Consider the following 110,312-nt stretch of genomic DNA (forward strand, 5'->3'; position numbering starts at 1 on the left):
GAGGCGCTATCTAGGGAACCGCAAAAAAACCCGCAAGAGGAAAAGTGAGAGAAGCTACGATTTTTCGTGGAACCCATTGAAAAATATTGAGATTGGCCTCGAATATGCGGCTGTCTCCGCCCCCTGCCCCACCGTTCCTCAGGCAGCGAGATCGTCGAAGATCCCCGGTTCCAGCTCCTCCCAGAAGGCAAAGATCGCACGCGCGTTGAGGGCGGATCCCCAACCGTGCCTGGCAAAATCCTCGCGCTCGAGCTCGCCTTCGAGGCGCCGCAGGAAGAGCCGGCGGTCCGCATCACGCTGAGTCGGATTGCGCGACTCGGCCACCGCCCGCACCCTCGCCATCCGCTCGGCCCGTTCCCTCCGCTCGGCGGCGATGGCTGCTTCGCGCAGGGCATCGGCCCGCGCCTGCTCATCCTCGGCCACCTTCCGGCGCGCGAGCGCCTCGACCGCCTGCGGAGAAGGTTCGGGCGCCGAGGGAACCGCGTAATCATCCCTCAGGGCCGCCGACAGATAACGGACGGGGCTGGCCACCCTGCCCTGCCCCGCCACATAATCGAGCTTCTCTGCCACATGGGCTTCCCCATGTTCCGCAATCCACTGCCTGGCGAGCCGGTCTCCGACGCCCACCTCGATCAGCCGCTGGTAGGTGCGCGAGCTGCGCACGGCCTCGCCATCGTCGATCGAGAACATGGCAAGCTGCGGATTCTCCTTGATCAGGAACCGTATGTCGGTGACCGCGCGCGCCATCTTCCGAAACTCGGGCGTGACGATGATGTTCGAGCTCTTGTTCACCTCGGCGACTGCGGGCTTGATGATCTTGGCGTTCAGTTGCTTGAAGTTCTCGTAATAGGCGCTGTCGTCCACGCCCATCAGCCGCCGGAAGATGTCGACCGGCCACCAGCCCGTCGATCCGGTGCGCACGAAACGGAAGCAGTTCTCGTAAAGCGCGAGCGCGTGGCCCGAGGTGAACCTGCGCTGGATGTTCAGGTTGATGAGAGCGAACACCTTCGGATCGTGCAGCTTCTCGGCCAGGGCGGGCGAATAGGCATATTCGCAGACGCCGCCGGAAAGTTTCGCATAGGAGAGCAGGGACGAGACACCCCACTCCTGCCGGCCCTTCTGGTCGAGCATGTCCCACTCGGCGACCGTCTCGGCGAGGCTGCGCAACGAGGCCTTCAGCGTCTCCATATCGTTCGAGTTGTAGCCGATCATCAGGCAGAGCGTGCGCGCATCGATCGAATGCTTGGGCCGCGTGATCAGATGATCGTAGGCGTTCAGCAGAAGGACGTTCGACAGCTTGCGCTGCAGAAGCGTGAGCTTTCCCGACACATGGATCGCCGCCACGTTCTTCTTCACCGACTCGCGGCGCAACGCGCCGGTCAGCGCCTCTCGCGGGATCTCCATGAGGGCGCGATCGGTCGCCCTGCCCCGGCCAGCGGTCTTCTGCGCCATGCCCTGCCTCATTCTGCTCGGACCCTATCATGCCGGAAAAGGAACCCCGCCTCAAGCCGGCGCAAGGTACCATTGGGAGCGAGCCTCGGCTCCTGCAAACGGGTCCCTTTCGGAGCCCGGAACGGCGGTCAAGGCACCAATCTACGGGATGGGTGGGTCGCGATGTGCCCTCATCTGGCTCCCTTCATGGCCTTCGCCCCCCTGAAGCACCGAATCATCGCGAATCTGAACCGCATACGGGTCCGTCCGAGCCCGGAATCGGATACCCCGGCACCCGAGAACGGGTTCCTTCCGTCCTGCATCCGGGTACCGCAGGACCTGAAAACAGGTACCTCTTTGGCTGTAACCGCCTGATAATGAACAATTCCGCTGAGGCAAAGACTCTCAAGTTCTGAAAGAACAGACAAGCTTTGACGTCCATTTTCTGTCTAAGGAAAGGAGCCTGAGGCCCGGTTTCGCCCGCGAAACCTCCTCGTCGTGGCCCGCGTCCGAAGCAGGTTCCCGCCCCGCGCGTGATGTGCCATAGTTTCGGCAACAGGCAACCAAACACGAGACATCGAGCAGAGAGCCGCACATGAACCGCAAGACGGACCTCCCGTTGCCGCCTTACTTCAACCTCGATCCGGCGAACGCCGCGTCGAAGCTGGGCAAGCCGGTGGACACCACACGATTCGCCAAAGCCGCCGCCTTCTGCGCGCGCGGCAGAGATGACCTCGCGCGCAAGGGATATGCGCCTGACGGCAAGAAACGGCTGCGCAAGTTTTCGACCTGGGAGATCTGCCGCTATCTGATTCCCGTGGCATCGTCGCACCTGCGCAGGGTGCTGCGCAACAATCCTGACCTTCCGCAAGGCGAAGGCGAGGGCGGAGCCAAGTGGTTCACGCTGGAAGAGGTGATCGCGCTGCGAAACTTCTTCGCCGAGGAAGGCGCGGCGAAGAAGGAGTATCGCCCCTACCGACCGAAGGGCCTGCCGGCCAAGGTGGTGGCCGTCGCGAACTTCAAGGGAGGCGTCGGCAAGACCTCGACGGCGGCGCATCTCGCCATGTCGGCAGCCCTCGACGGCTACCGGGTGCTCGTGATCGACCTGGATTCCCAAGGCTCGATGACCTCGATCATGGGAGGAAAGGTCGCCGATGAGTGGCAGACGGTCTTCCCGCTTCTGGCCAAGGACTATGCGCTTCATGTGCAGGAGGAGAACGAGGTCCGCGAGGCCAAGGGCGAAGCCCCCCTGCCCCTCGACGAGACGTTGACCGAGGCGCTGAAGATCACCGCCTCCGACGTGGTGCAGAAGACCCACTGGCCCAACATCGACCTGATCGGCGCGCAGCTGAACCTCTACTGGGCCGAGTTCCAGGTGCCCGTCTGGAGGATGATGCTTCGCCGCTGGCCCTTGTGGGACGCTCTGACGGGTTTCCTGGACCGCGAGGGCCTGTTGCGTGACTACGATGTCATTCTGCTCGATACCCCTCCTGCACTTGGGTACCTTACGATCAATGCCCTCGCGGCAGCGGACATCCTGCTGGTGCCTCTGGGCGCCTCCTTCCTTGAATTCGACTCCACCGGGCGCTTCTTCGACATGCTCTATTCGACCTTCGCCTCGATCGAGGACGGTGAGAACGCGGCCCGCCGGGCTGCGGGTCTGCCCGAGATGAAGTTCGAGTGGGACGTGGTGCGCGCGCTCATCACCCGGTTCGATGCGAACCAGCAGACCGACCTCGCCAATGTGGTCCAGGCCTACTTCGGCGACTTCATGAACGCCTACCGTCAGGACTTCACCGCGCTTGTGGGCCAGGCGGGCGAGCAGGTGAACGGGATCTACGAGGCCGACTACCGGGACTTCAACCGCGAAACCTACGTGCGCGGCCGCGAAACGTTCGACCGGACCTACGCGGAGTTCAAGGAGATCCTGATCGGATCCTGGTGGCGCGATCAGGCAATGGAGCAGAAGGAGGCGAAGAATGGCGAAGCGCAGACGGCTTGAGGCGCCTTCGGCCGAAGAGCTTCAGGAGCTTGAGACAGGTTTCGCCCGCGAAACCCCCGCCAGCACCCGGCCGCCGATCGCGCAGGTTGCCGCCGACGCCGCGGCGCTTGCGGCGCCCCTGCCCGCGGCCGAGCGCGCCGCGGCGGCCAAGGACAGCGCGGACGCCTCGAGGCTGCGCCGCGCCGAGGCCGAAGGGCTCCTTCTGCTCGAGATCCCTTTGTCCGAGATCCGCGCGGATGACCTGACACGCGACCGGCTGAAGATCGACGGCGAGGAGATGGATGAGCTGCGGTCGTCGATCCGCACGCACGGTCTGCGACTGCCGGTCGAGGTCTTCGAGCGGCCGGAGGGGCAGGGGGAGCGTTACGGGCTCATCTCGGGCTGGCGGCGCCTCTGGGCCATGCGGTCGCTTCATGCCGACACCGGCGACGAAACCTATGGCCGGATCCGCGCCCTCGTCCGCCGGCCGGCCGATGTGTCCGCGGCCTACGTTGCGATGGTCGAAGAGAACGAGATCCGCGCCGATCTCTCACCCTACGAGCGCGGCCGAATTGCGGCTCTGGCGGCGGGGCAGGGCGCGTTCGACTCTGTGGAAGAGGCGGTGGACGTGCTGTTCGGCTCTGCCTCCAAGGCAAAGCGGTCGAAGATCCGCAGTTTCGCACTGGTTCATGAGGAACTCGGCGATCTGCTGGCCTTCGCGCCGACGCTGGGCGAGCGGCCGGGCCTGAGGCTCGCCCATGCGCTGCGCCTCGGCTATGCCGGCGCATTGCGCGAGGCGCTGGCCACGGGGCGGGGGCAGGATCCCGAGACGGAATGGGCTCTCCTTGAGCCGCTGGTGAAGGCCGCCGAGGGCACGGCTCCCGATCCGTCGCGCGGGGGGCGGCCAGCCCGTAAACAGGTTCCTTTGGCTGCAGCGGTGCAGGTGGAGCGTCCGGCGGACGGGCGGGGCTTCCTTCTCAGGGTCGAGGGCGAAGAGGTGGACGAGGGCCTCGCACAGCGCCTTGCGCTGGAGTTGCGCAAGATCCTCGCGTCCGGCAAGGTTTCGCCGGCGAAACTTCGGTAGCGGTGACCCCCGCAGACCGTTCAGAAGAGCAGTGGACAAGCCAGGCGCCAGATTGCACACTCTGCTGAACGGTCTTCCTGCCTGAGCTACGGCAATCGTGGGGCTTCCGAGCGCGGCATGCAGGGGCAGAAAGACGTTGCCGTTCCAAAGGTTGCGATTTTTACCGCCATTTTTCGCGGATTTTGCGCACTACTCCGAACGATGCAAAAGTCCCTGCCTGTTTCGCCGCGAAACCGCGTGGGCGGCGATGCGTGGCGGGGTGGAAACAGACCTCGGCCTTCCTACATAAGGTGCCCAGACACAAGGACATCACCATGCGCCTCATCCTGGCCATCCTGCTTCCGTGGCTCCAGTTCTTCACGATCGGCCGTCCCTTCGCGGGCATCATCTGCCTGATCCTGCAACTGACCTTGATCGGCTGGCTGCCCGCGGCGATCTGGTCCGTCTATGCGCTCAGCCAGTACAAGACGGATCGCAAGATCGAAGAGGCGACTCGGCAGCGGCGGTCGTGACCCCACGGGGCAGGTATCGCCGCGAAACCTGCGCCGCCGTTCAGCGGCCGGGAATATAGCCGCCGAACCTTTCCATGCGTCCCTCGAAGGCAAGCAGGCGGGCCGCGGCATCGGGGGAACGCGCCGCCATCGCCGACAGAAGCAACTCGACAGCGATGAAGGCGGAGGTCAGCGAGGGCATGATCTGAGGCCCTGACATGGGCAGCCGCACCACCTTCCAGGCGTCCTGCGCCAGCGGCGAGGAGTGACTGTCGGTCAGGGCCAGCACCCGCGCGCCACAGCCCCGCGCCACATGGCAGGCCCGCACCACCTCGGCCGAATAATGCTCGTAGCTGATCGCCACCACGATGTCCTCGGACGTGGCGGCCGAGACCTGATCGAGCAGCGCGCCCGGCGTCACCGGCACCTCGATGAAGTTCGAGAAGGCCCGCGCGCCGACATACGAGAAATAGTGCGCGATGCCGAAGCAACTCCGCACGCCGATCGTATGAACGCGCCGCGCGAGCAGGAGGGGTTCGACGCAACTCTCGAGCAGCTCCGTCCCCTCGGCCGAGAACAGGGCCTCGACATTGACGAGGTTCGCGGCCAGCGCCTCTTCCCAGATGTCCGCGCCCGAGCGGTGGCGCAGCGCCTGCGCCCGTTCCCCGTAGCGGCTGTTGCGTCGCTGCACCACCTCGCGCACGGCCGCGCGAAAACTGTCGTAGCCGTCGTAGCCCAGTTCGCGCGCGAGGCGGGTGACCGTGTTGGGATTGGTGCCCGCCTGCGCCGCCAGGCTGCGGATCGAGTTGAAGGCCACCGCCGCGAGGTTGTCGAGCAGCCAGAGCGCAAAGCCGCGGAGGATGGGCGCGTCGCCCGATGCCACGCGCGCCAGCGCCTGCCGGATCTCGGTCTCCTGCTGCATGCGTTCGCGCCCTGCCTCCCTGTCCGCCCACAAGCGTTGCCAGGCAAACCTCCCGGCAGGACAATTCATTTGCATTGTCCTTCGCCGGGAAATATCACGATTGCATTACCCCATCGAGGCCAAGACCAACAGGAGGAAAACAAGATGAGAACAGGGAAACCTGCTCTGGCCGGTGCCCTTGCGGGGGCGCTCGCCATACTGGCGGCGCCGGCCCTCGCCCAGGAGAATTTCATTTCGATCGGAACGGGTGCCGTGACCGGCGTCTATTATCCGACGGGCGGCGCGATCTGCCGGATGATGTCGCGCACGCGCGCCGAGCACGGGATCCGCTGCGCGGTCGAGAGCACGGGCGGCTCGGTCTACAACGTCAACGCCGTCCGCTCGGGCGAACTCGAGTTCGGCGTGGCGCAGTCCGACGTGCAGTTCAAGGCCCTCGAGGGCGAGGGCACCTTTGCCGAGCAGGGGGCCTATCCCGAGCTGCGGTCGGTCTTCTCGCTGCACCCCGAGCCCTTCACCGTGGTGGCCCGCGCCGATGCCGGTGTTGCCAACTTCGAGGATCTCAAGGGCAAGCGCGTCAACGTCGGCAACCCCGGTTCGGGGCAGCGCGACACGATGGAAGTGCTGATGGGTGAGCTGGGCTGGACGATGGGCGACTTCACCCTGACCTCCGAGCTGCAGGCGGGCGAGCAGAGCCAGGCGCTGTGCGACAACAACATCGACGCGATGGTCTACACCGTGGGTCACCCCTCGGGCTCGATCCAGGAAGCCACGACGGCCTGCGAGGCGGTCCTGGTGAACGTGGCGGGCGAGGCGGTGGACAAGCTCGTGGAAGAGCACCCCTACTACCGCAAGGCCACGATCCCCGGCGGGATGTATCGTGGCAATGCCGAGGACGTGCAGACCTTCGGTGTCGGCGCCACGCTCATCACCTCGGCCAATACGCCGGACGATGTGGTCTATGCGCTGGTCAAGGCGGTCTTCTCGGACATCGAGCAGTTCCGCGGCCTCCATCCGGCCTTTGCCGAGCTTGATCCGGCCGAGATGGTCAGCGACGGTCTCTCTGCCCCCCTCCATCCGGGCGCCGAGAAGTACTTCCGCGAGGCGGGCCTCATCCAATGATCCCGCGGGCCTGAGGGCCCCGGATCACCGGGCCGTCGCATGCCAGGGCTGCGGCGGCCTTTCGCGCAGGAGGGACGCATGACCGACGAGAGCCAGCAGAAGAGTGGCCGCAGCTTCACCGACGAGGAGCTTCAGGATCTCGTCGCGAGCACCGACAGCGGAGGCCGAAACCCCTCGAACCGGATCGTGGCGATCCTCATTGCCACTACCGCATTCCTGTGGTCGCTGTTCCAGCTCTGGATCGCGCAACCGCAACTGTGGTTCGGGCAGTATCTGCCGGTGCTGAACTCGTCCCAGACCCGGCCGGTGCATCTTGCCTTTGCGATGCTGCTGGCGTTCCTCGCCTATCCCGCGCTCAAGTCCTCGCCCCGTGACAGGGTGCCCATCCTCGACTGGGTGCTGGCCATCGCGGGGGCGGGCTGCGCCTTCTATGTCTTCCTCTATTCCCGCGACCTGGCGGCGACGGCGCGGGCGGGTCTGCCCACCCAGACGCAGATCATCGTGGGCGCCGTCGGCATCGTGCTCTTGCTCGAGGCATCTCGCCGGGCCCTCGGGCCCGCCCTGACCATCGTGGGGGCGATCTTTCTCCTCTACGCCTGGATGGGGCAGGGATGGCTCATCCCCGACATCATCGCCCACTCCGGCCTCTCCTTTACCGCCATCGTCAACGCGCAATGGCTCGACACGAACGGCGTCTTCGGCATCCCGCTGGGGGTCTCGACAGCCTTCGTCTTCCTTTTCGTGCTGTTCGGCGCGCTGCTCGACAAGGCAGGCGCCGGCAACTACTTCATCCAGCTGGCCTTTGCGGGGCTCGGCGCGCTCAGGGGCGGGCCTGCCAAGGCCGCGGTGGTCGGCTCGGCCATGACCGGCCTCATCTCCGGCTCGTCGATCGCCAACGTGGTGACGACGGGCACCTTCACCATCCCGCTGATGAAGCGCGTGGGCTTCTCGTCCGAGAAGGCGGGCGCGGTCGAGGTGGCCTCGTCGGTCAACGGCCAGATCATGCCGCCGGTCATGGGCGCGGCGGCCTTCCTGATGGTCGAGTTCGTCGGCATCTCCTATGTGGAAGTCATCAAGCACGCCTTCATCCCGGCGGTGATCTCCTACATCGCGCTGGTCTATATCGTGCATCTCGAGGCGCTGAAGCGGGACATGCCGGCCCTTGGGCCCGCAGCCAACCTCGGGCGGATGTTTGCCCGGATCGCGGCCGGCTTCGTGGTGACCGGCCTCGCCTTCACGGGCCTCGTCTGGGCCATCCAGGCCCTGCGCGGCGCGGCGCCCGGCATCTCGGACTGGGTGGTGCTGGCGGTGCTTGGTCTGGCCTATGTGCTCATGGTGCGCACCTCGGCCCGCCGGCCCGATCTGGCTCTCGATGATCCGAACGCGCGCCAGATCCGGCTGCCGACCGTGGCCGAAGTCTTTCCGACGGGGCTGCACTACCTGCTGCCGATCCTCGTCCTCGTCTGGTTCCTGATGATCGAGATGCAGTCGCCGGGCAAGTCGGCCTTCTACGCCGTGGCCGTCATGCTCTTCATCATCGTGACCCAGCGGCCGCTCAAGGCGCTGTTCCGGGGCGAGAACACGGTGCAGGCGCTCCGGGCGGGGTTCGGCGACCTGATCGAGGGGATGATCGCCGGAGCGCGCAACATGATCGGCATAGGTGTTGCCACCGCCGCGGCCGGCATCATTGTGGCGACCGTCACCAAGACCCCGATCGGAACCGAGCTGGCCGGCCTCGTCGAGATGCTCTCGGGCGGCCACCTCTTCATCATGCTGCTGCTGGTGGGCCTGTTCTCGCTGGTCCTCGGCATGGGGCTGCCCACGACGGCCAACTACATCGTGGTCTCCTCGCTGATGGCCTCGGTCGTCGTGACGCTGGGCGCGCAGGAGGGGCTCATCGTGCCGCTGATCGCGGCGCACCTGTTCGTCTTCTACTTCGGGATCATGGCCGACGTGACCCCGCCCGTGGGCCTCGCCAGCTTTGCCGCCGCGGCGGTCTCGGGCGGCGATCCGATCAAGACCGGCTTTACCGCCTTCTTCTATTCGCTGCGGACGGCGGCGCTGCCGTTCCTCTTCATCTACAATCCCACGCTCATCCTCTACGGGGTCGATCTCGGCACCTGGGCCGGACTGCTTCAGGCCGCCGGGATCTTCGTCGTGGCCACCATCGCCATGTTGCTCTTCGCGGCGGCGACGCAGGGCTATTTCCTCTCGCCCTCGCGCCTGTGGGAGAGCGCGGCGCTCCTCCTCGTGGCCTTCACCCTCTTCGTGCCCGGCTTCTGGCTTGACCGGATCATGCCCCGCTTCGAGGAACGCCCCCCGACCGAACTGGCGCAGGCCTTCGATGCCGCCGAGCCGGGCGAGACGGTGCGTTTCGTAGTGTCCGGCCCCGACTTCACCACCGGCCGGCCCACGCGCCTGACGGTGGTCCACACGATCGCGGAAGAGGCACCCGAGACGGGCCGGGCCGAGGCCGCAGGCCTGTTTCTGCTGCCCGAGGAGGGCCGGCTCTACATGGACGAGCCGATGTTCGGCACCGACTACCAGCAGCGGCTGCAGGGCTTCGACTTCTACGGGGCCGAGCGGGTCGAGGTGACCGCGCTGCAGAGCCCGGCGGACCGTCCGCCGAAGCAGCTCTTCTACATTCCGGCGCTGCTGCTTCTGGGGCTCGTCGTGGCCCTCCAGCGGCGGCGGCAGACCAAGCCCGCGTTCTGAGCGCGCATCGAGGAGAAGATCATGGCACGGACCATCCTGCTGCCCGTCGATCTGGGAAATCCGCCCGCCAACACCGCGGCGCTGGCCGAGGCGCTGAAGCTTCTCGAAGCGGGAGGAAGCCTGCACATCGTCTCGGTCCTGCCGGACTACGGCTATGCGCAGGTGTCGGGCTTCTTCCGGCAGGGCTACGAGCAGGAGGCGCTCAAGGCGCTCGGAAAGGCGCTTGCCGCCTGGGTGGCCGAGGCGGTGCCCGACGAGGTGGATGTCCACCCCCACGTCCTGCACGGAACCGTCTATGACGAGATCCTGCGCGCGGCCGGCAAGCTCGGCGCCGACCTCATCGTGATCGGCGCCCATCGCCCCGAACTCAGCGACTATCTCCTCGGGCCGAATGCCGCGCGCGTGGTGCGGCACGCCCGCCAGTCCGTCTATGTCGTAAGGAACTGACCCATGCCCGGACATGTCTTCGGCCGCTCCACCCGGGGCAGCCTTCCCACGGCCGTGGCCGGCGACGGCTGCTACCTCGTCGATGCCGAGGGGAGGCGCTACCTCGACGGGTCGGGCGGGGCGGCGGTCTCCTGCCTCGGCCATTCCAACGCGCGGGTGCGGGCGGCGCTGCACGACCAGCTTGACCGGATGGCCTTCGCCCATACCGGCTTCTTCACCTCCGAGCCGGCCGAGCGGCTGGCCGACCGCCTCGCCGCCGCCGCGCCCGAAGGGATCGAGCGGGTCTATCTGGTCTCGGGCGGCTCCGAGGCTGTCGAGGCGGCCCTCAAGCTTGCACGGCAGTATTTCACCGAGCGCGGCCAGCCGCAGCGGCACCGCGTCATCGCACGGCGGCAGAGCTATCACGGCAACACGCTGGGCGCGCTGGCCGCAGGCGGCAACGAGTGGCGCCGGGCCCAGTTCGCGCCCCTTCTGGTCGAGACCTCGCACATCTCGCCCTGCTACGAATACCGCGGGCGGGCCGAGGGCGAGAGCGCCGAGGCCTACGGTCTGCGCGTGGCCGACGAGCTGGAGGCCGAGATCCGGCGCCTCGGCCCCGAGACCGTCATGGCCTTCGTGGCCGAGCCGGTGGTGGGCGCCACCGCCGGCGCCGTGCCCGCGGTGCCGGGATATCTCCGGCGCATCCGAGAGATCTGCGACCGGCACGGGGTTCTGCTGATCCTCGACGAGGTCATGTGCGGCATGGGTCGCACCGGCCATCTCTTCGCCTGTGCCGAGGACGGCGTTGCGCCCGACATGATCACCATCGCCAAGGGGCTGGGCGCGGGCTACCAGCCGATCGGGGCGCTGCTGGTGCAGGGCCGGATCTATCAGGCCATCGCCGACGGCTCGGGCTTCTTCCAGCACGGCCACACCTACATGGGGCATGCGATGGCGGCGGCGGCGGCCAACGCGGTGCTGGACGAGATCGAGGCGCGCGGCCTGCTGTCGGCCGTCCGCGTGCAGGGGGGGCGGCTCGACGCCCTCCTGCACGAGCGGCTCGGCCAGCATCCGCATGTCGGCGACATCCGGGGCCGCGGTCTCTTCCGCGGCGTCGAACTGGTTGCCGACCGCGACAGCAAGGCCCCCTTCGACCCGGCGCTGAAGCTTCATGCCCGGGTCAAGGCCGAGGCCTTTGACGCCGGCCTCATCTGCTACCCGATGGGGGGCACCATCGACGGGGTGCGGGGCGACCACATTCTTCTCGCTCCGCCCTTCATCATATCGGACGCCGAGATCGAGGAACTGGTCGAAAAGCTCACCCTCGCCATCGACCGGGCGCTCGCGGCATGAGTCCCGACCCAGCATCGGCAGGTCTGCCCCGCATCATGCTGGCGCCGAACGGGGCGCGGCTCACGAAGGCCGACCATCCGGCGCTGCCCGTCACGATCCCCGAGATCGTGTCCGCCGCACTCGCCGGTCGGGCGGCAGGGGCGGACGGTCTGCACGCCCATGTGCGCGACGCCGAGGGACGGCATGTTCTGGACGCCGGTCTCTACGCCGAGCTTCTGGCCGAGCTTGACCGGAAGACCCCCGGATTTCCGGTGCAGGTGACGACGGAGGCCGTGGGCATCTATTCCCCGGCCGAGCAGCGCGCGCTGGTCGAACGGCTGCTCCCGCGCCTCGTCTCGATCGCGTTCCGCGAGATTGCGGCCGAGCCCGACGCCGATGTGACGCGCCGCTTCTTCGCCTTCTGCGCCGAGGCGGGATGCCATGTGCAGCACATCCTCTATGATCTCGAGGACATCGCCCGCCTTGTGGCTGCGGTGGACGAGGGCACGATCCCGCGCGAGGGGCTGGCGGTCCTGCTCGTGCTGGGCCGCTACACTCCGGGACAGGTTTCCGTGCCCGCCGATCTCGATCTGCCGGCCGCGGCGCTGCTTCAGGCCCTTCCGGCGGCCGACTGGGCGGTCTGCGCCTTCGGCCCGCGTGAGACGGAGTGCCTTGTCGCCGCGCACCGTATGGGGGGCAAGATGCGGATCGGCTTCGAGAACAACCTGCTGCAGTCCGACGGCCAACCGGCGCCCGACAACGCCGCCCGGGTGGCGGAACTGGTGGCGGCGCTCCGCTCGGACACCGCACAAAGCTGACGTGTGCGCGGGCCTCGTGAGGTCACCGATCAGGTTCGCAGGAGCGCCGGCTCGATCCCGACGGTTTCCGCCTCGATGAGGCCGGATCACTTCAGCGGGTCATGGCCCCAGTTCATCAGCGAGTAGCGCCAGCGCGAATGGTCCTTGTCCTCCGCGGGGCCGCCCTGCGCCTTGTGCCGTCGGATGTAGCCCACGACACGGCCCATGTGGCTCCAGTCCTCTTGCGAAAGCTCGGACTTGCGCTTGTGCTTGATCTCCACGATGCGGCGACCCGAGCGGTGGCCGGTGCTCTCCCCGCCGCCTTCGCTGTCTCCCACACTCCGGCTTTCCCCTGTCTCGAGCCAGCGTTCCAGCTCCAGCGGCGTCATGTTCACGAGCTGCTGCCACTCGTCCCAGATCTCGTCGTTCGACTTGGTCATTCCGGCTCCTCCCTCGCAAGAACAGGGTCGAGCCGGCCAGGGTTCCCCGCGCAAGACGGCTAACCGGTCTCTGGCGGCAATCCGCGCGAGCACGGTCAGGCTTTCCGCATGCGGGGCGGCGACGGTCGGCCGCAGTCAACTCTGGTTGCTCCAGGGGTGGCGCGGGTCGAAAAGGAAGGGAGAACCGGCTTGATGCCGGACAATGACAGATCCGCCGCCGGGCCGAATGGTGAACGCACGGCTGCGGGCAGCGGGAAAGGATAGAACCTCATGCTGATCCTGATGCAACTTCTCGTCGCGCTCCTGATCGCGCTGGCGGTCTTTCTCGGGCTGATGGCGGCCACGGCCGCTCCGCCCGTCATCCTCGCGCTGATCGCAGGATTGGCGGTGGCCATCTACATGGCGCGCCGGGCCGAGACCAAGGCCCTGCGGCTGCGTCGCTAGGAGTCCGTTCGGATGGCCGTGGCCGTGCAGGGTGGGTCGGTCTCCTGAAGGGGCAGGGTGCCGGCTCCGGGCTTGCGCATGCGGCCTGCCGTTCCCCGATCCTGATCGGGAGGACGGCAGGTCCTTGGTTCTGCCAGTTCAGGCCACCGCCCTCAGCGGCTGCGGGGCAGGGGCCAGATCGTCTTCCCCGGGCAGCGCCTCGGTGCCGGTGCGGAAGTAGTTGACGCTTGTCAACAGGCGGCGCGCCCGCGTGGCGAGTTCGTCGGCATCCTCATCCAGCAGGCGCGACGCGGCCTCGGTCTGCTGCGTCACCCGGTCCAGCGCGTCGATCGAGAGCGAGACCTGCCGCGCCCCTTCCGACAGCTCGCGCGAGGCCACCGAGATGTCCGTCACGAGGTTGGAGGTGCGCTCGATCTCGGGAACCAGCCGGTCGATCATCTCGCCGGCGCCGGCCGCGGCGCGCGCGGTATCTGCCGAGAGCGTCGAGATCTCGGCCGCCGCTTCGGCGCTGCGTTCGGCAAGGCGGCGCACCTCGGCGGCCACGACCGCGAAGCCGCGACCCTGCTCGCCGGCCCGCGCGGCCTCGACGGCGGCGTTGAGGGCGAGAAGATCCGTCTGGCGGGCAATCTCGCGGACGATCCCGATCCGCTCGGCGATGTCCTGCATCGAGCGCACGGCGTCCGCAACCGCCTCGCCGCAGCGGCGGGCATCATCGGTGGAACTGCTGGCGATACGGGCCGTCATGCCCGCGTTTTCCTCGGACTGGGTGATGTTGCCCACCATCTGCTCGACCGCGGCCGAGGCTTCGACCGTGGCCGCAGCCTGCTCTTCGGTGCCGGATTTCAGCTGGCCCGAGGCCGACGCCATCCGGCCGCTTGCGGCGGCCACGTCGCGTGCGGTGCCGGCCACTTCCTCCACCACCTCGCGCAGCTTCAGAAGCATGCTGTTGCTGGCCCCGAGAAGGTCGGCGATCTCGTCGCGGCCGCGGACTTCCTCGCCCTGCGACAGGTCACCCTGCGCGACCCGCTGTGTCAGGGCCAGCGCCCGCCTCAGTCCGCGGCCGATCGAGAGGGTGATCCACAGCGCGGCGGCCGAACCCAGAAGGCCCGCCATGGCCGCGATCAGCAGCACGAGCGCGAACATGCCGCGCACGTCGCTCTCCGATTCGGCCTTCACCCGGTCCAGGATCGCGAGCTTGTGCGCCACCAGTTCCTCGGAGAGCGTTTCGAGCGAACCTTCGAGATCGCTGGCCCCGTTCTCGCGCAGGTAGGCTGCCGCACCCTCCGGGTTGCCGCCGAGCGAGAAGATCATGGCGCGGTTGTTGATGCGCTGGATCTGCTTGCGCAGGTCGTTGTAGCGCACGACGATCTCGCGGCTGGTCTCGTCCACGGCGCTGTCGCGCAATTCGCGCAGCGCGCGGCGCTGGACCATCCGCCCTTCCTGCACGCTCGTCTCGATGCGGAAGGCCGAATCGGCGTCGCGGTCGAGCATGTGTGCCCGGATGCTGGCCATCACGCGATACTGGCCGATGCTCAGCCGCTGCGCGAGGACGACCTGGTGGACATGCTCATTGATCACCTGGGTCATCCGTGCGTCGAGGCGCTGGAGATGAAAGAGGGAAATGGCGACCGCCAGGCCGGACATGACGAAGACCACGGCGAAGGCCATGACCAGCTTGCTTCTAATCGTAACCTTCATGCTTCTCGCACCTTCTGCGCAGGGCCGGATCGCGAACGTCGCGTCTTGCCGGAATAGACCCTTGTCGCCGTCGGGGGGATCATCCATCAGAGAGGTTTACGAGATCTTTCGGACTAGGGGTAATCCCCCCGGGCGGGAGGCCGCCGCGCCGGACGCAATCTGAAGTTCAGGTGCCCACCGAGGGGGGCGGCAGGCTCGGGAAGGACAGGATGGCGGTTTCACCCTGTGGCTGGCGGGGTTCGAGGGTGAGGGTTGCGCCAAGCCGCGCGGCCGCAGTCTCGACGATGGCCAGACCAAGGCCGCTGCCCTCGCCCCGCGCGGTGGCGACCCGATAGAAGCGTTCCGTGATCCGCGCACGGGCCGCGGGTGGAATGCCATGGCCCTCGTCCCGGATCTCGGCCCGCCAGCCCCCGCCGGACAGACGAAACAGGAGATCGACGCGCCCCTCCGCGGCACTGGCCTGAAGGGCATTCTCGACGAGGTTGCGCAGCGCCACCACGAGAAGTCCGGGATCTGGTTGCAGCCGACCTGCCAGCTCCTCCGCGCAGTCGAAGCCGAGCCGCACGTCCTGCGCGACCGCGGCAGGGGCCGTCATCTCCAGCACCTCGGCTCCGATGCGGCCGAGGCTTCGTGGGGCGCCCTGCGGTGCCCCCTGATCCAGGGCCGCCATGTCGAGCAGTTGCCGCACCAGCCGGTCGGACCGGTCCACCGCGCTGCGGATCTGCGCCAGCGCATGAGCGCGCGTCGCTTCATCGGGCGCACGCTGCGCCACTTCGGCCTGCATCTTCAGCCCGGCGAGCGGGGTCTTCAGTTCATGCGCGGCATAGGCGGTAAAGTCCTGTTCATGCTGGCGCGCGGCCCTCACGCGCCGGAAGAGCCCGTTGAGCGCCGCCACGATGGGCGCCAGCTCGGGCGGGGCAGGGGCATCGAGCGGTGCGAGATCCTCGGCGGTGCGGCGTGACAGGTCTCTGGCCATCCGGTGAAGCGGGGCCAGACCGCCCCGCAGACTGAGCCAGATGGCGGCGGCAAGCAGGGGCAGCACCACGGCGGCGGGCCACATCAGCCCCAGCAGCATGTCGTTGGCCAGCCGCTTGCGGACCTGCAGGCTGTCGCCCACCATCACGCGGAGGCCACGCTCCTCGTCAACATGCGTATAGACGCGCCAGATGATCCCCTCGACCTCCCGCTCGCTGATGCCCTGGGATGCGACCGACAGCGCCTCGCGCGGGGCCTGCGCCGAGGCCGCCACCCGCGTCCCGTCAAGGCCCCAGACCTGGCACGAGAGCTGCCGCGCATAGCCGTGGCGGTCCTCGCCGGGAAGGGCGGGCGCGGCCATGCTCATCGCGGCATCGAGCGGCACCCCGTCACGCACGACCAGACTGCCCACCATCCGGGCGGCCTCGGCAAGCCGGTTGTCGAGCGCCCGGTTCAGTTCGGCACGGGTCGAGACATGGATCCAGACCGCGGCCGAGAGCCAGACCGCGCCGGTGGCGGTCATGAGGATCAGGAAAAGCCGCCCCCGCAGCGATCTCATCGGGCCTCCGCCAGCCGATAGCCCACGCCGCGCACCGTCTCGATGAAATCATGGCCAAGCTTCGAGCGCAGCTTGTGGATGTGGACCTCGACCGCGTTGCTCTCGATCTCTTCCTGCCAGCCGTAGAGCTGTTCCTCGAGCTGGGCCTTGCTGAGGATGGCGCGCGGTCGGTCCATCAGCGCGCGCAGCACCGAGAATTCCCTCGGCGAAAGGGGGACCGGCCCATCCGCCCGGCTGGCCACGAGGGCCGCGAGATCGAGCGTGACGCCGTTCCACTCGGGCCGGGTCTCGGACAGCGCGGCGGGGCGTCGGCCGAGGGCCCGGAGGCGCGCGGCCAGCTCCTCCAGCTCGAACGGCTTGCCGAGGTAGTCGTCGGCCCCGAGGTCGAGCCCGCGCACCCTGTCGTCGAGCCGGTCCCGCGCGGTCAGCACAAGCACCGGAACCGCAAGCCCGGCCGATCGCACCTCGACCAGAAGGTCCAGCCCCGAGCCGTCGGGCAGCATGAGATCCAGCACCATCGCATCGAACCGGCCCGCAAGAAGGGCTGCGCGTGCATCCTCGAGACTGGCGACCGTCTCGGGGCTGAAGCCGGCGATCCTGAGCCCCGCCCGCAGCCCGTCCGAGAGCACCGCGTCATCTTCGACGACGAGTATCCGCATCTGTCTCCGTCCCGTTGGAACGCATCAGGTAGCACGCGGGCTGCGCAGGCAACAGCCGGCCCGTCGGGCCGGGCGCACTTCCTTGCGCCTCCGCAACGAGGATCGCTGCGCGCCATGGCAGGAAGGACGCAGCCGGAACGAGAGGTCAGGATGCAGGATCAGACGCTGGTGGCGCCGCCACCCGAGGCCGAAGCGCCGCCCCTTCCGGGCGATCTGATGATGTGGATCCTCATCGTCTCGGAGCTGCTCGTCTTCGGCGCGGGGCTTGCGGCCATGATGGCGGTCCGCCTGAGCGATCCGGCCGGCTTTGCCGCGGCGCAGGACCTGCTTCACCGCGGCGCGGCGGGGCTGAACACGCTGGTTCTGGTCACCTCGGGCCTGCTTGCGGCCCTGGCCACGCGGGCGGCGTTCGAGGGCCGTGTTGCGCGGGTCCGCCTGCTGCTGGCCGGCGCGGCCGCTCTGGGGCTGGTGTTCCTGATTGTCAAGGGATCGGAGTTCCGCGATCTGGCCTCTGCCGGCATCTCGACCGAAAGCCATGCCTTCTTCACCTTCTACTATCTCCTGACGGGCTTTCATGCGGCCCATGTGGCGGCGGGGATCCTGCTCTTTGCCGTCGTGGGCTGGCGGTGCTGGCCCGCGGGTGTCGAGATGGCGGCCGCCTTCTGGCACATGGTGGATCTGGTCTGGGTCCTGATCCTGCCCGTCGTCTATCTGCTGAGGTGAACCATGACCCTGTTGCGCGCCTGGATCCTGCTGCTTGTCCTCTCCGGTCTCTCGGCCGCCTTCGCCGAATATTCCGCCCCCGGTGACACGGGTGCGGCGATGATGGCCGTCGGCGGGGCAGGGATGCTCCGCCTGACATGGCTCAAGGCGCGCACGATCCTAGCCTCCTACCTGCGGCTCGACGAGACGCCCCAGGCGCGGCGGATCTTCGGCCTGATCCTCGGGCTTTACCTGCTGCTGCTGGGCGGGCTCTTCCTCCTGCCGCTGGCCTGAGCCTTACCGCGGCGCCCGAGGCGGGGGCCGCGTGGCGCTCTCGGGCAGGAGGGGCGGCGGCCGGTTGGCAAGCGCCGCGGCGAAGGCCACGGCATCGGCCTCGACGGCCGCATCATCCCGCAGGTAGCGGCGCGCAAATCCGGCCACTCCCCATTCCCGATACTGGCCCACATGCCGCAGTTCGTGCGCCCAGAGCGAGGCATTGGCAAGCGCGTCCCCCTCATCGGCGAAGACCACCACCTCGCCCAGAGTGATGGCCGAGGCATTGCCATGCAGGATCGCGTTGCGCTGGAGCGAGAACTCGGTCCCGCCCCCCACGCGCCAGCGCACCATCTCGAGGTCGATGGCCGGAACATGGCCGACGAGCCGTTGCCGGATCGCCTCGGGGATCGGAGCCGTGCCTTCGGCCAGCGCCTGCCGGCGCGACTCCTCGATGGCGGAGGCGAGCATGGCGACCGCCTGCTGCTCGCCGGCCATGGCAAGCACACGAGCAAGGTTCCCCGCACCGGCAAGCGGGTCCTGCACGGGGCGCTCGGCCTGCGAGGGCAGGGGGAACAGCGCGAGGATCAGGGCGAGCGAACGGGGGATGGCTCGCATCCGGGCTCCTCCGAAGAATGTGCAGGGCGGGGCCTGGCGGCGCCAACAGTCCGGCGCGCCGCCCGGGTGTCAACGCTGCGGCGGCAAGGACCGGTTCCGCTCGCCGCATTGTGTCTGCCGCATTATGCCGCAGGTGCGGCATCTGATGCTGCAAGAGCAAAAGTTTCGCTTTGAATGTCGCTGGCAAACGAATATTGCGCGCCCAGGCACCGAGGAGGAGTTCATGGTTCCGATTCACGAAAAGATCCTGGCGGATCCGCGCTTCACGCAGCTGGTCGCCCGCCGCAACCGCTTTGCCATCACCTTGTCGATCATCGTGCTGGCCGTCTATGCATGTTTCGTCGTGGTGGCCGTGTTCCGGCCCGAGCTGTTCGCGATGCCCGTCTTCGGCACCTCGGCCTGGTGCGTCGGGCTTGTCGCCGGCTTCTGCATCCAGGCCTTCGCCTTTGCGATGACCGGCATCTATACCGCCCGCGCCAACGGCCAGTTCGACCGGCTCGCGCGTGAGGCCATCCGCGGGAGCGCCGCATGATCCGTATCTTCTTCCTGTCGGCGGCGGCGCTTGTGGCCATCGCCGGAACCGGCCTCGCCGCGGGCGGTGCCATCGAGGGCGACGTGACCAAGAGCTCGGTCAACCTCATCGCCATCTCCATGTTCCTGTTCTTTGTCGCGGCTACCCTCGTCCTTACGGCCTGGGCGGCGCGGCGCACCAAGTCGGCCTCGGACTTCTACACCGCGGGCGGCGGGATCACCGGCTTTCAGAACGGTCTGGCCATCGCGGGCGACTACATGTCGGCCGCGGCCTTCCTCGGCGTCTCGGGGATGGTGTTCGGCAAGGGCGTGGACGGCGTCTTCTACACCGTCGGCTGGACGGTCGGCTGGCCGCTGATCCTGTTCATGATCGCCGAGCGGCTGCGCAACCTTGGCCGCTTCACCTTCGCCGACGTGGCCTCGTTCCGGCTCGAGCAGACGCGCATCCGCACCCTTTCGGCCTTCGGCGCCCTGACGGTGGTCATCTTCTACCTGATCGCGCAGATGGTGGGGGCGGGCAAGCTGATCCAGCTGCTGTTCGGCCTGGAATATTCCTACGCCGTGATCCTCGTGGGCGTGCTGATGATGCTCTACGTCACCTTCGGGGGGATGCTGGCCACGACCTGGGTGCAGATCATCAAGGCCGTGCTGCTGCTGTCGGGGTGCACGCTGCTGGTTCTGCTGGGCCTCAGCCACTTCGGCTTCGACCCCGAGGTGATGATGCAGGCGGCGGTGGACAACCACGCGGCGCACGAGGCGATCCTCGCGCCCTCCAGCTCGATCTCGGATCCGATCACCGCCATTTCGCTCGCGTTGGCGCTGATGTGCGGCCCGGCCGGTCTGCCCCACATCCTGATGCGGTTCTTCACCGTGCCGGATGCGAAGGAAGCGCGGAAATCGGTCTTCTACGCCACCGGCTTCATCGGCTACTTCTTCATGCTGGCGGTGACGATCGGCTTCCTCGCGATCACGCTTGTCGGGACCAACCCCGACTACCTCGACGCGGCCGGTGCGCTGGTGGGCGGCGGCAACATGGCGGCGATCCATCTGTCGGAAGAGGTGGGGGGCGACGTGTTCCTCGGCTTCATCTCGGCGGTGGCCTTCGCGACGATCCTCGCCGTGGTCTCGGGCCTTGCCCTGTCGGGCGCCTCGGCGGTCAGCCATGACCTCTATGCCCGCGTGATCAAGAAGGGCGCGGCGTCGGACAAGACCGAAATGATGGTCTCGCGGATCGCCACGCTCGTCCTGGGCGTCCTGGCGATCGGCCTCGGCCTCGTGTTCGAGAACCAGAACATCGCCTTCATGGTCAGCCTTGCCTTTGGTCTGGCGGCCTCGGTGAACTTCCCCGTGCTGTTCCTGTCGATCTTCTGGAAGGACATGACCACGCGCGGCGCCTTCATCGGCGGCCTGATGGGTCTGGTCTCGGCCGTGGCCTGCGTGGTGCTGGGGCCGACGGTCTGGGTCAAGGTGCTGGGCTTCGAGACCGCGATCTTCCCGTGGGAGCAATATGCGCTGTTCTCGATGACGGCGGCCTTCTCGGGGATCTGGTTCTTCTCGGTCACCGACCGCTCCGAGCGGGCACGGCTCGACCGCGCGGGCTATCCGGCGCAGTTCGTGCGCTCCGAGACGGGTCTCGGCGCGGCGGGTGCGCTGGCCCACTGAGGGCCGATCGGGCAAGAAAAAGGGGCGCGGCCGGGAGACCGGCCGCGTCCCTGATCATTTCAGGACGCTCAGAGTTCGAAGTCGTCGAAGCCGCCCTCGTCGAAGCCCGGATCCTCGGCGGGCAACTCACCGGCCTCGGCCTCACCGGCGAACATGCCGCCGATCGCGTTGGCCAGCATCATGCCACCGGCCACGCCCATCGCGGTCTGCGCGGCACCGGCGAGGAAGCCGCCGCCTGCGGCCTGCGCGGGCGGAGCCACCGGCCGCCGCGGCGCGGCCGGCGCCGAGGGGCCGCCGAAGAGCTTGCCGAAGAAGCCGCCCTGCTGGGCACCCCCTCCCTGCCGAACCTGCGCCTCGAGCTGCTCGATCCGGGCCTGGGCCTGCTCGAGCGCCTGTTCCTGCACCACGATGGTCTGCGCCATGAAGTAGGGCGCGCCCGGCTGGCGGTTGATCCGCTGCGAGATGAAGGCCTCCGCCTCGGCGTCCCGTGCCGGGGCCGATTGCTCGACGGTGGCGAGCTTGTGGAACAGCCCTTCGATGGCCTGACGGTCGTTATGGTCCATGTGATCCCTCTGTGACTGGCAAGGTTACTCGCGCTCGCCCGTAAGCGAGAGCAGGAGCTGGAAGATGTTGATGAAGTTCAGGTAGAGCGACAGCGCCCCCATGACGGCAAGCTTCTGCGATGTCTCGGAGTCGTGGTGCTCGGCGTATTGCAGCTTGATCGACTGGGTGTCCCAGGCGGTCAGGCCCACGAACACCAGGATGCCGATGATCGAGATCGCGAACTGCAGCGCGGACGAGCCGAGGAAGAGGTTGATGACGCTCGCGATGATGACGCCGATCAGGCCCATCATCAGGAAGCTGCCGAACTGGCTCAGGTCGCGCTTGGTGGTGTAGCCGTAAAGGCTCATGCCGGCGAACATGGCCGCCGCGCCAAAGAAGGCGCGCGCGATCGAGGTGCCGGTGAAGACCAGGAAGATCGAGGCGAGCGACAGGCCCATCACGCCGCAGAAGGCCCAGAAGAGCATCTGCGCGGTGCCGGCCGAGATGGCCTCGATGCGGAAGGACAGAAACAGCACGAAGGCCAACGGCGCCAGCATCACGACCCATTTCAGCGGGGTCGAGAAGATCGGCACATAGATGGCGGGCGTGGCCGCGACGATCACGGCCACGAGGCCGGTCAGTGCGAGCCCGAGGCCCATGTAGTTGTAGATGCGCAGCATGTGGGCGCGCAGGCCCTCGTCGTAGTAGGCGCTCGGCGCAAAGCCGGCGCTGCGGCCACGGGGGGCAGGATTCATCGGTCGGATCTCCGTCACTGCTGGAAGTTGAGGTCAGTAAAGTGTGCGCGAGAGGCCGTCGGCCGCCTCGCGCAGCGCGTCGGGCGGGGCGGCCTCTGCCACGAGGACATGGGCCACCTCGCCGATCTGGAACCAGGCGACATCGCGGCCGCCGGCCTGGGTTGCGTCGGGCAGCGCGACCCGGAAGCTGCCGGGCCGCACCGCAAAGAGCGACAGCCGCCCCAGCCCCGGCGTCTCGAGCGCCATCTCGACGCTCGGGCCCTGCGGCGACGGGAAGATCTGCACGTCCTGCACCTGCCAGTCGGCGGGCAGGCCGGGCAGCAGGATCCCGGTCTTGGCGCGGATCTCGGCCGCGTCGAGGCGCGTTGCCGCGGGCTGGGACAGCATCGACAGACGCAGCCGGCCGGCCTCATGCGCCTCGAGGGCGGTCTGGATGAAAGCGGGCGGCGGCTCGGACGCCACCACATGCGACACGCGCAGCGGACCGAGGCCAGCGGCGCCGGCCCCGATCAGGCCGCCGAGCACCAGGACCGCCGCCATCGGCGCCAGCCGCACCAGCAGCCGGTCAAGGCCCAGCCCGCGGGCCAGCTTTCGTGCGGCGGCTCGCGTCTCGGGCGCCTCGTGCGGCAGCGGATCGGCAAAGGCCAGGCGCAACTCGTCGCGCGCCCGCAGGTCGGCCATCACCCGCGCCGCGGCCGCCGGATCGGCGGCAAGATGAGCCTCGACCGCCACGCGCCGCCAGGGGTCGAGCTGGTCATCGACATAGGCCATCAGGTCGAGCTCGGTCACCGGATCATGCATCGTCCGCATCGCGTCCTCCCACCACCCGGAGCGGCTGGCGCGCCGCTCCCGTGCCATCCTCGAACTCTCGCAGCGCCGCCCGCGCCCGGGCGATGCGCGACATGAGCGTGCCCTGCGGAACGCCCAGAACGAGCGCTGCCTCGTTGTAGGAAAGCCCCTCGATCGCCACGAGATGCAGGGCGGCGCGTTGCTCTTGCGGCAGCTGCGCAAAGGCCTCGCGGATCTGCGCCAGCCGCACCGCGCTTTCCTGCGGCGCGGGATGAGACGCGGGTGCCGCCTCCATCACCGCGGCCTCGCGCCGTTCGCGCGCGCGGCGGCTGCGCAGGCCGTCGATGAAGCTGTTGTGCAGGATCGACATGAGCCAGACCCGCAGCCCCTTGCCGCGCCGGAAGCTCGCCCGCCGCTCATGCGCGCGCAAGAGCGCCTCCTGCACCAGATCCTCGGCTTCCGCCTCGTCGCGGGTAAGCGACCGGGCGTAGCGCCGGAGCGGGGTCAGTACGGCAAGGATCTCGTCGGTTTCTCGCATCTTGCCCGATATACGGAGCCGGGCCGCTCCTTCATCCCGACACGGCGAGATTTTTTTGCGATCAGCCGGGGGGCAGGCATGTGGAGGTGACGGCCACCGGCACGAGGCTCCAGAGGGTGGCGAACAGCGCGGCGATGCACAGGACGAGGCTGGTGTGCCGGACAAAGCCCGGAGGTGCCCCGAAGCGGCGCGAACGGAGGGCGAGGAAGAGCACCCCCTGCAGTCCCACCGAGACCAGCGCCGCCGCGACCAGCGCCGGCCGCCCGCCGGGCCAGCCGCCCGAGCAGATCAGGCCATGCAGGCCATAGACCGCGCTGAAACAGACGAGCCAGAGCGTGAGAGGCAGGCTGATGCGGAGGATCGCGCTCATGCCAGAACCCCCGGCAGGCAGGCTGCGGCCACGCCCACGAGTCCGACAAAGGCCGCCCAGTCGATCCAGAGCCGCAGGATGCGCAGCGGCGCGATCCGCAAGGCCGAAAGACGGCCGCGGCCCTGCATGACCATCACGAACAGCGTCATTCCCAGCGCGAGCAGCGCGTGAAAGGCCGCGTAGCCGCCGATCACCCACACCGTTGCATCATAGGCATGGCGCTGGGGCACGGGCAGGGCAAAGAGAAGCATCAGCGCCGCCGCCGACAGGGCGCCGAGGCCGAGCAACGCCCCCGCCAGGGCGGGCGTCGGAGAGCCTCCGCCCGCGACCGACCGCAGCGCGAGGCGGACCAGAAGCGGCGCGGTTGCCGCTCCGCCAAGCAGAAGTGCGATGAGGAGCATCGAGGGCTGCAGCCACTCGGGCGGCGGCCAGTTCGGCGCCACCGTCCAGAGGAAGGCATAGCCGAACATCAGCGATCCGAAGAGCGTCGCATCGGCCAGAAGCAGGAAGAGCGATCCCCACCATCCCGGCGTGTCCGGCACCTCTCGCGGCAGGCTCTCGCCCCGGCCCACCGGCAGACGGCCCTCGTCGCGGCTGGAGGTGAGGCTCCAGACCCAGCGGCAGCCCAGGGCCGCGACGCCCGCAATGGCCAGCGGCACCAGCCAGAAGGTCTTGATCAGTATCCCGACGAAGAAGAGCCCGGTGGCAAGCGCAAGCTGGAAGGGCAGCGCGCTGTTGCCCGGATAGACGACCAGCGCCGCCGGACGCCCGCTGGCGACCTCGACCATCAGCGTCTCGCGTCGGTTGCCGCGCGCCTCGCCGAGGTAGAACTCGCCCTTCGCAATCCTGACCCCGAGATCGGGATCCTCGTGCAGAGGCTCGCGCGTGGTGATCTCGGGCAGGCTGGCGAAATTGTAGGCGGGCGGCGGCGTGGGCATCGCCCATTCGAGCGTGCCCGCACGCCACGGATTGCGGCTGCCCCGCACCGCCACAAGCGCGTTCATCGCCACGTCCAGCAGCACGAGGCCAAAGCCGATCGCCATGACGAAGCCGCCGATCGAGGAGATGAGATTGATGAGCTCCCATCCCTGACCGGGATCGTAGGTCTCGGTCCGGCGCCGCTGGCCGAGCAGCCCGACCCAGTGGACGGCCAGGAAGGTCGCGTGAAAGCCCAGCGTGATCAGCCAGAAGGCGGCGTCGCCCACCCGGAAGAACCGCTTGCGCCCCGTGACATGCGGCATCCAGTAATAAAGCGCGGCGAGCATCGGAAAGACGAAGCCGCCCACAAGGACGTAATGGAGGTGGGCCACGATGAAATGCGTGTCATGCACCTGCCAGTCGAACGGCACGACGGCCACCATCACGCCCGTCAGCCCGCCGATGACGAAGGTGGCGAAGAAGGCGAGGATCCACATCATCGGCAGCCGCATCTGCGGCGAGCCCCGCCAGAGCGTTCCGATCCAGGCAAAGATCTGCACCGCCGTCGGCACGGCGACGAGAGTCGAGGCGGCCGAGAAGAGCGCAAGCCCCATGTGCGGAATGCCCGTGGTGAACATGTGGTGCACCCAGAGCCCGAAGCTCAGGACGGCGAGCGCGATCGCCGCGGACACCACCCAGCGGTAGCCCATCAGCTCGGTCCGGGCCATGACGGGCAGGATCGTCGAGATCGCTCCGGCCGCGGGCAGGAAGATGATATAGACCTCGGGGTGGCCGAAGAGCCAGAAGAGATGCTGCCAGAGCAGGCTGTCGCCGCCCTCGGCCACTTGGAAGAAGGGCAGGCCGAAGGCGCGCTCAAGCTCGAGCAGGATCGAGCCGAGGATCAGCGGCGGAAAGCCTGTCAGGATCATGGTGGCCGTGATCAACGCATACCAGCCGTAGATCGGCATCCGGTCGAGCGACATGCCCGGCGCGCGGAAGCGCAGCACCGTCACCACGATCTCGACCGCCGCCGCGATGGCCGAGATCTCGACGAAGGTGATCCCGAGGAGCCAGAAGTCCGAGTTGATCCCCGGCGAGCCGAGTGTGGAGGCCAGCGGCGGATACATGAACCAGCCGCTGTCGGGCGCGATCCCGGCCAGCAGCGCGAAGATCAGCATCGAGCCGCCCAGCACATAGCACCAGAAGCCGTAGGCCGACAGGCGCGGATAGGCCAGATCGCGCGAGCCCAGCAGCTTGGGCAAGAGGTAGATCGTCAGCCCCTCGAACAGCGGGATCGCGAACAGGAACATCATGATGGTCCCGTGCATCGTGAAGAGCTGCGCGTAGGTTTCCGCCCCGACGAAGGCCGAGCGGGGGCTGGCAAGCTGCGCCCGGATGAGCATCGCGAGGATGCCGCCGATCAGGAAGAAGACGGCGGAGGCAAACATGAACATCCGCCCCAGATCCGTGTGGTTCACGGTGGTGAACCAGCCGCGCCAGCCGGATTCCGAGGCCCAGATCCGCGTGAGGATGCGGTGTCGGCGCAGGGCGTTCATGGGGCTCCTTCCTTCAGGAATGTATCCCAGTCCGCCGCATCGAGCGCGCGGACGGTGAAACGGTGGGTGCGGTAGCCGGGGCCGCTGAACTCGGCGCTGACGCCCGCATAGTCTCCGGGCCTGTGGGCCTCGATCCGCAGGATGTTCACATGGCCGGGAATGGCGTCCATCTTGCCGGCAAGGCGCGGCACCCAGAAGCCGTGGATGACGTCGAGGCTCGTGATCTCGACGTCGATCGGCCGGCCGGCGGGGATGTGAAGGATGTCCAGGGTCTCGAGGTCCGGGCGGTCCTCGTAGCCAAAGCGCCACTCCCACTGACGCGCCTCGGCGCGGACCGTCACCCGGTCGGGATGGTCGCGCGGCAGAAGCCGTTCCCCGATGACAAGCCCGTAAGCCAGCAGCGCCGCAAGCACCGTCAGCGGGAAGGCAAGGCCCATGCCCTGCAGCCAGACCCGCTCGCTCCCGCCGCCCGGTCGCGTGCGCATGGCCATGGTCAGCAGCACCACGACCAGCAGGAAGATCGCCGTGGCGCCGGCCAGCATCACCCACCAGAGCGTCGCGATCGCCTCGGCGGCCGGACCGGCCGGATGCACCGCCGAGAGATCCTCGGCGCAACCGGAGAGCAGGAACGGCGTTAGGGTGGGCAACAGCCAGCGCAGGAGAAGCCGATGCCGGAAAAGCAGGTGCAGACGAAGGACGAGACGCTGATCGATCCGATCAGTTCGAGCCCCGCCTTCGAGGAGACCGAAAGCCGTATCGCCATCTGGGGCCATCCGGCCCATGCGATGACCGTCTCTTTTCCGGTCGCGCTCACCTTCTGCACCTTCGGGGCGGACGGGCTCTACTGGCTCTCGGCCGACATCTTCTGGGCGCGGGCGGCGCTCTGGGCTGCGGGAACCGCCTTCCTCTTCGGCCTTGCGGCCGGCGTCACGGGCACGACCGAGCTTCTGATGGTGCCGGGCATCCGCGCCCGCGCGGCCGCCTGGACGCATTTCGTGATCGCCGTGGCGCTTCTGTCGGTGCTGGGCGCGAACTGGGGCTACCGGCTCCTCGGGTTCGAGGAGGCGGTTCTGCCCTACGGCATCCTGCTCTCGGGCTTCGGCGTGATCATGGTCTCGGCAGCGGGCTGGCATGGCGGCAAGCTCGTGTTCGATTATCGGCTGGGAACGTCGAAAGGAAGCTGAATGCCCAGCGGCTCCTGGAGCCAGTCGGGCAGCGGTATCCCCTGGAGGTCGGGCTTGGCCAGCACGAGGGTCAGGATCCCGAGCACGGGCACCAGCAGAAGCAGCAAGGGACCTGTGGCCGGGGGGACGCGGTGCGTCCCCTCGGTCTCGGCCACGATGACGAGCGTGTGGCCGACCCAGGCGTGGAACGCCACCAGCAGCGCCACGAAGACGAGCTTGGCGAACATCCACAGATCGAAGACCTCGCGCAGGAAGATCAGCAGCGTGCCGCTGGCGATGGCCAGCACCGCGCCGGGTGTCACCACCAGCGTGTAGCCGTAGTGGGTGGCGCGGCGCACGCGCGAATAATCCGCCTGCCCCGTTGTCTTGTCGTGGTGGCTCAGCATCAGCGGCAGGGCAAAGAGCCCTCCGCACCAGATCACGAGCATCGAGATGTGCAGCGCCTTGAGGTGCGGGATGATCGGCCCGAGGAACTCGATCATGTCCGGCAAGCCCGCGGCCTGCACGAGGACCGCGCCTCGATGTTCCGTGCCTTCATACCTTCCCCTCTCGCGAAGCGTGACGTGCGCGCGGGCGGGGGCACCGGCTCCCGCTTCGCAAACCCGCGTCGCATCACCCGCGCGCGAGTTGCGCGCACAGGGGCAACGGCGGGAGAGGCCGACGGTTCCTGCCGCGCCTCAGGCGCTTTTCTGCGAGGGGCGGTTGCGGGCGCTCAGGGCGGCCAGTCGCAGGGCATCCATCGGCCGTCCGAGCAGGAAGCCCTGGAACACATGGCACCCCATCGCGAGCAAGGCCTCGCGCTGGGCTGCATTCTCGACGCCCTCGGCCGTGACCTCGATCCCCATCGCCCGCCCGAGATCGAGGATCGCGCGCACGATCTGGTCGGTCCCGTCGCCGCTGCCCAGCCGGGCCACGAACGAGCGGTCGATCTTGATCGTGTCGATCTGGTAGTCGCGGACATAGCGCAGGAGCGACTGGCCGGTGGCAAAGTCGTCAAGCGCGATCGACACACCGGCCGCGTGCAGCCGATCGAGGTTCGACAGCGTCTCGCTGCCCGCGTCGAGGGCGCATTTCTCGGTGATCTCCAGCTCGAGCCGGTGGCCCGGAAGGCCGTGGGCCGCAAGCCGCGCCAGCACCTCGTCCGCAAACCCCTCGCGGCGCAGCTGGATCGGCGAGACATTGACCGAGATCTTCGGCAGGCTGGATGTCGCGGCCAGGATGCAGGCCTGTTCGAGCACCCAGAGCCCGATCGGCTCGATCAGGCCGGTTTCCTCGGCAATGCCGATGAAGCTCTCGGGCGCCAGCACGCCGCGGACGGGGTGGGTCCAGCGCACCAGCGCCTCGGCCGCCACCATGCCGTCCTCGGCGTCGAAGATGGGCTGGTAGAGCACATGGAACTGGCCACCTTCGGCGATGGCCTGCCGCAGGTCGCGCTCGATCTCGTGGCGGAGACGGAACATGTCGTTCATCTCGGGCGTGGCGATGCAGAAGCGCCCGCGCCCGTCCGCCTTGGCACGGTAGAGCGCCGCGTCGGCGCTTCGCAGCAGCGCCTCCATCCCGCCGTCGAAGCGTGCCGCGCAGGCCGCGCCGATGCTGGCGCTGATCTGCACCTGGCCCGTCTTGAGGTCGCAAGGCGCCGAGAGCAGATGGACGAGGCCGCTGCAATAGCGCGCGAGCGTGTCCTCGCTGCCCATGCCGATCAGGATCACGCCGAACTCGTCACCCCCGAGCCGCGCCACCGTGTCGGTCTCGCGCACATGCGAGCAGAGCCGCGCCGCCATCTGCCGGATCAGCTCATCGCCGGCCGGATGGCCCATCGTGTCGTTGATCGCCTTGAACCGGTCGAGGTCGAGGCACAGCAGCGCGACCGGCGGCCCGCCGCGCTTCTCGGCCTTCAGCGCCTGATCGAGCCGGTCCTCGAAGAGCGTACGGTTCGGAATCCCGGCCAGCGGATCATGCATCGCCAGATAGCGGGCCTCCTCCTCGCTCTGGTGCAGGCGGCGTGACGCGGACCACAGGCGGCGCAGGAGCCAGGCCAGAAGCCCGGCTCCGAAGGCGGCAAAGAGCGTGACGACCGGCAGCATCTCGTGCACGAGCCGATGGCCCGGGCGGTCGGCCCGCCAGACGAACCAGGCGATGGCGCCGCCCGCCGCGTCCCTGACCGGAACGGAGAGCCGGTCCTCGGGACCGGGGGACAGCGAAAAGGCGGCACGGTCGAACTCGAAGGCGGAGGACAGCCGCTCGGCCATGTCGGCATCGGCGAACTGGATGGCCAGATGCAGATATTCCGTCCCCGCCCGCTGCGTGAGGTCGGGCTTGTCGGGGACGATGGGAACGATGCCCACAAGGGCCGGCTTGCCGTTCAGCAGCAGGAACCGGGCCAGCGAAAGTTTGGCGATGTCCGGGGTGGAATCCGCGGCATCCCGCGTGGCCCGCTGCATCTCGGAGCGCAGTTCCCGCGCGAGTTCGGCAAGGGGTGGGGGAAGGGCGGCCGTGGGCTCCGGCCGCGCCGTCACCCCTTCGCGCGCGAGATGGATCGGATGGTTGACGGTATCGAGCACATAACTCTCGTCATGCCCGAACTGATCGTGCATCCAGACCCCGAGGTTGTTCTCCATCCAGTCGTGATCGACGGCCTTGACGCGATCGACCGCCTCGTTCCAGACGGTCGAAACCTGTTGTTCCGAGATGATCTGCCGCGCCTCCTCCTCGATGGCGCGGTTCGCAAAACGCACCTGGCGGGCTTCGGCATCGGCATCGACAGAGCGGACGGCGGTGTAGCTGAGGAACAGGACCGAGATCGTGGCGATCAGGCAGGAGGTCAGGATTGCGGCGACCAGTTGCGCCGACAGCGACACGGACGTTCGGGGCCTGTCCATCCTCACCTCCTCGCGGCGGCCTCAGCCGCCGCTTGCCGACCGACCCGAGGCCCCTGCATTTCACGCTTCGTGAAGTGCATACCCCGGCCGGAGGAGCGTTCTCATCATGTCCCTTCGGGACACCAGGCCCTGCATCCGGGATTTCCCGCGCGATCTCAAGTTTATCTCGCCGTTACATCCGAAAGATTGTCAGGATGAAGCGGCCGGCCCGGACCGGCCGTTTGCTCAGATCAGCGCCCCAAGGCCGAAGATGGCGCCGAGGCCGAGGATGAGCAGGATCCAGTGGAGGAAGACTTCGCTCCGCTCGCTTCGGGAGGTGGCCGTTTCGGCCTTGGCGTCTCGGCGCTCGGCGCGTCGCCGCAGGCTGCGCCTGCCGCCCTGAAGGAGCAGCGCGAGCGCGCCGGCGGCCGGCAGCAGCCCGCCGAGAATAGCAGGGTCTGTGGTCATGGGTTCGTCCTGAAAATGGCTCGCCGGCACCATGCGGTGCCCGTCGGCCCGTTGAGCGCTGAGGGTGATCGGCGACCGCGCCTCGGCAGCCGTGTCCCCGGTCGGGGCAGGCTGCCGATGGCCTGTCCGTCAGCGGGGAAGACGACCGTGGCACCCGCGCAGGGGCAGACGTCGCTTTCCCGAAAATGCCGGTGGGCCTGCCCGACGAGGGCTGCGGGTCACATCAGACCGTCCGCACCGGAGGCGCCCGCGCCAGGAAGAAGACCCGCGCCCGGCGGGGCCGCGGGCCCTCATCGCGCGCCGGCTGCAGGAGGCGATGCCCGGCCGGAGCCGCCAGATCCTGCCGATCCCCGTGCCACGCCAACGGGTCAGCGCCCAGCAGCGGACGCTCGCCGCGGCTGGCGGGCGCCAGTGCGGGCTCCAGTCCGCGAGGCGCGAGGATCGCGTCGGGGTGATGTGCGAGCAGGCCGCCCGGCAGATGATGCCGGTCCGCCGCGGGCAGCATCGCCAGCAGCAGGGCGGCAAGGACGGACATCAGGCGCATCACGAGGGCGCGCCGGACGCCGCCGACGGGGACGGGGGCCGATTGCATCGGGGCACTTTGCCCGTCGAGGCGGCCAAGGCAAGGATTCCTTCTAGGGCGGGCCTCTGGAACCTATCCGCCGTAGCCCGGTTGCGCAGGCCAACCCCTGTCAGCAACCGGAGGTCTCCATGCCGCTCTACCGATCCCAACGGACCGGCCCCGAGCCCGGAACGCTCGCGCTCCTCGCCGGGGCGGGCGTTGCCGCCGGCGTGACCGCCTGGGCCATCGCCCGGTCTCGGGAGAACCCAGTCGCCTACCGGCCGAACGACGACGCTCCCGACCGCTCGGCCCGATCCTCGTTCCAGGACGGGCCAACGCCCGCCGGCCGGACCGTGACCATCAACCGGCCACGCTCCGAGCTTTTTGCCTTCTGGCGCGATTTCTCGAACCTTCCCCGGTTCATGGAGTCGATCGAGCATGTGACGGTCGTGGGGGATGTCAGCCGCTGGACCATCGCCATGCCCCTCGGGCGGACGGCAACGCTCGAGACGCGGATCATCGAGGAGGTGCCGGACCGGCTGATCGCCTGGCGCTCGACCGAGGCGTCGGACATCCGGGCCGAGGGCGCCGTGACGTTCCGCGACGCCCCCGCCGGGCGGGGAACCGAAGTCGAGGCCGTGGTGGCCTACGTTCCGACCGGAGGCGAGGTCGGCCGGATGGTCTCGCGGCTCTTCCGTCTCGCCCCCGCCATTCAGGGGCGGCGCGAACTCCGCCGCTTCAAGATGCTGATGGAGGCGGGCGAGATCGCCACCTCCCGCAACCGGAAGGACTGACCGATGCGCGCACTCACCTGGCACGGAAAGCACGATGTCCGCGTCGAGACGCACCCCGACCCCGAGATCGTCAATCCGCGGGACGCGATCATCGAGGTGACGGCCACGGCCATCTGCGGTTCGGATCTTCATCTTTATGACGGCGTGATCCCGGGCCTGATGTCCGGCGACATCCTCGGGCACGAGTTCATGGGCCGCGTGGTCGAGACCGGCCCCAAAAGCACCCTGACCAAGGGACAGCGGGTCGTGGTGCCCTTCACCATCTCCTGCGGCAAGTGCTTCTTCTGCGAGCATCAGCTGTTCTCGGCCTGCGACAATTCCAATCCGGCCGAGAAGCAGGACCTGTCGGAGCCGCTCTATGGCCATGCGGTGTCGGGCCTCTTCGGCTACTCGCACCTGACGGGCGGCTATCCGGGCGGGCAGGCCGAATATGTCCGGGTGCCCTATTCCGACGTGGGGCCGATCGTGATCCCGGACGGGCTCGAGGATGAGCAGGTGCTGTTCCTGTCCGACATCCTGCCGACCGGCTGGATGGCCGCCGAGAACGCCGAGATCGAGGAGGGGGACACGGTGGCCGTCTGGGGCTGCGGGCCCGTCGGCCTCTTTGCCATCCAGTCCGCCTTCCTGATGGGCGCGGGCAAGGTCATCGCCATCGACGAATACCCCAAGCGGCTGGCGCTGGCCCGCAAGCTCGGCGCCGAGGTGATCGACTTCCGCCGGACCCGCGTGCTCGAGGCGCTGATGGAGATGTCGGGCGGGATCGGGCCGGACGCGGTCATCGACGCGGTCGGGATGGAGGCCCACGGCTTCATGCCGGACACGCTGATGGACAACATGAAGCAGCGGATCGGCATTGGCGCCGACAGCGCCCACGCGCTGCGCGAGGCGATCATGGCGGTGCGCAAGGGCGGGCGCGTGTCGGTGCCGGGCGTCTATGGCGGCTTTCTCGACAAGTTCCCGCTGGGCGCGCTGATGGAAAAGGGGCTCACGCTCAAGACCGGCCAGACCCATGTGCAGCGTTACACCGAGGAGCTTCTCCGGCGGATCGGCGAAGGCGAGATCGACACGACCTTCCTGATCTCGCACCGGCTGCCGCTCGAGGAGGCCGCGCGCGGTTACGAGAATTTCCGCTACAACCAGAACGAATGGACGAAAGTGGTGCTGAAACCGGGGATGGCGGCCGCCTGATCCGCCACGGTGCGCCATCGGCCGGGGTGCCCCCGGCTGATGTTCCGCGCCCAAGCCGCTGGATGACGTCGGGTCCGGGCCTCCCTCTGTGGGGGCCCGGGCCAACTTCATGTTGCGAAACCCGAAAGATAGGGATCATATTGAACATTACCGCTTGGGCGGCGCCGTCCGGGCCGAGGTTCCCGGAGGAGGGATTGGGACGATGGACGAAGGCCGCGTTCAGGAGCGTCACCGGGACCTTGGCGAAGCCGAGCTTGGGTTCGGCCGCTGGCGCTGGGATTTGCGCCGTCAGTCACTGACCTGGTCGGCCGAGCAGCGCGAGATCTACGGCTTTGCCCCCGACGCACCCGAGCCCGGCGTCCTTCAGTTCTTCCAGATGATCCACCCGGAGGACAGGGACAGGCTCTTCGCCGCCGTGGGCGAGTTCCTGACGCACCGCAAGACGCGCCAGAGCCACAGCTTCCGCATCATCCGGGCCGACGGAAGCATCGGTCGCATCCTCAGCCACGGCCGGCTGATCCGGGCCGCCGACGGCTCTGCCATCGGCATCGCGGGGATCGACGTGGAAGTGCCCGACGCGGAGGGCGACGAGGCTTCGGGCGATCTCGCACCACCGCCCCGTGTGCAGGTGGCGACCCGCCTTGCCGGTCTCACCACGCGCGACGAGCAGGATGCGCTCTTGCGGGTCGCTCTGGGGGCGGGGCGGATGACCGTCTGGCAGCTCGATCTGGCGCGGCGTGTCGTGCAGGTGGGCGGCGATGCAGCGCGGCTCTTCGGCGTGCAGAGCGTGCCGCGCGAGATCCCGGCCGCGCTCTTCGAGACGCGCGTCGATGCCGCGGACCTGCCCGCCTTGCGCAACGCCGAGGCGGCGGCCCTGCGCGGCGAGCCGATGCAGGTCGAGCTTCGGCTGACGCTTGTGGGGGGTGGCCACCGCTGGCTGCGCCTTCTGGGCGAGACGCAGCGGGATCGTGACGGCCAGCCCGAGCGGATCGTGGGGGTGGCCTACGACATCTCGGCCCGCAAACGCGCCGAGGCCCAGCTTCGCGAGAGCGAGGAGCATTACCGCGATGTCTTCTCGGCCATCGATGAAGGCTTCTGCATCTGCGAGATGGTCACCGATGCGGCGGGCGAGCCGATCGACTACCGTTTCCTCGAGGCAAACCCTTTGTTCGAGAGCATGACGGGCCTCTCGGAGTCGATGGGCAGGACGGCGCTTGAAATGGTGCCGGATCTCGAGCGGCACTGGATCGAGACCTACGCCCGGGTGGGGCTGGGGCGCGAGACTTTGCGCTTCGAGCTGCCGTCGGATGCGATGGGCCGCTGGTTCAATGTCTTTGCCACCCCGCTTTCCGCGCATGGCCGGTTCGCGCTGGTGTTCAAGGATGTGACCGAACGGCGCCGCAGCGAAGAGGCGCTGCGCGAACGCGAGGCCATGTTCCGCACCGTCACCTCGACCATGCCGCAGATCGTCTGGTCCGCGCAGCCGGGCGGGCAGGTGGATTTCCTGAACCAGCGCTGGACGGATGTCACCGGCGCGCCCGCGCGCCCGGCCGATGGCGAGGGGTGGCACGCGTTCTTCCACCCCGACGATCGGGCCGAAATGGACCTGAGGTGGAGGCAGGCGCTCGCCACCGGGGAACCCTACGAGATCGAGCACCGGCTTCGCCATCGCGATGGCTGCTATCGCTGGATGCTGGGGCGCGCCCTGCCGGTGCGCGACGCCGAGAGACGGATCCTGCGCTGGATGGGCTCGTGCACCGATATCCACGACATGAAGCTGGCCCAGCAGCGGCGGCAGCTGCTGCTCGAGGAGATGGATCACCGGGTCAAGAACATCCTCGCGCTGGTGCAGGCCGTGGCGCGCCAGTCCTTCGGCGGCATCCCCGAGGCGGCGACGGCGCGTGCCGCCTTCTACGGCAGGCTTCAGGCCCTGGCCGGGGCCTACAGTCACCTCCGGCACGAGAGCTGGGCGCAGGCCTCGCTCCGCCAGATCATCGGCACCTCGGTCGCCGGATGCGGCGCCAACGCCGAGGCGGTCGCGCTGGACGGGCCGGATGTGATGCTGCCGCCGCGCTCGGCCGTGCCGCTTTCGATGGCGGTGCATGAGTTGTGCACCAACGCCATGAAATACGGGGCGCTCTCCGCTCCCGAAGGTCGGGTGTCGATCCGCTGGACCTGCCTCCCCGACGCGCGGTTGCATCTGGTCTGGTCGGAGGCGGACGGGCCCCATGTCGTGCCGCCCTCGCGGGCCGGCTTCGGGGTGCGGATGATCGAGACGGTCCTGGCGGCCGAGGTGGCGGGCACGGTGAAGCTCGATTTCCGGCCCGAGGGTGTGCGCTGCGACATCGAGATCGCGATGCCCGCGCCCGAGGTGCCCTCGGCCGGCGCCCCGCCGCTGTCTGCCTGACGCGGATCGGGCCGCGGTTCAGCCGCCGGCGCGGCCCGCCTCGCGGATCAGGGCGCGGATCGCCTCCTGCTTGCGGACGACGGCGGGCGCCAGAACGAACGGATAGAAGGTCTCGTGTCCCAGCGCCTGATTGACCGCGTTGAGCGCGATCACCAGCTCGACCCAGACCTGGGCGAGCCGTGACATCGGCTCTTCGATCAGCGCCTCGAGGCCCTGTGGCAGCGTGGCCGATGTCAGCAGCCCGAAGGCCTGCGCCGTCTCGATCCCGTCGAGCAGGTGGAAGACATGCGCCCAGCTTTCGGCAAAGTCCTCCCACGGATGGGCGGTGGCGTAGGCCGAGATGAAACGGTCCGGCCAATCCGGCGGCGGACCCTCGGAATAATGGGTCTGGAGAGCTACGGCATAATCCTGCGCATCGTCGCCAAAGACCTCGCGCAGGTCCTTCAGGCGGTCGGCCCGGCCCTCGGTCAGGACGTCCCAGTAGTGATGCGCAACCTCATGGCGCAGGTGGCCGGTGAGGGTGCGGTACGGCTCGTTCATCTCCGAGCGGATCCGCTCGCGCTCGGCGTCGTCTGCCTCGGCGATGTTGAGGGTGATGGTGCCATTGGCGTGGCCGGTCAGGATCCGGGGCGCGCTGCCGTCGAGCGGATCGCCCTTCAGCTCGAACCGGGGCACGGCGTTACCCTGCCCGTCGAAGAGGGGCAGGCGCAGCCGGTGCAGCATCAGGATCAGCGGCCGTTTGGCGGTTTCGATCCGCTCCCAACGCTCGCGGTTGTCGAGGATGGACAGGTCCGGCACGACGGTCGTGTGCAGACACGAGAGGCAGAGCTGCCCGCCCTCGTGCGCGGTCCAGTTGCAGTTGATCGCCTCGCGGTTGGCGCAGGGCGTGCCCGAACCCTCCTGCAGGTCGGCAAAGCCTGCGTCCGGGTCGAACAGAAGCTGCGCTCCGCAGGCGAGGCAGGCGGTGTTTCGGAAGAAGATCTCCTGCCGGCAGGAGGGACAGCTGAAGCGTTGCAAGGCGGGACCGTGACTGAAGAGCGACCGCGCCCAACGGCGGCCGACGGGGTTCGGTTCCGGTTCTTCTGCGGGAGGGCGCAGGCACGGGCCCCGATGATGGCGCGCCCGCGGCGTTGGCCTTGGCTTTCCGCCCCTATCCGTGCGCGGATTGCGCCGCCGAAGGGGCCCGGCGGTCCATCTCGGAGTAGAACTTCCGCTTGTCCTCGTACATGCGCTGATCGGCCCGTTTCACGAGGGTCTCCATCGACTCGCCCGCCTGGCTGCTGGCGGCACCCATCGAGACGACCAGTGGCGCGGCAAAGTGGAAGCGGTTGTTCACCGCGAGCAGCCGCTTGATCGTGTCGAGCATGGCCTGCGCCTCGGGCTCGCCCGCGCGCGGCATGACGATGGCAAACTCGTCGCCTCCGATCCGGGCGGCATGGCTCGTCTCGCCCGCCGCTTCCTTCAGCACCTCGCCCAGCCGGCGCAACAGCTGGTCGCCCGCGTCGTGGCCAAGCTCGTCATTGACCGCCTTGAGGCCGTTCAGGTCGAGCATCGCCACCGAGACCGGCCGCACCCCCTGCCGTTCCAGCCGGTTCAACTCGTCGATGTAGAAGGCCCGGTTGTGGACGCCCGTCAGCACGTCATGCTTGCCCAGATAGGCCAGATAGGCCTCGGCCTTCTTGCGCGCCGTGATGTCGGTCAGCGCGACCTGCACCAGCGACCAGTCATGCTCATGCCCCGGAAGCACGGCGAAATGCATGATCACCGCCCGCTCCGTTCCATCGAGCGCGTAATTCACCACTTCCCGGCTGTGATAATAGTGGTGGTTCCACAGTTCGATCAGCTGCTCGCGGAAATGCTGCTCCATGTTGTCGCGGAAGACGTCGCGCAGCCGGCTGAGCAGGGTGCGCTTGTCGGGGGCGCAGAACATCTCGAGCGTCGCGCGGTTCACGTCGATCACCCGGATCTCGCCCATGCATTGCCGGACGAACTCGGGGTGGACGTCGGTGAAGACCCGCAGGTCCACGATCCCGCGCGCGCGGAGATTCTCGAGCAGGTGGCGGATCTGGCTGAAATCCTCGACCCAGAGCGAGACGGGCGAATGTTCGAAGATGCCCTCGGCGTAGCGGCGGCTCATGAGTTCGCGCCGCCGCGCCTCCTCGCGGGCGGTCACATCCTCGCAGGTGAGCAGGATGCGCTCGAGGCTGTCTTCGGAGCCGGGCAGCACCGTGCCGCGCAGCTGGATATCCATCCGGCGGCCGGTCAGCGAATAGTTCACCGCGGTGCTGGCGAAGCTCGTTTCACCCGCCCAGAGTTGCGACAGCTCGTTGACATGGCTCTGCAACATCTCGTCGCGGAAAACCGATCCGAGATTTTCCACCAGATGCGCCATGTCCTGCGCCTCGTAGAGTTCGAGGGTGCGGGCGTTGACCTTGATGACCCTGATCCGGCGCGAACAGGCCGCAACGCGCGACAGGTCGGCTTCAAGAAAGGCGCGGATATCCTCGATCCCCTCGGCGCGCCATTCGTCCATCAGCGCCCGGACGCCGCTGAAATCCTCGATCCACATCGAGACGGGGGCGAGGTCGAAGGCCGACTCCTCTATTGGCCTCGTCTCGATGGTCATGGGTCACGCCTCTTCGGGAATTGCTGATCGGACAAACCACATGATGCACTCGTGACCGCTGCCGATGTGCTAATGCAACTGCAGTCAATTCGTAAAGCTCAAGTTGCGGTGATCCTGCCTGAATTTCCGCCGCCGCAAGAAGATCATGACGATCGGAATGGCAGGCCGCGGCAATGCGCGGGGCCTCCGGGGCATCCTGCGCCCCCTTCGACGGTTGCCGCGCGGGCGCGGGATCGCCATTGTGGCACCAACGCCTCTTTCACGGACCGTCCATGCCCGATACCGACCCCGCGCCCCGCCCGCCCAAGGACCGCACGCTCGTCGCCCGCGTGCAGACCGGGGCGCTGGTCATCATCGCCTTTGCGGTGGTGCTCTTCCTGCTGGTTCAGGCCCAGTTCATTCTCATTTCGCTGGCCGTCTCGGTCATTCTCTTCAGCCTGACGAGCGATGCGATCGCGCTGGTCGGGCGCGTGCGCTTCGGCCCGGTCAAGATCCCCAACTGGCTCGCCAGCAGCCTTGCGCTGCTGCTGCTGGCCACGGTGCTCCTGTCGGTGGCCGCGGTCATCGTCTCGCAGGTCAACACGGTGCTGCTGACCGCCCTCAGCTACAGCGAACAGGCCCCTGCGGCCGTGGCGGCGATCTTCTCCTGGCTTGGACAGGATGCGGAAGCGGCGGTGCTCTCCTCGATCCGGGCGGTCGAGATCTCGGGCTACCTGCGGACGCTGGCCGCGCAGGCGGGGGCGCTGATGCAGGCCACTGTCCTGGTGATCCTGTTCGTGGGGTTCCTGTTTGCCGAACGTGTGTGGTTCCCGGTGAAGCTGCTCAACCTGATCGGAGACCCCGACCGCGCGCGGCGCGTCGAGGAGATCGTGGGCTCGATCATGCGGCGGGTGAACCGCTACCTGCTGGTCAAGACCCTGGTCAGCGCCATCACCGGCCTGCTGGTCTGGGGTGTGGCGTTGGCCTTCGGGCTCGACCTGGCGGCGCCGCTCGGGATGCTGACCTTCATCCTGAACTTCATCCCGAGCATCGGCTCGATCGTCTCGACGCTGCTGATCGTGCTGGTCGCCTTCGTGCAGACCGTCGATGTCGCCACCGCCCTGTCGCTGCTGGCCTTCGTGGGCGCGATCCAGTTCATTTGCGGCAACGTTCTCGATCCGATGCTGATGGGACGCGCCCTGCAGCTCTCGTCCTTCGGCATCATCATCAGCCTGGCCTTCTGGGGCGCGGTCTGGGGTATTCCGGGGATGTTCCTGTCGGTGCCGATCATGGTGGCGCTGATGATCGTCAGCGCCGAGATCGACCCGCTGCGGCCGATCGCGGTGCTGCTTTCGCGGCAGGGGCTTGCCGTGCCGATGAAGCGCCAGCAGGACGAGCCGGTGCCGGCCGCCCGTCTGGAGCGGCGGGGCTGACCGGCTCGGACCGGGGCCGTTATTCCGCCGCCAGAGAGGGGGCGTCCAGGCGGCTGCCCAGCACCGGCGCCAGCCACCGCTCGACCTCGGCCAGCGGCATGCCCTTGCGCCGCGCGTAATCCTCAGCCTGGTCGCGCTCGACCCGTGCGAGGCCGAAGTAGTAGGACTCGGGGTGGGCGATGTAGAGGCCCGAGACCGATGAGCCCGGCCACATCGCCATGCTCTCGGTCAGTTCCACCCCCGTCGCCGCCGTCGCATCGAGCAGGCGGAACAGCGTGACCTTCTCGGTATGGTCGGGCTGGGCGGGGTAGCCCGGAGCGGGCCGGATGCCGCGGTAGGGCTCGGCGTGAAGGTCCTGGGGCGCGAAGGCCTCGTCGGGCGCGTAGCCCCAGTAGTCGCGGCGCACGCGCTCGTGCAGCATCTCGGCCATCGCCTCGGCGAAGCGATCGGCGAGCGCCTTGACCATGATCGAGGAATAGTTGTCGTTCGCGCGGTCGAAGCGGTCGGCAATCGCGGCCTCTTCCGGCCCGGCGGTCACGACGAAGCCGCCGACCCAGTCGGGGCCCGTCCCCTCGGGCGCCACGAAGTCCGCGAGCGCCACGTTGGGCCGACCCTCGCGCTTGGGCACCTGCTGGCGCAGCGTGTGGAAGGTGGCGAGCGCCTCGCGCCGGCTCTCGTCGGCATAGAGGTGGATGTCGTCGCCCACCGCATGGGCCGGCCAGAAGCCCACCACCGCACGGGGCGTGAACCAGCGGTCCGCCACCAGCCGCTCGAGCATCGCCTGCGCATCGGCAAAGAGGGCACGGGCGGCCTCGCCCTGCGCCTCGTCCTGAAGGATGCGCGGCCAGACCCCCTTCATCTCCCACGCATGGAAGAACATCGTCCAGTCGATGTAGCGGGCGATCTCGGCCAGATCCCAGTCCTCGATCACCCGGACGCCGGTGAACGAGGGCGGGGTGGCGGCGTAGGAGGACCAGTCGAGCCGGAGCGCATTGGCCCGCGCGGCGGCGAGCGAGAGGCGCTGCTTGGCGCGCTCGGACCGCGCATGGCGCTCGGCCACCTGCGCGTAATCGGCGCGCAGCCCCTCGACATAGGCCTGCCTTTGCGTCGGGCTGAGCAACTGGCTGACCACGCCCACCGCCCGGCTGGCGTCGGCAACATGGACCGCCGGGCCGCGGTGGTAGGCGGGCGCGATCCTGACCGCGGTATGCACGCGCGAGGTGGTGGCCCCTCCGATCAGCAGCGGAACCCCAAAGCCCTCGCGCTCCATCTCGGAGGCGAGCGTCACCATCTCGTCCAGCGACGGGGTGATGAGGCCCGACAGGCCGATCACATCCACCTGCTCGGCGCGGGCCACCTCGAGGATCCTCGCCGGCGGCACCATCACGCCCAGGTCGATGATCTCGTAGTTGTTGCAGGCCAGCACGACGCCGACGATGTTCTTGCCGATGTCGTGCACGTCGCCCTTGACGGTCGCCAGCAGCACCTTGCCGGCCGCCTCGCGGGCACCGCCCTTGTCGGCCTCCATGTGGGGCAGAAGCACCGCGACCGCCTGCTTCATCACGCGCGCGGACTTTACCACCTGCGGCAGGAACATCTTGCCCGCGCCGAAGAGGTCGCCCACGACGTTCATCCCCGCCATCAGCGGGCCCTCGATCACATGGAGCGGCCGCTCGGCCGCGAGGCGGGCCTCCTCGGTGTCGGCCGCGATGAACTCGGTGATGCCGTTCACCAGCGCATGTTCCAGCCGTTTTTCCACCGGCCAGTCCCGCCACGCCAGATCGCGCACCTTCTCCTCGCGGGCGCCGCCGCGGAAGCGGTCCGCAACGGCCAGAAGCCGTTCGGTCCCGTCGCGCCGCCGGTTCAGGACGACATCCTCGCAGGCCTCGCGCAGTTCGGGGTCGATCTGGTCATAGACCGCCAGTTGGCCCGCGTTGACGATCCCCATGTCCATGCCCGCCCGGATGGCATGGTAGAGGAAGACGGCATGCATCGCCTCGCGCACGGGTTCGTTGCCGCGAAAGCTGAACGACAGGTTCGAGACGCCGCCCGAGACATGCGCATGGGGCAGGTTCGCCCGGATCCATCGGGTGGCCTCGATGAAATCGACGCCGTAGTTGTCATGCTCCTCGATGCCGGTGGCGACGGCGAAGATGTTCGGGTCGAAGATGATGTCCTCGGGCGGGAAGCCGATCTCCTCGACAAGGATACGGTAGGCGCGGGCGCAGATCCCGGTCTTGCGGGCGAAGCTGTCGGCCTGTCCCTCTTCGTCGAAGGCCATGACGACCACGGCCGCGCCATAGGCAAGGCAGAGCCCGGCCTGCTGGCGGAAGATCTCCTCGCCTTCCTTCAGGCTGATCGAATTGACGACGGACTTGCCCTGCACACATTTCAGCCCGGCCTCGATCACCTCCCATTTCGAGCTGTCGATCATCAGCGGCACGCGGGCGATGTCGGGCTCGGCCGCGATCAGGTTGAGGAACTCGACCATCGCGGCCCTCGAGTCGATCAGCCCCTCGTCCATGTTCACGTCGAGGATCTGGGCGCCGTTCTGCACCTGATCGCGCGCGACCTCGAGGGCGGCCGCATAGTCGCGGTTGGTGATCAGCTTGCGGAAGCGGGCCGAGCCCGTGACGTTCGTCCGCTCGCCGATGTTGACGAAGGGAATGCCGGGCGTCAGCACGAAGGGCTCGAGGCCCGAGAGGCGGAGGTGCCGGCTCATTTCACGGCCCTCGGAGCAAGGCCCGTCACCGCGTCCGCGATGGCGCGGATGTGGTCGGGCGTGGTGCCGCAGCAGCCGCCGACGACATTCACCAGCCCCTCGCGTGCAAACCGCGCCACCTGTGCGGCCGTATCCTCGGGGCCCTCGTCATACTGGCCGAAGGCGTTGGGCAGGCCCGCGTTCGGATAGGCGCAGATGAAGCTGTCGGAGACGCCGGCGAGTTCGGCCAGATGCGGGCGCATGGCCGCCGCGCCAAGCGCGCAGTTCAGCCCGACGGTGAAAGGCCGGGCATGGCGCACCGAATGCCAGAAGGCGGTGGGCGTCTGGCCCGAGAGCGTGCGGCCCGAGGCATCGGTGATCGTGCCCGAGATCATCAGCGGCAGGCGCCGCCCGGCTTCGGCGAAGGCCTCGAAACAGGCGAAGATGGCAGCCTTGGCGTTCAGCGTGTCGAAGATCGTCTCGATCAGGATGAGATCCGCGCCCCCTTCGATCAGACCGCGGACCTGCTGGGCATAGGCGGTGCGCAGATCGTCGAAGGTGACGGCCCGAAAGCCGGGATCGTTCACATCCGGGCTGATCGAGGCGGTGCGGTTCGTGGGCCCGACCGCCCCCGCGACGAAGCGCGGCTTGCCGTCAATGGCGGTTGCCCGGTCGAGGGCTCGCCGCACGATCCGCGCGCCCTCGACGTTCAGATCACGCACCGCGGATTCCATGCCGTAGTCGGCCTGCGCAATGGTGGTGGCCGAGAAGGTGTTCGTCTCGACGATGTCCGCGCCCGCCATCGCATAGCGGAAATGGATCTCCTCGATCGCCTGCGGCTGCGTCAGGATCAGCAGGTCGTTGTTGCCCTTCTGCGGATGGTCCGAGTGATGGCGGCAGGCGCAATCCCCGGCACAATCCTCTTCTGCCAGCCCGAGTTGCTGGATCTGCGTTCCCATCGCCCCGTCGAGGATCAGGATGCGCTCGCGCGCGAGCGCGTCGAGCACGGGAAAGACGGGGGAGGGCGGAGTTGAGAAGGGCAACATCGGGCGTGTCCGTCAGCGTGAGGGAAGGCGTGACCATACCTTGTCGCGCAGAAACCACCATCTTCATAATAATCAGGATGTTTATGCATTTCGCTCATGTCGGGCGGGTGAGGACGCGCAGCGCGCCGGGCGGGCCGGGATACGCAGGCGATGCGCGCGTGCGTCCGCTGGTCAAGTCCCGAAGGGCAGGGTAGGACGGGCCATGGCCTTCCGCGCGACCGATCTCGACCAGCTCATCCATCACGGCTTCGACGACGTGATCGACGTCCGCTCGCCCGCCGAGTGGGAGGAGGACCGCGTTCCCGGCGCGATCAACCTGCCGGTGCTCGACAACGAAGAGCGGGCGCGTGTGGGCACGATCTACAAGCAGGTCAGCCCGTTCTCGGCCCGGAAGATTGGCGCGGCCCTCGTCGCGCGCAACGCGGCCCGTCACATCGAGGAGGTTCTGGCCGACCGGCCCGGCGGCTGGCGGCCGCTTGTCTATTGCTGGCGCGGCGGCCAGCGGTCGAACTCCTTCGCGATGATCCTCGGCCAGATCGGCTGGCGCGTCGAGGTGCTCGAGGGCGGCTACAAGAGCTGGCGCGGCCTCGTCGTCCGCGAACTTTACGAACGGGCGGTGCGCGCGCCGGTCGTGGTGATCGACGGCAACACCGGCTCGGCCAAGACCGAGCTTCTTGCCCACCTCGGTGCGCTGGGCGTGCAGGTTCTCGATCTTGAGGGGCTGGCGAACCACCGCGGCTCGCTCTTTGGCGCGCTCGCGGGCGGGCAGCCCGCGCAGCGCGGGTTCGAAAGCCGTCTGGCGGTGGCGCTCTCGCGGCTGGATCCGGCGCGGCCGGTGGTGGTCGAGGCCGAGTCGAGCAAGGTGGGCGAGATCCGCCTGCCGCCCGGCCTCTGGAAGGCGATGCAGGCGGCCCCCCGGATCGAGGTCACCGCCCCCGTGGGCGCGCGGGCGGCCTATCTGGTCCGCGCCTACCGCGATCTGGTCGAGGACGGGGCGAGGCTGGGGCGGGTGATCGACCTGCTCCGTCCGCTGCATCCGGCGAAGGACATCGAGGAGTGGCATGGGCTGGCCGCGCAGGGCCGGTTCGAAGAGCTGGCCGCGGGGCTGATGGAGCGCCACTACGATCCCCGCTATGCGAAACATCGGGCCCGCGCGGGCAAGGCGGCCGATCTGGTCGAGACGGATAGGCTCGACGACCTTTCCGCCCTCGCGGCGCAAGTGGCCGAGAGGGTCGCGCGGGTGGCGGGGCGCTGAATGGCGGGCGGTCCGCGCGATCTGGTGCTGATCGGCGGCGGGCACGCCCACGCGCTGGTGCTGCATGGGTGGGTGCCGGCGCCCGAGGTGCGGGTGACGCTGGTGAACCCGAACCCGACCGCGCCCTACACCGGGATGCTGCCCGGCCATGTGGCGGGCCACTACAGCCGCGACGAGATGATGATCGATCTGGCCGCGCTGGCCAGGCGACGGGGGGCGCGGCTCGTCCTCGACCGGGCCACGGGCCTCGACCGCGCGGCGCGCAGGGTGCTGCTCGCCGGCGGTGGGGCGCTGCCCTACGATGTGGCCTCGATCGACGTGGGCATCTCGTCGGACCTGCCGAGCGTGCCGGGTGCCGCCGAACATGCGGTGGCCGCAAAGCCGCTCGGGTCCTACGCCGACCGATGGGACAGGTTCCTCGCGTCCCGACCGCCAGATCCGCAGCTGGTGGTGATCGGGGGCGGCACCGGCGGGGTGGAGCTGGCGATGGCCTCGGCCTTCCGGTTGCGCTCGGCGGGTGCGCGGCCCCGCGTCACGGTGATCGAGCGGGCGGACAGGGCCCTTCCCGGCCTCGGTGACGGCGCGCGGAAGGCGCTGCTCGCCCGGATGGCGCGGCTGGACATTCGCCTCCTTGCGGGGGCCGAGGTGGCGCGCGTCGAAGCTGACGGGGTGGTCCTTGCGGACGGTGCGCGGATCGCGTCGGATTTCACCCTGACGGTGGCCGGAGCGCGGCCGCAGACGTGGCTGGAAGGCACCGGCCTCGCGCTCGAGCGCGGCTTCGTGCGCGTCGGGCCGAGCCTCCAGACGTCGGACCCTGCGATCTTCGCAGCCGGCGACTGTGCCCATCTGGCGCACGCGCCACGACCCAAGGCCGGCGTCTTCGCCGTCCGCGAAGCGCCGGTGTTGCGCCGGAACCTTCAGGCGGCCTTGTCCGGGGGCCGGATGCAGGCCTATCGGCCGCAGCGCGATTACCTGAAGCTCATCTCCTGCGGGGGGCGCGTGGCTGTTGCCGACAAGTTCGGCCTGCGGCTTGAAGGCGCGCTGCTCTGGCGGTGGAAGGACCGCATAGACCGCCGGTTCATGGCGCAGTTCCAGCCCTGACCGGCCGGACGCGCCTTGAGGCGGTTTCAGCGCGCAGAAGTTCCCGCAGTGGTTGCATGGTGATCGCGCGGTTGCTAGCCTCGCCGGATCATGAAGTCGAGACAGCGCATCAGTATCGCCCAGACGCAGCGGTTGCAGCTGAACCTCGGCTTGACCGCCTCGATCCGCATCCTCAGCTCGGACGCCGAGGGCCTCACCCGCTACCTCGAGGAGCAGGCGGGCGAGAACCCCCATATCCAGCTGGAACGGGTCCAATCCGCCGAGTGGCTGCCGCGCTGGACCAGCGTCCTGCCGCGCATGGCGCACGGGGACGGGCCGCCTGTCGAGGCGGCCGGGGCGGCCGGTCCGAGCCTCATGGCGCATGTGATGGGGCAGATCGACCGGCTGTTCCCGAAGGGGCCCGAGCGGCGGATCGCCATGCTGCTCGCCGAAGGGCTGGAGCCGACCGGATGGCTGGGCGCCGATCCCGTTCAGGTTGCAGGCCAGGCCCGTGTTGCGGTGGCTGAGGTCGAGGCGGTGCTCGCCCACCTCCAGCGGATCGAGCCTGCGGGGCTCTTTGCCCGCAATCTCGCGGAATGTCTGCGGCTGCAAGCCGTCGAGGCCGGTTGCCTCGATCCCGTCCTCGCCACCATGTTCGATCATCTCGATCTCGTGGCGCAGGGCGCACATGCGCGGCTCGCCCGCATGTGCGGCACCGACGAGGCAGCGATCCTCTCGCGCCTGCGCCTGATCCGCGGCTTCGATCCCAAGCCCGGCGCCCAGTTCGACCCCGGCGCCGCGCCGGTTCGTGAGCCCGACCTGATCGCCACGAAGACCGATGCCGGCTGGGAGGTGGCGCTCAACCGCTCGGCCCTGCCGTCGGTGCGGATTCGCAAGCCGGACAAGCGCCCCGCGACGGCCGCCGCCCGCGCCGTCTGGACACAGGCGCAGGCGGTGGGGCGCATGATCGAGACCCGGAACGCGACGCTCCTGCGCGTCGCGCGCGAGATCCTGGCCCGGCAGGAGGCGGCCCTCGACGAAGGCCCGGCGGCGTTGGTCCCCCTTACCATGGCCGATGTGGCCGGGGCGCTCGAGATCCACGAGAGCACGGTGAGCCGGGTCGTGTCGGGCACCTGCGTGGACACGCCCCGAGGGACCTGGTGGCTCAGGCGCATGTTCAGCGGCCGCGTGGCCGAGGGCGGGCCTTCGGCCGCAGCGGTCCGCGCGGCGATATCGGAGCTTGTGGCGCAAGAGGATGCGGCGGCTCCGCTGTCGGATGCGGCGCTGGCCGAGGCGCTGGCGGCCCGAGACATGCCGCTTGCCCGCAGGACGGTCGCGAAATACCGCGAGATCCTGAACATTCCGCCGGCCCACCGCCGGCGCCGCCGGCCCGTCCGCGTCGCCTGACACGCCCCGGCGTTCCGGCGCAGCTCCGATGCGGGGGGCGGTCGGCGGCGAAGCGGACATGGGCGCTGATGCCCGTTGTCGCAGTGCGGCGCTCGGGGTAAGCTACCGGCACACCCCGATGCAGCTCCCTGACGTTTTCGACACGAACAGGAGACCCAATGTCGGACCGCACCTCGAACAAGCGCAAGTCCATCAACCTGGCTCTTCAAGGAGGAGGCTCGCACGGCGCGCTCACCTGGGGGGTGCTGGATCGGCTTTTGCAGGATGACCGGATCGAGATCACGGGCATCAGCGGCACCAGCGCGGGCGCGATGAACGCCGTGGTGCTGGCCGACGGGCTGGCGTCTGGAGGTCGGCAGGGCGCGCGCGATGCGCTGACCCGCTTCTGGAAGGAGGTCAGCAACGCCGCGCGGTTCTCGCCGATCCAGCGCGGGCCGCTGGCCCGGTTGATGGGCGACTACAGCCTTGACCGGTCGCCCGGCTTTCTGTTCTTCGAAGGGCTGAGCCGGCTTTTCTCACCCTATGAACTCAATCCGCTGAACCTCAATCCGCTGCGCGACATCCTCGGGAAGCTGGTGGATTTCGACCGGGTCAACGCCCTGCCGGGGCTGCGCGTCCATGTCACCGCCACCAACGTGCGCACCGGGCGCCCGCGGGTCTTCAATCCGGGCGAGATCTCGGCGGATGCGGTCCTGGCCTCGGCCTGCCTGCCGCAGATGTTCCCCGCGGTCGAGATCGACGGCGAGGCCTACTGGGACGGCGGCTTCACCGGCAACCCCGCGCTCTATCCGCTGCTGATCAGCGAGGACAGCCCCGACATCGTGGTGGTGCAGATCAACCCGCTGGTGCGCAGCGTCCTGCCCCGCAGCGCGCGCGAGATCATGAACCGGGTGAACGAGATCAGCTTCAACTCGAGCCTCGTCAAGGAGTTGCGGGCCATCGGCCTGATGCAGCGCGTGGCCGAGGCGAAGGGGATCGACCTCGGCACCTACACGAGGACCTATCTCCACCTGATCCATACCGATCTCGAGGTGCAGGATCTGGTGGCCTCGAGCAAGCTGAACGCCGAGTGGGACTATCTGCGCAAGCTGTTCGATCTGGGCCGCGGCTGGGCGGATGGCTGGCTCGAGGAGAACTTCGTCCATATCGGCCGGCGCTCGACCCTGGACCTCGACAGCCTCGAAGGAGACGCTCATCTGCCGATCCCGACGCTTCTGCCGGACGCCGCCGAATAGGGCCGCGCCGTCAGACGTCCGGCGCGACATCCCTGGGCCAGAGCCGGATCATCGCCAGCGTGGCGAGGCCCGAGAGCGCGGCGAGGATCAGGAAGGTTGCGGGTATGCTTGCCCATGCGCTCAGAAACCCGGCGATCGGATAGGCGATCAGCAGGCAGACATGGGCCAGCGTCATCTGCGCCGCCATCATCACCTGCAGGTCCGAGGGTCGCGCCAGCCGGCGGATGACATAGGTCGCCGGGGTGACCGTCCAGACCACCCCGAAGCCGATCGCCACCCAGCGCAGCAGCAGCCCCGCAATGCCGAAGCCCAGCCCCCCGGAGGCGAGGCTCGCCACGACGATCAGCGCCCCGGCCAGCATCACGTCACGGTCGCGGATGCGCAGCAGCACAAGCGGCAGCACCAGCGCGCCAAGGATCGAGCCCGCGCCGAGAAAGGCGAAGGCGCTCGCGGTGGAGCCGATCTCGCGGTCGAGCACGCCCTGAATGATCACCACCGTGTTCACCATGACCATCGCCGTGCCGAGGGCCGCGACCACATCCATTGCGATGATCGCCCGGAAGGCCGGCACCGCCACGAAAAGACGCGGCCCGCGCGTCAGCCGGCGCCAGATCCCGCCGGGTGGTGCGGCGAGGGTGCGCGGCAGCCGCGCCGCACGGACCAGCAGCGCCGAGAGCACGAAGCCCGCCGCCGCCAGGGTGAAGATCCCCGCCACCGACAGCACGACCATCAGCAGGCCCGCCAGCAGCGGACTGATCGGCCCCTCAAGCTCGGCCGCCACCCGCGAGCGTGACAGCGACCTGTAGTAGTCGGCCTCATTGCCCAGAAGATAGGGCACGACCGCCAGATAGACGAAGGTGAAGGTCGCCGAGGCGAGGGCGAAGACGAAGACAAGGGCATGGATCTGCCAGACCTCGGATACGAAGGGCAGCAGCAGCAGGCAGCCCGCGCGCAACAGGTCGAGCGCGATCAGCAACCGTCGGCGCGGGATCCCCGAGGTCAGGATGGCGACGACCGGCGCCGCCAGCACATAGGCCAGCATCTTCAGCGACAGCGCCGTGCCGATGACCGCGCCCGACTCCTCGCCCGCGAGATCGAAGGCCACGAGCGCGAGCGCCACCGTGGCGATGCCGGTCGCCACCAGCGCGACGACATAGCCGGCGAACAGCCGGTAGTAGCTCGCCTTGTCGCTGATGCCGGACCAGGCAAGGCCCGGCATCCCGCCCCCGGCGCGGGCCTCAGGCATGGACGGTTCTGCCTTCGTCGCCGCAGATCGTCACATAGAGGGTGGGCAGGAAGATCAGCGTCAGCAGCGTGGCCAGCAGAAGACCGCCCATGATGGCAAAGGCCATCGGCCCCCAGAAGAGCGTGGGCGCAATGGGCAGAAGGCCGAGCACAGTCGAAAGCGCCGTCAGCAGCAGCGGCCGGAAGCGGCTGGTCGCGGCCCGCACGGCGGCCTCGTGCACGCCGAGGCCCGCGCTGCGCTCGGCGCCGATCTGGGTGATCAGGATGACCGCGTTCTTGGCGATCATCCCGATCAGCGCGAGGATCCCGAGGATCGCCACGAAGCCCAGCGGACGGTCGAAGACCAGCAGCGCGCCCACGACGCCGATCAGGCCCAGCGGCAGCAGCAGGATCACCATGGCCGCGTCGCGGAAGCTCTGCAGCTGGATCATCAGCAGCGTCGCCATGATGAATAGCATCAGCGGCACGACGGCAAAGACCGACTCCTGGCTTTCGGCGCTGGTCTCGACCGTGCCGCCGACCTCGACCTTGTAGCCCGGCGGCAGCGCCGCGTTCATCCCGGCGATCTTCGGCTCGAGCCCGGCCGCCACCGCCTCGGGCGTCGATCCCGGCGCGACATCGGCAAGGACGGTCAGCGTCGGCAGCCGGTCGCGCCGCCAGAGGAACGGTTGCTCCTGCTTGAACGAGATGTTGGCGAACTGCCCCAGCGCCACCGTGCGCCCGCCCGGCACCGGAACCTGCAGCGTCTCCAGCCGGTCGAGCGACAGCCGATCCCCCGGCGCTGCCTGGGCGACGATGGGGATCAGGTAGATGTCGTCGCGCAGCTGGCTGATCGCGCTGCCGGTGACGGCGGTGTTCAGCACCGCCGACAGCTGCGCGCTGGTCAGCCCGAGCCGGCGGGCGCGGTCCTGATCGACGTCGATGCGCACCTGACGGGCGGGCTCGATCCAGTCGAAGTGGATGTGGCGCGTCGTCGGATCGCTGGCGAGGATGCCGGCCAGATCCAGCGCACGGGCGCGCAGCACCTCGGGATCCGGGCCGGTCAGGCGATACTGCACCGGCCAGCCGATCGGCGGCCCCAGCTCCAGCGGGCTGACCCGGCTGACCGCCTCGGGGAAGGCATCGCCCAGCCAGCCTTCCAGCGCCGCCTGCAGCCGCTGGCGCGCCGCGAAGTCCCTGGCCATCACCACGATCTGCGACTGGTGATCGCTCGGCGGCTGGATGGCCAGCGGCAGGTAGAAGCGGATCACGTTCCGCCCGACATAGGAGGTGTAGAACTGCGCCTCGCCCGAGGCCTCGATGAAGGCCTCGATCCGCGCTACGGCATCCTCGCTGGCAAAGATCGAGGAGGACCGCGGCAGCTGGAAGTCCACGATCAGCTCGTTGCGGTCCGAGGCCGGGAAGAATTGCCGGTCGACCTGCGAGAGCCCCGCCCAGGCGAGCGCGAACAGCGCCGCCGTCACCGCGAAGGTCAGCCAGCGGAACCGGATCGCCTGCCCGAGAAAGCTCTGGTAGGTCCGCAGGATCCGACCCGGCTCGGGCTCGGCCGCGCCGCCGGCAGGCGGCTTCAGCAGCACCGAGCCGATGATCGGCGTGAACAGCACCGCCACCAGCCACGAGGCGATCAGCGCGATCCCCACCACCAGAAAGAGCGAGATCGTGTATTCGCCCGCCTGGCTTTGGGCAAAGCCGATCGGCACGAAGCCCGCGATGGTGATCAGCGTGCCGGTCAGCATCGGCGCGGCGAGGCTGCTGTAGGCGAAGGTCGCGGCCTTCTCGAGCGTGTCGCCCACCGCCAGCCGGCGCAGCATCGCATCGACCGTGGTCATCGCATCATCGACCAGCAGCGCGAGCGCGATGATCAGCGCCCCGAGCGAGACGCGGTGCAGGTCGATCTGCAGCGTCTGCATCACGAGGAACACCCCGGCGAGCGTCACCGGAATGGCGATGGCCACCACAGCGCCGGGCCGCACGCCCAGCATCAGGAAGCTGACGACCAGGATGATGCCCACCGCCTGCCAGAGCGAGGCGGTGAAGTCCCCGATGGCGAGGTCCACCACCGCGGGTTGGTTCGAGATCAGGATCGGCTCGATCCCGATGGGCAGGTTCGCCACCGCATCGGACATGGCGGCGGTCACCTCCTCGCCCAGCTCGAGGATGTCGCCGCCCTCGCTCATCGAGATCGCAAGCGCGATGGCTCGCTGGCCATTGACGCGCAGCAGGGGCTGCGGCGGGTCCGACAGCGCGCGCCGCGCCGTGGCGATGTCGCCCAGCCGGATCATCCGGCCGTCGGCCACCAGCGAGACGTCGAGCAGGTCGGCATCGGTGTCGAACGAGCCCGAGACGCGCAGGGCGATGTTCTCCTGCCCGGTGGTGACGACGCCGGCCGGGCGCACCACGTTCTGCGCCGCGACGGCGTTGAAGATCGCGCCGTAGTCGAGCCGCATGGCGGCGACGCGGTCGGGCTGGAACTCGAGCAGCAGCTGTTCGTCCTGCACGCCGAGCCATTCGATCTTCGAGATGGCGGGCACGTCGCGCAGCAGGCTCGAGCGCACGACATCGACATGGTCGCGCAGCTCGCGGTCGCTGAAACCGTCGGAGGTGAAGGCATAGATGATGCCGAAGACGTCGCCGAAATCATCGGTGAAGAACGGGCCCAGCACCCCCTGCGGCAGGGTGTGGCGGATGTCGCCTGTGCCGTTGCGCACCTCCTGCCAGACATCGGGCACCCGCTCGGGCGGGAACTGGCCCTCGAGATCGACATAGATCGTCACGATCCCCGGCCGGGTGATCGAGCGCAGCGCGTCGAGGCCCGTGGTCTCCTGCAGGCGTCGCTCCAGCCGGTCGGTCAGCTGGGTCTGGGTCTCTTCCATCGTGGCGCCGGGCCAGACGGCGGTGACGAGCATGGTCTTGATGGTGAAGCTCGGATCCTCGTCGCGGCCGAGGTTGAGAAAGGCGAAGGCGCCCGCGACCACGGTGACGATCATCAGGTAGATGGTCAGTTGCCGGCTGCGCAGCGCCCAGTCCGAAAGGTTGGGTCCGATCATGGCCGGGTCTCCGCCTGACGCACGGCCTGTCCGGGGCGCAGCGCCTGCACCCCGGCGGTCACCACGACATCCCCCGGCTCAAGACCGTCCGAGACCACGACCGAGGCCGGCAGGAAGCGGGCGACGCCGATCTCGCGCAGCGCGACGGTGCCGCTGCCCGGATCGAGGAGCCAGACGGCAGGCCTGCCACCGCCGCCGGTCAGGGCGCTGGCCGGGATCTCGATGCCGGCGGTGTCGCCGAAGACCGCCTGCCCGGTCACCACCGTCCCGAGCCGCATCTCGGGCGGCGGCTTGATCAGGCCCACCCGCACGCGGAAGGTGCCGGTCGAGGCATCGGCGCGGGGCGCGACCTCGCGGATGCGGCCCTTGGTGCTGATCGAGGGCGATTGCGACACCGCCACCGTGATCTCGGGATCGGCGGGGCTTGCCTCCAGCACGGCGGCCGGCACGTCGAAGACCGCGTCCATGCCGCCATCGCGGGCGACCTGCACGATCATCCGGCCGGCGGCGACCACCTCGCCCTCCTCGCCGCCCACCGCGGTCACGCGGCCCGGCGCATCGCCCAGAAGGGCCGTGTCGTTCAGGCGGCGCACCGCGATCTGATACTGCGCCCGCGCGGCTTCGGCCGCCGACTCGGCGGTGGTCAGCGCGGTTTCGGCCCGGTCGAAGGCGGCACGCGAGGCAAAGCCGCGGTCGAACAGCTGGCGCTGGCGCCCGAACTCGGTGCGGGCCTCGGTCAGCTGGCCTTCGGCGGCGGCCAAAGAGGCCTCGGCCGCGCGCAGGCCGTTCTGCTCGTCGGTGGGGTCGAGGCTGGCCAGCAGCTGGCCCGGCTCGATATGGTCGCCCACATTCACGAGGCGCTCGGCAAGCCGGCCCCCGATGCGAAAGCCCAGATCGGCCTGCACCTGGCTTTCCACCGTGCCGGCAAGGCTGATCACCTCGCCCATGGCGCGCTTTTCGACGGTGACGGTGCGGACGGGGCGGACCAGCTCGGGCTCGGCGGTCTCCTCTTCGTCGCAGGCTGCCAGAACCGCGACAAGCACCATCGCAAGCGCGATGTTCGGGATGGCGCGCGACCTCATGTTCCGCTCTCCGTGACAAGGCTGGGTCGTTGCGTCGTCCGTCCGACGATCTGGCCGAGCGCCGGATGGCCGTCGAAGCGTCTTGAGGCACGCGGGATCTCGGGCAGCGCCCTTCTGGCCGCGATCGCTGGAACGGAGGTGATCGAGGGTTGCGGCACCCCGCGTCCCGCGTGCGTCTGCACCAACCCGCACAAGACCGGATCGGCGGTTGAGTCCCTTGCGCTTGCCATCCTGCGCTTTCCTCCCCGTGTCACTTGCAACAGGGCGAGGCCGCGGCCTCGCCAGAACCGGGAACATCCGGTGGAAGGACCACGGGCCGCGCGGCAGTCGGCGCCGGGCGGCCTGCGGTCTCTGCGTCCGCTGCCGAGGCGGTGCGGCAGGTTCGTCCCGCGATGGGGTGCCATGAATGCGGATCGGGCTGCCGTCGTCGTTCCCCGGGCAGCGCGTTCCGGCCGACCGGCCGGTGCGCCGTGGGATCCGCGACTCGCCCGCATGGCATCTGGCCACGCCACGAGAACATTCGGCTGCCACAGTCATACCGGAGCGGCACGCGAATCGTCCACGAAAATTACCAGGATGATCCTCGGCGCGCTGCCTGAACGCGCGGCGGCGGTGGGTGTCCGCCGATCCGGTGCGGGCACGACGGGATGCGCTGCTTGATGAATCGCGGAAGGTCGGTCAAGCTCGGGCGGAACTGACCTTCTTTCTCATGTAGACAACGCTCCGATTGGCATCAGCGGTTTTGCCCGAACACGGTGCTTCTGCGGCATCGGGCGGGCGGTGAGTGGGGCAGCATTGTGAGTGATATCTGGACCGTTTTCGCCATCATTGGCGTCGTCGTGTTGCTCTTCATCTGGGACAGGTTTCCGGTCATCGCGGTCTGCATGACCGCAGCCCTCTCTCTGTGGGCGACAGGAATTCTCACCCTGAACCAGTCGCTGGCCGGATTCGGGGACCCGGCGATCATCTTCGTGGCGGCCCTGTTCGTGGTCAGCGCGGGGCTCGAGGCGACCGGCGTCACCGCCTGGGCCGGGCAGATCCTGATCCGGCAGGCCGGAGAGAGCCGCACCCGGCTGATCGTCCTGATGATGGGCGTGACCGGGCTGCTGAGCGGCCTCATCAGCGTCAACGGGGCCGTGGCCTCGCTGCTGCCGGTGGTGGTGGTCATGGCGATCCGGCTGGGCCAGTCGCCCTCGCAGCTTCTGATGCCGCTGGTCTTCGCCGCCCATGCCGGCTCGCAGATCCTGCTGACGGGCTCGCCGGTGAACGTGCTCGTTTCGGAGGCCTCGCTCGAGGCCGGGGGCGGCGGCTTTGCCTATCTCGAATTCGCCCTCGTGGGCTTTCCGCTGATCGCCGGCTCGATCGTGATCGTGGTGCTGTTCGGCCGCGCGCTTTTGCCGGAGCGGACCAGCGCCACCCTGCCGCCGGACCTCAGCCGCCACGCCATGACCCTGATCGAGCAGTATCGGCTGGCCAGCGACGTCCATCGGCTGCGGGTGCGCGAGGACTCGCCTCTGGTCGGCACCGAGCGGCGGGCGTTCGACCTGTCGGGCCGCGACGGGCTTGCGCTGGTGACGCTGAAGGAGGCCGACGGCGTTTCGGCGCGGCGCGATACCATCCGGCAGGGCGATATCGTCGTCGTGCGGGGCCGGGCCGAGGCGGCGGCCGAACTGGTCACCGAACTGGGCCTGAGCTTCACGGAAGACGAGGCGCCGGACATGGAGCGGACGCTCTTCAACCGGCAGTCGGGCCTTGCCGAGATCCAGATCCCGCCGCGCTCGAAGCTGGTGGGCGAGCGTTTCTTTCCCGGCATGGTTACGGAGAGCGGCGATCTGATCGTGCTTGCCGTGCAGCGCCACGGCGAGGATCTCGACCCGAGCGCGCCGCTCGGCGTCGGCGACACGCTGCTCCTGCAGGGCACCTGGTCCGCGCTCGAGGCGCGGCTGAAGCCCGCCGAGGTGCTGATGGTGAACTCGCCCGATCTGGTCCGCCGGCAGGCCCTGCCGATGGGTCCGGGCGCCTGGAAGATGCTGGTGATCCTGGCCGCGATGGTCGTGCTGCTGGCCACGGGGCTTGTCCCGCCGGCCATCGCCGGCGTTCTGGCCGCGGGGGCGGTGCTGCTCAGCGGCATCCAGAGCGTCGATCAGGTCTATCGCGCGATCAACTGGACGACCATCATCCTGATGGGGGCGATGATGCCGCTTTCGACCGCGATGCAGCAGACCGGCGCGGCCGATCTGCTTGCGAAGGGACTGGTGGACATGATCGGGCAGTCAAGCCCGCACCTGCTCCTTGTGGGGCTGTTCGTGCTCTCGGCCATCATGGGGCAGATCATCTCGAACACGGCGACCGCGCTGATCGTGATCCCGATAGCCGTGGTTGCAGCAGCCCAGATGGGTGTCTCGCCGCAGCCGATCCTGATGGCGGTCTGTCTGGCCAGTGCGGCGGCCCTTCTGACCCCGGTGGCCACGCCCACCAACCTGATGGTGATGGAACCGGGCGCCTACAAGTTCGGCGATTACTGGAAGCTCGGCCTGCCGCTGATGATCTGGTTCTTCGTCGTGGCTGTAACCCTTGTTCCGATCATCTGGCCATTCTGATCCCGTCAGGCCCTGCCCGTGGCAAGAGCCGCGCAGGAAGGCGCGCGCGCCCTCTGGTCTGGGCCGCCGCAGGCTGCCTCGGGCGCAAGATGCCGTTCCGCAGGTGCGGACGAAAAAACTTGCGAAAGGTCCCTTGCAGCCGCCGGACGGCTGCGCTAATAGCCCTCTCACGGAGTGCGGGCGTAGCTCAGGGGTAGAGCATTACCTTGCCAAGGTAAGGGTCGTGAGTTCGAATCTCATCGCCCGCTCCAGTAAATCAGGCTGTTGGCCGCAAGGCAGGTGGCAGTCAGGTCTTATCACCAAAATTGATGACTTTCGTTTCCAGCCGGTTCCGGCTGCAGAGCGGCTTTGGCCGCGTCGGCGAGAGGCCGGGCATACACCTCCGATGGGCTCGGCCGGGATCGGGCCGCGGAGCCGGGTGCCAGCCTTGAAGAGGCCGCGTCTCGTCTGGTAAGCCCGGATCGTCCGACCGCGCCTGCCGAGGGGAGAGTCCAGTGTCAGGAGACCGACCGCCCCGAGCGGTCAAGCGCGCCGTCACCGTGAAGGATGTCGCCGCCGCCGCCAATGTCTCGCGCGCGACGGCGGCGCGGGCGCTGAACGGCTACGGCTATGTCGGCGACGAGGCCTCGCGGCGGGTGCAGGAGGCGGCCGAGCGGCTGGGCTATCGCGGCAACCGCATTGCGCAGGCGCTGCGGCAGGGGCAGATGCCGATCGTGGGCTTCGTGCCGGGCGACATCCAGAACCCGTTCTTCGCCCGCGTGGCGCATGACATCGACGCGGCGCTGCGGCGGAGCCGACACAGCCTGCTCATCGCGAGCAGCGAGGAGAGCCTGTCGCAGGAGCAGAGCCTGCTCGACAACCTGCGGGCGCTGAACGTGCGGGGGATGATCGTGGCGCCGGCCTCCGAAGGGGACAATCCGCATCTTCAGCGTCTTGTCCGCGAGCGGGTTCCATTGGTGCTGATCGACCGCGAACTGCCGGGGATCGACTGCGACAGCGTCACGGTGGACAACGAGGGCGGCGCGCGCGAGGCGATCGCGCTGCTGATCGCGAACGGTCACCGGCGGATCGCGCTGATCCACGACGAGTCGCGCATCGCCACCGCCCGGCAGCGGCGAGAGGGCTATCTGCGCGCCCTGGCCGAGGCCGGCCTGCCGGTCGAGGAGGGGCTGATCGCCGTGTCGCAATCGACGGTGGAACATGCCATCGACGCGACGATCCGCCTCTTCAGCCGGCCCGAGCGGCCGACGGCGCTCTTCACGGTTGACAGCCTGATGACGACCGGGGCGCTGCTGGCGCTGCGCTCGATGGGGCTTGCCGTGCCGCGCGACGTGTCGCTGATCGGCTTCGACGATTTCGACCTTGCGACCTTCACCGATCCGCAGATCACCGTGGTGGCGCAGCCGGTGGGCCAGATCGGGCCGCTGGCGGTCGAGATGCTGCTCGAGCGAATCCGCGGCAGCGACGCGCCGGCGCGCCATGTGCGGTTTCCGACCCGGCTGATCACCCGCGGCTCGGTCGCGCGGGCAGATTTCGGGCGGCGCGCCGGAGCTTAACCTGCATCCTGAAATAATCTCTTGCCTGGCGGGCAGAGCCGTGCAGTAGTGGGTGTGAGATCGGTCTCTCAGCCGGATGGCCCCCGGACCGGTCCTTTCTTTCGCAGCGTTGTGAGATCGGTCTCATGCAGTCAGCCGCCGGGCAGCCGGACATCCTACCCAGCCTCGGCTTTGCCGCCGGGGACGTGCTGCACGAGGCGCGGCCGAGGCTGCGGGCCTTTCTGGACGCAGGCGCACGGCGGATCTTCTTCGTGGGGCCGGCCGGTCTGCGGCTTCTGACGCTGCCGGCGGTGCAGCTGATCCGGCGGCACTCGCGCTTTCCCGCTGCGGCCTCGTCGCCGGCCGAGCTGATGCTGGCGCCGCCGCGGGGGCTCGATGCCGGGGCGCTGGCGGTCCTTGTGGCGGCGGGACCGGATGTCGAGGCCTTCCTCGCGCGGCGGGGCGTGGCGACATGCGCGCTGACGGATCCCGCGCCCGAGAGCCTCTCGGCGCAGGCGCTGGCCATCGCGCTTGCGCTTCTGGCCGAGGTCGGCGCGATGCCCGAGGCGGAGGCGGCGCTGGAGGGTCTGGCGCGCCTGCCGGCGATGCTGCCCGCGGCCGCGCGGGCCTTCGAGCCAGAGGCTGCGGCGCTGGCCGCGCATCTTCGGGGCGAGAGATACCTGATCGTCACGGCGCCGGGCTCGGCCTGGCCGGTGGCGCATCACTTCGCGCTCGACACGCTCGAGAAGCGGCTGAGGATCCGCGCGCGCCCGGTTCACGCCAGCGATTTCTTCCACGGCACGCTTGAGCTGATCGAGCCGGGCGTGAGCCTTCTGCTCGTGAAGGGCGAGGATGCGCTGCGCCCGCTGGCCGAGCGGGTCGAAAGCTTCGTTCCGCGCTACACCGACCGGCTCTGGACGATCGATGCCGCCGCGGCCGAGCTGCCCGGCCTTGCGCCGCAGGTGCGGGCGCTTGCCTCGCCGGTCGTGCTGGCCGCGCTGCTCGGGCGGGTCGGCGCGCATCTGGCTCCGAGCGGCGAGCCGATCTGCGTCGAGGCCTGACGAAACACTCAACAAGAAGCCCACCAACAGGAGAGAGAAATGAAACGGTCCCTGCAGTCCATGACAGCCATCGTCGCCGCCATCTCGGCCATCGGGTGGGCGGGCGCGGCCACCGCGCAGACCGCCGTCGCCGATCCCTCGGCCCCGGTCGAGCACGAGGGCACGCTGAGGGTGATGACCAAGTTCGGGATGCAGCGCCTTGCACCCTATTTCGTCGAACTGGCGAAGGAATACGAGGCGCAGCATCCGGGCGTGAAGATCGAGCTGATCCAGGAGGATGACGACAGCGTCAAGGGCAAGACCAAGACGCTCGTCGCCTCGAACTCGATCCCCGACGTCTTCTTCTCGTGGACGGGCACCTGGGGCGGCAACTTCGTGCGTGGCAAGCGGGCGGTCGATCTGACGCCGGTGATCGGGCCGGATACCGAGTGGGGCAAAACGTTTGCCCCCGCCGCAGTCGGCGCCTTTGTCTATGAGGGCAAGAATTACGGCATCCCGCTTTATCTCGATGCGAAGTTCATGGGCTACAACAAGACCATCTTCGCCGATCTGGGGATCTCGGAGCCCGCCACGCTCGAGGAGATGCTCGAGGCCTGCGACACGATCCGGGCGGCGGGCATCACGCCGATCTCGATCGGCAACAAGGAGCCGTGGGTGGCCGTCCACTACCTCGGCCAGCTTCTGGCCTACAACGTGCCGAAGGAGGTGCTCGATCGCGACTTCGACTCGGCGACGGCCGACTATTCCGATCCCGGCTATGTCGCCTCGCTCGAGCAGTTCAAGGCGATTGCCGACCGCTGCACCATCGGCGCGGGCATGAACGGCATTTCCTACCAGAACGCCATCCAGGAGCTGAGCGACGGCAAGGCCGCGATGTATTACCAGGAGATCATCGAGTTCGACAACGCCGCCTCGGCGACGACCAGGCTCACGCCCGAGGAGTTCGGCTTCTTCCCGCTGCCCGCGCCGAAGGATGCCAAGGGCGATCCGAAGGCGCTCGAGGGCGCGCCCGAGGGCTACATGATCTCGTCGGCCTCGGAAAACGTGCCGCTGGCGCTCGATTTCATGAAGTTCGTGACGACGCAGGCCAATGCCAAGGTGCTGTCGGCCCCGCCCTATGGCCAGCCGAGCGCGGTGATCGGCGGCGCCGATCCGGCCGACATGAGCCCGGCGGTGGTGGGCGGCCTCGAGGATATCGCCGAGGCCTCGTATCTCATGCAGTGGCTTGACACGGTGAACCACCCGCGGGTGGCGGCGGCGTGGCTTTCGAACCTGCAGGCCTTCGCCGGCGGCACGGTCTCGGCCGAAGAGGTCGTGGCCGAGGTCCGCAAGGCCGCCGCCTCGGCCAAGTGATGAGCTTGTCCGCGGACATGGGAAAGAGCGGTGTCGCCCTCAGCGGCACCGCCCTCGGGGCAGCGAGGGGGCCGCGGCTGCGCCCCTTCCTCTCGCGGCTGCTGGCGCTGCGCTGGATCGCCGTGGCGCTCGTCATCGTGGGCTGGTTCGTCTATTATCCGATCGTCAACAACTTCTTCGTCAGCACCACGAACCAGGACATCTTCACCGGCGAGGTGACGCAGGTCGGGCTGGAAAACTACCGACGGCTCGCCGAGGATCCGGTGATCGGCCGCGCGCTCTGGAACAACGGCGCCTATGCGGTGCTGTCGATCGTCTTCCAGGTCTTCGCGGCCTTCTGCCTTGCCGCCATCGTCGAAGGCCTTGCGTCGGAGCGCTGGCGCAACTTCTGGCGCGCGCTCTATTTCGTGCCCTCGGCGATCTCGACCACGGTCACGGGGTTGCTCTTCTACTTCATCTACCAGCCCAACATCGGCATCCTCGACGGGTTGCTGAAGCTTGCGGGGCTGCAGGAGTGGTCGCATGTCTGGCTCGGCGATGAGCGGACCGCGATCTATGCCATCATCGCCATGAGCCAGTGGCAGGGCTTCGGCTATTCGACGCTGCTCTTCACCATCGCGATCCAGAAGATCCCGCAGGAACTTTACGACGCGGCGCGGATGGACGGGGCGGGGCCGCTGCGGCGGCTTTGGAGCATCACCTTCCCGCTCACGCGCGAGATGACCGGCATGATGATCATCGTGACGGTGACCGGCGCCTTCCAGGTGTTCAACGAGGTGATGGTGATGACCGGCGGCGGGCCGAACAATTCGAGCCAGGTGCTCGGGACCTGGCTCTACGAGCAGGGCTTCAACCAGAACGACATGGGCTATGCCGCGGCCATCGGCTCGGTCGTCTTCGCGGTGACGATGCTCACGGGGATCCTGCAGCTCTGGTACACGCGGCGGCGGAGGGTGATGGCATGAGCGCAGCCCTTTCGAACGACAGGGGCTTCTGGCCGGGGATCGGGCGGGCCTTCCTCTGGGCCTTCCTGCTGGCGGTAGGGGTGGTCGTCCTTTACCCGCTGCTCTGGATGGCGCTCGGCGGCTTCAAGTCCAACAGCCAGATCTTCGACCAGCCCTTCGCGCTGCCGCAAGGCTGGTCGCTCGACAACTACTTCGCCGCCTGGCGGAGCGTGCAGGGCTACATGATCTCGAGCCTTCTGGTCACCTTCGCCTCGACCGTGGCCACGGTGCTGATCTCGGCCCGCGCGGCCTATGGGCTGACCCGGACGGCGATGCCCGCAAAGCCCCTGATCACCGCCTTCGTGCTGGGCGGCATGATGCTGAGCCCGACAGTCGCCCTCGTGCCGCTGGTGCGGATGCTCCAGTCGCTCGGGCTTTACGACACGCAATGGGCGCTGATCATCCTCTACACCGCCTTCCGCGTGCCCTTCACCACCTTCCTGATCCGCGCCTACATGCTCGACCTGCCGCGCGACCTCGACGAGGCCGCGATGATGGACGGGGCAAGTCCCGGCCAGATCTACCGCAGGATCATCCTGCCGCTCTGCCGGCCGATCATCGTCTCCTGCGTCGTCCTCCACATCCTCTTTGCCTGGAACGAATATCTCTTCGCCATGATCTTCACCAACAGCCCCAGCGTGCAGACGCTGCCCGTCGGCCTGACCTCGATGATGTCGAAACACGGCACCGACTTTTCGCAGGTCTTCGCGGCCATGACGCTCTCGGCGCTACCGATCGTCATCATCTTCTTCCTGACCCAGCGGTATTTCATCCGCGGCCTGACCGAGGGAATGGCGAAATGAGCAGCCCCCGCCTTGCCGCCCGCCAGCTGATCGGGTCGAACTTTGCCTTCCAGCACTATCCGTTCGCCGAGGTCGCGCGGCTCATGCGCGGCTTCGGCCTCAGCCGGATCGAGCTTTGGGGCGTGGCGCCGCATCTCGATCTGTTCCATGCCGATGCCGCCCGCGTGGCCGAGGTGAAGCGGGTGCTGGCGGGCGAGGGCCTGACGGTGCGCTGCCTTACGCCCGAGCAGGTGGTCTATCCGGTGAACATTGCCTCGGGCGACGATGCCTTTCGCGCGGCCAGCATCGACCGCTTTCGCCGCGCGGCCGATATCGCGGCCGAGCTTGGTGCCTCGCACCTGTTCCTGACCCCCGGCCGGGGCTTCGAGAGTGAGCCCGCCGAGCGCGCCTGGCAGCGGTCGGCCGAGGCGCTGGCCGAGATCGCCGAACACGCGGCGGGGCAGGGGCTGCGCTGCCTGCTCGAGCCGTTGCAGCGGGTCGAGAGCAACATCGCCCAGAGCGCCGCCGACATTGCCCGGCTGATGGGGATGGTGGGCGCGGCGAACATGGATGTGGTGCTCGATCTGGTGGCGATGGCCTGCGCGGGCGACAGCGTGGGCGACTACCTGCGGCTCTTCGGCGAGCGGCTGGTGCATGTGCATGTGGTGGACGGGCGCCCCGCGGGCCATCTCGTCTGGGGCGACGGCGAGCTGCCGCTGGCGGACTGGCTGGGAGAGCTGGCGGCCGCGGGCTACGCCGGCACGCTGACCTTCGAGCCCTTTGGCGACGGAAGTTACGCACTCGATCCGGTGACGGCCTGGACGCGCAACCTGCGTGCCATCACACCGCATCTCGAACCCGGGGAGGCCGCGGCGTGAGCGCATCGTCCGAGCTGATCGCCGTCGGCGACAACTGCCTTGACGTCTATCTGTCCAAGGACCGCATGGCGGTGGGGGGCAATGCGCTGAATGTCGCGGTGCAATGGGCGCGCGCGGGCCTCTCCGCCCGCTACTTCGGCCTGATCGGCCACGACCCCGAGGGCGACGCGATCCACGAGGCGGTGGCGCGCACCGGGCTGAACCCCGACGACATGGAGCGGCGCGAAGGCAGCACCGCCGTCACGCTGCTGCTGGAACGCGATGGCGACCGGCGCTTCCTGCTCGAGGATCTGGGGGTGGGCCTCGGCTATGTCCCCGAGGGTCAGCGGCTGGCGGACATGCTCGCCGCGCGCTGGGTGCATCTGGGCACCCACAGCGCGCCGGATCTGGTCCGCCGCCTCGTGGCGGAGGGCGCGCGCTTTTCGGTCGATGTCTCGACGCATCACGACCTTCTGGATCTGGCCGGGGTGCCGCTGGTCTTCGCCTCGGGCCCCGAGGATCCGGCCGAGCCGGTCGAGCCGCTGCTGGCGCACTTCCGTGACCGCGGCGCGATCAGCACCGTCGTCACCTGCGGTAGCCGTGGCGCGTTCCTCGACAACCGGGGCAGCGTCACGCAGGTCCGGGCGCGGCGGATCGAGGTGGTGGACACCTGCGGCGCGGGCGACAGCTTCATCGCGCGTTTCATCGCGCTCTGGGCGCTCGAGGGGCGCGCGGATGCCGATGCGCTGCGGGGCGCCTCGGACGCGGCCGCCAACACCTGCCTGCACGAGGGCGGGTTCCCGCAGCCGCTGCGCTCGATCCCGTCGTGGCTGCTGGAAAAATATTCCGATGTGATCGCGGCAGGAGAGGTCCGAGATGGCAACGCACAGGCTTGAACAGCCCACCATCGCGCCCGAGGGCGACCGCTCGTTCTGGCTGCGGGATCTGGGCGCCGGTCCCGCGACGCAGCCCTTCGCGGGCGAGGCCGAGTGTGACGTGGCCATCGTCGGCGGCGGCTATACCGGCCTCTGGACCGCACTGCGGCTGAAGGAGCAGGCGCCGGAGCTGCGCGTGACGATCCTCGAGGCCGACTTCTGCGGCGCGGGCGCCTCGGGGCGGAACGGCGGGCAGGTCCACAGTTGGTTTGCCGAGATCGACCTGCTGACCCGGCTGGTGGGACCGGACGAGGCGCTGATGCTCTGCCGCGCCACCGCCGAGGCCATCGAGGAGCTGGCCGCGCTGCAGACCTCGGGCACGATCGACATGGAGCTGAGGCTGGACGGCTGGCTCTGGACCGCCAGTTCGCGGGCGCAGGAAGGCGCGTGGGAAGGCGCGGCCGCGATCTGCCGTGCGCAGGGCGAGGCCGGCCTGCGCGAGATCGGCCGCGAGGAGATCCTGGCTCGGACCGGCTCGGGCGCGTCCTATGTGGGCGTGGTCGAGGCGCGGGCGGGCACGGTGCAGCCGGCGAAACTTGCGCTGGGGCTGCGGGCGCTGGCGCTGGCGCGCGGGGTGGTGATCCACGAGAAAAGCCCGGTGGCCGAGATCGTCTCGGGCCGACCCTGCACGCTGCGCACCGGGCGGGGCGTGCTGCGGGCGGGCAAGGTTGTGATCGCCTCGAACGCCTGGGCGGCGGCGCTGCCCGCGCTGCGGCGCCACCTTTACGTCGTGGACAGTCAGGTGATCGCGACCGAGCCGGTGGGCGGCACGCTCGACCGGATCGGCTGGACGGGGGGCGAGTCGATCTGCGACGCGCAGGCCCATGTGCTCTATTACCAGCGCACGACGGGCGGGCGGGTGATCTTCGGCCGGGGCAGCGGGAACGTGGCCTACGGCAACCGCTTCGGCGCGGCGTTCAACCGCCGGCCGGGCGGCGGCGAGGACAATCTGCGCGAGATGCACCGGGTCTACCCCGAGCTGCGCGGCGCGCGCATCGCGGCCGACTGGTCCGGCCCGATCGACTGCTCGGCCGAGCATCTGCCGGTCTTCGGTCATCTTCCGGATGAGCCGGACATCCTGTTCGGCGTGGGCTTCAACGGCACGGGCATCGCCCAGACGCCGGTGGCGGGGCGCATCCTCGCCAGCCTCGTGCTGGGGCGGGACGACCGCTGGAGCCGCTGCGGCCTCGTGGGCCTCGACCGGCGCACGGTTCTGCCGCCCGAGCCCATCCGCACGCTGGGTGCGCGGGTGGTGCGGCGGGCGATCCGCATCCGCAACGACCTCGAGATCGGGAACCGGACGGCGGGGCCGCTGGTGCGCTGGCTCTCGTCGCTCACGCCGGGCCGCTGATGGGCCGGCTGCACAAGGAAAGGGCAGAGAGATGGCCGAACTGACGCTGCGCAACGTGCGCAAGGCCTATGGCACCATGGAGGTGCTTCACGGCATCGACCTCGACATCCCCTCGGGGTCCTTCGTGGTCTTCGTGGGCCCATCGGGCTGCGGCAAGTCCACGCTCCTGCGCACGATCGCCGGCCTCGAGGACATCACCTCGGGCGAGTTCCGCATCGATGGCGAGCTGATGAACGACGTCGCCCCGTCGCGCCGGGGGATCGCGATGGTCTTCCAGTCCTACGCGCTCTACCCGCACATGACGGTGTTCGAGAACATGGCCTTCGGCATGCGGATCGCCGGCATGAAGAAGGACGAGATCACGCGCCGGGTGACGCGCGCGGGCGAGGTGCTGCAGCTGGCGCCCTATCTCGACCGCTATCCGCGCGCGCTCTCGGGCGGGCAACGGCAGCGGGTGGCGATCGGGCGGGCCATCGTGCGCGATCCCAAGGTGTTCCTGTTCGACGAGCCGCTGTCGAACCTCGACGCGGCGCTGCGGGTGGCGACACGGATCGAGATTGCCAAGCTCAAGCAGTCGATGCCGGGCGCGACGATGATCTACGTGACCCACGATCAGGTCGAGGCGATGACGCTGGCCGACCGGATCGTGGTGCTGCGGGCCGGGCGGATCGAGCAGGTGGGCTCGCCGCTCGCGCTCTACCGAATGCCGGAAAACCTTTTCGTGGCACGGTTCATCGGCTCGCCCGCGATGAACGTGATCCCGGCCGAGGTCGCGGGCGCGGGGCTTGCCCTTGCCACCGGCGGCAGCATGGCTCTGCCCTTTCCGCTTGCCGCGGCGCTTCAGGGCGCGACGGTGCAGGTCGGCATCCGCCCCGAGGATCTGCGTCTGGCGGACGGCGCACCGCTACTGGCCGGGCGGATCTCCTATCTCGAGCAGCTGGGCGAGGTGCAGCTTGCCCATGTCGAAGTCGCGGGCCTGGCCGAGCCGCTGATCGCCAAGCTTCCCGGCATCCTCGACCTGCATCCGGGCGCGTCCATCGCGCTTACGGCCGATCCGGCGAATCTCCACCTCTTCGGCGCGGACGGGCAGAGCCTGCGGCCCCGCGAGCAGCCGCCCGAGCGGCAGCTGGAAGCGGCTACTTCCGCACGAAGCTGAACGAGAAGGCCGAGCCCCGGTGATAGTCCATCGCGTAGATCACCCGGGTGCCGTCGGCGGCGTAGCAGACCTCCTCGATCAAGAGCGCGGGGCCGAATTCTTCAAGCCCGTGAAGCCGGGCGGCCTCGGGCGGCAGGGGCACGGCGCGGACCATCGCCGTCGAGGCGACCGGCCCGCGCCCCGCGCCGGCCAGAAGCGCCACGAGCGAGCCGCTCCAGTCCGGTGTCATCTCGGTGCCCTCGACAAGCGCCTTGGGCAGCCAGTCGATGGAATAGACCAGCGGCTGTCCGCCGCTGCTGCGCAGGCGCTCGACACGGACAAGGGGTGTGCCCTCGGGGACGGCGAGGCGGGGCGCGGTCTCGGCATCGGCGGGGACGATCGTGAAGCCCAAGAGCCGCGTCTCGGCCGTGTAGCCGTGGCTGGCCACCATCTGCGAGACGCTCTCGAACTTGGTGATCGGGCGGGCGATGGTCAGCAGCGCCCCGGCGGCAAGGAAACGACCCTTGCCCTGATGCACGTCGATGATCGCGTCCTGTTCCAGGAGCTTCAGCGCCTCGCGCAGGGTCGGGCGCGAGACCTGGAACCGTTCGACCATCTCCTTCTCGGTCGGCAGCCGGTCGCCGAACGACAGGCCCAGCTCGCGGATCATCTCGAGGATGCCGCTGCGCAATCGCTCGATGCCGCTTTCCCTTGGCCTGTCCATGGGCTTGTCCCTTTCGCCGCTTCAGGATGCCAGTTGCCGCGCAATCTCGGCCGGCGCAAGTCCGGCGGTCAGCGCGAGCTGCAGAAGCAGCCGCGCCTTGACCGGCGAGTGGCGCCCGGCGGGCAGGAAGCCGTGCCCGTCGTTGCGGCTGGTCGCGACCACCGGCCCCGCTGCGCGCGAGGCCATGACGACAAGGCCGCCCGCCTCGCGGATCCATGTCTCGAGCCTTGCGGCCTGGGCGCTGGTCGCATAGCCCGGCGCAAAACCTGCGACCACGATGGCCTGCGCGCCGGCGGCAATGAAGGCCTCCATCGCGCAGGCGTCGCCGCCGCTGTGGCAGTGCAGGATGTCCACGCGGGGCAGCGGCCCCAGCCCGCGCCAGTCGAGCAGCGGCGCACGGGGCGCGAGGGTGCGCCCGAGGCGCACCTCGCCGCCGATCACGAGGCCCACGGGGCCGAGGTCGGGCGAGCGGAAGCTGTCGAGGCCGAAATTGTGGGTCTTGGTTACCTCGGCCGGCCGATGGATCTCGCCATGCAGCACCACGAGGACGCCCCGCGGCCGGGTCTCGGGGCAGGAGGCGACCCGGGCGGCCTGAAAGAAGTTCATGTAGCCGTCGCTGCCGAGCGCCGAGGCGGGGCGCTGCGCGCCGGTCACCACCAGCGGCACCGGCAGATCCCAGACGAGCGAGAGGAAGAAGGCGGCCTCTTCCAGCGATCCGGTGCCGTGGGTGAGGACGAAGCCGGCGAGGTCCGGCTCTGCCCGCAGCGCCGCCTCGCAGAGCCGGCAGAGCGCGAGCCACTGCGCAGGCCCCATGTCGAAACTCGGCAGCGGGGTGAAGTCGAGCGGCACCAGCGCCACGCGGTCCGAAATTGCGCCGCAGCGCGCGATCAGCTCGGCCGCGGTCAGGCTGCCCGCCTGCCCGTAGTCGCGGGTCTCGAACGGGTCGTGGGCGAGCGCGGTCAGCGTGCCGCCGCCCACGATCACCGCCACCTTCGGAATGCGCGCCTGTTCGGTCATCCGGTTCTCCCTCGGGGCTGCTCTGCCTGACTCGGTCGGGCAGGGATTTCTGTCTAGCCTCATGCATGTTGTCTTACAAGATGCGAGGGAAAATTGTGAAGAAAATTGTTACTTGTCAGATAAATGCGGGAAAATGTCGGTCCTTGTAAAAATCGGATTGACAGATGCCGGGTCGAAGCTCCAATACTTGTCAGACAAGTTAGCGACAGTGGCGACGGGGGACGGATGAGCGGAACGGGAGCGACAGGGCAGGGCATCGCCTTCGACCGCGTCAACAAGTGGTACGGCCAGATGCATGTGCTGCAGGACGTGACGTTCTCTGTCGCGACCGGCGAGCGGATCGTGGTCTGCGGCCCCTCCGGCTCGGGCAAGTCCACCATGATCCGCTGCATCAACCGCCTTGAAGAGCACCAGTCCGGCACGATCCGCGTCGGCGGCGTCGAGGTGAACCACCAGCGGCGCAACATCGAGCAGGTGCGTCGCCGCGTCGGAATGGTTTTTCAGAACTTCAATCTCTATCCGCACCTGACCATCCTCGAGAACTGCACGCTGGCGCAGCGCTGGGTGCGCGGAACGCCGCGCGCCGAGGCGGAAGAACGCGCCATGCGCTATCTGGAACGGGTCCGAATCCCCGATCAGGCGCGGAAATATCCTGGCCAGCTTTCGGGCGGGCAGCAGCAGCGGGTGGCCATCGCGCGCTCGCTCTGCATGGAGCCCGAGATCATGCTGTTCGACGAGCCCACCTCGGCGCTCGATCCCGAACTGGTGCGTGAGGTGCTCGACACGATGGTGTCGCTGGCCGAGGAGGGGATGACGATGATCTGCGTGACGCACGAGATGGGCTTTGCCCGTCAGGTCGCCGACCGCGTGATCTTCATGGACCGCGGCCGCATCGTCGAGAGCGCGCGGCCCGAGGACTTCTTCTCGAACCCGCGTGAGGAACGCTCGCGGCTGTTCCTCAGCCAGATCCTGCACTGATCCCGAAGAAGGATCGGGCCAACCGGAGCCTGCGGCTCCCTTCCCTCCAGCAGAAAGGCCAGATGCCCATGCGGCTCTCTACCCTCCTTCTCTCCGGCGCGCTCGCGCTTTCCGGCGCGGCGTTCGCGCAGGCCCAGGACCTTCCGCCGCTGCCCGAGGCGATCGAAAAGGCGGGGCAGATCCGCATCGGCGTGAAATGCGACAGCCCGCCCTTCGGCGCCTCGGGGCCGGACGGCAAGCCGGTGGGCATCGAGGTCGAGATGGCGAAGAAGATCGGCGAGTTCGCCTTCGGCTCGGCCGAGGGCGCGGCGCTGTCCTGCGTCACCAGCGAGGCGCGCATCTCGTCGCTGAACTCGGGCAAGCTCGACCTGATCCTTGCCACGCTGGGACGCACCCCGGCCCGGCAGGAGGTGATCGACTATTCGAATATCTATTTCTGGGGCTCGTCGAACGTGCTGGTCGCGGCCGACAGCCCGGTGCAGACGCTGGCAGATCTGGAGAACCGGACGGTGATCGTGGTCAAGGGCGCCACCCAGATCAAGTGGCTCGAGGCCAACATTCCCGGCATCAGGATCGTGCAGCTGAACACCACGGCCGACGGCGTACAGGCGCTGATGCAGGGCCGTGCGGACGGGTTCGTGGGCGACGGCGGGCTGGTTTACACGCTGGGCGGCAACTATCCCAAGCTGCGCGTGGTCGAGGAGGGGCTTGACCTTGGCGTAAACGGCGTCGGCCTGCGCAAGAACGAGCCCGAGCTTCAGGCCTTTGTCAATGCCGTGCTCGAAGAGCTGCGCAAGGACGGCTTCTACGAGGAGATCATCCCGCAGTTCGTGGACGAACCGGCCGTCGCCGAGGTGATGAAGCGCGGCTTCCTCGAAGAGCCGCCGCAGATCTGATCCTGTTCCGGGGGGCGTTTGCGCCTCCCGGCCCATCCACCCCGCCTGCCGGGCGCACCGGAACGGACCGACCATGACCGTCATCGACTGGGGCTATATCCTCGACGCCTTGCCCGATCTTCTGCGGGGACTGGGCATGACCCTGCTGGTCAGCCTGCTTGCGATCCTGTTTTCGCTGGTGCTTGGCCTGATCGGCTGCTCGCTGCGCGTCTCGCGCCTGCGGCCCGTGTCCTGGACGGTGAAGGGCTATGTGGAGTTCATCCGCGGCACGCCCTATCTTGTGCAAATCTTTTTCATATTCTACGGACTGCCGAGCCTTGGCCTCACGCTCTCGATCTTCTGGTCGGGGGTGCTGGCGCTGACGGTCTGGGCCAGCGCCTTCCATATCGAGAGTTTCCGCGCCGGCCTCGCCTCGGTGGGGCGCGAGATGCACGACGCTTCGGCCTCGCTCGGGCTGCGCCGGCTGCCCCATGCCGCGCTGGTCGTGCTGCCGATCGCGCTGCGCTCGGCGCTGCCATCGACGCTGAACACGGTGGTCGGCACGATCAAGAACTCGGCCTATCTGCAGGCCATCGGCCTTGTCGAGCTGACCTTCGTCGCGGTTGACCGGATCGCGCAGGACTTCCGCTCGACCGAGATGTTCCTGTCGATCTGCGTCATCTACCTCGTGGTGATCCTTGGCGTCTCGGCGCTGGGTCACCGGCTGGAAAAGCGCCTCGACCGGCCCTACGCGACACGGTGATCCATGGACCTGCTTTTCGAATACCGCACCTTCCTGCTGGCCGGCCTGGTCGAGACGCTGAAGATGGCGCTGGTCGTGGCGCTTGGCGGCACGCTCTGCGCGATCCTTCTGACCGCGGGGATTACCGCGCGGTCGCGGCTGCTCAGCCGGCCAAGTTACGCGCTGGTCGAGCTGCTGCGCGACCTGCCGCTGATGGTGACGGTGCTGCTCGTCTATTTCATGCTGCCGATGACGGGGATCGGGCTCAACCCGTTCTGGTCCTGCTGCCTTGCGATCTCGGTCTGGGGCGGTGCCAACGGGGCGCAGATCCTGCGGGCGGGGCTGGCCTCGGTCGGCAAGGGCCAGCGCGAGACGGCGGCCGCCTTCGGCTTCTGCCCGGTCCGCACGCTTCTCCTCGTGACGCTGCCGCAGGCGATGCCGGTGATCATCCCGCCCTATGTCGGGCTTCTGACCGCGCTGGTGCAGGCGACCTCGCTCGGTGCCGTGGTGGGCGCGCAAGAGCTGCTGCGCACGGGACAGGTGCTGATCGAGCAGACCACCATCATGCGCGGCGGCAGCCCGGCCTATCTGGTCTATGGCTCGATCCTCGTCGTCTATTTCACGCTTTGCACCCTGATCTCGCTGATCGGCGGGCGGATCGAGCGGCACTTCCTGCGCCCCTGGTCCGCGGCCGACGAGGCACGGGTCGAGACGCAGGCCCGCGAGATCGAGACCGCCATCGCGGTCCGCACCTGACGCCCATTCCCCCGGCCGCGGCAGCGCCCGCAGCCCCCATCCTTCGGAAGAGCTGACATGAAGAACTCCGTGAGTTCGCGCCTGACGGAACGCACCGCGGCCGAGGTGGCCCGCACGATCTACGAGCCGCCGATGCAGGGCTTTGACGCCCCGGCGCTGGAGCGGATGTGCGCGCTGAACGAGGCCCATGCGGTGATGCTGGCCGGTTGCGGGCTGATCCCGACCGACTGCGCCCGCGACCTTCTGCGCGGCATCGCCACGATCCGGGCCGAAGGGCCGGGCGCCATCGACCTCGATCCGCAGTTCGAGGACAGCTATTTCGCCTTCGAGAACCGTCTGGGCCAGATCGCGGGCCGGGGGGTGGCGGGCAGGCTGCATGTCGGGCGCAGCCGCAACGACATCGGCGCGACGCTCGACCGGATGGCGGTGCGCGAGACCTGCCTTGCGCTGCTGGCCGAGATGGAGGCGACGCGGCGGGCCTGTCTCGAGGCGGCGGGGCGGCATGTGCTGACGGTGATGCCGGGCTATACGCATCTGCAACCCGCGCAGCCGATCACCTTCGGCTATTACCTCGCCAATGTGGCACAGGGGATGGAGCGCGAGCACGAGCGTCTGGCGGCGGTGCTCGACCGTGCCGACGCCTGCCCGCTGGGCTCGGCCGCGCTGGCCGGCACCTCGTTTCCCATCGACCGCAACCAGACGGCGGCGCTTCTGGGCTTTGCCGGCCCCGCCGTGCCGGGGCTCGATGCGGTCGCCTCGCGCGATGTCGTGACCGAGCTTCTCTGGGCCGTCACCAGCGCGCAGGTGCTGTTCTCGCGGGTGGCGCAGGATCTTTACACCTTCACGACCTGGGAATTCGGCGCGCTGAGCTTTCCCGACCGGGTGGCGGGCACCTCGTCGATCATGCCGCAGAAGAAGAACATGCTGCCGCTGGAATATTTCCGGGCCGAGGCCGGGCGCAGCATCGGGGCGCTGGCCGGGGCGCTCTCGGCGGTGAAGGGGTCGAACTACTCGATCGGTCTCGACAGCGTGCGCGAGGGGGTGGCCGACGCCTGGCCCGCTTTCGCCCGGTTCCGGGCCGCGCTGCCGCTGTTGCGGCTGATCCTCGAGACGGCCACGCCGGATGCCGAAAAGCTTCTGGCGCGCTGCAAGGCCAATTTCTCGACCGCGACGGATCTGGCCGATGGGCTGGTGCGCGACTTCGGCATCTCGTTCCGCGACGCGCATCATGTGGTGGGCCGCGCGGTGCAGATGGTGCTCGCCACCGGCGGCGGGGCCGGGGAGCTGACGGTCGAGGTGCTGAATGCCGCGGCCGAGGACGAGATCGGCCGCCGCTTCGACCTGCCCGAAGAGCGCCTGCGCCGCTGGATGGACCCGGTCGAGGCCGTGCGCGCCCGCACCGTGCCGGGCGGCACCGCGCCCGAGGTCGTGACCGCGATGCTTGACCGGATGCAGGCGCGGCTTTCGGCCGATGCCCATGCGCGCGAGGCCCGGACGGCGGCCTTGTCCGAGGCCGCGGCCCGACTTGCCGGCCGCGTCGCCGCGCTTCGCGACTGACCCATTCCCCGCCTGCGGGCGGGGCTGCCGACACCTGCCCCGCGGGGCGAAACCAAGAGGACCAGACATGCTGAACTTCGACGAGGACCGTTTCCTCCGCATCCAGTCGGGCGCCGTCGCGCTTGCGCCGCGGATCGACGCCGAGATCGGCGCCGCCATCGCCGCGGGCGCCGAGAACCTGCATTTCCTCGGCACCGGGGGCGTGGCCTATCTGATGGAGCCGGCGGTGCAGCTGCTTCATCGCCGCTCGGGCTTTCCGACCTTCAAGGACTACCCGGCCGAGCTGGTCCTGACCGGATCGGCGAACCTTACCGAAAAGTCGATCGTGGTCATGCCCTCGCTGTCCGGCACGACCAAGGAAAGCGTCGCGATGCTCAACCGGCTGAAGGAGATCGGCGCGAAGATCATCACGCTGGTGGGCCACGCCGACACGCCGCTGGGGCTGGGGGGGAACCCGGCGCTGGTGAACTTCGCCGAGGATGACACCTCGTCCGAAAGCTTCTACCTCCAGTCGCTGCTGGTCGCCCTGTCGGTGCTGAAGGCCCGCGGCGAGATCGACAACTACGATGCGCTGGTGGCCGAGCTGGCGACCGTGCCCGCGGCGCTGGTCGAGGCCAAGAAGGCCTTCGAGCCGAAGGCCGAGGATCATGCGCGCATCATCGCGGGCGCGGACTATCACATGTTCACCGGCGCCGGGAACATGTGGCCCGAGGCGCTCTATTACGCGACCTGCATCCTCGAGGAAATGCAGTGGATCCGCACGCGGCCGGTCCATGCCTCGGACTTCTTCCACGGCCCGCTCGAGCTGATCGAGAAGGGGGTAAGCCTGGTCCTGTTCCGCGGCGAGGATGAGTGCGACCCGCTGGCCGAGCGCGTGGCGCAGTTCGCCCCGCACTACACCGACCGCTTCACCGTGATCTCGACGGCCGACTACCTGCCGCGGAGCCTGTCGCCCGAGATCCGCGCGCTGATCTCGCCCGCCGTGATGGCCACGCTGATGGAGCGGCTGAGCGCCCATCTCGAGGTGATGCGCGATCACCCGCTGGTGACGCGCCGCTACTACAAGCGCGTGGCCTACTGATCCGGGCCAGCCGGTGCGCGGGGCTGCTCCCGCCCGCGCACCGCAACCGGGGCCTCCGGGGACGGCGTGATCTTGTGACGCATCCCCGCGCGGTTGATCCCCGGGCGGTCGCGCTCGATCCTTCCGGCGGTATCGGTAAGGGCTCGGGCCCGGGGGGAGAGTATGACGGTGAAGTTCTTCGGCGGTGACACGGTCCCGCTCGAGATGCACAAGGTGCGCGTGGTGCAGAAGCTGACGCTTGCACCGATCGAGGAGCGGCTCAGGGCCATTGCCGGGGCGGGCAACAACACCTTCCTGCTTCAGAACCGCGACGTGTTCATGGACATGCTGACCGACAGCGGCGTGAACGCGATGAGCGACCGGCAGATGGCCGCGATGATGGTGGCCGACGACAGCTACGCGGGCTCGTCCACCTACGAGCGGTTCGAGGCGAGGCTGCGCGACCTGTTCGGGATGGAGTGGATCCTGCCGACCCACCAGGGCCGCGCCTGCGAGAACATCCTGAGCCAGGTTCTCGTGAGGCCGGGCACCATCGTGCCGATGAACTACCACTTCACCACGACCAAGGCCCATATCGTGCTGAACGGCGGCTCGGTCGAGGAGATCTGCCACGACCGCGGGCTCGAGGTCACCAGCACCCACCCGTTCAAGGGCGACATGGATGTGGGCAAGCTCGAAGGGCTCGTGGCCACCCACGGCGCCGACCGCATTGCCTTCGTGCGGATGGAGGCCGGCACGAACCTGATCGGCGGCCAGCCGATCTCCATGGCGAACCTGCGCGAGATCCGCACGGTCTGCGACGCGCACGGGCTCATCTTCGTGCTGGATGCGAGCCTTCTGGCCGACAACCTCTGGTTCATGAAGACCCGCGAGGAGAGCTGCCGCGACCTCTCGATCCCCGAGATCACCCGGCAGATCGCCGATCTGTGCGACGTGATCTACTTCTCGGCGCGCAAGCTGGGCTGCGCGCGCGGCGGCGCGATCTGCATCCGCAGCGAGGACCTCTACCGCAAGATGCGCGTGCTGGTGCCGCTCTACGAGGGCTTCCTCACCTACGGCGGCATGTCGGTGCGCGAGATCGAGGCGCTGACCGTGGGTCTCGAAGAGACCATGGACACCGACATGATCAGCCAGGGGCCGCTGTTCATCGAATACATGGTCAATGAACTCGTGAAGCGCGGGGTGCCGGTGATCACGCCCGCAGGGGGCCTTGGCTGCCACATCGACGTGATGCGGTTCCTGCCGCATGTCCCGCAGTCGCAGTATCCGGCGGGGGCGCTGGCCTCGGCCCTTTACATCGCCTCGGGCATCCGGGGGATGGAGCGGGGCTCGCTCTCCGAGCAGCGCAATCCGGACGGGACCGAGGTCTATTCCAACATGGAGCTTCTGCGTCTGGCCATGCCGCGCCGGGTCTTCACGCTGAGCCAGGTGAAATACGCCATCGACCGGCTCGACTGGCTGTACCGGAACCGCGACCTCGTGGGTGGTCTGGTCTTCGTGGAAGAGCCCGAGATCCTGCGCTTCTTCTACGGCCGGCTGGACCCCGTGGGCGACTGGCAGCAGAAGCTGGCGGCGCGGTTCCGCGCCGACTTTGGCGACAGCCTGTAACTCAGCCGAGTTCCAGCGTCCCCGTCGCCTGAAGCGTCGGCCCCGCCACGGGCGCGGGGCCGCGATACATCCGCGCGGTGCGGAAGGTCTCACGGAACCCCAGCGCCTCCAGCGCGGCGATCAGCGCCGGGTTGGTGTCCGGGACATCCACGATCACCTCCTCGCATCCGACCGCGGCGGCGGCGCCGCGGATCAGATCAAGGGCCGCCGCAGCATCGGGGGCGACCACCGGCCCGATCTTGCACCCTCTCTGGCAGAGACGGGCGGTGGCGAACCCGTTGCCGTGGACCACGGTCCGACGAGTTGCCGTCGGCGCGAGCCAGGCGGCGAGAAACGCCGTCCGGTCATATCCGTTCGCCGCACGGTCCAGTGCGATCAGCGGGCGCGGGTCGATCGCCTCGGGCAGGGGCTCGCCCGCAAGCCGTCCCTCCAGCCGCAGCGTCGCCCCCGCCCCCACGAACCCCGACCGGGCGTAATTGGCCTGCTGCGCCGCCACGCCGTCCAGCCCCACGGTGCGCGCCCCGGCATGGGCCAGCGCATGGGCCCAGAGCGCCAGCCCGATCCCGCGCCCCCGCCACCCGGGACGGCAGATATAGAGGCCCAGGAAGGCCGTGCGCTCGTCATGGTTCACCACCGAGATGGCGGCGACGGGCTCTCCGGCCTCTTCATGCAGGAAGAAGCCGTCAGGGTCCGCCGCGAGGAAGGCCGCGGCATCGTCGTGCCCCGGGTTCCATCCCTCGTCGGCGGCCCAGCCGAGCACGCGGGTCAGGTCGGGCAGCGTCATCCTGCGGATCATGGGCGGTCCAGAGCCTCCTTGAGCGAATGGGCGGGCGGGGCCGGACGGCGCAGGTCCAGCGACGAGACGAGGTCGAGCAGGTGGCCCTTCATCAGCTCTTCCGCATGGCCGCCGTCGCGGGACTCGAGCGCCCTGAGCAGCGCATGATGGGCATGGCTCTCGCACAGCGCGGCCCGGCGCTGCCAGTAGAGCGCGATGATCAGCGAGGAGCGCGCCACGAGCTGGGTGATGAAGTCGCGGATCGTGTCCTGATCGGCGATGCGCGCGATCTCGATGTGGAACAGGCCCGACAGACGCAGCGCGCGGCCGGGATCGCCCGCGTCGAGCGCGGCATGCTCGGCGTCGATGTGGCGTTGCAGGCGGGCGATGTCCTCGGCCGTGGTCCGTTCGGCCGCCGAGCGGGCCGTGCGCGGCTCGAGCAGCGAGCGGGCCTCGAACACCTCGCGCGCCTCGCGGACCGAGGGCTGCGCCACATAGGCGCCGCGGTTGCGCCGCAGCGTCACGAGCCGTTCGTGCGAAAGCTGCTGGAGGGCCGCCCGGACGACCGTGCGGCTCACGCCGAAGATCTCGCCCACCTCGTCCTCCGAGAGCTTGGTGCCCGGTTGCAGCCGGTGCTCGTGGATGGCGAGTGCCAGCCGCTCGGCCACGGTATCGCTGCTGCCGGACTGGATCTGTCTGGTGTCGCTCATGGCGTTCATGCTCCTCGCCCGATTCCTCGCGCCATGTCGCGCGGGCGGCAAGCCCGGCGCGGTCGCGAACAGGATTGTATACAACTTCGCACCGGATCCGACCGTGTTGCGCATACGATCGCCGAAAGTTTGTGCAGGCGCAGTTTCCGCCCCTCCCGTGACCCCGTGGCGTTTGGCCCGACGTTCCACGCTGGTTCAGGCTTGCGGAAGGCATCGGCGAGGGTGGCATGCGCGGCGGACACGATCTTGAACTGGTTCATGTGACGAAGCGGTATGGGACGTCTGCGGTCGCGGTGGAGGATGTGAGCCACCTGTTCCGCGGCGGAAGCTACGTCTGCCTCCTGGGTCCGTCGGGCTGCGGCAAGTCCTCGACGCTGCGGATGATCGCGGGGCACGAGACGGTGAGCGAAGGCTCGATCCTGCTCTCGGGCAAGGATGTGACGGGGTTGCCTCCTGCGCGGCGCGGCACGGCGATGATGTTCCAGAACTATGCGTTGTTCCCGCATCTGTCCGTGACGGACAATGTAGCCTTCAGCCTGAAGATGAAAGGCGTAGCCGCGGCCGAGCGGCGGGCGAAGGCGGCCGGGATGCTCGAACTGGTGGACATGGCCCGCTATGGCGACCGCCTGCCGGCCCAGCTTTCGGGCGGCCAGCAGCAGCGCGTGGCGCTGGCGCGGGCGTTGATCACGGGGCCGCAGGTGCTGCTTCTGGACGAGCCGCTCTCGGCGCTCGACCCGTTCCTGCGCATCCGCATGCGGGCCGAGCTGAAGCGGCTGCAGCGCGAGCTGGGGATCTCGTTCATCCATGTCACCCACGGCCAGGACGAGGCGCTGGCCCTGGCAGACGAGGTCGTGGTGATGAACAACGCGCGGATCGAGCAGGCCGGCCCCGCGCGCGAGGTGTTCAACGCGCCGCGAACCGAGTTCGTCGCCCGCTTCATGGGCGGTCACAACGTCATCGGCCTGCCTAACGGCCGTTTCGCCATCCGCTGCGACGAGATCCGTCTTGATCCCGCAGGGCAGGAGGGCGTGGTGCAGGCCGTCGAGTATCAGGGCGCCCATGTCGCGCTGACGGTCCGGGCGGTGGGCGATCAGGAGATCGTGGCGCTGATCCCCGAAGCCGCCTTCTTCGAGCAACCGAAAAACCCCGGCGAGGCTGTCCGCCTGTCGTGGGACGAGGGGCGGCTGCACCGCCTTCACGCATGACCCAGGTCCAACAGAGGGAAATTCCATGAAGAAGAACCACTACAGCCGGCGGACGCTCCTGAAGGGCGCCGCCGCCACCGCCGTCGCCTCGGCCTTCCCGGCGCCGATGATCTGGGCGCAGGAGATTCGGAACGTGACCTTGCGCCAGTTCGGCACGGGCGTCTCGAACCTCAACGAGGTGGCGCAGAAGGTGAAGGAGGACCTCGGCTTCACACTGACGATGACCGCGCTCGACAGCGACGCCGTGACCCAGCGCGCCGCGACCCAGCCCGACAGCTTCGACATCGCCGACATCGAATACTGGATCTGCAAGAAGGTCTGGCCGACCGGCAACCTTCAGGCGATGGATACCTCGAAGATCAGGAACTACGACAAGATCGTGGGGATCTTCCGCTCGGGCAAGCTGACGCCCGAGTCGACCATCGCCCAAGGCACCGCGCCCCACAGCGTGGGCTTCACCTCGGGTCCGGGCGGCACGGATTTCGTGCAGGAAGAGTCGGGCTGGATGACGCTGATCCCCACGATCTACAACGCCGACACGCTGGGCATCCGCCCCGACCTGATCGGCCGCCCGATCGAAAGCTGGACCGAGCTTCTGAACCCCGAGTTCAAGGGCAAGGCCTCGATCCTCGACATCTCGTCCATCGGCATCATGGATGCCGCGATGGTCTGCGAGGCGATGGGCGAGATCCAGTATGGCGACAAGGGCAACATGACCCGCGACGAGATCGACCGCACCATGGCGATCTTCACCGAGGCCAAGCGCAACGGCCAGTTCCGCGCCTTCTGGAAGACCTTCGACGAGAGCGTGAACCTGATGGCCTCCGGCGAGGTCGTCATCCAGTCGATGTGGTCGCCCGCCATCACCGCCGTCAAGTCGCGTGGCATACCTTGCGTCTACCAGCCCCTGAAGGAGGGCTACCGCAGCTGGGGCGGCGGCATCGGCCTGTCGAAGTCGCTTTCGGGCCTCGAGCTAGATGCGGCCTATGAATACATCAACTGGTATCTCTCGGGCTGGGTCGGCGGCTTCCTGATGCGGCAGGGCTACTATTCCGCGGTGCCCGAGACCTCGAAGGAGTTCATGTCGCCCGACGAATGGGGCTACTGGTTCGAGGGCAAGCCGGCCGAGGGCGACATCACCAACCCCTTCGGCGAGAAGCTCGCCGGGGCGGGCGACATCCGCGACGGCGGCTCGTTCTACGACCGCATGGGCGCGGTGGCCTGCTGGAACGCCGTCATGGACGAGAACCAGTACATGGTCCGCAAGTGGAACGAGTTCATCGCCGCCTGATCCGGCGCGGACCCCAAGGGGGTCCGCATCTGCCCTTCCGCCCGTCCGGCGGAGGGGCCATCCAGCCAGCGGAGACAAGATGCAGCGGCTCCTGACATCGCCGAACGTGACGGGGTGGCTTCTCGCCTCGCCGCTGGCCTTCGTGCTGGCGGCCTTCCTCGTGCTGCCGATCCTGATGATCCTCGTCGTCAGCTTCTGGACAGCCACGGAATTTTCCATCGTCCCGGCCTTCTCCTTCGAGAATTACGAGTTCCTGTTCGGCTCGCCCGTGACCTACCGGGTGTTCCTGAACACCTTCAAATATGCCGCCATCACCTGGGCCGTGACGCTGGTTCTGGGCTTCACGGTGGCCTATTTCCTCGCCTTCCATGTCCGCAGCCGGACGTGGCAGACAACGCTGTTCCTGCTCTGCACCATCCCGTTCTGGACCTCGAACATCATCCGCATGATCTCGTGGATCCCCTTCCTCGGGAGGAACGGGATCGCGAACTCGACCCTCATTTCGTGGGGAGTGATCGACGAGCCGCTGGAGTGGCTGCTCTTTTCGGATTTCTCGGTGATCCTTGCCTTCGTCCACCTCTACACGCTGTTCATGGTGGTGCCGATCTTCAACACGATGATGCGGATCGACCGGAACCTGATCGAGGCCGCGACCGACGCCGGAGCCACGGGGTTCCAGACGCTGTGGAACGTGATCCTGCCGCTGACCAAGCCCGGCATCATGATCGGCTCGATCTTCGTCATCACGCTGGTGATGGGCGACTTCATCACCGTGCGCTTCATGTCCGGTTCGCAGGCGGCGAACGTGGGCCGGCTGATCTCGAACGACATCGCGCTGCTGCAATATCCCTCGGCCTCGGCCACGGCGGTCGTGCTGCTGGTCACGGTGCTCCTGACCATCTCGGCGCTCCTGCGCCTCGTCGATATCCGAAAGGAGCTTTGACCATGGGGCCCCGCCCGCGATCCTTCTACATCCTTGCGGCCATCTTCGGCCTGTTCCTGCTGTTCCTCTACGGCCCGACCATCACCATCGCGATCCTGAGCTTTCAGGGGCCGGAGGGCGGGCTGACCTTCCCGATGCGGGGCGCCTCGCTGCACTGGTTCCGCGACCTCTTTCAGCAGCAGGCGGTGGGCGACATCTGGGGCGCCTTCGGGCGGTCGCTTCTCCTGGGCCTCATGGTCATGGTGACGACCGTCGTGGTGTCGGTCATGGGCGGACTGGCCTTCCGAAAGAGGTTCGCCGGCTCGGCCGTTCTGTTCCAGCTGGTGGTGGCGAGCCTCGTGATTCCCTCGATCCTCGTGTCGCTGGGGGTGGGGCTGATCTTCTCGCAGGCGGGGCTGCCGGTGCACTGGGCGGGTTCGGGCTTTGGCGCGCAGCTGACCTGGACGCTGCCCTTCGGCCTTCTGATCATGTTCGCGGTCTTCAACCGCTTTGATCCCGCCTACGAGGAAGCCGCGCGCGACCAGGGCGCCAGCGCCTGGCAGACCGTCCGGCATGTCGTGCTGCCCATCATCGCGCCGTCGCTGATCGGGGTGGCGCTCTTCGGCTTCACGCTGAGCTATGACGAGTTCGCCCGCACGCTGCTGACCTCGGGAAGCCGGAACACCCTGCCGCTCGAGATCTACGGGATGACCACGAACGTCACGACGCCGGTGATCTTCGCGCTCGGCACGCTGACCACCGTCTTTTCCTTCGGGGTGATCGGGGTCTTTCTGGTCATCGTCGCGGTTCTGGGGCGGCGGCGGGCGCGCGCCGGGTCGGACGCGGGCAAGGGGGTCTGAGTGCGACTGCTCTACATCAACCCGAACTCCACGGCCTCGATGACCGAAGGCGTGGTCGAGGTCGCCCGCGCCGCGGCGCCGGATCTCGAGGTCATGGGCTGGACCAACCGGGCCGGCCCGCCCGCGATCCAGGGCCCCGAGGACGGTGCGGCGGCGGTGGCCGGTCTGCTTGCCCTGCTGCCGCGCGCCGCCGAGGCGGGCGCGGACTGCATCGTGCTGGCCTGCTTTGACGACACAGGGCTGGCCGAGGTGCGCGCCGCGGCCCACTGCCCGGTGATCGGGATCGGGCAGGCCGCCTTCCACATGGCCGCGTTACTGGGGCACCGCTTCTCGGTGGTGACCACGCTGCCGGTATCGGTGCCGGTGATCGAGGAGAACCTCGCCGGCTACGGGCTCGCGGCACGATGCGCGCGTGTCCGGGCGTCGGGCCTTGCCGTGCTCGAGGTCGAGGCCGCGGCCCCCGCCACGCTGGCCCGGCTCGCGTCCGAGCTGGCCGCCGCCGAGGCGGAAGACGGCGTCAGCGCGGCCGTGCTGGGATGTGCGGGCATGGCGCCCCATGCGCAGAGGCTCGCACCCCTGTCCGGCCTCGCGCTGATCGACGGGGTGGCGGCGGCGGCGCATCTGGCCCCGGCCCTTGTGGCGGCCCGCGCAGGGACAGCCTGAGCCCGGAGCGGCGCGCAGGGGCCACGTCCGCCGGTTCGGCCGGAGCGTCAGCGAGGGCCCGCCTCGCTCTCCTTCCGGCGCCGCACCTCGGCGAGCCTGCGGGTCTTCAGGGCCCGCTCCTCCCGCTCACTCTCCACGCGGAGCCGCGCCGCCTCGGTGGTGCGCTCGGCCTGCAGTTCCTTCGACGTCCGCTTCTGTTGCGGCGCAAGCCGGGGCTCGTCGGGGCGGTGGTCCGCACCCTGCAGAAAGCCCTCGAAGACTGCCCGCGCTGTCGGAATCCGATTCATACGGTTCTCCTCAAAGACGGATAACCTGGGGCGCGATCGCGTCAGGTCGAGGGGGCGGCCGCAATTCCCTCGGCTGCGGGCCGGAAGAAAGCGGCGCGGGACGCGGTCTGGCGGGCGGGGTGCGTCCCCGTCCGCCAGAGGCGCTTCCGGGCCTTCAGTCCGTCTGGGCCTCGACTAGGCGGGCCAGAAGCTCGAGGCTCTGCTGCCAGCCGATGCGGCAGGCTTCGGGCGGGATCGCATCGGGCAGACCGGTCTGTTCCACGGTCAGCTCGGTGCCGGCCGAGACCTGCCGCAGGCGGTAGGCGGTCTGGATCTCGCCCGACAGGCCTGGTTCATCGAACAGATCGCTCGCCACGAGACGTTCCTCGGGCACCACCTCGCGGTAGGAGCCGCCGAAGCCGTGGGCCTCGCCCGTGGCAAGGTTGCGGAAGGACATGCGGAACCGGCCGCCCTCGCGCAGGTCGAGCGTCTCGATCTCGCAGACATAGCCGTCCGGGGGGTTCCACTTGACGATGGCAGCGGGTTCCGTCAGCGCCCGCCAGACGCGCGCCGGGGGTGCGCGCAGGACACGGATCAGGGTGAGGTCATGGGGCATGTCGGCTACCTCAGGTCTGGATCACCGGGGAAAAGCCGCCCCAGATCACCCGCTTCATGTCGAACGGGCACTCCAGCGCCGCCATGCGCGGGTCGTCCATCACCCGCGCATTGCCCGCCGCGCGCACTGTCGCGTCGGGCCACTGGACCCACGAGAAGACGATGGCCTCGTCGGGCGTGGCCGCGACGGCGCGGCGGAAGTCGGTCAGCTTGCCGTCAGGCACGTCGAGTTCCCATGCCTCGACGATCCAGACCGCACCATGTTCGGCAAAGATCGGATCGCAGGCCGAGGCGAAGGCGCGGAAGGCCTCGCGCTTGTCCCGGGGAACGGGGATCACGAACCCGTCGAAATAGCCGCCGGCTTGCGGCGCACCCACCTCGAACAGCGGCTCGAAGCTGCCCCAGATCACCCGTTGGCCATCGAAGGGCATCGGGTTCGTCTCGGCCCTCAGGCGCGGGTCCTCCATCGCGCGCCGCATCCCCTCGTCCTGCGCGGCCTTCGAGGGCCAGCGATACCACGAGAAGATCACCGTCTCGTCCGGGCGCGCCTGAACCGCGAGCGGGAACGACGTCACCTTGCCGTCGGGCACATCCTCGCCCCAGCATTCGACGGCATCCGACAGCCCGTGGTCGCGGAAGCCCTCGGCGGCGAGACGGGCGTGCTCGATGAAGGCCTGGCGGTTCCCGGTGGGCACGGCGCCGACAAATCCGGTGATGCAGGTCATGGATGCTCCTCCTGTGATGCGCCGCGTCGGGCGGCTTCGATGGCGGCGACGTCGATCTTCCTCATGGTCATCATGGCGTCGAAGGCGCGGCGCCCCTCTTCGCCGCCCGCCACCAGGGCCTCGGTCAGCACGCGCGGGGTGATCTGCCAGTTCATCCCCCAGCGGTCCTTGCACCAGCCGCAGTCGCTCTCGCGGCCGCCGTTGGCGATGATGGCCTCCCACAGCCGGTCGGTCTCGGCCTGATCCTCGGTCATGATCTGGAACGAGAAGGCCTCGGTCTGGGGAAAGGCCGGCCCGCCGTTCAACCCGAGGCAGGGCAGGCCGCAGACGGTGAACTGCACCGTCAGCACGTCGCCCTTCCGCCCGGAGGGATAGTCGGCGGGTGCGCGATGGACCGATCCGACATGGCTGTCGGGAAAGGTCTCGGCGTAGAAGCGGGCGGCCTCTTCGGCATCGCGGTCGAACCAGAGGCAGAGCGTGGCCTTGGGGATCATGGCGCGCTCGCCGGGCCCGGTTGCAGGACCGCCCACCTGAAGCCGAACGGGTCCTCGAGCAGCCCCCAGTCGTCGCCCCAGAACTGACGCTCGTAGGGGGCGAGGATGCGGCAGCCGGCTTCAACGGCCCGATCCCACCAGCCGCGGCCGTCCTCCACGACCAGTTGCAGATGCCCGAAGCCCGGCGCGGGGCCGCTTCCGCCGTGGTCTGTCAGCATCAGCGCACCGCCATTGATCGCAATTTGCGCATGCATCAGCCCCGGCTGTCCGTCGGGCATGGGCATGCGGCCAAAATCCTCGGCACCGAAGGCACGGGACCAGAAGTCGCAGGCCTCGGCCCCGCGACCGCCCATGGAAAGGTAGGGGATCACTCCCCGCATCAGGCTGGCATCTGTCATCATTCCTCCCGCAGGCACGCATTGCCCGTGCCCCGGTACTTTGGTATCAAATATTCATGTCGGATTCAACCTTTGAGCTTCTCCCCCGCGAGACCGTCCTGCACATCCGGGACACCTGCCTGTGCCTGGCTGCGCAAAGGGCGGCGCGCCGACTTGCCCGCCGCTTCGACAAGGTGCTGCGGCCCTTTGGCCTGACCAACGGCCAGTTCTCGCTGATGGTGGCGCTGAACCAGCCCGATCCGCCGCCGCTGGGCCGCCTCGCCGCCTTCCTCGGGATGGAGCCCTCGACCCTGACTGCGGCGGTCAAGCCGCTGGCCCGGCGCGGCCTCCTGCTGGTGGAGCCCGACCCGGCGGACCGGCGGTCGCGCCGGCTGCGGATCACGGCGGACGGGGTGGCGCTGATGCGTGAGGCGGCCGAGGTCTGGCGCGAGGCCCATGCCGCGCTCGAGGCCGAACTGCCCGCCGGCACGGCCACGGCCCTGCGGCGGGATCTGGCCGCCCTCTGACGGATCGGGACGGCGGAGGGGTGCGCTTCAAGCGTCCGTGAGGCGCCGGAACGATGACCCCGACCCGCTGTTTCCTGCGCCGTGACCAGACAGTCACGATCCCAACCAGAAGGAGACGACCATGCCGAAAGCACTTTTGACAACGGTCGCCATGGGTCTGATCGCTGCCGCGCCGGCCTTCGCCCAGTTGGACACGCAGACCGACACGCAGGGCACGCCCCCTCTGTCGGACCTGAGTGGCCAGACGCCCGGCCAGACCGGCCAGGGCATGACGGATACGGCCCCGATGGGTCAGGACCAGATCGGCCAGGATCAGACGGATCCGCTGATGCCGGGCCAGACCGACCAGGACTTTGCGCAGGATGACGCGACGATGGGCGCGACCTCCGGCATGATGCAAGCGTACGATTCCTACAGCGAAACCGATGACTTCAACGGCCAGGTGGCCGGTGACCGCTCGGCCGATGAGCTGATGCAGGCCAGCATCGTCAACAGCGACGGTGAAACGGTCGGCCGGATCGTCGATCTTGCGATCGGCGAGGATGGCAACATCGATCAGGCCGTCGTCGAGCTGAGCGATGTCGGCCTCGCCGAAGAGGAGCGCCATGTGATGATCTCGCTGGATGAGCTTTCCTCGGCCGAAGGTGACGCCACGGGCGAGTTCGTGCTCGACAGAGCCGGCGACGACCTGAGCCAGATGCAGCGCTTCGAGAAGTCGGAAGACCGCTGGGAGCCCGCCGAGCAGGACATCTGATCCCATTCCCCCGCGTCCGGTGTCACCGGACGTGGACCCTTGCACGGGTGCGGCGCCGGCGCGCCCGCCCGTGCGTCCTCTCTCGCCAAACGGGCGGAGCTGCGGCTCCGCCCGTTCGGCCTTTCAGAGCCTTCCCCGTATACCCGCCACGGCTGTCCCAGCGACCTGTTCCCTCGTCACATCGAATAAGGAGCGACTTCGGGCAGCCGCGCCATGTCCTGCAGTGACAAGATGAAGATGGGCTCGACATCGTCGCAGCCCGAAGCCATCATGACGTCCTGTTCCTGAGACACGAACCACCGATGGCGGTCCTGGGTGCCGGACCGCGACGCCACGACGGGCAGGCCGCCCGTCAGACGGAGTTGGGTATGCGGTTTTTGCTGTCGCGGTTCTCGACGATCGGCCTGCTGCTGGGGGTGCTGTTCCTGGCCGCCTCTCTGACCCCGTCACTGATCCCGCGCGGCCCCGTGATGCAGGGTGTCCTCGGCGGAGTCGTCCTTGCGCTTGGCCATCTCGTCGGCCGGATCATCGAGGCCGTGTGGCGGCTTGCGGACATGCCGGTGCTGCGGGGCCGTGCCTGGCGCCCGGTGCAGCTGGTCCTCTGGGTCGCCGTGCTGGGCACGCTGGGCCTGGCCTTGCGCTACAGCCACGTCTGGCAGAACGACCTGCGCCTGCGGATGGGGATGGAGCCCGCCCCGGGCACGCACCTCCTTCAGGTTCTGTTCCTGGCGGCTGCGGTCTTTGCGATCCTGTTTGCCGCGGGTCAGGTCGTGGCGGCCTTTGCGCGCCTCGTGCGGTCGCGCCTTTATCGGGTGATGCCCCGGCGCCGGGCTGATGTTCTGGGCTTCCTGCTCGTGGGGATCGCCCTCTTCATCCTTACCCGCGACGGCCTGCTCGACACGACCATCCGCGCGATGGACAGCTCCTTCGAGGCGGCGCAGAACCTCTTCGACACGGCGCCACCACCGCCGACCGAGGCGCGCATGCCCGGCAGCCCGGCTTCGGTGATCGACTGGGAGGCGATGGGCGAGCCCGGACGCGACTTCGTGACGTCCGGCCCCGATGCGGCAGTGATCGCGGCCTTCACCGGCCGGCCCGCCCTCGATCCGATCCGCGTCTATGTCGGGCGCGCCAACGCACAGACCCCGCAGGCGCGCGCAGATCTCGCGCTGGCAGAGCTTCGACGGCTGGGCGCCTTCGACCGCAGGATCCTTGTCGTCACGAGTCCCACCGGCACGGGCTGGATGGACCCGGGCTCTCACGACACGGTCGAATACATGCACGGGGGCGACATCGCCACCGTTGCGGTCCAGTATTCCTACCTCCAGTCCCCCTACGCGCTGCTCTTCGAGACGAGCACCGGGCTCGATCAGGCGACCGCGACCGTCTCCACCATCCACGATTACTGGCGACGGCTGCCCGAAGAGACACGGCCGCGGCTCTATATCCATGGTCTGAGCCTTGGGGCCTGGTCGTCGATGTATGCGACCAGCCTGTTTCATCTCGTGAACGATCCGATCGCGGGCGCCTTCTGGGCGGGCCCCCCCTTCCCCTCGGATTTCTGGAACCGGGTCCAACGCGCCCGGACCGACGGCAGCCCCTGGGTCCTGCCGCGGATCGGAGACGGCTCGCTGATCCGCTACGCGGCGCGCGGAGAGGGCGGCGACGCCGGCAAGGCGGACTGGGGTGCGATGCGGATCATGTTCCTTCAGTATCCCAGTGACCCGATCGTCTTCTTCGATCCGTTCTCGACCTTCCGCCCCCCGGTCTGGATGGGCGAGCCGCCCGGCGACGGCGTCTCGCCCCACCTGAGGTTCATGCCGATCGTCACGCAGCTCCAGCTCGGGCTTGACATGGCGCTCTCGACCACCGCGCCGGCCGGCTACGGACATTCCTACCATGCGCAGGACTATATCGAGCCATGGGTGCAGGTCACCGCGCCCGACGGCTGGACCGACGCGGATACCGAGCGCCTCAAGGCCCATTGCAACAACGGCTTCCAGTTCGGCTGCTCGAACCGATAGGTGGCCGGCCGCAGGCCCGCCACCGGCGCCACCCTCGGCGGTCGCCGCACCATCTGCCACCGGCGCGCGCGGGGCCGGAGGCTGATGTCGGACGCCCCCTCGCCGCTCCCCGATGACGGATGATGCGGCCAGAGGAGCCGCAGCCTGTTCAATCTGTGCCTCTCGCCTTGATTTCCGCTCCGACTGCCTTTCATTGAGGCCATCGGTCCCCGAGATGAATCGCCCACGCGCCGGTCGTTCCGGCTGCGATGCGCCGCGTCATCTCCGGTGGTTCCGGCAGAACAATCCTGAGGGGGGACCAGGCACCGCATGATCGAACAGAACCTTCTCCTGATCCTCGTGTCCCTGCCGTTCCTGGGCGCGCTGGCGGCGGCGACGCTGCCGGTGAATGCCCACAATGCGGCGGCCTGGATCTCGGGTCTGGTTCTGGGGGGATCGCTGCTGGTGCTGGCGAGCCTTCATGGTGTCGTGGCCCGGGGAGAGGTGCTGCGGGTCGGCATCGACTGGGTGCCGCTGATCGGGCTCACGCTCGACTTCAGGCTGGATGGCTTCGCCTGGATGTTCGTGACGCTGGTGATGGCGATCGGCGGGCTCGTGGTGATCTACGCCCGCTACTACCTGTCGAAAACCGATCCGGTGCCGCGGTTCTATTCCTTCCTCATGGCTTTCACCGGGGCGATGGTCGGCATCCTCATGTCGGGCAACATCCTGATGCTGGTGGTCTTCTGGGAGCTGACCTCGATCCTGTCCTTCCTGCTGATCGGCTACTGGCATCAGGCCCAGACGGCGCGCGACGGGGCACGGACGGCGCTGGTGGTGACGGCGACCGGGGGGCTCTGCCTCCTGGCGGCGATGCTGCTTCTGGGCCAGATCGTGGGCAGCTACGATCTCGACGCCGTGCTGGCCTCGGGCGAGGCGATCCGGGCGCATCAGGCCTATCCGCTGGTGCTGGCGCTGTTCCTGATCGGGGCCTTCACCAAGTCGGCGCAGTTCCCGTTCCATTTCTGGCTGCCGGGCGCGATGGCGGCGCCGACGCCGGTTTCGGCCTATCTCCATTCCGCGACGATGGTGAAGGCGGGGGTGTTCCTGCTCGTCCGCTTCAGCCCGGCGCTTGGCGGGACCGAGCTGTGGTTCTACGCCGTCACCGGCACCGGCATGGCGACGCTGATCCTCGGCTCGGTGATCGCGCTCTTCCGGCACGATCTCAAGGGGTTGCTGGCCTATTCCACCATCGGCCACCTCGGTCTGATCACGGCGCTGGCGGGCATCGGCACGCCGCTTGCGATCCTCGCTGCGATCTTCCACATCGCCAACCATGCGCTCTTCAAGGCCTCGCTCTTCATGGCGGCGGGCATTATCGACCATGAGAGCGGGACGCGCGACATGCGCCGCCTGTCGGGCCTGATCCGGCTGATGCCGGTGACGGGGACCCTGGCCATCGTGGCGGCGGCGGCCATGGCCGGGGTGCCGCTGCTGAACGGGTTCCTGTCCAAGGAGATGTTCTTCGCGCAGGCGGTGGACTGGCACAACGGCACCTGGCTCGACGTCTCGCTGCCGTGGCTGGCGACCTTCGCCGGGATATTCTCGGTCGCCTATTCGCTGCGCTTCATCGCCACCGTCTTCTTCGGGTCGCCACCCGTCGGCCTGCCACGCACCCCGCACGAGCCCAAGCCCTGGATGCGCCGGCCGGTCGAACTTCTCGTGGCGCTCTGCCTGCTGGTGGGCATCCTGCCGGGGCTGACACTGGGGCCGACGCTGAACCTCGCTGCCCGATCCGTGGTGGGCGAGGCCCTGCCCGAGACCTCGATCGCGATCTGGCACGGGATCAATGCGCCCCTCGTCATGAGCCTTGCGGCGCTGCTGCTGGGGGTGGGGCTGCATGTGCTGCTCGGCTCTCGCATCGGCGCGGGTCCCGAGGGGCCGCCGCTCCTGCATCGGTTGCGGGCGCAGAAGATCTACGAGTGGCTCCTGCTGCGCCTCAGCTGGATCTGGCCGCGGATGATCCTGGAGCTGGTGGGGACCGAGCGGCTGCAGCCGCAGTTGCGGCTTCTGGTGCTGCTGGCGCTGGCTGTCGGGGCGGTGACGCTCTGGGGCAGCCTCTGGCCGCTCGAGGCGGCGCGCCAGACGCCGCTGAGCGCCGGTTTCGTCCTGATGTGGGTGGTGGGCGTGGCCTGCGCCCTCGGAGCCGCATGGCAGGCCAAGTATCACCGCTTTGCGGCGCTGGTGCTGCTGGGGGGCGCGGGGCTGGTCACCTGCCTGACCTTCGTGTGGTTCTCGGCCCCCGACCTTGCGGTGACGCAGCTTCTGGTCGAGATCGTGACCACGGCGCTGCTGCTGCTGGGGTTGCGCTGGCTGCCCAAGCGGCGCGAGGAGATCGCCGAGGACAAGCTGCTGCCCGCCCGCCTGCGCCGCGGCCGCGACCTTGTCATTGCGGGCCTGTCGGGCGCGGGTCTGGCCACCCTCGCCTATGTGGTGATGACGCGGCCGCTCGTCCCCAACATCGGCGACTGGTTCCTGCGCAACGCCTATCACGAAGGCGGCGGCACCAACGTCGTCAATGTCATCCTCGTCGATTTCCGCGCCTTCGACACGTTCGGCGAGATCACGGTGCTCGCCATCGTGGGACTGACGGTCTATGCGCTGCTGCGCCGCTTCCGCCCCGCCCCGGAAAGCGTGGCGCTGCCCGACGAGCAGCGCGGCGAGGCGGCGGAGGCGCTGCGCGGCTACCTGACCGTGCCGGCTGTCATCATGCAGTGGATGTTCCCGGCGCTGATCGTGCTGTCGGCCTATCTGTTCCTGCGCGGCCACGACCTTCCGGGCGGAGGCTTCTCGGCCGGCGTCACGCTGGCGATCGCCTTCCTGCTGCAGTATCTCGCCACGAATGTCCGCTGGATCGAGGCGCGGCTGACGGTGCTGCCGATCCGCTGGATGGGGGCCGGGCTTCTGGTCGCGGGCACCACCGGGATGGGGGCGTTCCTCTTCGGCTATCCGTTCCTGACCGCCCATTCCCGCTATGTCGAGCTGCCGCTTGTCGGACCCGTGCCGGCGGCGACGGCGCTGCTGTTCGATCTGGGCGTCTATGCGCTGGTGGTGGGGGCGACGGTGATCATGCTCATCGCCATCGCGCACCAGTCGCTGCGCTCGGTCCGCCTGCGCGAGCAGGAGGCCGAGGATGCCGCCCGCAGGGAGGCCGCCTGATGGAGATCGTCCTCTCGCTCGCCATCGGCATCCTGGCCGGCTCGGGCATCTGGCTGCTGCTGCGGCCGCGCACCTTCCAGGTGATCGTGGGGCTCTGCCTTTTGTCCTATGCGGTCAATATCTTCATCTTCTCGATGGGGCGGCTGACGCTGGCGCAGCCGCCGATCATGCCCAAGGGCGGCTTCATCGACCCCACGCGCTACGCCGACCCGATGCCGCAGGCGCTGGTGCTGACCGCCATCGTCATCAGCTTTGCCACCACGGCGCTGTTTCTGGTGGTGATGATGGCCTCGCGCGGGGTGACGGGCACCGACCATGTGGACGGAAAGGAACGTGACCAGTGACCGGCGGCCATCTCGTCATCGCGCCCGTCCTGATCCCCTTCGTGGCGGGCGCCCTGATGCTGCTCTACGACGACCGGCAGCGGCGGGCGAAGTTCGCGCTGTCGATCGGTTCGGCGCTGGCGCTCCTTCTGGTGGCGGTCGAGCTTCTGAACCGCTCGAAGGGAGGCGGGGCAGGGGGGAACGAGATCTCCTTCTACCTGCTGGGCGACTGGGCGGTGCCCTTCGGGATCGTGCTGGTCAGCGACCGGCTGTCGGCCATGATGCTGTGTCTGACCGCGCTGCTGGCGATCCCGACGCTGCTCTATGCGGGGGCGGGCTGGCAGCGTCAGGGGCAGCATTTCCACTCGCTGTTCCAGTTCCTGCTGATGGGGCTGAACGGCGCCTTCCTGACCGGCGACCTCTTCAACCTCTTCGTCTTCTTCGAGGTGCTGCTGGCGGCCTCCTACGGTCTTCTGCTGCATGGCTCGGGGCAGCTGAGGATCCGGGCGGGCCTGCATTACATCGCCATCAACCTTGCGGCGTCGCTGCTGTTCCTGATCGGCGTCAGCCTGATCTACGGCGTGACGGGCACGCTCAACATGGCGCATCTGGCCCGGATCGTGCCGACGGTCACCGACGCCGACCTTCCGCTCCTCAAGGCCGGGGCGGCGTTGCTGGGGCTTGCCTTTTTTGTGAAGGCGGGGATCTGGCCGCTCTCGTTCTGGTTGCCCACCGCCTACATGGCGGGGGCCGCGCCGGTGGCGGCGATGTTCACCATCATGACCAAGGTCGGGATCTACATCATCCTGCGCCTCTCGATGCTGCTGTTCGGGCCGGCCGCCGCCGCATCGGCCGGCTTCGGCTCGGGTCTGCTGATCGCGGGCGGGATGGCGACGGTGGGGTTCGGCCTTCTGGGTGTGCTGGCCTCGCAGGGGCTGGGCCGGATGGCGGCTCACATGGTGCTGATCTCGTCGGGGACGGTCCTTGGAACGGTGGGCTTCACGCTGGCGGGGGGCGGGCCCGACATGCTGGGCGGCGCGCTCTACTATCTTGTCAGTTCCACACTCGCCACCGGCGCGCTCTTCCTGCTGATCGAGCCCATGAGTCGCGAGGAGGGCGCCATTGCCGGCATGCTCGCGCTGACGGCCGACGCCTACGGGCTGGACGAGCTGGAGGAGGACGATCCCGAGGTGGGCCTCGCCATTCCCGGCACGCTCACCGTGCTGGGGCTCAGCTTCGGGGCCTGCCTTCTGGTGCTGGCCGGGCTGCCGCCGCTGTCGGGCTTCATCGGCAAGGTGGCGATGCTGGCGCCGCTGCTGGCCGCGCCGACGGTCGATCCGGTGCTGGGCTGGTCGTTCCTGTCGCTTCTGATGCTGGCGGGGCTGGCCACGCTGATCGGTCTGGTGCGGATCGGCATCCAGACCTTCTGGGCGACGGACGGCTCGGTGCCGAAGGTCCTCGCGCTCGAGATCGCGCCGGTTCTGGGGCTGATCGCGCTGCTCGTGACCCTGACGGTCCGGGCCGAGGACACGCTGCGCTACATGCAGGCCACGGCCCGCGCCCTGCATGAGCCGGCGATCTACGCCGACGGCGTCTTTGCCGCCCCCCGCGTCACCGAAGGAACCGCCGCGCCATGACAAGCCTGAGCCGCCTCGTGCCCTATCCGCTGCTCTCGCTGTCGCTGGTGCTGATGTGGCTGCTGCTCACGCGCTTCTCGCTGGGGCATCTGCTGCTTGGAACGGGGATCGCGCTGGTGGCGGGGCGGGCGATGGTGGCTCTTCAGCCCGAGAAGCCCCGCATCCGCCGCTGGGCGCCTGTCTTGCGGCTGGTGGGCATCGTCAGCCTCGACATCATCCGCTCGAATGCGGCCGTGGCGCTTCTGATCCTGAACGCAGGCCGCCACGGCGCCCGGCGCTCGGCCTTCCTGAGGATACCGCTGCGCCTGCGCTCGCAGCCGGCGCTGGCGCTGCTGGCCATCATCCTGACCGCCACCCCCGGCACCGCCTGGCTGGAACATGACGCAGAGGCGGGCGTGCTGCTTCTGCATGTGTTCGACATGAAGGACGAGGCGGAATGGATCGCGCTGATCCGCGACCGCTACGAGGCCCTGCTGCTGGAGATCTTCGAATGAGCGCCACGATCCTCGCCGCGGCCCTGACCTATGCCCAGGCCATGCTGGGCATCGCGGCCTGCCTTGCCTGCTGGCGCACCCTGCGCGGGCCGCGCGCGCAGGACCGGGTGCTGGGGCTGGATACGCTCTATGTCACGGCGATGCTGTTCTTCGTGGTGACGGGGATGCGGATGGGCACGACCTTCTTCTTCGAGGCCTCGCTGGTGATCGGCGTCCTGGGCTTCGTGGCCACCGTATCGCTGGCCAAGTTCCTGATCCGCGGAGAGATCATCGAATGAACCATCTCGAGGCCATCCCTCTCTGGCTTGCCATTCCTGTGGCCCTGCTGCTGGTTCTGGGCAGCACGCTCACGATGCTGGGCACCATCGGCCTCGTGCAGCTGCGCAGCTTCTACGACCGCCTGCACGCGCCCACGCTGGGCACCAGCTGGGGGACGGCCGGGATCATCCTGGCCTCGATGCTGCTCTTCAGCCTGTCGCGGGGCCGGCCCATCGTGCACGAGCTGGTGATCGGCGGCTTTGTGATGATCACGACGCCGGTCACGCTCCTGATGTTGGGGCGGGCGGCGCTCCACCGGGATCGGGCCGAGCGCACGAAGGGCGTGCCGGGCGCCGAGCCGCCCCCCGATCCCCCGTCCGACGCGCCGAGGGTCTGAGCCCCGGCCGCCGTTCGCCAAGCGTGCTGTCAACGCCGGGCCGGCACTTCGGCCAGCGGAACCGTCACAAAATCGTGGCCGAGTCCCGTCATAGGGTAGGGCCATGATCAGTGCCCGCCCGTCCGCGCCCCGACATCGTCTCTCCCGGCTTCTCCGCGGCGGTGCCGCGCGGGCGGGCACGCAAGCCGTCGTCTCACGCAGGGGTGCAAGATGATCGCGCAAGAGACCGTCGTGACGCTTCTGGCCGTCCACGGGCTGGCCCTGATCGCGCCGCTGGCGCTGGTCGAGGGGCCCATCGTCACCGTGATCGCGGCCTGGCTCGCGCAGCGCGGAGTGCTGGACCTGACGGCCGTCACCCTCACTGTGATGGCGGCCGACCTCGTGGGCGACGCGATTCTCTACGCCGCGGGCCGCCGCGGAGGCCGGCCTGCGCTGTCGTTGCTGCGGGTGCGGCAGGCGCAGATCGAGGATCTTGCGGCGGGCTTGCGCGCCCGCGCGCCCGCCGTGCTGATCGGCGCAAAGCTCACCCATGCCGCCGGGGCCGCCGTCCTGTTGGCGGCGGGGGCCGCGCGCGTGCCCTTTGGCCTCTTCATGGCCTGCAATGCGGCGGCCACCCTGCCCAAGAGCCTGTTCTTCGTGAGCCTCGGCTGGTGGTTCGGTGCGGCCCACGCCCGGATGGGAAGCTGGATTGCGGTCGGCGCGCTGTCGCTCACGATCCTGCTTGTCCTCCTCTTCCTCCTCTATCGCCGGAGATCCTGTTCATGAGCCTTGCCACCGTGACCTGCCTCATCCCCGCCTTCAACGAGGGTCGCCGCATCGGTGCGGTGCTGGCCGCGGCCTGCGCCAACCGGCTGGTGGACGAGGTGATCGTCATCGACGATGGCTCGACCGACGATACCGCCGAGGTGGCCGAACGCGCGGGCGTGCGCGTGCTGCGCCAGCCCGCCAACCGCGGCAAGAGCGCGGCCTTGGCACGAGGGATCGCCGCCGCACAGGGCGAGCTGATCCTGCTGCTCGACGCCGACCTTCGGGGGCTGACGACGAACCATGTCACGGATCTGCTCGCGCCGGTCCTGCTCGACGAGGCCGAGGGCAGCCTGAGCCTGCGCGGCAACGCTCCGCTGCCCTGGCGGCTTCTGGGGCTCGACTACATCTCGGGCGAGCGCGTCCTGCCGCGAGCCCTCTTGGCGGATCGGCTCGATACGATCGCGCGCCTGCCGCGCTTTGGCTTCGAGGCCTATCTGAACGCCCTCTGGATCGCCTCGGCCGCCCGGCTGGCCGTGGTGCCCTGGCCCGATGTGGCCAGCCCCGCCAAGGCAGGAAAGCGCGGGCTGGCGGCGGGCCTTGCGGCGGATGCCCTCATGCTGGGCGACATCTTCCGCACCATTCCGCCGCACCGCGCGCTGGGCCAGATCGTCGCCCTGCAGCGCCAGCGCCTTCCCGGGCACCGGCGCCTGCCGCTTGTGCCGATCCCGGGCCGCTGATTCCCTTCCTCGAACGAAAGGTCTCCTCATGCTCGACATGGCGCCGCAGCCCGTTTCCGCGCCGACCGTGGCCCGCCAGATCGGCGCGGCCGTCCACCGCCGCTCGCCCCTCAGCGCCGAGGGGGTGATGGAGCGCCTGTTCTCGCGGCTGTTTCACGGTCTCGTCTATCCGCAGATCTGGGAGGACCCGGTGGTGGACATGCAGGCGCTGGCCATCGCGCCGGGGCAGCGGCTGGCCTGCATCGCCTCGGGCGGATGCAACATGATGTCCTACCTGACCGCCGGGCCCGGAAGCCTGCTGGCCGTGGATCTCTCGCCCGCCCATGTCGCGCTGGGGCGGCTGAAGCTGGCGGCCGCCCGGCACCTGCCCGACCATGAGGCCTTCTTCGACTTCTTTGGCCGCGCCGACCGGGACACCAACATCCGCGCCTATGACCGTTACCTCGCGCCGCGGCTCGACCCGGCGACGCGGGGCTGGTGGGAGGCGCGGACGCCCTTCGGCCGGCGGATCGGCCTCTTTGCCCGTGGCTTCTACCGCCACGGGGCGCTTGGCCGCTTCATCGGCGCGGCGCATCTGGTCGCGCGGCTCGGCGGGACCGATCTGGGTGGCCTGCTGGCCTGCCGCACGGTCGATGAGCAGCGCACCTGGTTCAACGGCCACATCGACCCGCTGTTCGCCGCGCCCCTCGTGCAGTCGCTTGCCCGCCATCCGGCGGCGCTGTTCGGGCTCGGCATCCCGCCCGCGCAATATGAGTTGCTGGCCTGCGACGGGGACGGCGACGTGCTGCCGGTGCTGCGCGAGCGGTTGCGGCGGCTGTTCTGCGACCATCCGCTGCGCGAGAACTACTTTGCCTGGCAGGCGGTCGCCCGCTGCTATCCCGAGCCCGGCGAGGGCGCGCTGCCGCCCTATCTGGAGCCCGCGGCCTTCGATGCCCTGCGCGCCCACGCCGCGCGTGCCGAAGTGGTGAACCAGCCGCTCACGAAGGCGCTGGGGGGTGAGGCCTCGGGAACGATCCACGGCTTCTCGCTTCTGGATGCGCAGGACTGGATGACGCGGGCCCAGCTGGCCGATCTGTGGCGCGAGATCACCCGCACGGCCGCCGCCGGGGCCACGGTGATCTTCCGCACCGGGGGCGCGGCGGACATCCTGCCCCAGCAGCTGCCGCCCGAGATCCTGTCCGCGTGGCAGAGCGACCGTGCCTTCGCCCGCGCCTGCCACGAGGCGGACCGCTCGGCGATCTATGGCGGCTTTCACATCTACCGGCGCCGCAGCGCATGACGGTGGGGCCCCATGCGGCGCTGATGGACGCCACCTACCGTCACCAGCGGCGGATCTACGACATCACGCGCCGTCACTTCCTGCTCGGGCGTGACGAACTGATCGCGGCGCTCGCCCCGCCGCCGGGCGCGCGTGTGCTTGAGATCGCCTGCGGCACCGGGCGCAACCTTGACCTGATCGACCGCCGCTGGCCGGGGCTGCGCCTTTACGGGCTCGACATCTCGGAGGAGATGCTGCGGACGGCGCGCGCCCGCCTTGGCACCCGCGCGCGTCTTGCGCAGGGCGACGCCACCGACTTCGACGCCCGTGCGCTGCTCGGCGCCGCGCGGTTCGAGCGCATCGTGATCTCTTACGCGCTGTCGATGATGCCCGCCTGGCGTCCTGCGCTGGCCCATGCCGCATCCCTGCTGGCCGAGGGGGGCGAACTGCATGTGGTCGATTTCGGGGATCAGGCGGGCCTGCCGCGCTGGTTCCGCACAGGTCTGCGCGGCTGGATCGGCCGCTTTCATGTCGAGCCGCGCGACGACCTCAAGGCGGCGCTGGCCGAAGCGGCCGCAGGGGTGGGGGGCATCAGCCGCTCGGACAGTCGGTTCCGGGGATATGCCTGCCTTGGCGTGATCCGCAGGACCGCCCCGGCAACGGTCTGACAGGGCTGCGCGGCTCTGGCAGGAGCCTCGGGGGGACTTCTGCCGGCGGCGCATCCTATCCCAGCTTTCCGTCTGGCGGCGCGGCGGCCGACAGCAGGCGCACCACTTCCTGATCGGTGACCTGCGTGAAGTCACCGTAATGAAGGCCGACGGCACGAAGGGCATCGACGGGCAGGGGGCACAGGATCTCGTCCACCTCGGGCCGCAGACTCTCGAGCGTGTCGCGCGCCGCGACCGGCACGGCCAGAACAAGCCGGGCCGGGCCTTTCCGTCGCGTGGTCCGAAGGGCGGCTCGGATCGTGGCGCCGGTTGCAATGCCGTCATCGACGAGAATGGCGGTCCGGCCCGTCACGGGAACCGGCGCGCGACCCGCAAGATAAAGGCTGCGGCGGCGGGCGATCTCGTCCAGCTGGACCGCTGCCAGCTCTTCCAGATCCGCCCGGTCGAGCCCCGCCATCGCCGCGACCGACTCGTTGATCACCATCTCGGGGTCCTCGCCGTCCGCCACCGCCCCTGCGGCAAGTTCGGGCTGCCATGGCACGCCCAGCTTGCGCACCATGACCAGATCGAGCGGGGCCGACAGCGCACGTGCGACCTCGAACGCAACCGGAACCCCGCCGCGGGGCAGGGCGAGAACAACCGGATCCCTGTCGTTCCGCCCCGCGAACAGTGCGGCGAGCCGGCGTCCGGCCTCTGTCCGGTCGCGGAAGACCGTCATGGCTCGGCCCGCTCCAGATGCTCGAGAAACCAGTCCGTCGCCAGATCGACCACCTGATCGAGCGCGCCCGGCTCTTCGAAGAGATGCGTGGCACCCGGAACGATCACCAGCCGCCAGTGGCAGGTAAGGAGGCGGGCCGCCTCCTCGTTCAGAGCCAGCACCTCCGGGTCCGCCCCGCCCACCAGCAGGAGGGTGGGGGCGATGACCTCGGCCAGCGCCGGTCCGGCCAGATCGGGCCGGCCCCCGCGCGACACGACGGCCCGCACCTCGCGCGGCAGGCGGGCCGCCGCGACAAGGGCGGCCGCGGCGCCGGTGCTGGCGCCGAAGAGGCCGATCGGCAGGCCCTCGAGATCCGGCTCCTGCGAGAGCCGGTTCACGGCTCCGATCACGCGCCGGCCAAGCAGCGGGATGTCGAAGACGTTGTGCCGGTCCGCGGCCTCGGCCTCGGTGAGGAGATCGAAGAGAAGCGTGGCGATCCCCGCCTTGCCCATCCGTTCGGCCACGAGATTGTTGCGCGGGCTGAGGCGGCTGCTGTCCGCGCCATGGGCGAAGATGACCAGCGAGCGGCTGCCTTCCGGGATGCGCAGGGTGCTTTCGAGCCGCTCTGGCCCGATCGTCATGATGCGCCTTTCGCCCGTCTTCCCCATGGTCCCGCCTACTCCGGCTGCCCCGCCATCGAACCCCGCCCCGGTCGGGCGCGCATTGATCGCTGTCACGCAGGCGCAGGATCCTCTCATTCGGTCCAGAGGAACTGGAACTCCTCGGTGGAGAAGGGAGTGCTGCCGGTCAGCAGTTGGCGGATGAAGGCGCCGCCGCCCTGCTCCTCGGCGAAGAGAAAGGCGCTGATCGCGAAGGCCTCGGGGTCCATCGCGTAGGTCATCGGGTTGATACGCTCGGCGGTGGCGAAGGCGGTGACGTCGGGATGGCGTTCCAGCACCTCGGCCCGGAGCGCCGGGGGCATGAGGTGGAACTGCACCGCATAGGCGATGAACTCGTGCCAGACCATGCCGATGTCCGCGCTCTGCGGCCCGAGGATGTCGCTCACGGTGGCGTGAACCAGCTCGTGCGTCAGGATCGAGCGCGCGACGGGCGGGCTCCAGTCGAGGCCCCAGGTCTGGCGATCACGAGACAGTCCGCGGTGGCCGGACACCACGCAGACCATGTCCTGCCGGAAATCATAGCAGCCGGAGATCTCGGCCCGCGTCCCGGTTGTGGGCTCCGCCCCGGAGGGTTCGCCGGGCAACTCGATCTCGATCCGGTCGGCGAAGACGACGGTGACTTCCGGCTCCAGGCTGAAGCCGAGCGCCCTGAAGTAGCCCGTGACCTCCGCCAGCACCTCGCAGGCCTCCGCGATCTCCTCGGCCGATCCCGAGACCGAGACACCGGCGAGACCGCAGGCGGCGGCGGCAGGGCGGGCCGTCGTCAGGGCGAGGAGCAGGACGATGAGGCCAATCCGCCAGCCGCGGCCCTCGCCGCTACGGGCAGGGCGAGGCATAGTCCGAGGCATGCATCGACTGCACCGGATCACCCGGATTGCAGGGCGAGCCCGACAGCGGATAGCTTTTCTGCTCGGTGCATCCGCCCAGCCCGAGAGCAAGCGCCACGGCAAGGGCGGCAAACCGGTGACGCGGGATGTGGCCGTCCATTCTCTTTCTCCTTGGTCGGGCAGGTCGTGCAGCGGCTTGCGGGCTGCCGCATCGGGGCTAAGCGTCTGGCGGTTGCAGCGCGGGCGGGGGCGACCGGGCGGGTGCCCACGGCAACAGGGGCCGCGCCAGCTCTGCGCGGCCCCTGCCGGTTCGACCGCCCTCGGGACGCGCGGGGGTCAGGCGGCCTTCACCTCGATCCTGCGCTCTTTTTCCATCGCCTCGGCCGTCTTCGGCAGCATGACCGTCAGGATGCCCTTCTCGTAGCGAGCGGCCACCTTGTCGGCGTCGATGCCCGCCGGCAGGCGGAACATGCGCTGGAACATGCCGCTGCTGCGTTCGCGCAGGTGATAGTCCCCCTTGTCCTCGTCGCGCTGCGAGCTGCGCTCGGCCCGGATCGTCATGCTTCCGTCCGCAAGGCGAACGTCGATCCGCGCAGGGTCGAAGCCCGGAAGCTCGGCCTGCACCTCATAGCCGTCGGGGCGCTCGATCAGATCGACGGCCGGAAGCGTGAGGCCCGGATGCGGCCAGGCGGGGCCCGCCTCGACGCCGCCCGTTCGGCGGTTGAGAAAGCGAAAATCGGGCCAGTCGAAGTCGTGCATCAGCCGGTCGAGCTGCTGGCGCATGTAGGCCAGCGGCTCCCATTCGCGCAGCTGCGCCGGTGGCGTCGGAGCCTCGCGCCGGACGTCCACATTGGTTTCGTCGGTCATTGCAATACTCCCGAAATCGAAGGTCTGCCGGATCAGGACCGGCGCCCGCGCCTTGCCCGCGGCGCGTGCCGCGCCGCGGCGGGCCGGAGATCGCGGCTTCAGGAAACCTGCGCCTTGGCCGGGCTGGCTTCATTGACTGCGGTCATCGGCGGCTGTGCTCCGCCGATCCACTCGCCGAGGTCCGGCGCGGCGAGCGCAAGCGCGGAGAGATCCTGCGTCACGCCGCCCTTTCCCAGCAGCCGCGCGAGATTGCGGATGCGGAAGCGGGTGGGACTCAGGATCTCGATCACGCCCTGATCTTCCAGCCGGTGAATGATCCGGCTGATCGATTCGACCGTCATGCCGAGAAGGTCGGACAGATCCTGCCGCGACAGCGGGTTGGTGACGATCCGGCTGCCGTCGGGCTGCTGCTCGGGCGAGAGCAGGCGGCCGGCCAGCGCAAGGAAGGCGCAGATCCGCTCTTCGGGTTTCAGCGCACCCAGCATCCAGGTCAGCCATCGCATCCGTTCGAGATGGACGAGATTGGCCTCGTGCACGGCGCGGCGCAGTTCAGGGTTGTGCCGGACCGTCTGGATCAGGTCGGCCATCGGCACTTCCAGTAGCCGCGCCTCGGTGCAGGCCTCGACCGACAGGCCCTGCCGGCCCTGAAGATCCGTGCCCAGCAGATCACCCGGCAAGAGCAGATTCAGGATCTGCCTGCGGCCCTCGAGCCCGATCCGCTGGACCCGCAGGATGCCGCTCTCGAGGAGCCAGACGCTGCGGATGTCGTTGCCCTCTGCGACCAGCACCTCGTCAAGCGACAGGCGGACCTTCCGGCCATGAAGCGACGGCCTGGACAGGAACCGCCGCCCCGAGGCCGCGCATGGTGGACCGGCCGACATTCTCGCGCTGGTGCTGCCCTGTCGGTCGTTCGTGCTGTCAGAACTGGAAACCATCGCCACTTCCCCCCGGTCAAACTGGCGGTTGATAAAATTCTCGAACAATCGCTTTCGGGCTGCAGAGTCGCACGGAGCCGATCCTGTGCATTGTCGCGCTTCAACACGCGCGACAATGCACAGGGCTAGATTGGAGGTGATGGGATCACGAAGGGGTGAGCGGGTGGTTGAGGATGTGCACCGCGGAGGGCCGCGCATGACGGGTGTTGCCGCCGGAGATCTGGCCCATTTCCGTTCGATGCTGGATCATGTGAACACGCAGACGCGTGAGGCACTGATGTCGATGGTGCGCGAGCATGAGGTGGCTCAGGGACAGGTCATCGCCGTCGAGGGCAGCACCCTGACCGAGATCGGATATGTTCTCGAGGGGGCTCTCGGAATGATCAAGATGCTGCCGGACGATCGGCAGCACATCATCGGCCTGCTGATCCCGACCGATCTGTTCGGCCGCGTCTATGACGGGCCGCTCACCTACCGGATCACGGCCCTGTCGCACAGCCGGCTCGTCACCTTCCCCCTGGCCGAGTTTCAGGCGCTGCTGGATCAGGACCCCGAACTGGAGCGCATCTTTCTCGTCCATCTGCTCGACGAGATGGATGCCGCACGCGAGTGGCTGATGATGATGAACGGGCTGAAGGTGGTCGAGCGCGTGGCCTCCTTCCTGATCATCCTGGCCCGTCGTGCGGGCAACGGGGGCGAGGTGGCGCTGCCCCTCGGCCGAAAGGACCTCGCGCACTACCTCGGGGCCCGACCCGAATCGCTCAGCCGGGCCTTCCGCACGCTCGAGCGGATGCAGGTGATCGAGAGTCTGGACGCAGCGGCGCGGCGCTACCGCATCTGCAACCCGAAGCGGCTGGTGCAGGCCTCGGGGCAGGATCTCGTGCTGGACTGAGCCCGGGCCCGGTCCCCGGATCGAGGGTCAGGACACAGGCCGGCGACAGGCCGAAGTAGCGCCCGATCTCGGCGACGGTCAGTCCGAGATCACGAAAGGCCTCGCACACAGCCCGGGGGTCCGGCCCCATCCGCTCGGCCGCGCGCGGACAGGGGGGCACGGGGTCCGTTACCGCCCCCCCGACGATGGTCCTGTCCGCGCGTTGGCAAAGCCGGTTGCGCATGTCCGCCGGATCGCTTCCAAGGGTGGTGTTCATTCCGGTTCCTCCCTGCCTGCCCGGTCTGGTCCGCATCCTCGGCCAAGCGCCGCTCATGGCATTGACGCGGGGCAAGAGCGCGCAGGCCCGTGACGGCGGTCAATGCCTGTGAACCGGATCCGGCCAATTCTGTCCCGAGGATGGAGACACCAAGATGATGTTACGTGAGGAGGATACCTGGGCACTGGTTCTGGACAGCACGCGCGCGCGCATCCTGAGAGGGTTGCCGCGCCGTGGGCCTCCGCCGACGGCGGAGCTTGTCCTGAAGTGCGAAGCGCACAAGCTGCGTGATCTGATGTCGGACAAGCCGGGGCGCAGCTTCGCGTCCTTTGGCGGAGGCCGGCGTTCGGCGATGGAATATGGTTCCGATCCGCTGAAGGAGGATGAACGCACCTTCCTGCGCGAGGTCGTGGCCGTGCTCGAGACACACCGGCGGGCGGGCGAGGTTCACCAGCTCGTCATCTTTGCCGAGCCGCATTCGCTCGGGCTCATGCGGACGATGCTGCCGCCCGCGTTGCGGCGGCTGGTGCGGTGCGAGATGCCGCTGAACCTGATCCATGTGTCGGCCCATGAGCTGCCACAGGTGATCCTCGGCTATCTCGGACGCAAGATGTAAGCCCGTCAGCCCAGCAGCCGGGCGGCCAGATCCAGTCGCACGCGCGCCCGTTCGCGGAACTTCGCGGGGTCGGAGCAGGCGGGGTCAAGCAGGTGATCGAGGGCCAGCCTCGCCCGCGTCAGGCAGTGATGCAGGCGGAAGGTCTTCAGCAGCCCCCGCGAGGGCGGCGGAAAGCCCGCACCCTCCAGATGACGGACCAGACGGGGCGCGATGTCGGGCCGGCCCAGCAGCGCACATTCCTGCCCGAGGAAAGCCACCTCGTCGTGCGCATCCGCAAGGCGGAAGTCGCGGGCAAACTCAACCCGGTCGAAGAGGATGGGCGGCAGCGTCAGGCAGACATGCTCGGGGCGCAGGTCGCCATGTCCCTCGCGCACGAAGCCCAGGGCCTCGCGCCGTGCGATCTCTCGCCGTCCGCCCTTCAGGCGGTGCAACAGGGCGGCCGAGAGCCCCGCGATGTCGGCACCGGGCACATGTCCGGCCATCGCGGCGAGATGACCTGCGTTGATCGTGGCCTCATGCAGCAGGTGGCGGAGATAGGCGCCCTCGGGGGCGCCCCGCGTTGCGCGCCAGAACCCGGCGAGACGGCGCCCCAGCGCCTCGATCTCGGCCGGGCCGGGCCCGCGACCCTCCAGGATCAGCCTGTCGAGCATCCGGTCCGAGGGCAGCCGTCGCATGTGGACGAGCCATTCCAACACCTCGCCGCGCCCATCAAGCCCGAGGCCCGAGGCGGTCCGAACCACCGGCAGCAGACCGCGATAGACCTCCGGCCCGGCCAGTTCGCGGTTGAGCCGCACCTCGGCCGCGCAGGCGCGGTGCCGGGCGGGCAGCAGGCGCAGATCCTGTGTGGCGGTCTGCAGCGGCCGCTTCATCTTCAGCACGCGGTCGGGGAACAGGAAGACGCGCGCGAGGTGGGTCTCGACCACCCGCTCCAGCCCCGGCAGCCGCGCCAGACAGGCCGCGGCGTCCTCGGCTGGGGGGGCGGCCTCGGGGGACGCGGGCGCACCGGCCGGCGCCCGGCCCATCACATCCAGAGATCGCGCAGCGGCCGCCGCATGGCCCAGGCGACCTGCTGGAACTCTCCCATCGAGACATGCCGCCGCAGCAGGTCGAAGACGGCCGCCACCGCGACATCGGGCTCCGCCAGGGGCTCGGTCGGGAAATGGCGCGTGACACGTTCGAGGAAGTCATCGACCGACCGCGGATGAACCGGGGTGCGCGACGGCACCCATCCCTCGAAGAAGATGCCGCGGATCAGCAGCGGCAGTTGCGCGGCCAGATCGGCCGCCTCGTCCACCGTCAGGAAGTCGCGCACCGTCTGAAGCGTCGTGCGGAAGAGCAGGTAGGCCCGGGCCCGATCCGACCAGCCGAGATCCTCCTGCAGCTCGTTCAGCCATTCGGCCACCACCTGAGGCGCGTGATCGAGGCTGGCAATCCCCGAGATCTTCATGGCGCACTCCTTCCCGGAATGATCGGATGATGGGCCGCAGAGCCGCGCCCTCAATGACTGTCGTCAATGCCGCACCCGGCCCTGCGGGCGGATCGTGGGCCATGCTGTATTTCGACCTCACCCCGTCCCATCCGCTCGGCCATGCGGTCGCCCGCAGGGCGGGCCTTTCGGTGGCCATGCACGATGCCCGCGCCTTTTCCGGCGGCGAGCACAAGCTCAGGCCGCTCGTCAGCGTCCGGGGACACGAGGTCTGCCTCTTTTCGGTCCTGCATGCGGGTGAGGTGGGATCGGTGAACGATGCGCTGGTGCGGCTGCTGCTGTTCGTGGCCTGCTGCCGGACCAACGGGGCGGCGCGCGTGCTGATCGTCAGCCCCTGGCTGCCCTACATGCGCAAGGACCGCCAGACGAAGGCGCGCGATCCGGTGAACACGGCCGGCGTCGCGCGGCTGATCGAGGCGGTGGGAGTTGACGCGCTGATCACGCTCGAGGTCCACAATCTCGCCGCCTTCCAGAATGCCTTCCGCTGCGCGACGGTGCATCTCGACACCTGTCGTCTCTTTGCGACCGAGATCCTGAGCCGCAGCGCGGGCCATCCGCTGTGCCTCGTGTCGCCGGACGGCGGCGGGGTGAAGCGCGCCGCGCTCCTGCGCGATGCGGTCGAGCAGGTGAGCACGCGGCCCGTCGGCTTCGGCTTCATGGAGAAGCACCGGTCCGAGGGCGTCGTGTCGGGCGATCTCTTCGCGGGCGAGGTGGAGGGCCGGACGGTCTGGATCGTGGACGACATGATCGAGAGCGGGGGCACGCTTCTGCGTGCGGCCCGTGCCTGCGCCGAGCGTGGCGCGGCCGAGGTGCATCTGGTGGCGACGCATCTCGTGGACGCGGCCGCCGTCGCCCGGCTGGCCGATCCGGCGGTGGGCAGCCTCACCGTCACCGACAGCGCGGTGCCGGCCGAGCCCGCCCCGCACCTTCACTGCCTCTCGGTCGCGCCGCTGATCGGGGCCGCGCTGGCCCAGATCCACCGCGGTGGCCCCGTGGGCCCTCTTCTCGATCCCACCGGACCGCCGGACTGACCCTGCAACCCGGACACCACAGGAGGAGACGATGGAAGTTCGCGAAGCCATGCACAAGCCGGCCGCCTGGGTCGAGGCGGACACTCCGGTATCCGAAGTCGCCCGGCAGATGAGAGCCGACGACATCGGCGCGCTGCCCGTGGGGCGCGATGACCGGCTGATCGGGATGATCACGGATCGGGATCTCGTGCTTCGGGTGCTGGCCGAAGGGCGCGACCCTAAGACGACCAAGGCCAGCGACGTCATGACCGAGGGCGTCGTCTGGTGCCGGACGAGCCAGCCGATCTCGGATGCGATCCACCAGATGGAGGAGCGCAGGATCCGCAGGCTGCCGGTGATCGACGACAACAAGCGGCTCGTGGGCATGCTGGCGCTCGGCGACATCGCCCATTCCGCGACACGCGATCTGACGGCCGAGGTGGTCCACGCGGTTGCGGATCATCACGCCTGACATTCGGCCGCCATCCGCAGGGGCCGCCCGACGCGGCGGCCCCTCGCCCTCGGCGATCAGACGACCGACAGGCGGTCCCGCACGTCGACCACGCCCGGAGCGGCCCATACGGCCTGTTCAGCCGCGCGCCGCTCGCCGATGCTGTGCACCTTGCCGTCGAGCGTGACGGTGCCGCCCGAGACCTCGACCCGGATGTCGGACATTTCCAGTTCCGCCCGCCGCTTGAGCGCCCGTTCGATGCGCAGCCGCAGATCGGCCGGGCTGAGTTTCGTCGCGATCACGATCGCGTTCGAGATCCCCACGACGCCGGCGATGCCGCGGATCGAATGTTCGGCCGCCTCGCGCTGAAAGTTCCACTCCACCGCGCCGCTCAGCGTCACCCAGCCCTTCGCGACCTTCACCTTGACCGCGTCGGTCGGAACCGAGGCGTTCCACTTCAGCACGTCGAGCACCCGGCGGGCGATCTCGTCGTCGGCGGTCACGTTGGCGCCCACGGGCCGCACCTCGATATCCTGGGCGATCCCGCGCACCCCCTTGATCGAGGTGACGACCTGCTCTGCCTTCAACCGCTCGTCATAGGTGCGGACATGGCCGGTCAGAAGCACGATGCCGTTCTCGACCGACACGCCGATATGGGCCGCATCGAGGCTCGGCTCGAACTCCAGTCCGTCGAGCACGTCCTGGCGGATGTCCAGATCTCCCATCTTCTCTCCTCCTCCTCTGCTCTGGCGCCGCAAGGCGCGTGCATGTTCCTCCGTCTGTGCGGCAGGCCGGCGGCCGCGTCATTGATTGTTCTCATCGTGAGAGAGTCGGCCGCCTCAGAACAGCCAGGCGAAGGACATCCCGATGCGGAAGTCGTGCAGGCTCTCGTCAGCGATGCGGCGGCGGCGGTGAGGTTCGCCTGTGCCTTCGTAGCTCAGCGCGCCTTCCGTCGTCTGGCCCAGCAGGATGCCGGGTGGCCCGGTGTCGCGCAGGCGGGGAAGGCCGGCGGCCAGTTCGCCCGACAGGAAGAGGCTGAAGCTTCGGCCGCCCCCCAGGTCGCGGTCGAGCACCGCCGAGACCTGCCCGAAGCGCGTGACGCCCCGCCACGACTGATGCTCCACCGCCAGCGGGATCTGCCGAAGGCCCGCAACCCCGCTTGAGCCCGCGCCGGTATAGTCGGCCCAGGACAGGCCCAGCCCCGCCAGCAACTCGAGCCCGAGCCCCCAGCCCTGCCCGAGCCCGCGACGCAGCGAAAGACCCGTTCCCAGCCCCACGCCGGATGCCACGAGCCGGTCGTCCGTGCGGAATCCCGGTTCGGGGATCCGGGTACCGGAGATCGACTCGGCGATGTCGAGGCCAAAGCCCGTGCGCGCCTGATGACGGCGTTCGGTCAGCTCGAGGCTGGCGAGCGGCAGCAGGCTCCAGCGGCCGAGGCTGTGCTCGGGGCCCGCGACGGTGAAGCGGTAGTGCCGCCCCGTCACATCGTCCGACGCAAAACGCCGGATCTCGGCCTCCTGCGCCGCGCCCTCCGACAGGACGAGCAGTCCACCCGGGTCGATCAGCGCGGCGTAAGCAGCGGTGCTGTCCTGCGGACCGGTGACGAGCGCCACGAAGAGACCACCCGCCTCGGTCGGGCTGTAGGCGTGCTGCGTGATGGCGGCTTGCCCGGCCGGCGAGAAGGCCTCGCTCTGGATGGTCGTACCGTCGGGTGCCTCGATGCGGGCCCGGGCCGAGTTTCCGTGCGCATCGTGGCCCGAGGCCACGGCAAGGCGCCCCTGAAACGGCTGCCCCCCGCCAGTGCCATCGGCCGGCCGGCTTCGGGATGCCGCGTGGCGGTCGCGTGGCTCCGTCCGCTGAAGCCACCCCCCGCGAGCCCCAGCCGGAACTCCGACCGTGGCCTCGGATGCGGCAGCTCCCTTGCGGGTCCGGCCGTCACCGGCAGGAGGGGCGCCCCGTCGGACAGGACGTTGCGCAGACGCTCCGCCAGGTTCGCGGCCCGGCCCTCCGGCTCTTCCGCGATGGCGGCCACCGGCAGCAGCGCGAGCGCCATGCACCAGCCGGCGGCGCCCGCCGCCCCGGTCCTGCGGGCCATGGTCCTTCCCCCTCAAGCCGGCACCGAAATCGCCAGTCGCGTCAGCAGTGCGACGAGCTGGGACTGGCGCGCGGTCTGTGTCTTGCGCAGGACCGAGACCATCTGGTTGCGCAGCGTCTGCTTCGACATTTTGCGGCGCTGCGCCTGATCCGAGATCGTCTCGCCCGAGATCAGCGACATGGCCAACTCGGACTCGCGCGCGGAGAGGCCGAAGGTGCTCCAGAGGATCTCGTGGTTGAGCAGGAGCGGCTCTCCGGCGTCATGAAGGGTGATGCCGATCCACGCACGGCTGGGACGGTAGGGCGCGGCCTTGCGCCCGAGGGGCGCGTTCTGCAGCCGCGTCAGCGTCACGAACTTGCGGGTCAGCCCCTCGCCGGAAAAGGACAGGAAGCCCGTCCGCTGGCGGCTTGCGTCGCCCAGCCGCCGGACCAGCGCCCCCAGTTCCGCATCCGCCGTCGGGCTGCAGGCCGTCAGCCGATCGCCGGGCCCCACGAACAGCCCGTCAGGCCGCAGCGACAGCCCGCCCGCCCGCGTGTTCAGGTTGACCACCCGCCGGTCCGCATCCACCACGAAGGCGGGAAAGGGCACCAGTTCCAGAACACCCGCCGAGGAGGGATCGCTGATCGGGTCGCGCGTGGCGAGATCCTCGATCCGCGCCGCACGCACGAGATGCGAGACATGGGCGGTCAGGAGCCGGCGGCTCGAGCTGCGCATGGCGGCATCGGACCGGCGCGGATAGCGGATCTCGACCAGCATCTGCGCCTTGCCCGAGCGGTTGAGGACCACGCCCGTGCCGCACTCCAGTTCGGGAGGCGGTGTCGCATCGGGAGGACGGCTCCGCGACAGGTCGGCTGCTTCCTCCTGATAGATCCGCCCGACCGGCTGCTGCCAGCGCCCTCGCAGCCAGGCCTCGGCGGGGCGGCGGCGCAGCCGCTCCAGCGTCGCGGCACTCAGCTCTCCCCCGCGGTGCAGGATGAAATTGCCCGCGGGGGCGTCGTCGTTCTGGCCGATGACGAGGACCGTAGCCTTCGTCGCAGCTTCCGTCAGGAGGTCGAGTATCCCGGCGATCAGATCGCCGTCGAGGGCCCGATCGTAGAGGTCACCGACATGGCCCGGAAGCAGTGGCAGGAGTTCCATGAAACCCTCCGTACTCGCCATTGCTTCGATGGTCGGCGCAGCCGGGGCCGCCGGCATTGACTGCGGTCACCGCGCCAGGCAATCAGGAGGTGAATTGGCACAGTTCCCGGCCATTCGAACGGATCGACAGGCGTGCCTGAACCGTGCCTGCCCGTCCGGCCATGACCTGAACGCGGCTCAGGACGCTTTGCCTGTGCGGCTCGAGCACGAAGCGCCCCCGCTGAACCGTATTCGAGACGCCGCCCGCCCCGCGCGACGACACGGTGAGATCATACTCCCCCTCAACCCGCCGCGCCGCCCAGGCGAGCCCCGCATATTCCGTCAGGCCGCCGTTCGACGTGATGCGGATCTCGCACCGGATCCCGTCGCCCGCCGCTCCGCCCGACGGTTGCTCCTCACCCTGCACGGCGCCGCACAGGGACAGGATCGCGGCGCCCGAGGCCAGCAGCCGCCGCCCCGCCGCAGGACCGAACCTCAGGGTCATTTCGGCACCGTCTCGAATTCGACGGTGACGCTCGATCGTGCGTTGCCCCCCGTGCGGGTCTCGGTCCCCGCGGCTTGC

General features: G+C 68.8%; 108 protein-coding genes and 1 tRNA gene (1 of these 109 running past the window's edge). 62 read left to right on the top strand and 47 right to left on the bottom strand.

Annotated elements, in window-relative coordinates:
* Positions 1-138: 138 nt before the first annotated feature.
* Complete coding sequence (locus FG154_RS06805) at positions 139-1,452, bottom strand: replication initiation protein (protein ID WP_145105777.1); 1,314 nt, start codon at positions 1,450-1,452, stop codon at positions 139-141.
* A gap of 574 nt (positions 1,453-2,026) precedes the next feature.
* Between FG154_RS06805 and FG154_RS06810 the strand changes: the two genes are divergently transcribed.
* The 3 genes from FG154_RS06810 to FG154_RS06820 all read left to right on the top strand — a co-directional run bounded on the left by FG154_RS06810 (position 2,027) and on the right by FG154_RS06820 (position 5,008).
* Positions 2,027-3,433, top strand: coding sequence for an AAA family ATPase (locus FG154_RS06810; RefSeq protein WP_011910604.1), 1,407 nt, complete (start codon positions 2,027-2,029; stop codon positions 3,431-3,433).
* The gene (locus FG154_RS06815) at positions 3,411-4,496 is read left to right on the top strand and encodes a ParB/RepB/Spo0J family partition protein (protein ID WP_145105780.1); all 1,086 of its coding nucleotides are present in this window, start codon (positions 3,411-3,413) and stop codon (positions 4,494-4,496) included. Before FG154_RS06810 ends, FG154_RS06815 begins: the two co-directional genes overlap by 23 nt.
* Before the next feature lie 314 nt (positions 4,497-4,810).
* Positions 4,811-5,008, top strand: a complete 198-nt coding sequence (locus FG154_RS06820) for a YqaE/Pmp3 family membrane protein (protein ID WP_011910602.1) — start codon at positions 4,811-4,813, stop codon at positions 5,006-5,008.
* 40 nt (positions 5,009-5,048) lie between these two features.
* Here FG154_RS06820 and FG154_RS06825 read toward each other — a convergent pair whose 3' ends face one another.
* Complete coding sequence (locus FG154_RS06825) at positions 5,049-5,909, bottom strand: MurR/RpiR family transcriptional regulator (RefSeq protein WP_145105783.1); 861 nt, start codon at positions 5,907-5,909, stop codon at positions 5,049-5,051.
* Between the two features lie 144 nt (positions 5,910-6,053).
* On the opposite strand from FG154_RS06825, the gene FG154_RS06830 reads away from it, so the two are divergent.
* The 5 genes from FG154_RS06830 (at position 6,054) to FG154_RS06850 (ending at position 12,319) form a co-directional block, all read left to right on the top strand.
* Positions 6,054-7,028 (top strand): TAXI family TRAP transporter solute-binding subunit, encoded by a 975-nt coding sequence (locus tag FG154_RS06830; RefSeq protein WP_145105786.1) that lies wholly within the window; start codon positions 6,054-6,056, stop codon positions 7,026-7,028.
* A gap of 78 nt (positions 7,029-7,106) precedes the next feature.
* Positions 7,107-9,743: a TRAP transporter permease gene (locus FG154_RS06835; protein ID WP_145105789.1), complete on the top strand. Its 2,637-nt coding sequence runs from the start codon at positions 7,107-7,109 to the stop codon at positions 9,741-9,743.
* Between the two features lie 21 nt (positions 9,744-9,764).
* Positions 9,765-10,190 (top strand): universal stress protein, encoded by a 426-nt coding sequence (locus FG154_RS06840; protein WP_145105791.1) that lies wholly within the window; start codon positions 9,765-9,767, stop codon positions 10,188-10,190.
* 3 nt (positions 10,191-10,193) lie between these two features.
* A complete protein-coding gene (locus FG154_RS06845) occupies positions 10,194-11,522 on the top strand; it encodes an aspartate aminotransferase family protein (RefSeq protein WP_145105794.1) in 1,329 nt (442 codons plus the stop codon).
* The gene (locus FG154_RS06850; protein ID WP_145105797.1) at positions 11,519-12,319 is read left to right on the top strand and encodes a 3-keto-5-aminohexanoate cleavage protein; all 801 of its coding nucleotides are present in this window, start codon (positions 11,519-11,521) and stop codon (positions 12,317-12,319) included. Before FG154_RS06845 ends, FG154_RS06850 begins: the two co-directional genes overlap by 4 nt.
* Before the next feature lie 86 nt (positions 12,320-12,405).
* Here FG154_RS06850 and FG154_RS06855 read toward each other — a convergent pair whose 3' ends face one another.
* On the bottom strand, positions 12,406-12,738 hold the full coding sequence (locus FG154_RS06855; protein ID WP_145105800.1) for a DUF3140 domain-containing protein: 333 nt from the start codon (positions 12,736-12,738) through the stop codon (positions 12,406-12,408).
* Between the two features lie 270 nt (positions 12,739-13,008).
* Between FG154_RS06855 and FG154_RS21025 the strand changes: the two genes are divergently transcribed.
* Positions 13,009-13,182, top strand: a complete 174-nt coding sequence (locus tag FG154_RS21025) for a hypothetical protein (protein ID WP_186312305.1) — start codon at positions 13,009-13,011, stop codon at positions 13,180-13,182.
* Between the two features lie 138 nt (positions 13,183-13,320).
* Here the strand turns inward: FG154_RS21025 and FG154_RS06860 are convergent, their stop codons facing one another.
* The 3 genes from FG154_RS06860 to FG154_RS06870 all read right to left on the bottom strand — a co-directional run bounded on the left by FG154_RS06860 (position 13,321) and on the right by FG154_RS06870 (position 17,073).
* Positions 13,321-14,880, bottom strand: a complete 1,560-nt coding sequence (locus FG154_RS06860) for a methyl-accepting chemotaxis protein (RefSeq protein WP_145105803.1) — start codon at positions 14,878-14,880, stop codon at positions 13,321-13,323.
* Between the two features lie 166 nt (positions 14,881-15,046).
* Entirely contained in the window at positions 15,047-16,414 is a 1,368-nt protein-coding gene (locus tag FG154_RS06865; RefSeq protein WP_145105806.1) for an ATP-binding protein, read from the bottom strand.
* Positions 16,411-17,073 (bottom strand): response regulator, encoded by a 663-nt coding sequence (locus FG154_RS06870; protein WP_145105809.1) that lies wholly within the window; start codon positions 17,071-17,073, stop codon positions 16,411-16,413. The genes FG154_RS06865 and FG154_RS06870 overlap by 4 nt, the downstream gene beginning before the upstream one ends.
* Positions 17,074-17,223: 150 nt before the next feature.
* Between FG154_RS06870 and FG154_RS06875 the strand changes: the two genes are divergently transcribed.
* Positions 17,224-17,796 carry a cytochrome c oxidase subunit 3 gene (locus FG154_RS06875; protein ID WP_145105812.1) on the top strand — a complete coding sequence of 191 codons (573 nt, stop codon included), beginning with the start codon at positions 17,224-17,226 and terminating at the stop codon, positions 17,794-17,796.
* Positions 17,797-17,799: 3 nt separating this feature from the next.
* Entirely contained in the window at positions 17,800-18,069 is a 270-nt protein-coding gene (locus FG154_RS06880; RefSeq protein WP_145105815.1) for a hypothetical protein, read from the top strand.
* A 3-nt stretch (positions 18,070-18,072) separates the two neighbouring features.
* Here the strand turns inward: FG154_RS06880 and FG154_RS06885 are convergent, their stop codons facing one another.
* Positions 18,073-18,666, bottom strand: coding sequence for an eCIS core domain-containing protein (locus tag FG154_RS06885; protein ID WP_145105818.1), 594 nt, complete (start codon positions 18,664-18,666; stop codon positions 18,073-18,075).
* Between the two features lie 223 nt (positions 18,667-18,889).
* Here FG154_RS06885 and FG154_RS06890 point away from each other — a divergent pair, with 223 nt between their 5' ends.
* Together FG154_RS06890 and FG154_RS06895 are read left to right on the top strand one after the other, a co-directional pair.
* Positions 18,890-19,198 carry a DUF485 domain-containing protein gene (locus FG154_RS06890; RefSeq protein WP_246100149.1) on the top strand — a complete coding sequence of 103 codons (309 nt, stop codon included), beginning with the start codon at positions 18,890-18,892 and terminating at the stop codon, positions 19,196-19,198.
* Entirely contained in the window at positions 19,195-20,859 is a 1,665-nt protein-coding gene (locus tag FG154_RS06895) for a cation acetate symporter (protein ID WP_145105820.1), read from the top strand. The genes FG154_RS06890 and FG154_RS06895 overlap by 4 nt, the downstream gene beginning before the upstream one ends.
* Positions 20,860-20,927: 68 nt before the next feature.
* Here FG154_RS06895 and FG154_RS06900 read toward each other — a convergent pair whose 3' ends face one another.
* The 7 genes from FG154_RS06900 to FG154_RS06930 form a co-directional block, all read right to left on the bottom strand.
* Positions 20,928-21,422 carry a DUF2076 domain-containing protein gene (locus tag FG154_RS06900; protein ID WP_145105823.1) on the bottom strand — a complete coding sequence of 165 codons (495 nt, stop codon included), beginning with the start codon at positions 21,420-21,422 and terminating at the stop codon, positions 20,928-20,930.
* Positions 21,423-21,446: 24 nt separating this feature from the next.
* Entirely contained in the window at positions 21,447-22,157 is a 711-nt protein-coding gene (locus FG154_RS06905) for a Bax inhibitor-1/YccA family protein (RefSeq protein WP_145105826.1), read from the bottom strand.
* Positions 22,158-22,190: 33 nt separating this feature from the next.
* The gene (locus FG154_RS06910) at positions 22,191-22,967 is read right to left on the bottom strand and encodes a zf-HC2 domain-containing protein (protein ID WP_145105829.1); all 777 of its coding nucleotides are present in this window, start codon (positions 22,965-22,967) and stop codon (positions 22,191-22,193) included.
* Positions 22,951-23,484, bottom strand: coding sequence for a sigma-70 family RNA polymerase sigma factor (locus tag FG154_RS06915; RefSeq protein ID WP_145105832.1), 534 nt, complete (start codon positions 23,482-23,484; stop codon positions 22,951-22,953). Before FG154_RS06915 ends, FG154_RS06910 begins: the two co-directional genes overlap by 17 nt.
* 61 nt (positions 23,485-23,545) lie before the next feature.
* A complete protein-coding gene (locus FG154_RS06920; RefSeq protein ID WP_145105835.1) occupies positions 23,546-23,854 on the bottom strand; it encodes a hypothetical protein in 309 nt (102 codons plus the stop codon).
* Complete coding sequence (ctaD, locus tag FG154_RS06925; protein WP_145105838.1) at positions 23,851-26,328, bottom strand: cytochrome c oxidase subunit I; 2,478 nt, start codon at positions 26,326-26,328, stop codon at positions 23,851-23,853. Before ctaD ends, FG154_RS06920 begins: the two co-directional genes overlap by 4 nt.
* Positions 26,325-26,978: a cytochrome c oxidase subunit II gene (locus tag FG154_RS06930; protein ID WP_425456838.1), complete on the bottom strand. Its 654-nt coding sequence runs from the start codon at positions 26,976-26,978 to the stop codon at positions 26,325-26,327. The genes ctaD and FG154_RS06930 overlap by 4 nt, the downstream gene beginning before the upstream one ends.
* 18 nt (positions 26,979-26,996) lie before the next feature.
* On the opposite strand from FG154_RS06930, the gene FG154_RS06935 reads away from it, so the two are divergent.
* A complete protein-coding gene (locus FG154_RS06935) occupies positions 26,997-27,512 on the top strand; it encodes a DUF2231 domain-containing protein (protein ID WP_145105844.1) in 516 nt (171 codons plus the stop codon).
* Here the strand turns inward: FG154_RS06935 and FG154_RS06940 are convergent.
* The 4 genes from FG154_RS06940 to FG154_RS06955 form a co-directional block, all read right to left on the bottom strand.
* On the bottom strand, positions 27,482-27,994 hold the full coding sequence (locus FG154_RS06940) for a CopD family protein (protein WP_145106116.1): 513 nt from the start codon (positions 27,992-27,994) through the stop codon (positions 27,482-27,484). The genes FG154_RS06935 and FG154_RS06940 overlap by 31 nt on opposite strands.
* Before the next feature lie 195 nt (positions 27,995-28,189).
* Positions 28,190-30,391 carry a bifunctional diguanylate cyclase/phosphodiesterase gene (locus tag FG154_RS06945; protein WP_145105847.1) on the bottom strand — a complete coding sequence of 734 codons (2,202 nt, stop codon included), beginning with the start codon at positions 30,389-30,391 and terminating at the stop codon, positions 28,190-28,192.
* Between the two features lie 225 nt (positions 30,392-30,616).
* Positions 30,617-30,838 (bottom strand): hypothetical protein, encoded by a 222-nt coding sequence (locus FG154_RS06950; protein ID WP_101339876.1) that lies wholly within the window; start codon positions 30,836-30,838, stop codon positions 30,617-30,619.
* Positions 30,839-31,061: 223 nt separating this feature from the next.
* The gene (locus FG154_RS06955; protein WP_246100153.1) at positions 31,062-31,373 is read right to left on the bottom strand and encodes a hypothetical protein; all 312 of its coding nucleotides are present in this window, start codon (positions 31,371-31,373) and stop codon (positions 31,062-31,064) included.
* Between the two features lie 176 nt (positions 31,374-31,549).
* Between FG154_RS06955 and FG154_RS06960 the strand changes: the two genes are divergently transcribed.
* The 3 genes from FG154_RS06960 to FG154_RS06970 all read left to right on the top strand — a co-directional run bounded on the left by FG154_RS06960 (position 31,550) and on the right by FG154_RS06970 (position 35,789).
* A complete protein-coding gene (locus FG154_RS06960; RefSeq protein WP_145105853.1) occupies positions 31,550-32,194 on the top strand; it encodes an SRPBCC family protein in 645 nt (214 codons plus the stop codon).
* Positions 32,195-32,197: 3 nt separating this feature from the next.
* The gene (locus FG154_RS06965) at positions 32,198-33,382 is read left to right on the top strand and encodes a zinc-dependent alcohol dehydrogenase (RefSeq protein WP_145105857.1); all 1,185 of its coding nucleotides are present in this window, start codon (positions 32,198-32,200) and stop codon (positions 33,380-33,382) included.
* Positions 33,383-33,584: 202 nt separating this feature from the next.
* A complete protein-coding gene (locus FG154_RS06970) occupies positions 33,585-35,789 on the top strand; it encodes a PAS domain-containing protein (protein WP_145105860.1) in 2,205 nt (734 codons plus the stop codon).
* 18 nt (positions 35,790-35,807) lie between these two features.
* Here FG154_RS06970 and FG154_RS06975 read toward each other — a convergent pair whose 3' ends face one another.
* On the bottom strand, positions 35,808-36,806 hold the full coding sequence (locus tag FG154_RS06975; protein ID WP_145105863.1) for a zinc-binding metallopeptidase family protein: 999 nt from the start codon (positions 36,804-36,806) through the stop codon (positions 35,808-35,810).
* 133 nt (positions 36,807-36,939) lie between these two features.
* Positions 36,940-38,415: a sensor domain-containing diguanylate cyclase gene (locus tag FG154_RS06980; protein WP_145105866.1), complete on the bottom strand. Its 1,476-nt coding sequence runs from the start codon at positions 38,413-38,415 to the stop codon at positions 36,940-36,942.
* Positions 38,416-38,687: 272 nt separating this feature from the next.
* Here FG154_RS06980 and FG154_RS06985 point away from each other — a divergent pair, with 272 nt between their 5' ends.
* The gene (locus tag FG154_RS06985; protein ID WP_145105869.1) at positions 38,688-39,827 is read left to right on the top strand and encodes an AI-2E family transporter; all 1,140 of its coding nucleotides are present in this window, start codon (positions 38,688-38,690) and stop codon (positions 39,825-39,827) included.
* Positions 39,828-39,846: 19 nt separating this feature from the next.
* Here the strand turns inward: FG154_RS06985 and metH are convergent, their stop codons facing one another.
* Complete coding sequence (metH, locus tag FG154_RS06990) at positions 39,847-42,549, bottom strand: methionine synthase (RefSeq protein WP_145105871.1); 2,703 nt, start codon at positions 42,547-42,549, stop codon at positions 39,847-39,849.
* A complete protein-coding gene (locus FG154_RS06995; RefSeq protein WP_145105874.1) occupies positions 42,546-43,574 on the bottom strand; it encodes a homocysteine S-methyltransferase family protein in 1,029 nt (342 codons plus the stop codon). The genes metH and FG154_RS06995 overlap by 4 nt, the downstream gene beginning before the upstream one ends.
* Positions 43,575-43,776: 202 nt before the next feature.
* Here FG154_RS06995 and mnmH point away from each other — a divergent pair, with 202 nt between their 5' ends.
* From mnmH to FG154_RS07015, 4 genes are all read left to right on the top strand, one after another.
* Positions 43,777-44,829: a tRNA 2-selenouridine(34) synthase MnmH gene (mnmH, locus tag FG154_RS07000; RefSeq protein WP_145105877.1), complete on the top strand. Its 1,053-nt coding sequence runs from the start codon at positions 43,777-43,779 to the stop codon at positions 44,827-44,829.
* The gene (locus tag FG154_RS07005) at positions 44,830-45,930 is read left to right on the top strand and encodes an FAD-dependent oxidoreductase (protein ID WP_145105880.1); all 1,101 of its coding nucleotides are present in this window, start codon (positions 44,830-44,832) and stop codon (positions 45,928-45,930) included. It begins immediately after the preceding gene.
* Positions 45,931-46,020: 90 nt separating this feature from the next.
* Complete coding sequence (gene rpoN, locus FG154_RS07010; protein WP_145105883.1) at positions 46,021-47,316, top strand: RNA polymerase factor sigma-54; 1,296 nt, start codon at positions 46,021-46,023, stop codon at positions 47,314-47,316.
* A gap of 158 nt (positions 47,317-47,474) precedes the next feature.
* Positions 47,475-48,551: a patatin-like phospholipase family protein gene (locus FG154_RS07015; protein WP_145105887.1), complete on the top strand. Its 1,077-nt coding sequence runs from the start codon at positions 47,475-47,477 to the stop codon at positions 48,549-48,551.
* A 10-nt stretch (positions 48,552-48,561) separates the two neighbouring features.
* Here the strand turns inward: FG154_RS07015 and FG154_RS07020 are convergent, their stop codons facing one another.
* From FG154_RS07020 to FG154_RS07030, 3 genes are read right to left on the bottom strand one after another with little or no spacing between them, the layout of a single operon-like run.
* Positions 48,562-49,797, bottom strand: a complete 1,236-nt coding sequence (locus FG154_RS07020; RefSeq protein ID WP_246100155.1) for an MFS transporter — start codon at positions 49,795-49,797, stop codon at positions 48,562-48,564.
* Entirely contained in the window at positions 49,790-52,843 is a 3,054-nt protein-coding gene (locus tag FG154_RS07025; RefSeq protein WP_145105890.1) for an efflux RND transporter permease subunit, read from the bottom strand. Before FG154_RS07025 ends, FG154_RS07020 begins: the two co-directional genes overlap by 8 nt.
* On the bottom strand, positions 52,840-53,925 hold the full coding sequence (locus FG154_RS07030; RefSeq protein ID WP_145105893.1) for an efflux RND transporter periplasmic adaptor subunit: 1,086 nt from the start codon (positions 53,923-53,925) through the stop codon (positions 52,840-52,842). Before FG154_RS07030 ends, FG154_RS07025 begins: the two co-directional genes overlap by 4 nt.
* Before the next feature lie 797 nt (positions 53,926-54,722).
* Between FG154_RS07030 and FG154_RS07035 the strand changes: the two genes are divergently transcribed.
* The 11 genes from FG154_RS07035 to FG154_RS07085 all read left to right on the top strand — a co-directional run bounded on the left by FG154_RS07035 (position 54,723) and on the right by FG154_RS07085 (position 66,559).
* Positions 54,723-56,525 carry an SLC13 family permease gene (locus tag FG154_RS07035; protein ID WP_145105896.1) on the top strand — a complete coding sequence of 601 codons (1,803 nt, stop codon included), beginning with the start codon at positions 54,723-54,725 and terminating at the stop codon, positions 56,523-56,525.
* A gap of 176 nt (positions 56,526-56,701) precedes the next feature.
* Positions 56,702-56,776 (top strand) — tRNA-Gly (locus FG154_RS07040).
* Positions 56,777-57,019: 243 nt separating this feature from the next.
* Positions 57,020-58,081 carry a LacI family DNA-binding transcriptional regulator gene (locus tag FG154_RS07045; protein ID WP_145105899.1) on the top strand — a complete coding sequence of 354 codons (1,062 nt, stop codon included), beginning with the start codon at positions 57,020-57,022 and terminating at the stop codon, positions 58,079-58,081.
* Between the two features lie 125 nt (positions 58,082-58,206).
* Positions 58,207-59,121 (top strand): glucosamine-fructose-6-phosphate aminotransferase, encoded by a 915-nt coding sequence (locus FG154_RS07050; RefSeq protein ID WP_246100156.1) that lies wholly within the window; start codon positions 58,207-58,209, stop codon positions 59,119-59,121.
* Positions 59,122-59,160: 39 nt separating this feature from the next.
* On the top strand, positions 59,161-60,474 hold the full coding sequence (locus FG154_RS07055; RefSeq protein ID WP_145105902.1) for an ABC transporter substrate-binding protein: 1,314 nt from the start codon (positions 59,161-59,163) through the stop codon (positions 60,472-60,474).
* Complete coding sequence (locus tag FG154_RS07060) at positions 60,474-61,439, top strand: carbohydrate ABC transporter permease (RefSeq protein ID WP_145105905.1); 966 nt, start codon at positions 60,474-60,476, stop codon at positions 61,437-61,439. The genes FG154_RS07055 and FG154_RS07060 overlap by 1 nt, the downstream gene beginning before the upstream one ends.
* Complete coding sequence (locus FG154_RS07065) at positions 61,436-62,281, top strand: carbohydrate ABC transporter permease (protein WP_145105908.1); 846 nt, start codon at positions 61,436-61,438, stop codon at positions 62,279-62,281. The genes FG154_RS07060 and FG154_RS07065 overlap by 4 nt, the downstream gene beginning before the upstream one ends.
* Positions 62,278-63,138 (top strand): sugar phosphate isomerase/epimerase family protein, encoded by an 861-nt coding sequence (locus FG154_RS07070; RefSeq protein ID WP_145105911.1) that lies wholly within the window; start codon positions 62,278-62,280, stop codon positions 63,136-63,138. The genes FG154_RS07065 and FG154_RS07070 overlap by 4 nt, the downstream gene beginning before the upstream one ends.
* Complete coding sequence (locus FG154_RS07075) at positions 63,135-64,013, top strand: PfkB family carbohydrate kinase (protein ID WP_145105914.1); 879 nt, start codon at positions 63,135-63,137, stop codon at positions 64,011-64,013. Before FG154_RS07070 ends, FG154_RS07075 begins: the two co-directional genes overlap by 4 nt.
* Positions 63,994-65,403, top strand: a complete 1,410-nt coding sequence (locus FG154_RS07080) for an NAD(P)/FAD-dependent oxidoreductase (protein ID WP_145105917.1) — start codon at positions 63,994-63,996, stop codon at positions 65,401-65,403. The genes FG154_RS07075 and FG154_RS07080 overlap by 20 nt, the downstream gene beginning before the upstream one ends.
* Positions 65,404-65,434: 31 nt before the next feature.
* Positions 65,435-66,559, top strand: coding sequence for an ABC transporter ATP-binding protein (locus tag FG154_RS07085; RefSeq protein ID WP_145105920.1), 1,125 nt, complete (start codon positions 65,435-65,437; stop codon positions 66,557-66,559).
* Here the strand turns inward: FG154_RS07085 and FG154_RS07090 are convergent.
* Positions 66,540-67,262, bottom strand: coding sequence for a GntR family transcriptional regulator (locus tag FG154_RS07090; protein WP_145105923.1), 723 nt, complete (start codon positions 67,260-67,262; stop codon positions 66,540-66,542). The genes FG154_RS07085 and FG154_RS07090 overlap by 20 nt on opposite strands.
* 21 nt (positions 67,263-67,283) lie before the next feature.
* The gene (locus FG154_RS07095; protein ID WP_145105926.1) at positions 67,284-68,279 is read right to left on the bottom strand and encodes an asparaginase; all 996 of its coding nucleotides are present in this window, start codon (positions 68,277-68,279) and stop codon (positions 67,284-67,286) included.
* A gap of 225 nt (positions 68,280-68,504) precedes the next feature.
* Between FG154_RS07095 and FG154_RS07100 the strand changes: the two genes are divergently transcribed.
* The 7 genes from FG154_RS07100 to FG154_RS07130 all read left to right on the top strand — a co-directional run bounded on the left by FG154_RS07100 (position 68,505) and on the right by FG154_RS07130 (position 75,876).
* Positions 68,505-69,257, top strand: a complete 753-nt coding sequence (locus tag FG154_RS07100) for an amino acid ABC transporter ATP-binding protein (protein ID WP_145105929.1) — start codon at positions 68,505-68,507, stop codon at positions 69,255-69,257.
* A gap of 68 nt (positions 69,258-69,325) precedes the next feature.
* On the top strand, positions 69,326-70,153 hold the full coding sequence (locus FG154_RS07105; RefSeq protein ID WP_246100158.1) for a transporter substrate-binding domain-containing protein: 828 nt from the start codon (positions 69,326-69,328) through the stop codon (positions 70,151-70,153).
* A gap of 73 nt (positions 70,154-70,226) precedes the next feature.
* Positions 70,227-70,895 carry an amino acid ABC transporter permease gene (locus FG154_RS07110; RefSeq protein ID WP_145105935.1) on the top strand — a complete coding sequence of 223 codons (669 nt, stop codon included), beginning with the start codon at positions 70,227-70,229 and terminating at the stop codon, positions 70,893-70,895.
* A gap of 3 nt (positions 70,896-70,898) precedes the next feature.
* A complete protein-coding gene (locus FG154_RS07115) occupies positions 70,899-71,630 on the top strand; it encodes an amino acid ABC transporter permease (protein WP_145105938.1) in 732 nt (243 codons plus the stop codon).
* A gap of 57 nt (positions 71,631-71,687) precedes the next feature.
* Positions 71,688-73,187 carry an argininosuccinate lyase gene (argH, locus tag FG154_RS07120; RefSeq protein ID WP_145105941.1) on the top strand — a complete coding sequence of 500 codons (1,500 nt, stop codon included), beginning with the start codon at positions 71,688-71,690 and terminating at the stop codon, positions 73,185-73,187.
* A 67-nt stretch (positions 73,188-73,254) separates the two neighbouring features.
* Positions 73,255-74,268 (top strand): SIS domain-containing protein, encoded by a 1,014-nt coding sequence (locus FG154_RS07125; protein ID WP_145105944.1) that lies wholly within the window; start codon positions 73,255-73,257, stop codon positions 74,266-74,268.
* Positions 74,269-74,430: 162 nt separating this feature from the next.
* On the top strand, positions 74,431-75,876 hold the full coding sequence (locus FG154_RS07130; protein ID WP_145105947.1) for a tryptophanase: 1,446 nt from the start codon (positions 74,431-74,433) through the stop codon (positions 75,874-75,876).
* A gap of 1 nt (position 75,877) precedes the next feature.
* Here FG154_RS07130 and FG154_RS07135 read toward each other — a convergent pair whose 3' ends face one another.
* The gene (locus tag FG154_RS07135) at positions 75,878-76,672 is read right to left on the bottom strand and encodes a GNAT family N-acetyltransferase (protein ID WP_145105949.1); all 795 of its coding nucleotides are present in this window, start codon (positions 76,670-76,672) and stop codon (positions 75,878-75,880) included.
* Complete coding sequence (locus tag FG154_RS07140; RefSeq protein ID WP_186312306.1) at positions 76,669-77,361, bottom strand: GntR family transcriptional regulator; 693 nt, start codon at positions 77,359-77,361, stop codon at positions 76,669-76,671. Before FG154_RS07140 ends, FG154_RS07135 begins: the two co-directional genes overlap by 4 nt.
* A 227-nt stretch (positions 77,362-77,588) precedes the next feature.
* Here FG154_RS07140 and FG154_RS07145 point away from each other — a divergent pair, with 227 nt between their 5' ends.
* The 5 genes from FG154_RS07145 (at position 77,589) to FG154_RS07165 (ending at position 82,302) form a co-directional block, all read left to right on the top strand.
* Positions 77,589-78,566, top strand: a complete 978-nt coding sequence (locus tag FG154_RS07145; protein ID WP_145105955.1) for an ABC transporter ATP-binding protein — start codon at positions 77,589-77,591, stop codon at positions 78,564-78,566.
* Positions 78,567-78,591: 25 nt separating this feature from the next.
* Positions 78,592-79,857 carry an ABC transporter substrate-binding protein gene (locus tag FG154_RS07150; RefSeq protein ID WP_145105958.1) on the top strand — a complete coding sequence of 422 codons (1,266 nt, stop codon included), beginning with the start codon at positions 78,592-78,594 and terminating at the stop codon, positions 79,855-79,857.
* Positions 79,858-79,936: 79 nt separating this feature from the next.
* The gene (locus tag FG154_RS07155; RefSeq protein WP_145105961.1) at positions 79,937-80,800 is read left to right on the top strand and encodes an ABC transporter permease; all 864 of its coding nucleotides are present in this window, start codon (positions 79,937-79,939) and stop codon (positions 80,798-80,800) included.
* A gap of 2 nt (positions 80,801-80,802) precedes the next feature.
* On the top strand, positions 80,803-81,639 hold the full coding sequence (locus tag FG154_RS07160) for an ABC transporter permease (protein ID WP_145105965.1): 837 nt from the start codon (positions 80,803-80,805) through the stop codon (positions 81,637-81,639).
* Complete coding sequence (locus tag FG154_RS07165) at positions 81,640-82,302, top strand: aspartate/glutamate racemase family protein (RefSeq protein WP_145105968.1); 663 nt, start codon at positions 81,640-81,642, stop codon at positions 82,300-82,302.
* A 47-nt stretch (positions 82,303-82,349) separates the two neighbouring features.
* On the opposite strand, the gene FG154_RS07170 is transcribed toward FG154_RS07165, so the two are convergent.
* From FG154_RS07170 to FG154_RS07190, 5 genes are all read right to left on the bottom strand, one after another.
* The gene (locus FG154_RS07170) at positions 82,350-82,589 is read right to left on the bottom strand and encodes a hypothetical protein (protein WP_145105971.1); all 240 of its coding nucleotides are present in this window, start codon (positions 82,587-82,589) and stop codon (positions 82,350-82,352) included.
* Positions 82,590-82,743: 154 nt separating this feature from the next.
* A complete protein-coding gene (locus FG154_RS07175; protein ID WP_145105974.1) occupies positions 82,744-83,184 on the bottom strand; it encodes an SRPBCC family protein in 441 nt (146 codons plus the stop codon).
* Positions 83,185-83,194: 10 nt separating this feature from the next.
* The gene (locus tag FG154_RS07180; protein WP_145105977.1) at positions 83,195-83,908 is read right to left on the bottom strand and encodes a DUF1428 domain-containing protein; all 714 of its coding nucleotides are present in this window, start codon (positions 83,906-83,908) and stop codon (positions 83,195-83,197) included.
* On the bottom strand, positions 83,905-84,402 hold the full coding sequence (locus FG154_RS07185; RefSeq protein WP_145105979.1) for a VOC family protein: 498 nt from the start codon (positions 84,400-84,402) through the stop codon (positions 83,905-83,907). The genes FG154_RS07180 and FG154_RS07185 overlap by 4 nt, the downstream gene beginning before the upstream one ends.
* Positions 84,399-84,800: a VOC family protein gene (locus FG154_RS07190; RefSeq protein ID WP_145105982.1), complete on the bottom strand. Its 402-nt coding sequence runs from the start codon at positions 84,798-84,800 to the stop codon at positions 84,399-84,401. The genes FG154_RS07185 and FG154_RS07190 overlap by 4 nt, the downstream gene beginning before the upstream one ends.
* A 56-nt stretch (positions 84,801-84,856) precedes the next feature.
* On the opposite strand from FG154_RS07190, the gene FG154_RS07195 reads away from it, so the two are divergent.
* The 13 genes from FG154_RS07195 to FG154_RS07255 all read left to right on the top strand — a co-directional run bounded on the left by FG154_RS07195 (position 84,857) and on the right by FG154_RS07255 (position 97,801).
* Entirely contained in the window at positions 84,857-85,306 is a 450-nt protein-coding gene (locus FG154_RS07195) for a MarR family winged helix-turn-helix transcriptional regulator (RefSeq protein WP_145105985.1), read from the top strand.
* 121 nt (positions 85,307-85,427) lie between these two features.
* The gene (locus FG154_RS07200) at positions 85,428-86,060 is read left to right on the top strand and encodes a PRC-barrel domain containing protein (protein WP_145105987.1); all 633 of its coding nucleotides are present in this window, start codon (positions 85,428-85,430) and stop codon (positions 86,058-86,060) included.
* Positions 86,061-86,428: 368 nt separating this feature from the next.
* Positions 86,429-88,084, top strand: a complete 1,656-nt coding sequence (locus FG154_RS07205; RefSeq protein WP_145105990.1) for an alpha/beta hydrolase — start codon at positions 86,429-86,431, stop codon at positions 88,082-88,084.
* Between the two features lie 309 nt (positions 88,085-88,393).
* Positions 88,394-91,282, top strand: a complete 2,889-nt coding sequence (locus FG154_RS07210; RefSeq protein ID WP_145105992.1) for a monovalent cation/H+ antiporter subunit A — start codon at positions 88,394-88,396, stop codon at positions 91,280-91,282.
* Positions 91,282-91,626, top strand: coding sequence for a Na+/H+ antiporter subunit C (locus FG154_RS07215; RefSeq protein WP_145105995.1), 345 nt, complete (start codon positions 91,282-91,284; stop codon positions 91,624-91,626). The genes FG154_RS07210 and FG154_RS07215 overlap by 1 nt, the downstream gene beginning before the upstream one ends.
* Positions 91,623-93,242, top strand: a complete 1,620-nt coding sequence (locus FG154_RS07220) for a monovalent cation/H+ antiporter subunit D (RefSeq protein ID WP_145105997.1) — start codon at positions 91,623-91,625, stop codon at positions 93,240-93,242. Before FG154_RS07215 ends, FG154_RS07220 begins: the two co-directional genes overlap by 4 nt.
* A 5-nt stretch (positions 93,243-93,247) precedes the next feature.
* On the top strand, positions 93,248-93,736 hold the full coding sequence (locus FG154_RS07225; RefSeq protein ID WP_145106125.1) for a Na+/H+ antiporter subunit E: 489 nt from the start codon (positions 93,248-93,250) through the stop codon (positions 93,734-93,736).
* The gene (locus tag FG154_RS07230; RefSeq protein WP_011910535.1) at positions 93,733-94,014 is read left to right on the top strand and encodes a K+/H+ antiporter subunit F; all 282 of its coding nucleotides are present in this window, start codon (positions 93,733-93,735) and stop codon (positions 94,012-94,014) included. The genes FG154_RS07225 and FG154_RS07230 overlap by 4 nt, the downstream gene beginning before the upstream one ends.
* Entirely contained in the window at positions 94,011-94,391 is a 381-nt protein-coding gene (gene mnhG, locus FG154_RS07235) for a monovalent cation/H(+) antiporter subunit G (protein WP_145106000.1), read from the top strand. Before FG154_RS07230 ends, mnhG begins: the two co-directional genes overlap by 4 nt.
* Before the next feature lie 210 nt (positions 94,392-94,601).
* Positions 94,602-95,156, top strand: a complete 555-nt coding sequence (locus FG154_RS07240; protein ID WP_145106003.1) for a DedA family protein — start codon at positions 94,602-94,604, stop codon at positions 95,154-95,156.
* On the top strand, positions 95,153-95,875 hold the full coding sequence (locus tag FG154_RS07245) for a glycosyltransferase family 2 protein (protein ID WP_145106006.1): 723 nt from the start codon (positions 95,153-95,155) through the stop codon (positions 95,873-95,875). Before FG154_RS07240 ends, FG154_RS07245 begins: the two co-directional genes overlap by 4 nt.
* A 28-nt stretch (positions 95,876-95,903) precedes the next feature.
* Positions 95,904-97,154, top strand: coding sequence for a BtaA family protein (locus FG154_RS07250; protein ID WP_145106009.1), 1,251 nt, complete (start codon positions 95,904-95,906; stop codon positions 97,152-97,154).
* Complete coding sequence (locus FG154_RS07255) at positions 97,151-97,801, top strand: class I SAM-dependent methyltransferase (RefSeq protein WP_145106012.1); 651 nt, start codon at positions 97,151-97,153, stop codon at positions 97,799-97,801. The genes FG154_RS07250 and FG154_RS07255 overlap by 4 nt, the downstream gene beginning before the upstream one ends.
* A 55-nt stretch (positions 97,802-97,856) precedes the next feature.
* Here FG154_RS07255 and FG154_RS07260 read toward each other — a convergent pair whose 3' ends face one another.
* The 6 genes from FG154_RS07260 to FG154_RS07280 all read right to left on the bottom strand — a co-directional run bounded on the left by FG154_RS07260 (position 97,857) and on the right by FG154_RS07280 (position 101,807).
* The gene (locus FG154_RS07260; RefSeq protein WP_145106015.1) at positions 97,857-98,519 is read right to left on the bottom strand and encodes a phosphoribosyltransferase; all 663 of its coding nucleotides are present in this window, start codon (positions 98,517-98,519) and stop codon (positions 97,857-97,859) included.
* Positions 98,516-99,166 (bottom strand): dienelactone hydrolase family protein, encoded by a 651-nt coding sequence (locus FG154_RS07265; RefSeq protein ID WP_186312307.1) that lies wholly within the window; start codon positions 99,164-99,166, stop codon positions 98,516-98,518. The genes FG154_RS07260 and FG154_RS07265 overlap by 4 nt, the downstream gene beginning before the upstream one ends.
* An 86-nt stretch (positions 99,167-99,252) precedes the next feature.
* Positions 99,253-100,014 (bottom strand): DUF6639 family protein, encoded by a 762-nt coding sequence (locus FG154_RS07270; protein WP_246100160.1) that lies wholly within the window; start codon positions 100,012-100,014, stop codon positions 99,253-99,255.
* Complete coding sequence (locus tag FG154_RS21030; protein WP_186312308.1) at positions 99,995-100,165, bottom strand: hypothetical protein; 171 nt, start codon at positions 100,163-100,165, stop codon at positions 99,995-99,997. Before FG154_RS21030 ends, FG154_RS07270 begins: the two co-directional genes overlap by 20 nt.
* Positions 100,166-100,341: 176 nt before the next feature.
* Complete coding sequence (locus tag FG154_RS07275; protein ID WP_145106019.1) at positions 100,342-100,872, bottom strand: Hsp20/alpha crystallin family protein; 531 nt, start codon at positions 100,870-100,872, stop codon at positions 100,342-100,344.
* Positions 100,873-100,970: 98 nt separating this feature from the next.
* Positions 100,971-101,807: a Crp/Fnr family transcriptional regulator gene (locus tag FG154_RS07280; protein WP_145106022.1), complete on the bottom strand. Its 837-nt coding sequence runs from the start codon at positions 101,805-101,807 to the stop codon at positions 100,971-100,973.
* A 196-nt stretch (positions 101,808-102,003) separates the two neighbouring features.
* Here FG154_RS07280 and FG154_RS07285 point away from each other — a divergent pair, with 196 nt between their 5' ends.
* Positions 102,004-102,699 (top strand): Crp/Fnr family transcriptional regulator, encoded by a 696-nt coding sequence (locus FG154_RS07285; protein ID WP_145106025.1) that lies wholly within the window; start codon positions 102,004-102,006, stop codon positions 102,697-102,699.
* 410 nt (positions 102,700-103,109) lie between these two features.
* Positions 103,110-103,571: a host attachment protein gene (locus FG154_RS07290; protein WP_145106027.1), complete on the top strand. Its 462-nt coding sequence runs from the start codon at positions 103,110-103,112 to the stop codon at positions 103,569-103,571.
* Between the two features lie 5 nt (positions 103,572-103,576).
* Here the strand turns inward: FG154_RS07290 and FG154_RS07295 are convergent, their stop codons facing one another.
* Positions 103,577-104,593: a hypothetical protein gene (locus FG154_RS07295; RefSeq protein WP_145106029.1), complete on the bottom strand. Its 1,017-nt coding sequence runs from the start codon at positions 104,591-104,593 to the stop codon at positions 103,577-103,579.
* Positions 104,593-105,018, bottom strand: a complete 426-nt coding sequence (locus tag FG154_RS07300) for a DUF2267 domain-containing protein (protein WP_145106032.1) — start codon at positions 105,016-105,018, stop codon at positions 104,593-104,595. Before FG154_RS07300 ends, FG154_RS07295 begins: the two co-directional genes overlap by 1 nt.
* Positions 105,019-105,119: 101 nt before the next feature.
* On the opposite strand from FG154_RS07300, the gene FG154_RS07305 reads away from it, so the two are divergent.
* Together FG154_RS07305 and FG154_RS07310 are read left to right on the top strand one after the other, a co-directional pair.
* Positions 105,120-106,088, top strand: a complete 969-nt coding sequence (locus FG154_RS07305; RefSeq protein ID WP_246100162.1) for a ribose-phosphate diphosphokinase — start codon at positions 105,120-105,122, stop codon at positions 106,086-106,088.
* A gap of 31 nt (positions 106,089-106,119) precedes the next feature.
* Positions 106,120-106,539, top strand: a complete 420-nt coding sequence (locus FG154_RS07310; protein ID WP_145106037.1) for a CBS domain-containing protein — start codon at positions 106,120-106,122, stop codon at positions 106,537-106,539.
* A gap of 56 nt (positions 106,540-106,595) precedes the next feature.
* Here the strand turns inward: FG154_RS07310 and FG154_RS07315 are convergent, their stop codons facing one another.
* The 5 genes from FG154_RS07315 to FG154_RS07335 all read right to left on the bottom strand — a co-directional run.
* Positions 106,596-107,243 (bottom strand): BON domain-containing protein, encoded by a 648-nt coding sequence (locus FG154_RS07315; RefSeq protein ID WP_145106040.1) that lies wholly within the window; start codon positions 107,241-107,243, stop codon positions 106,596-106,598.
* A 114-nt stretch (positions 107,244-107,357) separates the two neighbouring features.
* Complete coding sequence (locus FG154_RS07320) at positions 107,358-108,284, bottom strand: hypothetical protein (protein ID WP_145106043.1); 927 nt, start codon at positions 108,282-108,284, stop codon at positions 107,358-107,360.
* Between the two features lie 341 nt (positions 108,285-108,625).
* Positions 108,626-109,750: a helix-turn-helix transcriptional regulator gene (locus tag FG154_RS07325; protein ID WP_145106046.1), complete on the bottom strand. Its 1,125-nt coding sequence runs from the start codon at positions 109,748-109,750 to the stop codon at positions 108,626-108,628.
* An 82-nt stretch (positions 109,751-109,832) separates the two neighbouring features.
* Entirely contained in the window at positions 109,833-110,234 is a 402-nt protein-coding gene (gene csgH / locus FG154_RS07330) for a curli-like amyloid fiber formation chaperone CsgH (protein ID WP_145106047.1), read from the bottom strand.
* Positions 110,231-110,312, bottom strand: partial view of a curlin repeat-containing protein gene (locus FG154_RS07335; RefSeq protein WP_145106050.1) — the final stretch only. 263 nt of this gene lie beyond the right edge of the window; 82 of the gene's 345 nt are visible here — the last part of the coding sequence; its start codon lies off the right edge, out of view; the stop codon is at positions 110,231-110,233. The genes csgH and FG154_RS07335 overlap by 4 nt, the downstream gene beginning before the upstream one ends.

It is taken from the genome of Cereibacter sediminicola (assembly GCF_007668225.1).
Lineage (GTDB): Bacteria > Pseudomonadota > Alphaproteobacteria > Rhodobacterales > Rhodobacteraceae > Cereibacter_A > Cereibacter_A azotoformans.

What these genes read in the sequence shown, in the direction of transcription:
- FG154_RS06805 (WP_145105777.1), bottom strand. Translation starts at nt 1,452, where the DNA reads ATGGCGCAGAAGACCGCTGGCCGGGGCAGGGCGACCGATCGCGCCCTC.
- FG154_RS06810 (WP_011910604.1), top strand. Translation starts at nt 2,027, where the DNA reads ATGAACCGCAAGACGGACCTCCCGTTGCCGCCTTACTTCAACCTCGAT.
- FG154_RS06815 (WP_145105780.1), top strand. Translation starts at nt 3,411, where the DNA reads ATGGCGAAGCGCAGACGGCTTGAGGCGCCTTCGGCCGAAGAGCTTCAG.
- FG154_RS06820 (WP_011910602.1), top strand. Translation starts at nt 4,811, where the DNA reads ATGCGCCTCATCCTGGCCATCCTGCTTCCGTGGCTCCAGTTCTTCACG.
- FG154_RS06825 (WP_145105783.1), bottom strand. Translation starts at nt 5,909, where the DNA reads ATGCAGCAGGAGACCGAGATCCGGCAGGCGCTGGCGCGCGTGGCATCG.
- FG154_RS06830 (WP_145105786.1), top strand. Translation starts at nt 6,054, where the DNA reads ATGAGAACAGGGAAACCTGCTCTGGCCGGTGCCCTTGCGGGGGCGCTC.
- FG154_RS06835 (WP_145105789.1), top strand. Translation starts at nt 7,107, where the DNA reads ATGACCGACGAGAGCCAGCAGAAGAGTGGCCGCAGCTTCACCGACGAG.
- FG154_RS06840 (WP_145105791.1), top strand. Translation starts at nt 9,765, where the DNA reads ATGGCACGGACCATCCTGCTGCCCGTCGATCTGGGAAATCCGCCCGCC.
- FG154_RS06845 (WP_145105794.1), top strand. Translation starts at nt 10,194, where the DNA reads ATGCCCGGACATGTCTTCGGCCGCTCCACCCGGGGCAGCCTTCCCACG.
- FG154_RS06850 (WP_145105797.1), top strand. Translation starts at nt 11,519, where the DNA reads ATGAGTCCCGACCCAGCATCGGCAGGTCTGCCCCGCATCATGCTGGCG.
- FG154_RS06855 (WP_145105800.1), bottom strand. Translation starts at nt 12,738, where the DNA reads ATGACCAAGTCGAACGACGAGATCTGGGACGAGTGGCAGCAGCTCGTG.
- FG154_RS21025 (WP_186312305.1), top strand. Translation starts at nt 13,009, where the DNA reads ATGCTGATCCTGATGCAACTTCTCGTCGCGCTCCTGATCGCGCTGGCG.
- FG154_RS06860 (WP_145105803.1), bottom strand. Translation starts at nt 14,880, where the DNA reads ATGAAGGTTACGATTAGAAGCAAGCTGGTCATGGCCTTCGCCGTGGTC.
- FG154_RS06865 (WP_145105806.1), bottom strand. Translation starts at nt 16,414, where the DNA reads ATGAGATCGCTGCGGGGGCGGCTTTTCCTGATCCTCATGACCGCCACC.
- FG154_RS06870 (WP_145105809.1), bottom strand. Translation starts at nt 17,073, where the DNA reads ATGCGGATACTCGTCGTCGAAGATGACGCGGTGCTCTCGGACGGGCTG.
- FG154_RS06875 (WP_145105812.1), top strand. Translation starts at nt 17,224, where the DNA reads ATGCAGGATCAGACGCTGGTGGCGCCGCCACCCGAGGCCGAAGCGCCG.
- FG154_RS06880 (WP_145105815.1), top strand. Translation starts at nt 17,800, where the DNA reads ATGACCCTGTTGCGCGCCTGGATCCTGCTGCTTGTCCTCTCCGGTCTC.
- FG154_RS06885 (WP_145105818.1), bottom strand. Translation starts at nt 18,666, where the DNA reads ATGCGAGCCATCCCCCGTTCGCTCGCCCTGATCCTCGCGCTGTTCCCC.
- FG154_RS06890 (WP_246100149.1), top strand. Translation starts at nt 18,890, where the DNA reads ATGGTTCCGATTCACGAAAAGATCCTGGCGGATCCGCGCTTCACGCAG.
- FG154_RS06895 (WP_145105820.1), top strand. Translation starts at nt 19,195, where the DNA reads ATGATCCGTATCTTCTTCCTGTCGGCGGCGGCGCTTGTGGCCATCGCC.
- FG154_RS06900 (WP_145105823.1), bottom strand. Translation starts at nt 21,422, where the DNA reads ATGGACCATAACGACCGTCAGGCCATCGAAGGGCTGTTCCACAAGCTC.
- FG154_RS06905 (WP_145105826.1), bottom strand. Translation starts at nt 22,157, where the DNA reads ATGAATCCTGCCCCCCGTGGCCGCAGCGCCGGCTTTGCGCCGAGCGCC.
- FG154_RS06910 (WP_145105829.1), bottom strand. Translation starts at nt 22,967, where the DNA reads ATGCGGACGATGCATGATCCGGTGACCGAGCTCGACCTGATGGCCTAT.
- FG154_RS06915 (WP_145105832.1), bottom strand. Translation starts at nt 23,484, where the DNA reads ATGCGAGAAACCGACGAGATCCTTGCCGTACTGACCCCGCTCCGGCGC.
- FG154_RS06920 (WP_145105835.1), bottom strand. Translation starts at nt 23,854, where the DNA reads ATGAGCGCGATCCTCCGCATCAGCCTGCCTCTCACGCTCTGGCTCGTC.
- ctaD (WP_145105838.1), bottom strand. Translation starts at nt 26,328, where the DNA reads ATGAACGCCCTGCGCCGACACCGCATCCTCACGCGGATCTGGGCCTCG.
- FG154_RS06935 (WP_145105844.1), top strand. Translation starts at nt 26,997, where the DNA reads ATGCCGGAAAAGCAGGTGCAGACGAAGGACGAGACGCTGATCGATCCG.
- FG154_RS06940 (WP_145106116.1), bottom strand. Translation starts at nt 27,994, where the DNA reads ATGATCGAGTTCCTCGGGCCGATCATCCCGCACCTCAAGGCGCTGCAC.
- FG154_RS06945 (WP_145105847.1), bottom strand. Translation starts at nt 30,391, where the DNA reads ATGGACAGGCCCCGAACGTCCGTGTCGCTGTCGGCGCAACTGGTCGCC.
- FG154_RS06950 (WP_101339876.1), bottom strand. Translation starts at nt 30,838, where the DNA reads ATGACCACAGACCCTGCTATTCTCGGCGGGCTGCTGCCGGCCGCCGGC.
- FG154_RS06955 (WP_246100153.1), bottom strand. Translation starts at nt 31,373, where the DNA reads ATGTCCGTCCTTGCCGCCCTGCTGCTGGCGATGCTGCCCGCGGCGGAC.
- FG154_RS06960 (WP_145105853.1), top strand. Translation starts at nt 31,550, where the DNA reads ATGCCGCTCTACCGATCCCAACGGACCGGCCCCGAGCCCGGAACGCTC.
- FG154_RS06965 (WP_145105857.1), top strand. Translation starts at nt 32,198, where the DNA reads ATGCGCGCACTCACCTGGCACGGAAAGCACGATGTCCGCGTCGAGACG.
- FG154_RS06970 (WP_145105860.1), top strand. Translation starts at nt 33,585, where the DNA reads ATGGACGAAGGCCGCGTTCAGGAGCGTCACCGGGACCTTGGCGAAGCC.
- FG154_RS06980 (WP_145105866.1), bottom strand. Translation starts at nt 38,415, where the DNA reads ATGACCATCGAGACGAGGCCAATAGAGGAGTCGGCCTTCGACCTCGCC.
- FG154_RS06985 (WP_145105869.1), top strand. Translation starts at nt 38,688, where the DNA reads ATGCCCGATACCGACCCCGCGCCCCGCCCGCCCAAGGACCGCACGCTC.
- metH (WP_145105871.1), bottom strand. Translation starts at nt 42,549, where the DNA reads ATGAGCCGGCACCTCCGCCTCTCGGGCCTCGAGCCCTTCGTGCTGACG.
- FG154_RS06995 (WP_145105874.1), bottom strand. Translation starts at nt 43,574, where the DNA reads ATGTTGCCCTTCTCAACTCCGCCCTCCCCCGTCTTTCCCGTGCTCGAC.
- mnmH (WP_145105877.1), top strand. Translation starts at nt 43,777, where the DNA reads ATGGCCTTCCGCGCGACCGATCTCGACCAGCTCATCCATCACGGCTTC.
- FG154_RS07005 (WP_145105880.1), top strand. Translation starts at nt 44,830, where the DNA reads ATGGCGGGCGGTCCGCGCGATCTGGTGCTGATCGGCGGCGGGCACGCC.
- rpoN (WP_145105883.1), top strand. Translation starts at nt 46,021, where the DNA reads ATGAAGTCGAGACAGCGCATCAGTATCGCCCAGACGCAGCGGTTGCAG.
- FG154_RS07015 (WP_145105887.1), top strand. Translation starts at nt 47,475, where the DNA reads ATGTCGGACCGCACCTCGAACAAGCGCAAGTCCATCAACCTGGCTCTT.
- FG154_RS07020 (WP_246100155.1), bottom strand. Translation starts at nt 49,797, where the DNA reads ATGCCTGAGGCCCGCGCCGGGGGCGGGATGCCGGGCCTTGCCTGGTCC.
- FG154_RS07025 (WP_145105890.1), bottom strand. Translation starts at nt 52,843, where the DNA reads ATGATCGGACCCAACCTTTCGGACTGGGCGCTGCGCAGCCGGCAACTG.
- FG154_RS07030 (WP_145105893.1), bottom strand. Translation starts at nt 53,925, where the DNA reads ATGAGGTCGCGCGCCATCCCGAACATCGCGCTTGCGATGGTGCTTGTC.
- FG154_RS07050 (WP_246100156.1), top strand. Translation starts at nt 58,207, where the DNA reads ATGCAGTCAGCCGCCGGGCAGCCGGACATCCTACCCAGCCTCGGCTTT.
- FG154_RS07055 (WP_145105902.1), top strand. Translation starts at nt 59,161, where the DNA reads ATGAAACGGTCCCTGCAGTCCATGACAGCCATCGTCGCCGCCATCTCG.
- FG154_RS07060 (WP_145105905.1), top strand. Translation starts at nt 60,474, where the DNA reads ATGAGCTTGTCCGCGGACATGGGAAAGAGCGGTGTCGCCCTCAGCGGC.
- FG154_RS07065 (WP_145105908.1), top strand. Translation starts at nt 61,436, where the DNA reads ATGAGCGCAGCCCTTTCGAACGACAGGGGCTTCTGGCCGGGGATCGGG.
- FG154_RS07070 (WP_145105911.1), top strand. Translation starts at nt 62,278, where the DNA reads ATGAGCAGCCCCCGCCTTGCCGCCCGCCAGCTGATCGGGTCGAACTTT.
- FG154_RS07080 (WP_145105917.1), top strand. Translation starts at nt 63,994, where the DNA reads ATGGCAACGCACAGGCTTGAACAGCCCACCATCGCGCCCGAGGGCGAC.
- FG154_RS07085 (WP_145105920.1), top strand. Translation starts at nt 65,435, where the DNA reads ATGGCCGAACTGACGCTGCGCAACGTGCGCAAGGCCTATGGCACCATG.
- FG154_RS07090 (WP_145105923.1), bottom strand. Translation starts at nt 67,262, where the DNA reads ATGGACAGGCCAAGGGAAAGCGGCATCGAGCGATTGCGCAGCGGCATC.
- FG154_RS07095 (WP_145105926.1), bottom strand. Translation starts at nt 68,279, where the DNA reads ATGACCGAACAGGCGCGCATTCCGAAGGTGGCGGTGATCGTGGGCGGC.
- FG154_RS07100 (WP_145105929.1), top strand. Translation starts at nt 68,505, where the DNA reads ATGAGCGGAACGGGAGCGACAGGGCAGGGCATCGCCTTCGACCGCGTC.
- FG154_RS07105 (WP_246100158.1), top strand. Translation starts at nt 69,326, where the DNA reads ATGCGGCTCTCTACCCTCCTTCTCTCCGGCGCGCTCGCGCTTTCCGGC.
- FG154_RS07110 (WP_145105935.1), top strand. Translation starts at nt 70,227, where the DNA reads ATGACCGTCATCGACTGGGGCTATATCCTCGACGCCTTGCCCGATCTT.
- FG154_RS07115 (WP_145105938.1), top strand. Translation starts at nt 70,899, where the DNA reads ATGGACCTGCTTTTCGAATACCGCACCTTCCTGCTGGCCGGCCTGGTC.
- argH (WP_145105941.1), top strand. Translation starts at nt 71,688, where the DNA reads ATGAAGAACTCCGTGAGTTCGCGCCTGACGGAACGCACCGCGGCCGAG.
- FG154_RS07125 (WP_145105944.1), top strand. Translation starts at nt 73,255, where the DNA reads ATGCTGAACTTCGACGAGGACCGTTTCCTCCGCATCCAGTCGGGCGCC.
- FG154_RS07130 (WP_145105947.1), top strand. Translation starts at nt 74,431, where the DNA reads ATGACGGTGAAGTTCTTCGGCGGTGACACGGTCCCGCTCGAGATGCAC.
- FG154_RS07135 (WP_145105949.1), bottom strand. Translation starts at nt 76,672, where the DNA reads ATGATCCGCAGGATGACGCTGCCCGACCTGACCCGCGTGCTCGGCTGG.
- FG154_RS07140 (WP_186312306.1), bottom strand. Translation starts at nt 77,361, where the DNA reads ATGAGCGACACCAGACAGATCCAGTCCGGCAGCAGCGATACCGTGGCC.
- FG154_RS07145 (WP_145105955.1), top strand. Translation starts at nt 77,589, where the DNA reads ATGCGCGGCGGACACGATCTTGAACTGGTTCATGTGACGAAGCGGTAT.
- FG154_RS07150 (WP_145105958.1), top strand. Translation starts at nt 78,592, where the DNA reads ATGAAGAAGAACCACTACAGCCGGCGGACGCTCCTGAAGGGCGCCGCC.
- FG154_RS07155 (WP_145105961.1), top strand. Translation starts at nt 79,937, where the DNA reads ATGCAGCGGCTCCTGACATCGCCGAACGTGACGGGGTGGCTTCTCGCC.
- FG154_RS07160 (WP_145105965.1), top strand. Translation starts at nt 80,803, where the DNA reads ATGGGGCCCCGCCCGCGATCCTTCTACATCCTTGCGGCCATCTTCGGC.
- FG154_RS07170 (WP_145105971.1), bottom strand. Translation starts at nt 82,589, where the DNA reads ATGAATCGGATTCCGACAGCGCGGGCAGTCTTCGAGGGCTTTCTGCAG.
- FG154_RS07175 (WP_145105974.1), bottom strand. Translation starts at nt 83,184, where the DNA reads ATGCCCCATGACCTCACCCTGATCCGTGTCCTGCGCGCACCCCCGGCG.
- FG154_RS07180 (WP_145105977.1), bottom strand. Translation starts at nt 83,908, where the DNA reads ATGACCTGCATCACCGGATTTGTCGGCGCCGTGCCCACCGGGAACCGC.
- FG154_RS07185 (WP_145105979.1), bottom strand. Translation starts at nt 84,402, where the DNA reads ATGATCCCCAAGGCCACGCTCTGCCTCTGGTTCGACCGCGATGCCGAA.
- FG154_RS07190 (WP_145105982.1), bottom strand. Translation starts at nt 84,800, where the DNA reads ATGACAGATGCCAGCCTGATGCGGGGAGTGATCCCCTACCTTTCCATG.
- FG154_RS07195 (WP_145105985.1), top strand. Translation starts at nt 84,857, where the DNA reads ATGTCGGATTCAACCTTTGAGCTTCTCCCCCGCGAGACCGTCCTGCAC.
- FG154_RS07200 (WP_145105987.1), top strand. Translation starts at nt 85,428, where the DNA reads ATGCCGAAAGCACTTTTGACAACGGTCGCCATGGGTCTGATCGCTGCC.
- FG154_RS07205 (WP_145105990.1), top strand. Translation starts at nt 86,429, where the DNA reads ATGCGGTTTTTGCTGTCGCGGTTCTCGACGATCGGCCTGCTGCTGGGG.
- FG154_RS07210 (WP_145105992.1), top strand. Translation starts at nt 88,394, where the DNA reads ATGATCGAACAGAACCTTCTCCTGATCCTCGTGTCCCTGCCGTTCCTG.
- FG154_RS07215 (WP_145105995.1), top strand. Translation starts at nt 91,282, where the DNA reads ATGGAGATCGTCCTCTCGCTCGCCATCGGCATCCTGGCCGGCTCGGGC.
- FG154_RS07230 (WP_011910535.1), top strand. Translation starts at nt 93,733, where the DNA reads ATGAGCGCCACGATCCTCGCCGCGGCCCTGACCTATGCCCAGGCCATG.
- mnhG (WP_145106000.1), top strand. Translation starts at nt 94,011, where the DNA reads ATGAACCATCTCGAGGCCATCCCTCTCTGGCTTGCCATTCCTGTGGCC.
- FG154_RS07240 (WP_145106003.1), top strand. Translation starts at nt 94,602, where the DNA reads ATGATCGCGCAAGAGACCGTCGTGACGCTTCTGGCCGTCCACGGGCTG.
- FG154_RS07245 (WP_145106006.1), top strand. Translation starts at nt 95,153, where the DNA reads ATGAGCCTTGCCACCGTGACCTGCCTCATCCCCGCCTTCAACGAGGGT.
- FG154_RS07250 (WP_145106009.1), top strand. Translation starts at nt 95,904, where the DNA reads ATGCTCGACATGGCGCCGCAGCCCGTTTCCGCGCCGACCGTGGCCCGC.
- FG154_RS07255 (WP_145106012.1), top strand. Translation starts at nt 97,151, where the DNA reads ATGACGGTGGGGCCCCATGCGGCGCTGATGGACGCCACCTACCGTCAC.
- FG154_RS07260 (WP_145106015.1), bottom strand. Translation starts at nt 98,519, where the DNA reads ATGACGGTCTTCCGCGACCGGACAGAGGCCGGACGCCGGCTCGCCGCA.
- FG154_RS07265 (WP_186312307.1), bottom strand. Translation starts at nt 99,166, where the DNA reads ATGGGGAAGACGGGCGAAAGGCGCATCATGACGATCGGGCCAGAGCGG.
- FG154_RS07270 (WP_246100160.1), bottom strand. Translation starts at nt 100,014, where the DNA reads ATGCCTCGCCCTGCCCGTAGCGGCGAGGGCCGCGGCTGGCGGATTGGC.
- FG154_RS21030 (WP_186312308.1), bottom strand. Translation starts at nt 100,165, where the DNA reads ATGGACGGCCACATCCCGCGTCACCGGTTTGCCGCCCTTGCCGTGGCG.
- FG154_RS07275 (WP_145106019.1), bottom strand. Translation starts at nt 100,872, where the DNA reads ATGACCGACGAAACCAATGTGGACGTCCGGCGCGAGGCTCCGACGCCA.
- FG154_RS07280 (WP_145106022.1), bottom strand. Translation starts at nt 101,807, where the DNA reads ATGGTTTCCAGTTCTGACAGCACGAACGACCGACAGGGCAGCACCAGC.
- FG154_RS07285 (WP_145106025.1), top strand. Translation starts at nt 102,004, where the DNA reads ATGACGGGTGTTGCCGCCGGAGATCTGGCCCATTTCCGTTCGATGCTG.
- FG154_RS07290 (WP_145106027.1), top strand. Translation starts at nt 103,110, where the DNA reads ATGATGTTACGTGAGGAGGATACCTGGGCACTGGTTCTGGACAGCACG.
- FG154_RS07295 (WP_145106029.1), bottom strand. Translation starts at nt 104,593, where the DNA reads ATGGGCCGGGCGCCGGCCGGTGCGCCCGCGTCCCCCGAGGCCGCCCCC.
- FG154_RS07300 (WP_145106032.1), bottom strand. Translation starts at nt 105,018, where the DNA reads ATGAAGATCTCGGGGATTGCCAGCCTCGATCACGCGCCTCAGGTGGTG.
- FG154_RS07305 (WP_246100162.1), top strand. Translation starts at nt 105,120, where the DNA reads ATGCTGTATTTCGACCTCACCCCGTCCCATCCGCTCGGCCATGCGGTC.
- FG154_RS07310 (WP_145106037.1), top strand. Translation starts at nt 106,120, where the DNA reads ATGGAAGTTCGCGAAGCCATGCACAAGCCGGCCGCCTGGGTCGAGGCG.
- FG154_RS07315 (WP_145106040.1), bottom strand. Translation starts at nt 107,243, where the DNA reads ATGGGAGATCTGGACATCCGCCAGGACGTGCTCGACGGACTGGAGTTC.
- FG154_RS07325 (WP_145106046.1), bottom strand. Translation starts at nt 109,750, where the DNA reads ATGGAACTCCTGCCACTGCTTCCGGGCCATGTCGGTGACCTCTACGAT.
- csgH (WP_145106047.1), bottom strand. Translation starts at nt 110,234, where the DNA reads ATGACCCTGAGGTTCGGTCCTGCGGCGGGGCGGCGGCTGCTGGCCTCG.